Source organism: Collimonas antrihumi, from assembly GCF_018304965.1.
Lineage (GTDB): Bacteria > Pseudomonadota > Gammaproteobacteria > Burkholderiales > Burkholderiaceae_D > Collimonas > Collimonas antrihumi.
In genome coordinates this window covers 171807-285627 of record NZ_JAGQED010000001.1, presented here as the reverse complement: position 1 = coordinate 285627, position 113821 = coordinate 171807, and the positions used below count along the sequence as shown (strand labels likewise).

Here is a 113821-nt window from a genome sequence, read left to right as displayed (position 1 = left end):
GGCACGGTATCATTGCCCTACATTTTTATTCGATGTCCGATTTATTACGCCCTTTACGCCTCATGCTGATCAAACGCAAATCCATAGAAGCCGATGCCAACCGGATGGCCGGCCCCGGCAAACGCTCCGAAGTTGCAAAAAAAGACACGCCAAAACCCGCCCGCAAACCCAAATTCGCCCCGGTCACATTATCCGAACAAAACGGCGTGCGCTTCCTGCACTTCGGCACCGAATGGGTGCAAGGCGCCATGCGGCTGCGCAAGCCTGACTGGCCTGAACTGGAATATGCCCAGCAGATGATGGCCTGGATGCTGTTCAATCCGGAACCGCAACACATCGTGCAACTGGGCCTGGGTACGGCGGCGCTGACCAAGTTCAGTTATCGCCAGTTTCCTGAGGCGCGTGTCACCGCAATCGAACTGAACCCGTCGGTATTGGCGATCTGCTCATCGATGTTCAAACTGCCTGCCGACGACGAACGGCTGTCCGTGCTGGAGATGGACGCCATGGATTACGTGCTCGATCCGCACAACCACGACACCATCGACGCCCTGCAGGTCGACCTGTACGACGCCACCGTGCGCGGCCCGGTACTGGATACGCCTGAGTTCTACAGTGCTTGTGCAGCTTGCCTGAAGGATGGCGGCATCATGACGGTCAACCTGTTTGGCGATCATCCCAGCTATGCCAAAAACCTGAAAGCCATGAAATTCGCCTTCGACGCTGTCTGGTGCCTGCCGGAAGTCCACGAAGGCAATGTCATCGCCATCGCGTTCAAAAAAGCGCCGCCAGTCGATTTCAGCGCCTTGTACGAACGCGCAGCCGAAATTACCGCAGCCACCAAACTGCCGGCCAAATCGTGGGTCAATGGATTGAAGGCATGGCATTCGCCGCAGTAAGAGATAAAAGAGATAAGAGATTAATGTAGTGCTGCTCAATTTAATTGAATTAAAGATGAGCACACCAGATAAACCCGGCTCAACCAACCGACATCCCTATTGCAATGAACACTGCATCGCAAAAAACCCTGGACTTGCAGCAAATCTTCACCTGGTTGCTGAACGATGGCACCGTCGACAAAAACGAAGTCAAACTTTTCTACACCCAGGCGCAAGGAATTTTCCGCAACGCGCCGATTGCGATCCATCCACTCAATGCAGTAGCCCAGTGCAAGCGCCAGTCGGCGTTGCCGCCGCATCGCGCCATCACGCTCGAATGGCTCACCGAGTGGCTGGCGCGCCAGGTGCAAATGCCGTTCTACCGGATCGACCCGCTGAAGATCGATTTCGCCAAGGTCGCCGACGTCATGTCGGCCAGTTACGCCACGCGCTTCAATATCCTGCCGGTTGAACTCAGCCTGACCGAGCTGGTGATTGCCACCGCCGAGCCGTTCCGCACTGAATGGCAGGCGGAAATCGCCAAGATTTCACGCCGCAATATCCGCCTGGTGATTGCCAATCCGCTCGATATCACGCAATACATCACGCAGTTTTTCACGCTGGCGAAATCGATCAAGAGCGCCCACAAAACCGGCGGACAAGATCTGGCGCTGCGCAACAACTTCGAGCAACTGGTTGAACTCGGCAAATCCAACAAGCAAGTCGACGCCAACGACCAGCACATCGTCAATATCGTCGACTGGCTATGGCAATATGCGTTTGAACAACGCGCCTCCGACATCCATATGGAGCCGAAGCGCGATTTCAGCGCCATTCGTTTCCGTATCGACGGCGTCCTGCATCAGGTGTACCAGGTGCCTGCGGTGGTCATGATTGCCATGACCGCGCGGATCAAATTGCTGGGGCGGATGGATGTTATCGAGAAGCGCCGGCCGCAGGATGGCCGTATCAAGACCCGTACCGCCGGCGGCCAGGAAATCGAACTGCGCCTGTCCACCCTGCCGACTGCCTTCGGCGAGAAGCTGGTGATGCGGATTTTCGATCCGGATGTGGTGGTGAAAACCTTGCCGGAACTGGGCTTTCCGACGGACGATGCTTTGCGCTGGGATGCGCTGACCAAGCGGCCGCACGGCATTATCCTGGTGACCGGCCCGACCGGCTCCGGTAAAACCACGACGCTGTACACCACTCTCAAGGCGCTGGCCACGTCCGAAGTCAACGTCTGCTCGGTGGAAGATCCGATTGAAATGGTGGAACCTTCGTTCAACCAGATGCAGGTCAACCACGGTATCGACCTCACCTTCGCCGACGGCGTGCGGGCTTTGATGCGGCAGGATCCGGACATCATCATGGTGGGCGAAATCCGCGATCTGGAAACTGCGGAAATGGCCATCCAGGCGGCCCTTACCGGCCATCTGGTCCTATCGACCCTGCATACCAACGATGCGCCGTCGGCCGTGATGCGCTTGCTGGAACTGGGGGTGCCTTACTATCTGCTGGAAACCACCTTGATCGGCATCATGGCGCAACGCCTGGTGCGCACGCTTTGCACCCACTGCAAAAGCGCCGACGGCCATGTCGCCGATGAAGTCTGGGCCACGCTGGTTGAAAGCTGGAACCTGCCCAAGCCTGCCACCGTCTATCACCCGGTCGGCTGCCCGGAATGCCGCCAGACCGGCTACCGTGGACGCACCGGCCTGTACGAACTGCTGAGCGTGACCCAGCCGTTCTCAAAACTGATCCAGACCGAAACCGATATCCACGCGTTGAAACAGCAAAGCATCGCCGATGGCATGAAACCTTTGCGCCTGGCCGGCGCGTTGAAGGTAATGGAAGGCGTCACCACGGTGGAAGAAGTCTTGAAAGTCACTTCAGCGCTGACCTGAGCCGCAATCGGCCGGTATCCCGGCAGCGACAGCAACCGATAAGGGCTGCCCGTCTTCTTGACCGGTAGCCCTTACGTTATTTCGCCGCCGCAGATTGGCAAACGTTAGACATTAACATTGATGAAATTACAAAAATAACATTTTTATTGTGCAAATACCATTCCTGCATCAACTCTAGAATAGATTTCCAATAGACAAGCATTTAACCTTTGCGTAAGCTAAGGCACGCTATTGCCAACGCCGTTTTCAATGCCCGTTAATCTGCTTGAAAGCGGCGTCAGCATTAGCTCAGGGAGAAATATGGTTTTTGCGGTACAGGGAGTTGTCAGGCGCTGTTAGTTTGCAATAAAAAAAACAGGCGGGAAATCCGCTCCGACCATACGCAGTCAAATCCGGATAAAAATAATGAAATTGATCAATTTTAATTTCGTAACGGTAGCACTTGTCTTCAGCTTTATCAGTTCAGCGTTTGCCCAGGAAGATCCAACCTTGTTCCTGAACCGCGCCAACGCAAAAATCGCCAAGGCGATGGCCTTCAAAACCACCTGGGACGGCCCCACCAGCGGCCCGAAAATCGCAGCACAAAAAAAATCGATTGTGCTGATCGCCTCCAATCTCAAGAACAATGGCGTCATGCGGGTTGCCAACGGCGTCAAGGAAGCGGCGGCGGTAGCCGGCTGGGACGTCTTCGTGATCGATTGCTGGGGTGTCAACAGCAAACACGCGGAAGCCTTCAGCAGAGCGCTGGCCTTGCAGCCGAACGGCATCGTCCTGGCCGGGATCGACGCCAACGAACAACCCAAGGAAATGAACAACGCCAACACCCAGAAGGTGCCGGTGATCGGTTGGCATGCCTCGACCAGGATCGGCCCCAGCGACGGCTTGTTTACCAACGTCACCGCCGACCCTAAAGAAGAGGCATTGATTGCAGCCTTGTTAGGGGTGGTCGATTCAAACGGCAAGGCCGGCGTGGTGATTCTCACCGATCCGAACAGCTTGTATGAGCAGTCGAAATCGAATGTCATCGCCGCGGCAATCAAACAATGCCGGACCTGCAACTTACTCAGCGTAGAAGCATTGCCGGCCACTACCACCGCCGACAAGATGCCGGCCTTGCTCACTTCACTGGCGCAGCGCTTCGGCAAAAAATGGACGCACATCATCGGCGTCAATGACAAGTACCTTGATCTGCTGGCAACGCCGGCCTCGGCGGCGATTATCTCCAGCAACAAGATTGAGGCGCTGTCCGCCGGCGAAGGTTCTGAATCGGCTTATCAACGCATCCGCAGCAAGAATATCCAGGTTGCTACCGTGCCGGAACCGTTCAGCCAGCAAGGCTGGCAAATCGTCGATGAGTTGAATCGCTCGTTTGCCGGCGAAAAAGCCAGCGCCTATACCACTCCCGTGTATCTGGTCACGGAGCAGAACATTGCATTTCACGGCGGCCAGCAGAACACTTTTGAACCGAATAACGGCTACCGCGCGGAATATAAGAAAATCTGGGGGAAATAAGGCCAAATAAGGTCGTTAGCCCGCGCCTGTGCGATGGAGGTAGAATCGGAAAGTGTCAGCTCCGTTCAACGATAGTGATAGTTCAGGGAGAATGCAAATGCAATCCAGAAGAATCCTTATCGCGCAAGGCGGCGGCCCTACCGCCGTGATCAACCAGTCCCTGGTGGGGGTCGTGCTGGCGGCGCGCGGCATATCAGATGTCGGCCTGGTGTATGGGGCGCGCAATGGCGTGCGCGGCATAGTCAACGAAGACTTTCTCGACCTGGGCCAGGAAACCAGCAGCAACCTGGAGCTGGTGGCGAACACGCCATCTTCCGCGTTGGGATCGACGCGCGACAAACCTGACCTTAAGTATTGCCAGGAGATTATCCAGGTGCTGCAAGCGCATCAGATAAATCATTTTTTCTATATCGGCGGCAACGATTCATCCGACACCCTGCGCATTCTCAGCCTGGAGGCGGAAAAGCTAACCTTCCCCTTACGCTGTATCCATATTCCCAAAACCATCGACAACGATCTGGTCAGCAACGATCACACGCCAGGCTTTCCATCGGCGGCACGCTTCGTGGCCCAGGCATTTGCTGGCGCCAACCTCGATAACGCTTCCCTGCCCGGCGTCTACGTCGGCGTGGTGATGGGGCGGCACGCAGGCTTTTTGACGGCCGCATCCGCGCTAGGCAGAAAATTCCCCGATGACGGGCCGCACCTGATTTATCTGCCGGAGCGGGTTTTTGTACTGGAGAAATTCCTGGCCGACGTGAAACAAGCCTACCAACGCTTCGGCCGTTGCGTGATTGCCGTTTCCGAAGGCATACACGATGCATCGGGCACGCCTATCGCCAGCCTGCTGGCGAAGACGGTGGAACGCGATGCCCATGGCAATGTGCAACTATCCGGCAACGGCGCCTTGGCTGATTTGCTGTGTGAAGAGATCAAATCGAAATTGAATATCAAACGCGTCCGCGGCGATACCTTCGGCTATCTGCAGCGCTCGTTTATGGGGTGCGTATCGGACGTGGACCAGCGCGAGGCGCGTGAGGTCGGCGAAAAAGCATTGCAGTTTGCGGTGCACGACAATCGCAACGGCACAGTCGCCATCAAGCGCAGCGGCGCTTATTCGGTCGACTACGAATTGTTGGAGCTGGATGTGGTGGCTGGTAAAACCAGGGTCATGGAAGATGAGCTGATCGCCGCCAGCGGCACCGACGTCACCGATGCTTTCCGGCTCTACCTGCAACCCTTGCTGGGATCGGGCATGCCAGACGGCTTCCGCCTGCGCGCCCACCCAGTCGCCAAGATACGGAACACCTCTGGCTGATCCACATCTGCCCTTATGGAGACGCGCCCTCCATGGCGCTGTCGTACTTGCCGAGACGCGCCAGGCCATTCAACTGGCAACGCCGGAAGAAAGTTTTTTGTGCTTCGGCCACGTTCTGCTCCAGCCCCTTCCAGGCCATCAACACCGGCGCCTGCAGCGCCCGCCCGTAAGAAAAACTCACCGGCCAGGGATGCGCGCCGAGCTGGTTCATGGCATTCAAATGGGCCGTCGCATCTTGTGCGCTTTGGCCACCAGACAAAAAGACAATGCCCGGCACGGCCGCCGGCACATAACGTGCCAGGCAACGCATGGTAGCCTCGGCAACTTGCTGCACATCAGCTTGCTGCGCGCACTTCATGCCAGCGATGACCATGTTCGGCTTGAGCAGCATGCCCTCGAACGCGACGCGCTGCGCATCTAGCTCGGCAAACACAATTTCCAGCACCTGTGATGTCACCGCCTCGCAACGTTCGATGTTATGGGAACCATCCATCAGCACTTCCGGTTCAACGATAGGCACAATGCCGACTTCCTGACACAACGCAGCGTAACGCGCCAGAGCGTGCGCGTTGGCCTGGATGGCAGACGTACTCGGGATGTCGCTTTCATTAATCTCGATCACGCCGCGCCATTTGGCAAACCTGGCGCCCAGCTGTCGATACTCTTGAAGCCGATCGCGCAAGCCGTCCAGTCCTTCGGTGATTTTCTCGCCCGCATGCAATGCCAGCGGCTTGGCGCCGCCATCCACTTTGATGCCCGGGATGATTCCACGGCGCGTCAGCAGTTCGGCAAAAGGTGTGCCCTCCGCACAGCTCTGACGCAACGTTTCATCGTACAGGATGACACCACCGATATAAGGCTCCACACCCTCGGTAGTTAACAGGATTTCGCGATAGCGGCGGCGGCTCTCTTCGGTGCATTCGAGCTTGATTGCGTCGAACCGCTTCTTGATGGTCGGCCCGCTTTCGTCCGCGGCCAGGATACCCTTCTGTTGCGCAACGATGGCGCTGGCCACCGATTTCAGCTCGTCGATATTCATAGCTGGTTACTCCCAGTGATGACTGCAGACTGCGAAAAGTTCTCCAGAACATGCTGCCACGAATGCAGCGGCAAGGCAACCGTCCGCAACAGGCTGACTTGCCGCTGCATTCGCGGCGGCCTGGACTATATCTGGAAGCCCGAATCAAAATGCAGGCTTAGGTGCGCCACCGCACCGACCAACTGCTGCTTTGAGGGTATTTTCAAGGTCAGGGTGTAGGCATTCGCCTATAACTCGATATTGACAAAGAGGTGTTCCATGAAAACGAACCAAAAACTTTCAGTCGGTGCTATGACTCTGCTTGTAGTACTCGGCTTGAGCGCATGTGACGGCATGTCTCGCCGTGGCACGGATACGGCAATCGGCGCCGGCATAGGCGCAGTCGGCGGTGCTGTATTGACCAACGGCAGCGCCCTTGGCACAGTCGGCGGTGCGGCGGTCGGCGGCGTCATCGGTAACCAGGCAGGAAAACGCTGATTGCGCGGCAGGGCCGACACGATTGCTACTGACAAAATTGTCGGCGTCTTGCAATAAAAATAGCAGGCCGCGGCCCGCTTCCATGCGTGTTTCCGCAAGCGCAAACTACAGCAACGCTGCATATGCCTCCCGATCGACCGCATAACAGCCGCATGCAGCAGCTTCCAGTCCCGGTCGGTCAAGCACCTTGAGGTTGCCGCGCCGATACTCTATAAGCCCGTCACGTTGCAAGGCGCTGGCGGCAGCCGTGATACCTTCTCGACGCACGCCAAGCATGGTGGCCAGGAATTCATGGGTAACGTGAAAGTGGTCGGAATGCGCGCGATCCTGGCTCATCAGGAGCCAGCGCGCCAGGCGCGGTCCGATCAAATGGAAACGGAGGCACGCCGCCGAGGTGATCATCTGCGCCATGCGTACATACAGGTAATTGTGCATGCCGCGTTGTAACGCCGGGCTGCACGCGAGTTCGTTACGGAAAGCACTGGCACTTATGCGCCGCACAGTACCAGGGCTTTGCACCACAGCGTGCACCAGCGCCATGGCCACACCCAGCGCCATCTGCCCCCCCAACATGCCTTCCCGTCCCACCATGCCAACCTCAACGCCGGGGCTGCCATCAATCAAAGCCATCAGCGAAATCGATGCATCGATAGGAAAATAGACATGACGGATAAGCTTGCCAGGTTCGCACAATATTTCACTCGGCTCCAGTTCAATCAACTCGCTGACAGCAAGCAGACGCAACCGCTCCTTGCGCGGAAGCAGTTCGATCAAATGGTTCTCGACGGTGCCCAAACCAGTTCTCCGGTATATTGCCGGCCCACCACCTTAATTTGCGGTAGGCCGGAGCGAGATGAAGATCGCGTTATTGGCAAATACAATGTCGGGTAGTAACAGCAGTTTGCAGCAGGCATTCACGCCTGACCGTCTGTTAGCACACATATGGAAAATTTAGTTGGGACACCGGCCATAAAACAGCCGGGCGGGCAGAAACACGGCAGCCATGCCGATGATGAATGACTCCGGCAGACGATTTTGCATCAGATTGCCAATTTATCAGGAAGCAGGCGGTCGCACTCCTTCTTGACGACTGCATAACATTCACATGTGCGCTTCTCCAGTCCCTCTCGGTCTAGCACTGTGATGTGTCCGCGTACATAGCGAATCAATCCAGCCGTCTGCAAACTTCCCGCGGCCTCGGTAACGCCTTCGCGCCGCACGCCGAGCATGTTGGCGATCAGCTCCTGCGTCATCACCAGATCGTTGCCCTGCAGCCGATCCAGGCTTAACAGCAGCCAGCGGCATAGCTGCTGATCCAGCGTATGGTGCCGGTTGCACACCGCCGTCTGCGACATCTGCGTGATCAAAGCCTGGGTATAGCGCAACAGCAGGTGCAGCACTGGCCCGGCGCGGTTGAACTCGTCCTTCATGACCCGCGCGCGCAACCGGAACCCCTGGCCGGCACTTTGCACCACCGCACGGCTGGGGGTGGATTCGCCACCCATGAACAGGGACACGCCGACGATACCCTCGTTGCCCACCACGGCGATCTCGGCCGAGGCGCCGTTTTCCAGCAGATACAACAGCGAAACGATGGAAGTGGTCGGGAAATAGACATAGCTCAGCGTGCTGCCCGATTCGTACAACACCTGGCCGAGCGGCATATCGACGGCTTCCAGTTGCGGTTGCCAACGCTCCCACTCAGCGTCCGGAAGTGCAGCCAGTAAATGGTTTTTCCTGGGATTTGGAGAGTTGTCCATGATGAAACTCCAAGGCTCGTTTAGCTTCTGGAAGTAACGCAGACGCTGCCGCATCCGAGTTTTTGAGTATAAACCCGAAATAAACTTTGATGTCCGGTAGCGCACAGAGCACCGGGCCGCAAAAAAGTTGGCAAAAAAATGGGCACATCGGCGCAGAACGACTACAAACCACAGTGTTTGCCAGCCAAGCCGGATTTTTATGCAAAAAGACAACACTTCATGTTAAATTTCCATCCTGCAACTTGCGACAGCCAAAAATCTTGGGAAAACGGGGAAAACGTATGCATGAAAACAAAGCTATCAAATTCACTCGCGGCTGCAAGCTCACGCTGGCAAGCGCAACCGCGGCATGCGTATTTTTCTCGGGATTGATGATCGCCAACGCCGCTGCCACGCTACCTCCTCCGAATGCCATTACCCCTGACGGCGGTCAATATTATGGCCAGCTTACGGACGGCAAGATGCAAGGCCAGGGAAAAATAGAATGGGCGAACGGCGCCAGCTACGAAGGTGGTTTTGACAAGGGACTGTTTTCGGGAAAGGGGAAATACCGTTCAGATGCAGGCGACCGGTATGACGGCGAATTCAAGCAAGGAATGTACGCCGGCAAAGGTGAAATAAAGTACCGGGACGGGCGCAGATACGCAGGTCAATTCGCTAACGGGCAATATCAAGGCAAAGGGCGACTCGAAGTAAAGGATGAAGAATCCTACGAGGGCGAATTCGACAAAGGAGAGTTCACAGGATACGGCATCTATCATGTACACAAAGGCTCTCGCTATGTTGGCGCTTTCAAGAACTGGCGCCCTCAAGGCGGTGGCCGGCTTACCGATGCAGGCGGCAATATCTATGAAGGTATTTTTGCCGATGGCCGGCTGGTCGGAAAAGCACACTACATCGGCAAGGACGGCAGCAGCTATGTGGGCGAGTTCAAAAACTGGAAATATCACGGACAAGGGATTTACCGGAGTGCCAAGGGCGATCGGTACACCGGAAATTTTGCCTACGGCATGTATGAGGGTGAAGGCGTCCTTATTTACGCTTCGCCACAAAAAGATGGCCGCACCGAGGACAGCGGCACCTGGAGCTACGGCGTCCTGGAAGACAAGAAAGCTGAAACGCAAACCAGGCTGAATATAGAAACCGCCTTATACAATCAACGCACCCTGCTTGACAAGGCTTTGGCGGCAATTGCGCCGCATGAAGCCGGCAAGATCAATCTGTATCTACTGGCTGTCGCCGGCGACGGTTCCCAAGAAGTATTTCACCGCGAGACAGATTTTGTCCGCAACCAGTTTGATCGCGATTTCGGTACCCGGGGACGCTCCATAGTATTGGTCAACAGCCGCAATACGGTAGCCCAGGCGCCGATGGCGACAGTAACCAGCATCCGCGAAAGCCTGAACGCCATCGCCAGCCGGATGGATAAGGAAAACGACATCTTGTTCCTGTACCTGACCAGCCACGGATCGCAGGATCACGAATTGAGCCTGGCCCAGAATGGCATGGAGTTGCGCAATCTTCCAGCACAGGAGCTGGGAAAATTGCTATCCGAGTCAGGCATACGCTGGAAAGTGGTCGTGGTCTCAGCCTGCTACGCGGGTGGTTTCATCAAGCCGTTAAAAGACGAACACACCATGGTGATTGCCGCCGCCCGCCAGGATCGAACCTCCTTCGGATGTGCCGATGACAACGACTTCACTTACTTTGGCAAAGCGTTTTTCCAAAAATCCTTGCCTGGCAGTGCATCCTTTAGCGAAGCTTTCGATAAAGCCAAGGCGTTGGTCACGACCTGGGAAAACGATGACATCAAGGCCGCCGGAAAATCAGGTGAAGTTACCCATTCAGAACCGCAAATACATCACACTGCCCTGATTGACCAGTACTTGAAAAAATGGCGGGCGCAGATAAAAGCTGCGGCAGTCAGTACCGACAAGCAGTGAAACAGCACCCGATAACAACATTATGCTTACGAGACGAGAGACAACCATAAGCGATAAGAAACGCTGGGGTACTGGGATGGCGTCGATGACGATACGCAGGCCTGACCCGCGCCGTAATTGATGAAATCAAGTCAAATCACGATTCATGCGCGTCAGAACACCCGCCGCTCAACTAAACCGGTGAGCGGCGGCTTAACCTTCATTGCTGTTCGTAAGCTTGTTTCAAAAGTTTGATGTCTATCTTGTCCATCTTCATCATTGCCTGCATGACTCTTTGCGATTTTTGCGGATCCTTGTCTTGCAGCAGTTCACCCAAAATGGTCGGAATGATTTGCCAGCAAAGGCCGAATTTGTCTTTGATCCAGCCGCATCTCTGCGACTCCCCGCCTTCGGAAAACCTGCCCCACAGTTCGTCGACTTCTTCCTGCGTCTGGCAATTCACGAAGAATGAAATAGCTGGCGTAAAACTGAATTGCGGCCCGCCGTTCAAGGCGATGAAATCCTGTCCATGCAGCTGGAATGTGGCGGACATCACTGCCCCCTTGGGGCCTGGTCCGGCATCGCCGTATCGCATGATGTTGCCGATTTTCGCGTCCTTGAAAATCGAGGTATAAAAATTCATTGCTTCCTCGGCTTTACCGTCAAACCACAGGAATGGTGTAATTTTTTGCATTTTCTCGCTCCTTGTCTGGTTCCGAACATGCGCTATTCCTGACGAAAGGCGCTGCGGTCAAATCAACTTTAGACAGCTTCTTGAGTCGATACCGTGTTGCTGACATCAAGTTCCCGCACCGGACGCACTTCTATGCTGCCAAACCGCGCAGGCGGGATTTTCGAGGCCAGGTGGATTGCTTCGTTGAGATCCTTGGCTTCAATCATGTAGAACCCTGCAAGTTGTTCTTTGGTTTCGGCGAACGGCCCGTCGGTCAGGGAGAGCTGGCCGTTGCGTACGCGCAAGGTGGTCGCGGTGTCGGTCGATTGCAGCGCCTGTCCCGCGATGTAATGACCGCTGTTGCGGAGTTCCTCCCCATACGCAAAACAGACGCTGTCCGGACAGGCATGCAGCTTGTCCTGCGCAAGATAGACGAGGCACAAATAGTTCATTATTGTCTCCAATAGATAGATGGATGGATATTGGCGGATGACGGCCGGCGGTGCAGCGCGCCGCCGGCGTCGCTTCATAAGCATTTACATTAGATAGTCGAACCACGAACGGCGAAATCGACAACGAATCGGCAACTAATCGACAACTATTTCAATATTTTTATTTTTCAGCCACGAACAAACGCAACCAGAGGTTGCTAATCCGGTAAGCCAGCCAGGCGCCGATGCAGAAATCGGCGTTCCGGCTCTTGCCGGGTCAACGCCAAGGCTCGCCCGTAGGCGGCGCGTGCTTCAGCAACGTGTCCCAGACGCCGGTGCAAATCGGCCTGGGCAGCATGCGCCAGATGATAATTTTGCAACTGGCCACCCGCAATCAGGTTATCCACCAAAACCAGCCCGGCTGCCGGCCCCTGATGCATGGCGATCGCTACCGCGCGATTCAATTCGATCACCGGCGTAGGCTCCAGCCGCAGCAAAGCGTCGTACAGGCCGACGATTTGCTCCCAGTCGGTAGTGTCGGCATGGCGGGCTTCTGCATGGATGGCTGAAATGGCAGCCTGCAACGCATAGGTTCCGAAACGACCCGTTGAAAAGGCGCGTTCCACCAAGGCTGAGCCTTCGGCTATGTGCTCAGCGTTCCACAAACTCCGATCCTGCTCGTCCAGCGGCACCAGGTCGCCGGCAGCAGAACTGCGCGCAGCGCGACGCGATTCGTGCAACAGCATCAAGGCTAGCAAGCTCATCACTTCGGGTTCGGGTAGCAGCTCCAGCAAGAGGCGCGCCAGCCGAATCGCTTCTTGCGATAAATCATGGCGGGTCAGCGTCGCTCCCGATGAGGCGGAGTAGCCTTCGTTAAACACCAGGTAGATGACGCGCAAGACCGTCTCAAGACGCACAGGCAATTCGTCGCGGCCCGGGATCTGGTACGGAATGCGAGCGTCGCGGATCTTGGCTTTGGCGCGGACAATCCGTTGCGCCAGCGTGGTTGCGGGAGTAAGGAAAGCGTGTGCGATCTCTTCGGTTGTCAGGCCGCAGACCTCGCGTAACGTCAATGCAATCTGCGCATCCGGCGCCAGCGAGGGGTGGCAACAGGTAAAAATCAGGCGCAAGCGATCATCTTCGACATGTTCGCGGTCGTCCAGCGCCGGCGTCTCGTCGGCGATCGCCTCGATCGTGTCTGCCACCTCGTCATAGGCAGTAAATCTTGCTCTGCGGCGGATGCCGTCAATCGCCTTGAAGCGCCCTGCCGATACCAGCCACGGCACCGGCTTGTCGGGGATGCCGTCGCGCGGCCACTGCTCGATCGCCGCTTTGAATGCATCTTGCAAGGCCTCTTCGGCCGTGTCGAAGTCGCCCAGCAGACGAATCAAGGTGGCGAATACGCGTCGCGATTCGCTGCGGTAAATACCTTCAATCGTGTCGCTTATTGGCATCGTCTCTGGCGGTTGTCTTTTGCGCGGCGCAGCACATCGGCTTGCGATTGCTGTCTGCCCGGATCGGTTTGCGGGTTCCTGTAACACCGGAATAATACCTCGAATTACTGCCCTTCCGACGCTTCCGATTCATAGGCAAAAGATAATCGAATCATCTTTTCGGCTCTTCTTAAAACAGGGCGGATAACGTCCTATTTTGCTCCTGCCATGCAAGCAGCATCAAACAAACATCTGGTCCGTGGCGACCATCCATGGGTGCGTCGTCGGCTTGGTCATTTTATAGTTGACCCTGATATCCAATATAATAGATAATATTTCCATTATTATGGATATCAGAGAAACGGTCTCTTATGGATATAAACGCCCGCATTGCAGCCCGCGTGAGTTTCTTGCGCCAGGAACGCGGCCTGTCGCTGGATGCGCTGGCGACCAAGTGCAATGTCAGCCGCTCCATGATTTCCTTGATTGAGAGAGGCCAAAGCAACGCCACCGCCGTGGTCCTGGAAAAGCTGGCTACCGGGCTCGGCGTTCTGTTGCCGGCCCTGTTCGAAGATCCGCAGCAGCAACCCACCCCGCTCATCCGCCATGCCGATCAACCGGCGTGGCGCGATCCGCAATCGGGATACCTGCGTCGCAATATCTCGCCGCCTGATCCGCAATCGCCGCTGCGGATAGTGGAAGTGCTGTTTCCCGCGGGCGCCAAAGTAAACTATGAGACTGCGGCACGCGACGCTCTGGTGCATCAGCAGGTATGGGTACTGGAAGGCAAGATGGATGTCATCGTCGGCGCTACGCACTATTCGATCGAACCAGGCGACTGCCTCGCATTCCAGTTAAACAGCCCCACCGCCTTTCACAACCCCCACCGTAAACCTGCGCGTTACGCCGTGATTACCAGCACGGACATCGCGCGCCTATAAGGAATCATCCATGCACGGAAACATACAAATCAATCGGCTGCCATCACTCGACGAACCGGCATCAATTACCGCATTGAGCGAGATCCTGATCGATTGCGTGGACGGCGGCGCCTCGGTTAGTTTCATGCACCCCCTTACACCGTCCCGGGCTGAAGATTTCTGGCGCGGCATTGCTCCCGGCGTAGCTGCCGGCGAACGCATATTGCTGGTCGCGCAAGACCAGGATGCAACAATCTTAGGGACGATACAGGTGGTACTGAGCCAACCGGAGAACCAGCCGCATCGCGCCGATGTAGCAAAACTGCTGGTTCACCGCAAGGCGCGGCAAGCCGGGCTGGGAGCGGCATTAGTAACGGCAGCCGAAAATTTCGCCGCGCTTGCCGGCAAGAGTTTGCTGGTGTTGGACACGGTTACCGGCAGCACGGCGGAACGATTGTACAAACGACTGGGGTGGCAAGTATCCGGAATTATTCCTGACTACGCGTTGTGGCCGACTGGCGGACTGTGTCCAACTACCGTCTTCTATAAAAAAATAGGGAGCGGTGAATTGGCATAGCAAGGGCGGCAAGCGCAATCGACGCTGATGCTCGTCTGTATAAAAAAAGCCCGCCGAAGCGGGCTTTGATAATTACCGATACTTGAGGAGATTCGCGCCATCCAATGCTATCTGCAAAGTGATTGCGCCGCGAATGAATCTACTCAGGTATCTGCCATCAAATATTTTTTAGTTGCGTGTGATGACGCGCATATCAAAACCGAGTATGCCGGACTGTTTGTTTCGACGCAAGTGCTTTTGCTACTTCTTCACTACTTCATTCACTACTTTCTTATCGAAGCGAAATCCATATCTGCCAACCAATGCGATGAGATCAATCCACCACGATTCGACAGCCGGCCGATAGACTTTAATCTCGGCGCTTTTCAGATATCGGATGGCAAAAAATGCACACCCGGTAATCGACCCGCATTTCCGCTTCCAGCAACTGTCTTTCCGACTGGAATAATGACAGGCGCGCATCGCTCAATTCATTCTTCGCCAATTTTTCCGGTGTCACCGCGTACCGTCTGGCCCATCCGCTAATCCATTCGATTCCCATGCTGGATCCTTTTATCAGGGGGACAATTCAATAAAGAATTCTGTGAGCACAATAACAATTGCAATCGATCAGTGCACAAAAAATAGAGCGCCACCAACATCACCATCGGTGCGCCCAAAATCCATCCCAGCACATATTTGTCCATGCTCGTTCGCTCTTTTTAGCATTGAGCGAGTGTGGAATAGCGAATGCAACGAGGAGGGATTCCGCATTACTCGCTCAATGAAAGATCTTATAAAACTTATTTAGCCTCAGCTCCGTTCGCTATCCCACATTGCATCAACTTTCCTTCATGCCGGGAGAATATAGAGCCGAGATGCTTTCAAATGCCCGGCATTGAAAAATCTATTGTTCGCTAGGTGTGCTAGCGAACAGAGATAAATCATGGTGAAGATCAAAGTTCTGTACATCGATTGGAATTCTCTTACTTTGCACTAAAAAAACATGATTACGCTCGCCAACCGTTTTGCATCCCTGGCCACACCGACTATTTTTGCATTGCCGGCAGCTTTATCCGGCTGCAATTTGGCATTGGAGTGAACTTGGCGAGTCACAACAAGGAATACAACAAATGAATACCAAACCAGATACGCAGTCCGATACAGCGCCGCTACATCAGGACAGCGGCGCCGCCGAAGGCAAGGAATGCGATATTGAAAATGCGCTGGATGAAGCGTTGGAAGAAAGCTTTCCTGCCAGCGACCCTGTCGCCATCACTATCGAGAAACCATCATGTCCACCGATCTGATCGAATTCCGGATGGCCTGGTGGTTCAAGCTTTACATGCTGGGCGTTACCACCATGTGCCTGCTAACCGGCTGCGAGCCGCAACAGGAAAAATCATTGTATTGGTGTCAAAAGGCGATCCGAGCCAGTTGTAATGGAAAACGCGTCAAGATCTCCTGATTCCGCTTTTTTAAATCATAGGATCTACATGTCTGCTGTTACATCGAACCTTGTACCTTGCGCCGCTTGCGCCTGCCGAAGCCAAAAATCGCCACGATGACCACGATGATGAACGCCCCCATTCCCACCCTGTCCACCGTTACCAAGTTGGACGAACTGCCGCCGGCGCGTAGTGTCTTCACCTGATCCACGCTCACCGCCGCTGCGGGATTGCCGAAATTCCTGGTCAGATAATTTCCGAGGGTCGCGATCTGCTGATCCGACAGTTCCTTTTTTAAGCCAGGCATCAGCACCTCGTCAGAATCAGTCTTCCGCTGTATGCCATCGAGCATCACCATCACCAGATTGTTCGTGTTGGTTCGACCCAGCGCCGTGTTGTGGAACAGTGGCGGCAGACCGCCATCGAAACTTCCCTGGCCGCGGGCCTGGTGACAAGTTGCGCATTGGGCGTCGTAGAGTTGCGGGTCGGTCATCTGGTTCGGATCCGTGGGCAAGGCCACGCCCCGGATACGGTTCAAGTCGTCGGCCGCCGCACCCCATGCGTATGTCGCCTTGGCGTCAGCTGCATCGTGTTGTGCCGGCACGCTCTTCAGATAAACGGCAATTGCGCGCAAGTCGCCGTCGGTCAGGTGTCGCAGGCTGTTATCGACCGCCTCGGCCATCGGTCCTGCTGCCGGCGCCTTGTTGGCAGCAGGACCTAAGCGCACGTAATCGGCAATTTCCTGTTCGCTCCATCCGCCGACACCACTATTCGCATCCGAGGTAATGTTAGGCGCATGCCAGCTGCCGAGCTCGCGTGACAGGTTTTCCGCCATCAGGATATTCCGTGGCGTGTGGCAAGCGATGCAATCGCCGGCGGTGCCCATGCACCAGGCCGTCACGATTTTTCGTGGCATTGCGGCCAGCGGCGAGTGTTCGTCATCGAGAGCCTTCTGCAATGCGAGAGGGTCGATTTTTCGCTCATTGATCAGTGCCAGCGATGCCCGGGCAGCCGCAGGAAAACCGGAATCATCGGCGGTGAGCGCGTCATACAGGCGCTTTGCCTGCATGGCATCAAGTGCCTGACGGCCGGCGAGTATCGCGGAAACCGCCACAAATGCACCTTGGTCCGCATCGGCCATCGGTTGCGCCAGCGCCCACGGTATCAGTGATGCGCTTTAAGCGGACAGTAAACCGACCAGCAATGTGCGTCGTGCGGGATTGGAGGGAGTAGAAATCTCAGCGACTTTCCCAGGATGATCCATGGTGCGTTCCTATCCCAGAAGAAGGTCAAAAGGAATGGCGCACGCCTGCCATCAGTACGGTCTGATCAAGTGTCGTACGAGTGAGATGCTGAGTTTGCTACCGTTACTGCGGACTACTGTCTACGATCAGTTGCCGGTGCTGCACCGCAGTGTAGGATTAGGGATGTTTGACTGAAAAGGCATCCATCACCCGCGCTGAATACACCATCGCGGCGCCCGCATTGACCGCGATCGCAACACCCAGCGCCTCGGCGATTTCCTCGGCGGTGGCGCCGTGCTTTGCTGCGGCGTCGGTATGCACCGTGATGCAACCGTCGCACTGACGGGTAACCGCGACTGCCAGGGCAATCAGTTCGCGCGTCTTGGCATCAAGCTTTCCTGTCTTCTGGCCGGCATTGGAAAGTGCCTGATATCCGCGCAGGGTATCCGGACTAAGTTTGCCAATCTCGCCGATGCGGGTCATCAACTCTTTCTGGTAGTCATTCCATTCGAGCATCATGTTGATTTTCCTTTCATGGCAATCAAGATGGCAGTGAGCAAACGTCGTCAGAACATCGTGGCGTCGTTAGCCGCCTGCATTGGGATGCGTTGCGGCACTTATCCATGCTCGGCGAGTTTTCCATTTTCGTCAAGGCAAAAAATATTAATGCCGGTTTCGTCGTGGTAACCGGCCAATGCCGATATGAACATCAAACTGAAAGTCGGATAAATCTGTACACAGCAGTCAAATTTCGACATAGGATACGCAGCATCGCATACGTTTTCCCGACACAAAACTATCCACCAATAAGGGTAGAAAACATGCTCGACGACCTGATACTCGCCTGGGTGGCCTGTTGCTATTAGCAGTCACCGGACCGGGGAAATACGCCTTGATGCCGGGGTGAGGCTTGTTGAATCAGAACAGATCAATAAGCCATGAGTATTTTTGCAGAGCAAAATGAAATTTCCAGGGGAGCCATAAAAATGAAATTATTCTCATTCATCACTAGCGTCACAACGCTTTTCCTCACGCTGACGGGCGCTGTACAGGCAAGCGACAATGGCATCCCCGTGGATCACTCCAAATATGCGAACCGCCAAGTACTCAATCTTCAAAGCTTCAGGAGCAATGATAATGAGGTACTTACATTGAGCCGAGCAAGCGTTGCCGATAAACATATGGCGTCTGGCCGCTCCAGCGGCGGAATGCGCGGCTAAACGCGCTCTGCTCGGAATAGCCCAGCAACTGAGCGATTTCCGCCAGCTGCAGGCGCGGATCGGCCAGATAGTCTTCGGCCAGGTGTTGGCGGATACTCTCGCGCAGTTCCCTGAAGTTGATGTCGCTGGCAGCCAGCCGGCGATGCAAGGTGCGCGCCGAAACATGCAGCTCGTTCGCAACCGTATCCAGTTCCGGCTGGCCTTCGCGCACCAGGCGGGCGATGCAGCGCCGCACCGCCTGCTCAAAATCGTCGCTGGGCGGCAATTGCGCCAGCAACGCGTCGGCCTGTCTTTCCAGGACATTCAACAAAACGGTGTCCGGTTGCCGCAACGGCAGTGCCAGCAGCGCTCGCGGGAAGCGGATCGAAGTCACCGCCTGGCCGAACGATACCGGGCAGCCGAACCAATCCCGATAAGGCCGGATGCTGGCGGGCGGCGGATTCACGAAGCGGATTTCTGTCGCCACGATACGGCGGCCGGTAGCGTTGTGCATCAGCTGCACTAGTGCGGCGATGGCGCATTCGTCCACCAGCGGCCCGGGACGGCCTTGGTCGACACCCCATTCGAGCAGCAGATCACTGTCCTCCACGGTAGTACGCATCGGATTAACGTCATACAGCAGGCGCTGGTATTGCAAGGTGCGCGCCAGCGCCGCGCCCAGATTCGGACAAGCCAGCAGCACATATCCCATCACGCCAAAATGGGCCGGCGTAATGGTCTGGCCCAGGTGCAGGCCGAGCAAGGGATCATGCAGATGTTCGGCGGCGCGCTGCAGCAAGGCACCCCAGGCCACCACCGGGTAACGCAACAAGCCGCGGTCGGCCGCTTCCGGCGCGGCGACGCCCAGCAAGGCGGCAGCGGCCACACCCTGCTTCTCAAGATACTCATACAGCAATCGCACGTAGGTGCCGGGAACGACACCCCGCACCGATTGCTCCGTTATGGTTGAGTGCATGGCGAGAATTGTCAAATAATTGTCTGTCGCGGTCAAGCCTTTAAACTTCCCGGGCACTAGAATCCATTGCATCGACAAAGCGCATAGGGTGGTACATCATGATGGATCTGATTGCCTGGATGGAAGCCACTTTCGGTTCCCATATAGAGTGGAAACAGGTGGTGCTGATCGGCATGACGCCATTGTTCCTGGTCGGCTTTGCCATCGAATGGCAGGTCATGCGCAAGCGCGGTGCTCGCCAGCAGTTCTACTGGAAAGACATCCTGACCAATCTCACCCTCGGCAGCAGCTATCAGCTGTTCGAACTGGCGGTGCACGTGGTATTCGTCGGCGCCGCCATTTTCTGGTTCTGGCACCATCGTTTCTTTACGATCCCAATCAACGGCTGGACCCTGTTGCCGATTTTCGTCGGCGTCGAGTTTTGCTACTACTGGTTCCATCGCAGCAGCCATCGCGTGCGCTGGTTCTGGACCGCCCACGTTGTGCACCACAGCGGCGAGCATATGAACATGACGACCGCCATGCGTCAGTCTATGCTCTATCCGATCACCGGCTGGTGGCTGTTTTTCATGCCGCTGGTGCTGCTGGGCGTGCATCCGGCAGTAGTGTTCATCCTGTATGCCTGCGATCTGGTGTACCAGTTCTTCATCCACACCGAAAGCGTCGGCAAGCTGCATCCGGCGCTGGAGTATCTGTTCGACACTCCCAGCAACCACCGCGCGCATCATGGCCGCAACGACTGCTATATCGACAAAAATTATGGTGGCGTGCTGATCATTTTCGACCGCCTGTTCGGGACCTATGTGGAAGAACAAGAAACAGTGGATTACGGCATCAAGCGCCAGGTCTACAGCCACAATCCGCTGACCCTCAACTTTCACGAATTCGTTGCGATGTGGCGCGACGTGGCGCAGCCGGGTAGCTTGAAGCAACGCCTGAAACACCTGTGGGCGCCGCCGGAATATGAGCGTGGTGATGCGCGCCAGCCTTAGGGTAGTGGCCGGCAGTCTTTCATCTGTTGGTGTGATGTGTGCGACTCGAACAAACGACGGCCTTCCCCCAGCCTTTACCTCAATATATTTCCTTTGAATATGGTTTTTTTCGGCCCATCAAACAATAATATTTTCCCATGGGAAAATAAATAAATCTCAAAACAGAACATATATTTGCATAAATTTCGAATATTTGTAACTATATGTTCATGTCAAAGAATTCAAATGCCAAAATCATGCTGCCAGCTGCGGTCGAGCGCAATCTGCGCTCGTTCGGGGAGCATATTCATATCGCGCGCAGACGTCGCAAGGAATCCCTTGCATCGTTTGCCAGCCGGATCCAGGTATCGATTCCGACGCTACGCCGCGTCGAGGCCGGCGACCCTTCCGTATCAATGGGCGCATATGCGACTGCACTGTGGGCGCTCGGCGGCGTCCATTTCCTAGGCGAGCTGGCCAATCCTGAGGCGGATGAAATGGCGCTGTTACAGGAACTGCGAAGCATTAAAAAGGGCAAAAAGGTATCTTCATGAACGACGACATCCTGTACGCGTGGATTTATCCTGAACACAGTCAGAAGCCGGCTCTTTGCGGGAAGCTGGAACTGCTGCGCGGCCGGCGTTGCCTTTTCTCGTATGACGAGGCCTGGCTGCAGCATCCACAGTCCTTCGCGCTGTCCCCAGACATGCCACTGAGATCCGGCGTCATGGAGCCTCCGATGGGCCAAGATATTCACCCTATCTTCGAAGACGCCGGTCCGGATCGCTGGGGACAAGCGGTGATTAACAAGATATTCAATCCTCGCCGGCGCTCACATCTGGAATACCTGGAGTTGGCCGGCGAAGATCGCATCGGCGCGCTAGGCTACTCACGATCGCACGACGACTACCTGGTGGCGGAAGAGCAGGCGTTCCATACCGCTGATTTGCCGGGACTGATACGGGCAGCCAAGGCGCTGGAAAGTCAGATGCCGATCGATGAGGCCATGAGCCGCCTGCTGCGTCCAGGCGCAAGCGCCGGGGGCGCACGCCCGAAAGCCATCATCAAGCACAACAATGAAGATTGGATAGCCAAATTCCCCGCCGAAAGCGATGAAGCCGATGTTTGCGCCCTTGAGCACGCCAGCCTGCAGCCTGGCTGCACGCTGCGGTATTCGCGTTCCCGAATCGTCCCTGGTGCAAATCGGCGGGCGCAACATACTGCTGGTGAAGCGATTCGATCGAGAAGGCGATAGCCGGGTGCATTTTGCCAGCGCCAGGACCATGCTGATAGCCGAAGGCGTGAGCGAAAACGATATGGGATACGCTGACATCGCCGACCTGACACGCCGCTTATCAAAATCGCCGCAAGAAGATTGCCACGAGCTGTTTCGACGCATGGCGCTGAACGTCTGCCTGGAAAATACCGACGATCATGAAAAGAATCATGCGTTCCTGTTCAAGGAAAGGCAGTGGCAGTTAGCACCGGCCTACGATATCCAGCCACAGCTTCAAGGCCTTGGATATCAACAGCTGCGGATCGGCGACGATGGCCATGCGCCCACACTATCCAACGTTCTTTCTGCAAGCAAGAGATTTCTGCTGAAGAAGGAAGCCGCACAGAATATGGTTGCCGAGATACTGGTGCAGGTACGTGATTGGAGGGCATCATTTGCGCAAGACGGCGTATCAGAACACGATATCGAGATGTGCAGCCAGTATGTAATGCGGCCATCGGTCCTCGGTTCCAAGTATGCCGGGAATGACAAAAGTAGTTGAATCGAAAAAAAAGCACCGCGATAAATCGCAAGTGCTTGATTTCCCTACCTGAATACTGTTGGTGGGGCGTGTGTGATTCGAACACACGACCTACGGATTAAGAGTCCGCTGCTCTACCAGCTGAGCTAACGCCCCAACAGGAGGCGAATTATAGCTAGGGTTCAACATTAATGCTAGTTCTTTTCTCTTTTCTGGCTCATGTTCTGCTTCCATTGCTGATGCAAGGATTGCTTCTTCTACGCTGAGGCCTGCTAGTTGTGCGCACTTGGCGGCGTGATAGGCAGATAAATGCTCTCTTTTCTTAGCATTTGCAATTGCTGCTGTCGTGATCCCTAGCATTCTCGCCATATCTGCATCCCTATTACTTCCTCTGGCTGCATAGTAAAAATCAATTGTTTTCATGATGAAAGTCCTTGTAAACGGGCAATTCTTTTGCTAACATGATGATACTAACTTGATGAAAGTAATATCTTGTTAGTCACTTCATGTAAACGATAGCACATTTCCGAAATTTAACCAGTCTAGGGGCTTGGTATGAAAACGAATACTGCACTTCCTGCGATTCCTACCCGTGTTTTTGAAACGCCTGCCGACGTTGCGGCTCGTCATTTGCGTGTTAATGGCTATATGGCTAATGGTCTACATACGATGTTTCAGGAGCGTCGTTCCTGCCGGGAACAGCATATGTTCTACGCCTATATAGGTCTCGGTGAATTGATAGCCTGTCATATCAGTTGTCTCGGTGGCATGGCAGGTGAATGGTGATGGCGGCTGTTTATGAAATCGTCGTGGCCGTCCAGATGGTCAATGGTCATGTTGTTGGCACTCGCGTGATTCCCTCTGTTGGTGATTTGTTGAATGGCGGTGATGTTGGCGCATGGATTTTTCTTGTGCTTGTCGGTTTCGGTCTGTCGCTGCTTCTGCAATCATTTTTGAGGAGTTTGTGGTGATGCGTGATGCCCTTTTCACTACGTGGTTAGGTTTTCGTAATTTGATTACGTTTTTTGCAGTTACGTGGTGTTTGTTTACTCCTGTTTCCATTATTTTTTTGGTGACTGGCTGGGAATCTAATGATGATTTTCATCGGATTATTTTCACAGTCCTGACTTTGCTGGGATTCATTGGGCTTTGCTATTTGATTGGCTCGTTTTTCTGTGTCGACAATTCAGATGTTGGTGGTGTTCGTAAACAACCTTGGGAGGTTTAGTTATGTCGGATGTATTTCGCGCTGATCAAGAATTACCGGCCTTAATAAAGCCTCAGGTTGTATCCGGGATTGTTCCTCAGTTTGAATGGTATGACGTGGATAAGGCTCGATGCATTGGGTATATCGCATATTGCAGTCAGGCTCCAGATATCGAGGGTGTTCCCGGTGCTGCGCAATTTTTTCAAGGTACTGAACCGGATGCGCTTGTTCCTGCCATGGATTATGTGGATGGCATGCGGTTGGTGTATGAGCAGGTGCTGGCGGGTGCGCGGTAATGGCTCGGCTGCGGTTGCAGCAATTTGAAGTACACGTTTTTCGTCCTAATGGATGGCTATTAACAAAATTTATTGAATCCGCGTCGGAATCTTCCGTCGCTGTAGCACGCGCCAAAAAGCGCATTTACAAGCAGGGGCGGCTTGCCCATTTTTATACCTTCGTTTCGAAAACTTTATAACTTGATCTAGGGGTCAATCATGTCTAAAACACTTATTCAAATTCTGTATGTTCAAAAGGTTGCGGGCCGTTCCAAGAAAACTGGCAATGACTATGACATGCGCATGGCGCAATGCATCGTCCATAAAACTGACAAGGATGGTCAAGTGATTCCGCTTGTCGGTGAATTGGTTCTGCCGGAAAAATTTAAGGACATTGCTCCTGGCTCTTATGAGGCTGATTTTGAGGTTGCTATCGATCAGCAAAAACGCGTCGGCTCGGTGGTGTCGGAATTGACGCCGGTTCGTGCTGCTGTTAATCGGGCTGATCAGAAAGTAGCGGCGTAATGTGTGCGGGGTGGTTGATTTCGCCACCCTTTTTAACTGCTATCGGGAGTGTATTTTGGCTGCTTACGTGTTGGTGTGTGATCAGGTTCCTAGTTCGGGCGGTGCGTGTGCAAATGCTCAGTACGTTGACGCTTCGGTCATTCAATCACAAGGGCTATTCCCTCCCCTTTCTCAATCTGATGTGGCTCAGCTTGGCTCTTCTACTACTGTTGTATGGGCTATCGCTTTCGGTTTGCGTTGGATTCGTAACACCATGAATGTTGGGGGCTGATATGCGTTGTACTCCGATGGATTTGTCCGGTTTGTTTTGTTATTTCGCATTGGCCGGTATGTTTTTTGGTGTGGCGCTGTCGGTGTTGGTGCGCTATCCATTTTTCAAGGCAGAAAAGAAATGAGTGTTCAATTATTTCGTTCGACGTTTATGGTTTTTGCGCTGCTGTTTATGTGCATCGCAAATTTATCAATTCGTGTTTCGACTGCTCTCGCTGTTGTATCGGTCGTGCTGATGTGCATTTGCTTGGTCATCTGGTGGTTTCTTTCGCTGATGAATGAGTATGGGGAATTTGACACTGTGGTGGTGTCAGATAAGTGGCAGCTAGTGCTGCATTTTTTTACACGTAAAAGGGGTAAGTAATCATGGGCAATAAGGTTAACGCTGTGAAAGCGCTGCTGGTAGTTGGTTTGATTGGTGTTGCTGGTGCTGCGTCGGCGCAAACGACTTCGTTTGATGTGTCGTCTGCGGTGACGTTGATTAACGGTGATATTCGTGCCGCCATCGTATCGGTTGGCACTGCGGTGATCGGTTTGGCGGCGGTCGCGATGGGTATCAAGTGGGTGAAAGCGACGTTCTTTTAAACAAGGGCGTTGGGTAGTCGGGGCGTGGTTATGTTTTCGGATGTATCCACGCCCTTTTTACGTCTGGGGGATATATGGTTAATGCGGGATATGGGTATGCCTTGTTTGTTTTTATCGTTGCTATCTGGATTTTGTTTAAGCCATGATTTATTTTTTGAAACGGATTCTGGTTTCGGTGTGCATCGCATTGGTACTGATGCTGGTGCATAAGGTGAGTCATGCAGTCGATTATTACTGGGTGCATCCGTCTAACAATTCAGCTGCGCATTTTCCTGATGCTGTGTCTGCTTGCATTGATTATGAGAAGACGAATGAAGCGCAATTCGGTTGGGTCTATGATCATATCGTGATGGATTCGACTACTGCGTATTGTTACGCTCAGCAAGGTGGTCCGGTTGCTTTTCGAACTAGTGTGAGGCGGGTTGGTGCGTCGTGTCCTGTTGGCACTGTATATAATTCTACGACTGGTTCGTGTGACAATGCTTGTCCTGCAGGGAAATCTGTTTCCGTCACTTTGTATGGTGGAAAAAAGGATACTCCAACGTATCCTAAGGTTGCTAATAGCTGCCAGTTTAACGTGACTGAATTGGGTGCTTGTCGTTCGTACTATGTGTCAGGTACTTCCGGTCCTCAGGAGTGGTGGTGTGACTATAAGGGGACGTATAACGGTACGGCGGCTCCCGCTGGTACTGATCCGACTTCTCCAGGTGGATCGCAGATTCCTAATGTTAGTACAAATCCGCCGTATACAGCCTCTTCCCCTTCTGGCGCTGGTGGCTCATGTCCGGCCGGTACTCAAAATGTTGGCACTGATTCGGGTGGTACGCCAATTTGTTCTGGTACGGGTACTGCTCCGCAGACGCCTACTCAAACTACAACTACGAGTCCAACTACAACAACTAATAATGCTGATGGTTCGACTACGACTACTGGTTCTACAACGACCGGCAATAGTGATGGTAGTCAAACGACTATTACTACGACATGCACTACTTCCGCATCTGGCACAAAAACTTGTTCTGCTACTGGCGCCACTACTGCAAATGGTTCTGGTGGTGCTGGAAAAAATGATAGTACTGATGATAAGAAAAATGATTTTTGCGCTCAGCATTCCAATTTAGATATTTGTATAAACAATCAGGTATCAGGCACTTGTCAAAGTATTTCTGTTTCGGGGGATGCAATTTTGGGCGCGCTTTATAAAAAAGAAGCGATGGATGTGTGTGCCGCTCAATCTGATTCCGATGCGCAAGGCATGGCTACTATGCCTGGGCTTCGTGCAACTGATACTGCTGGTGCTGAGGCTGATGCGTTAGCTGCTGATCCCACGCATCGTAGTCGTGATATCGATGTGAATAAGCAGTTTTCTGATGCTCAACAACAGGCTGCGAACGATTTACCGATGATGGGTGGTGGTGCCACGTGCCCCGCTCCGATGTCGATCACTGTTTTTTCTAAGGCTATTTCTATTCCGTTTGATCAGCTTTGCGGTATGGCTCAGGCCATGCGTGTATTTGTCATTCTTGCTGCTGGAATGTTGTCGATGAAAATTATGATGAGAGTGGGGTCTTAACATGCCTTTATATGTCATTGGTGCGGCGATTGGGGCATGGGTTGGTCGTGCTTTATTGTGGGTATTGGCGTCGCGTATGGGCGCTATTTTGCTCGGGTTAGGGCTAGGTGTTACGGCTTTTACTGGCGTGAGTTTTGTTGTTTCAAAAATTGAGGGTGCAATTGCGAGTGCTTATTCTGGATCTGTTGGCGTTACGGTGAATGGTGTTGCGGTTGGGCAGTTGGCGTGGCAGATGTTTAAGTTGGCTGGTGGTGGTGATGCTGTTTTGATGATTGTTGCTGCTTATATTTCTGGTGCGTCGATTGCGGCCGGTCGTGTGTTTTTGTCGAGGTTGGCAAAATGATTTTTCTTTTTACAGGTATGCCCGGGTCTTACAAAACGATGTCTGCTATTCAGTTTGTGACTGAACGTTTTGTGGAAAAAGAAAAACGTGAGGTCTATGCGTATGGCATACGTGACTTAGATGTTCCTCATTGGCATAACGTTGAAACAATGGAGGAAATTCGGGAGTGGTGGAATTTTCCTAAGGGCTCGGTGATTGTTTTTGATGAGGCGCAGGAGTTGATGCCTCAGCGTGGTACTGGTCGTCCGCCTGAGTGGATAGAGCGTTTTGCGTTGCATCGTCATGCTGATCGTTTCGCGCCAAATTCGGGGGCTGTTGACATTGTTCTGATTACGCAAGATGCGATGATGGTGGATGTTTTTGTTCGGCGTTTGGTGAATGAATTTCGTCACAATGTTAGACCGCTTGGTTTGTCTTATGCGAATGTTCAACAGTTTTCGAAAGTTGGTGATCCTGATGATTATCATTTCAAAAAAACGGCTATAAAAAATTATAAGTACAAAGAAAATAAGAAATATTTTGGTGCTTATAAGAGTACGGATGTGCATACGATTAAGCGAAATTGGCCGATTAAGAAATTACTGGTATTGGCTGCGACTGTTGGTCTCGTCGTTGGGCTTGCAATTTTTCTTTGGCATCTTAAAACTAAGTGGGGTGATAAAAATGGACAACCAAACGGACGTGAAAATTCCGTGGTGGCTGTATCTGGTGGGGGTGCTGTCGGTTCTGGGGTGGGTGGTGTTTCTGCCGCTGATCGTTTGGACACGTCTTCTTTGAATTCTTATATTGAGAGAGTGCCGGGAATGACGCATACAGCGCCGCGTTACGATCAGCTCACTAAGCCTACTAAGGTTGCCATGCCGGTTGCATGCGTTGCGTCTAAAGATCGGTGCACATGTTTTTCGCAGCAGGGTACAAAAATGGGTGTGCATCGTGATCAATGTGAATTGATTGTGGCTCAGGGCTATTTTGAGGACTTTGACTATGATCCTGCGAGGTCTGCTGAACGGTCGCAATCTAAGGCTGTTAGTGAGGCTATAGCGCGTGCTAATGCTGATGAGAGGGGCAAGGCATCCTTTGGTGATAACGGTCGCGTTCAGGTGATTGGTGATGAGGATGGTTATGGTGTTCTTGGCAAACGTACTGGTGGTCGTAAATGAGGACGCCCCGATGGCGCCGGGGAGCAAAGCTCCGGCGTGGCGCGCGTAGCGCGCCTAAACTTGTATTAGGGACACTTAAGAACAGGGATGAAAAATAAAGGATTGAAGTAAGGATTTTAGGACGTAAAAAAGCCCACATACATTGCAGTGTAGTGGGCCTGTCAATAACCACTCTGAATGGCTACCGATGAATTCCAATTATACAGATTCCAGTGCAAGTCAAGATGTTTCCGTAGATTCTAATAATGAAGTTTCGTTTGATTTACAACATAAGGCTGATAAGCCTGAATGGTGGTCTGATGATGGTCATGGCTGGCAGGATACATATATCGCTACTAAGCGTGTTTTTCCTGATGGTCAAGTCGAGGTAATGGTACGCAAGGAAAAGTTCTTTGTTGGCGCTGCATTGGTCGCTGTGCCTCGTTCTAAACGTGGTGAGAGTGAGAACCGGTTGGCCAATGATGATGATGCTGGTCGGCGTGCAAAAAAACGTGTCCGTCAATGTTGTAAGGCTTTGGGGGCAGATCGTTTGGTTACTCTTACTTATCGTGAAAATATGGTTGATCGTGAGCGCGCCTTGGCTGATTGGAAGAAATTTACGCGGCGTTTAAATAAGGCTAAAGCCTTTAAATATGTGGCTGTCATTGAAGAGCAAAAGCGCGGGGCTTTACATTTTCATGTCGCTGTAGCTGGTCGTCAAAATTACTATTTGCTTCGCTCGATTTGGCAATCTGTTGTTGGGCTTGGGCAGTATGGTGAACAGATGGGGCAGGTAAACGTTCGTGATCCTCATCGTTTCGGATTTGGTCGTAATGGACTTCATAAACTTGCTTCTTACATTGCGAAATACTGTTCTAAGCAAATGGATTGTCGTGGCTTGAATCAAAAAAGGTATTTGTGTTCTCGGGGTATTGATATACCTGAATCTGATTCGTGGCGTATTGCTTCTACTACTATGTTGGGTGCTGTGCAGACTGCGTTTGCAATTATTGGTGACTATAATTTTGATGGTTTGCAGACTTGGGTTAACAATGGTTTGGGTGTTGTGTGGCTTGCTTCTTGTCCTATTGCTGGTCGCTCTGCTGGCGGTGTCTTTGATGTACCGTTTTAATCGGCTGCGATCGCAACGTTACTTGTAACGATTCAATTTTGGGGGTGTTATGCCTAGGGCTCGAAAATATTCTGATGATGCTGAAAAGCTTCGTGCGTTTCGTGCTCGGCATCAGTTGGTTGCTATCACTGTTGATTTGCCGCGTGATGTTGTTGATGGGCTTGATGAATTTTTGAAGTTTAAAGATATGACCAAAACGCAGGTGTTGACTAAGTTGATTCGTTCTCAGTTGTTACGTAAGCGTTAGTTTTTTATTCTTCGTTTGATGTTCCTGCTGTTGTTGGTTTTATGTATTTATTTGTTTCTGTACTTTCTCTGTATCCAGGTGTTTTTATTGTGTTTTGGTTGTGTTCTCGTGTCTCTGCGATTGCTCTTTGGCTTGGGCTAACGAATCCAGCGCTTGGGTCTTTGATTGTTACGTTTTTTGCGGTTGTGTTTGTGTCGCATAGTTGATCTGTGTAGGTTGTGCTTTTTTTGTTTTCACACTTTTGTATTGCTGTTTTGGTTTCTTCTTTTACTTGTGCTGTTCGTTCTTTGTTTTGTTCTTGTTGTATTTCTTCGTCGTATTTGACGATCTCGATTTCTGTTGGTTTGGTTGTGTTTTTAGGTGTCGATGCTGTCATTAACCAGATGCCTAATCCCACTATTGTTATTGATAGTGTTATTGATATTGCCATTTGAGAAATATTTTTTAACATGATTTGTTTTATCTTGTTGATTTACAATGTTTCTTATTATCTATTTTTTTTGTTTTTGTTGTTTGGTTTTGTCTTTGGTTCTTCGGGTTCTGTTTGTATTTTGGGATTCGGTGCGGGAGTTAGGGTATGGATGGTCGTTTTTTCGGCTTTTTGATTTTTTCTGCCTATGCATTTTGATGTCGTTTGAACGTTCATTCTGTTTTGAGTTTTATTTTTAATTTGCTAGTGAGAATACGCGGGTTGCATGCTGACTACTGCTGTGGGCAAGTGTGGGTAAGCTGTTGAGTGAGCGTGGTCAATTGTCGATCTTGATTTTTGCTAAGGGTTGTAGCGATTTTCGACAATTGTCCATCCTCAATCAATAGTTTATCCACACGGTGTCGCTTGCGACATGTCCATAGCCGGTGTGTAGGGATTTTTAGCTTTTTGGTATCTCACTGAAGACATGATTTATACATGGGATGACGCTACGGCTAGATGGCTTTCTGAGCAATCGCATAAGAGTTCTCTGCACTCTGATCAATCTATTATTCGTTGGCTTAACAAACATCTTTCTGGCATACCGTTGTCTCAGATCGATCGCTCTGTTGTAGCTGCAATTCATCATAAAAAATTGGCTACTGGTGCTGCTAATGCTACGGTGAATCGTACTCTTGCGTTGTTGCGTGCAATACTTAATCGCGCTTTTTCTGATTGGAAGTGGTTGCGTTCGGTGCCTAAGGTTCGCCTCCTTCGTGAGCCATTGCGTAGAGTTCGTTATCTCTCTAGATCCCAGGCTACTCGGTTGCTTCACGAGTTGCCTGAACATTTGTCTGATATGGCTGCTTTTTCTTTGGCTACTGGCCTTAGAAAGTCTAATGTAACTGGGTTGGAATGGTCTCAGGTCGATTTGTCGCGTCGGCTGGCATGGATACATCCTGATCAAGCCAAGATGCGTAAAGCTATCGCTGTGCCGCTTAATGGCGATGCAGTACGTATTATTTCAAAGCAGGTGGGGAAAAATCAGACTTACGTTTTTGCTTATAAGGGAAAGCGGATTGTGCAGACGACTACAGCGGCTTGGTATAAGGCTTTAAAGCGTGCCGGCGTTCATGATTTTAGGTGGCATGATCTTCGGCACACATGGGCTAGTTGGCACGTGCAGAACGGTACGCCTTTGTACGTGCTACAAGAATTAGGCGGTTGGGAGAATGCAGATATGGTTCGACGATACGCGCATTTATCTGCCGGGCACTTGGCAGTTTATGCTGATAACTTGGGGAGTTTGATGATACAGGAGTGTGTTTAAGAGTCCGCTGCTCTACCAGCTGAGCTAACGCCCCAACAGGGGACGAATTATAGCCGCTGTTTATTTTAATTGCTAGTTCTTCGTGGGAATATCTATCAAATTAAATATCGATCGTTGTTTCTGCCCTTCCCCACGCATCAACTGATGCTCACGCCGTGACCAAACCGACCCAATGCAAGGTTGATTCATCCGCTGCAAACTGCGTGCGCTTGGCTGGCTTAACGACCTTGGCTGTTGCGATAGTCGATTTATAGATGGTCTTTTGATTTTTTCTTTGTATCCGTTGCTCGATGCGCCGGGTATACAAATCGCTGTATTCCACAATTCGCTCCAACGTCCGCGCCAGTTCCACATCCTCAAGCCCGCTTTGCGCCAGCTGACGCCAGAAATCGCATTCGGTCCAACGTCGAAAACGCATGTAGGCCGTGCTGGAACTGCCAAACTGCTGTGGCAGATGGCGCCACACGCTTTTATTCACCACTACCCACAATACCGCCTCGATAAACAAGCGATTGTTTTTTGCATTGGCGCCTGGATCGCTTTGCTTGCCCGTCAGGAGCGGTTCCAGCTTTTGCCATTGCTCATCTTGAAGTTTGATTTCTTGCTTCTGCACATGGTCCATCGTGGCGGCCCCTGAAAAAATTCTGTTGCGCGAATCGCCTCTCTTGCGAGGCTCAGGCTTAACATTCTAGCGACGGGGGTCGGCAAGGAATATAGGACTTATCTTAAAATTGAGGGGCAATGTGTTGCCCTATCCAGCCAGTCTCAGAGCGGATCCGGCCAGGCGCGCATCGCTTGCGCGCCTATCGCCAGCAGCTTCTCGCGGCTGGCGTTGTCACGGGCCTGGGTCGACATGCCGTGGATGACAGTGACGAAAAAACTGGCCAGTGCAGCAGTGTCGGTATCGGCCGCCATCTCGCCTTCGGCGACGCCGCGATCCAGCCGCGCTTTGATGCCGGCTTCCATCTGTCCGCGGTAATCCGCCAGTACTTCCTGCACATGCGAGGAGGCAGCGGTGCAATTGGTGGCTGAAGTCACGACCATGCAGCCGGGCGGCTGATTCGGATCGGTTTGTGAAATCGCGATGACCTCGAGATAACTCCTGATGCTTTCTTTTGCAGTCAGCGGCTCGGCTACGATCGATTCAAAAAAACAGGGCTTTTTGGCAAGGTAATATTCCACCGCTTCCAGAAACAGGCGTTCCTTGTCGCCGAATGCCGTGTACAGGCTGGGCGGCGTGATTCCCATGGCGGTAGTCAGGTCATTGAGCGAAGTCGCCTCGTACCCGTAACGCCAGAAAACCATCATCGCGCGCTCCAGCGCGGTTTCCCTATCGAACGATAAAGGACGGCCGGCCTTCTTGCGCGGCTTGTCTTGTGTCATTTCCATAGTGATCGATATTAAACCACTTGACAGCGCAAAACAAGCCCGCTAGAGTCGCATCATAATTCATAGCGATCACTATTAAATAGAAATTCTGAAGTTGCCGGATGTGGCCAAAAAGAAATATTAGTGTCTCACAGAATTAAATTTGATGTTTTCCGGGCGTGATTTTTTGCTTTCGGGCAAGGGGGAAATCGGCACATTTGGAGGATCGGACAAGAAGCGTGCAGTAAGCGGCTATCGGCTGACGGCTTGCCGACCTTATATTGCTAATCATGATTTGAGGCATTCCAAGCCAATCAAGAACGCCAATGCCGGTCGCCCGACCCAGCCTAAACCTTGAAATCTTACCTGTACGGCCTTCCGCTCAAGCGATTGTTTCTAGTTACGCAGTTATCCATTTCCGTTTTCACACCGGTTTTAAACCGTTTTTACACATACCAATCCAGGGGTCTCACATGCAAACTTCGACACCATTATTTTCTCGCAAAGCGATTGCGATTGCGGTCGGCATCCTCATCCTCGCCGCCGCCGGCACCTTCACCCTGACCAGCCGCCAGGCTAAAGCGGTCAGCCCGCCACCTGCCGCGGCATCGGTCTCGGTGGCTGCCGCCCTGGAAAAATCGGTTACTGAATGGGATGATTTTTCAGGACGGGTGGAAGCCATCGAACGGGTTGAAATACGGCCACGCGTATCCGGCACCATCGACGCCGTGCATTTCCAGGAAGGCCAGTTGGTGAAAAAGGGCGATCTGCTGTTCACCATCGATCCCCGCCCCTATCAAGCCGAACTGGCGCGCGCAGTAGCCACCCAGGCTGGCGCCCAAGCCGGATTGGCATTGGCAAAAACCGAACTGGCCCGCACCAGCCGTCTGATCGAGGAACATGCAGTAGCCCAGCGTGAACTGGATCAGCGCAACAATGCTCTGCTGGAAGCAGACGCCAGTCTTAAGGCAGCGGATGCGGCGGTGCAAACCGCGCGCCTGAACCTGCAATACACATCGATTTCAGCGCCGGTCAGCGGCCGTGTCTCACGCGCTGAAATCACGGTCGGCAATCTGGTTGGCGCAGGTGTCGCTTCGCCTGCATTGACTACCGTGGTATCGGTGTCGCCGGTGTATGTCAGCTTCGAGGTGGATGAGCAGACCTACATCCGCTACGCTGCCAACGGCGCGGTCGGCAACTCGGGCGTGAGTCACTTGCCGGTCTCGATCGGTCTGGCCAGCGAAGACGGTTATCCGCATCAAGGCCAGATCAAGGCTTTCGACAACCGGCTTGATACCGCCTCCGGGACCATGCGCGTACGCGCCGTGTTCGACAACCAGAACGGTGCCCTCACCCCTGGCATGTACGCCCGGGTACGCACCGGTGGTTCAGCCGCTGAAACGGCCGTGCTGATCGACGACAAGGCAGTCGGCAACGACCAGGACAAGAAATACGTCATGGTGCTGGGCGCCGACAACAAGGTCACGTATCGCCCGGTCAAGCTCGGCCCGATTGTCGATGGCTTGCGCGTGGTCCGTTCCGGCCTCAAGAAAGATGAGCGGATCGTCGTCAACGGCTTGCAACGGATACGTCCGAATGACCTGGTCACGCCGGTGACTGTCAGCATGGATGGAGAAAACACTTCTCCATCCAAGGCTGCAGTGACGGTGGCTAGCGCTAAATAACAAAGGCAACGACGATCAGCACCATCGCACCATCGCATCGATGCCAAACACTCAGCAGAGCCCAACACCATGAATATTTCAAAATTCTTTATCGACCGTCCGATTTTTGCGGGCGTTCTATCTGCGATCATCTTGATCGGCGGCCTGATTTCCATGCTCAGCCTGCCGATCTCCGAATACCCGGAAGTGATTCCGCCATCGGTGATCGTCAAGGCGCAGTACCCGGGCGCCAATCCGCAGACCATCGCGGAAACCGTGGCGACGCCGATCGAGGAACAAATCAACGGCGTCGAGGGCATGCTGTACATGTCTTCGCAAGCTACTTCGGACGGCTTGATGACATTGACCATCACCTTCAAGCTGGGCACTTCACCGGACCAGGCCCAGCAACTGGTGCAGAACCGCGTCAACCAAGCCTTGCCGAGATTGCCGGATGTGGTCCAGCGACTCGGCGTCACCACGGTCAAGAGCTCACCCAACCTGACCATGGTGGTGCACTTGCTGTCGCCCAACGACCGTTACGACATGGCTTACCTGCGTAACTATGCCGTGCTGAACGTCAAAGACCGGTTGGCGCGCCTGCCCGGGATTGGTTCGGTCCAGCTGTTCGGCTCGGGCGATTACTCGATGCGCATCTGGCTCGATCCGCGCAAGGTGGCGGAACGTGGCCTGGCTGCCACCGACGTCGTCAACGCCATCCGTCAGCAAAACGTCAACGTCGCCGCCGGTGTGATTGGCGCTTCGCCGTCGGTGCCCGGCGTGAATTATCAGATTTCGGTAAATGCCCGCGGCCGCCTCGCCAATGAGGAAGAATTTGGCAACATCGTGATCCGCACTTCTCCGGATGGCGTCGTCACTTATCTGAAAGATGTAGCGCGGATCGAACTCGGCGCCAGCGAATATGCGTTGCGCTCATTGCTCGATAATAAGCAGGCAGTAGCGATTCCTATCTTCCAGGCGCCGGGCTCCAACGCGTTGGAAATCTCCGATAACGTCCGCGCCACCATGGCCGAGCTGAAGAAAGACATGCCGGAAGGCGTCGACTACAAGATCGTGTACGACCCGACCCAGTTCGTCCGCTCATCCATCGAGGCCGTGGTCCATACCTTGCTGGAAGCGATTCTGCTGGTGGTGATCGTGGTGATCATTTTCCTGCAAACATGGCGCGCTTCGATCATCCCGTTGCTGGCAGTGCCGGTATCGGTGATCGGCACCTTTGCGGTAATGATGGGCCTGGGATTTTCGATCAACGCCTTGAGCTTGTTCGGGCTGGTGCTAGCCATCGGGATCGTGGTCGATGACGCCATCGTGGTGGTGGAGAACGTCGAGCGCAATATCGAAAACGGCTTATCCGCCAAGGAAGCCACCTATAAAGCCATGCGCGAAGTCTCCGGGCCTATCGTGGCGATTGCCCTCACCTTGTGCGCCGTGTTTATTCCACTGGCTTTCGTCAGCGGCCTGACCGGCCAGTTCTTCAAGCAGTTCGCCTTGACGATTGCGATTTCGACCGTGATTTCCGCATTCAATTCGCTGACCTTGTCGCCGGCGCTGGCAGCCCTGCTGCTGAAAGGCCACGGTGCCAAGAAGGATGCATTCCAACGCCTGATCGATCGCTTCTTCGGCGGCTTCTTTGCCGTGTTCAACCGGGTCTTTCATCGTGCGTCGGACTCCTACAGCGGTGGCGTGACCGGCATCCTGAAACGAAAATCTGCCGCGCTGGCAGTGTATGCGGTATTGATCGGCGTTACCGTGCTGCTGTTCCATACCGTGCCGAACGGCTTCATCCCGGCCCAGGACAAACAATACCTGGTGGGTTTTGCGCAATTACCTGACGCCGCATCGCTGGACCGTACCGAAGACGTGATGCGCAAGATGTCCGAAATCGCGCTGAAACAACCTGGTGTGGAATCCGCCGTGGCCTTCCCTGGCCTGTCGATCAACGGCTTCGTCAACAGTCCTAACTCCGGCATCGTTTTCACCACACTCAAACCGTTTGACGAGCGCCGTGGCGCCGACCAGAGCGGGATTGCGATTGCACAGCAGCTGAATCAAAAGTTCGCGGCTATCCAAGGTGCGTTCATCGCCGTCTTCCCGCCACCACCGGTGCAGGGATTAGGTACGATCGGCGGCTTCAAGCTGCAGATCGAAGATCGCGCTGCGCTTGGCAACCAGGCGTTGAGTGACGGTTTGCAGGCATTCATGGCGAAAGCGCAAAAAGCGCCGGAGCTGGCTGGCATGTTCTCCAGTTTCCAGATCAACGTGCCGCAGCTGTACGCCGATGTCGACCGGGTTCGCGCCCAGCAGTTGGGGGTATCGATCCCGGCGGTATTCGACACCTTGCAAATCTACCTGGGATCGCTGTACGTGAACGATTTCAACAAGTTCGGCCGCACCTTCCAGGTACGGGTCCAGGCTGATGCGCCGTTCCGTGCCCATGCCGAAGACATCGGCTTGCTGAAAGCGCGCAACGACCGCGGCGAGATGGTGCCGTTGTCGTCCTTGTTGAAAATGACGCAAAGCTACGGCCCCGACCAGGCGATACGCTATAACGCCTTCCCCTCGGCCGATGTCAACGGTGGACCCGCGCCTGGCTACAGCACCGGCCAGGCTCAGGCTGCGGTAGAACGCATCGCCGCCGAGACGCTGCCACGCGGCATCAGCTACGAATGGACCGAAATCACTTACCAGGACAAGATCGCCGGCGATACGCTGTTCATCATCCTGCCGTTGTCGATATTGCTGGTGTTCTTCGTGCTGGCGGCGCAATACGAGAGCCTGACCTTGCCGTTGGCAGTGTTGCTGATCGTACCTATGGGAATCTTGTCTGCAATCTTCGGCGTCTGGCTGACTAGAGGTGACGACAACATCTTCACCCAGATCAGCCTGATCGTACTGGTCGGCCTGGCGTGTAAGAACGCGATCCTGATTGTGGAGTTTGCGCATGAGCTGGAATCGCAAGGGCGTTCCATCTACGCCGCTGCAATCGAAGCTGCTCACTTGCGTTTGCGCCCTATCCTGATGACGTCGATCGCCTTCATCGCCGGCGTCATCCCGCTGATCCTGTCGACCGGCGCCGGCGCTGAAATGCGTCATGCAATGGGAGTTGCGGTGTTCTCCGGCATGATTGGCGTGACCGCTTTCGGGCTGTTCCTGACACCGATCTTTTACGTTTTGCTGCGCACCCTGGCATCGCGCTTTACCGGTTCAAAACCGATAGCCGAACAACATGCAGCCCCGACGCCGACAGCGCATGGCCCGGCAGCGCCAGCCGTTGCAACAGTGGCGCACATCGAAGGAATCTGAATATGAAAACGCTTAGTCTCGACCTTAATCTGAAACTCAGCACGCTCGTTGCCGCACTGGTGCTGGCCGGTTGCTCCACCACCAAACCGCCGGAAAAAATTGCGGTTGATCTGCCGACGCAATATCGGGAAGCCGCCAATCTGGATGGCAGCTGGAAAGTCGCGCAGCCGGCCGATGGCGCCGATCGCGGCGCCTGGTGGACGGTGTTCGGCGATACCGAGCTGAACCGGCTGATCGGTGAAGCCACACAATCCAGCCCGACCCTGGCAATGGCATTGGCGCGCGTCAAGGAAGCGCGCGCCACCGCCGGCCTGGCCGATGCCGACCGCGCGTTCCAGCTGGGCGCCGCCTTCGGCCCGACCCGCCAGGGCACGGCCAGCGCCACGTCCACCCAATGGCAGGCGCAGCTGGGCGCCTCCTATGAGGTCGACCTGTTCGGCCGTCTGTCGGACAGCAGCCGCGCCGCCCGCCTTGATGTTGAAGGACAGGAAGCGGCTTACCGTTCGGTGTTGCTGGCGCTGCAGGCCGATGTCGCCCAGCAGTATTTTGCGATCCGCTCGCTCGATTCGGAACTCGACGTGCTGCAGCAAACCATCAAGCTGCGTCAGGAAAACATGCGACTGGTGCAGCATCGCTATGATGCCGGCGACACCAGCGAGCTGGATGTGGCGCAGGCGCAGACCGAACTGTCGGTGACCCAAGCGGAACAGGAAGGTGTCAGCCGCAGCCGCGCTCAGCGCGATCATGCGCTGGCAATCCTGCTCGGCAAGGCCCCGGCCCAGTTCACGCTGGTCACCGCGCCGCTGCAGCCGGTAACGGTCAGCGTGCCGCCAGGCCTACCCTCCGATCTGCTGGAACGGCGCCCGGACATCGCCCAGGCGCAGCGCCAGCTGGCCGCCGCCAGCGCCCGTATCGGCGTGGCCAAAGCCGGTTTCTTTCCGAGCCTGGTGCTGACGGCTTCCGGCGGCTTCGCGTCGGACGCGCTGCACAACCTGTTCCAGTGGTCCAGCCGCAGCTGGCTGCTGGGACCGGTGGTCGGCTCCGTGCTCAATATGCCCTTGCTGGACGGTGGCCGCAACAAGGCCAACCTGGCAAAGGCAGATGCCAACTATGAATCGGTGGTGGCCAATTACCGGCAGCAGGTGCTGGTCGGCTTCCAGGACGTGGAAGATAACCTGAGCGCCTTGCGCACTCTGGATAATCAGATCCGTTTTCAGGAAGATGCGGTGAAGTCGGCACAACTGGCAGCCCGCCTCGCCGATTCGCGCTATCGGAATGGCTCTACCAGCTATTTTGAGGTGATCGACGCGCAACGCTCAAGTCTTTCCGCGCAACGTGCGAAAAGCCAGACCGTTGGCCAGCGTGCAGTGGCGTCGGTTGGCTTGATTCGTGCGCTGGGTGGCGGCTGGAATGAAGCTGCCGCCAGTAACAGCGCCTTGGCTCTGGCTAAGTAACCAAGCAATTTTAAAAATGGCGGTGTGGCGGTGTGACTGGTGTCGCATCGCCATTTTCGAAGATGCTGCTTACGCAACTTCACAAACCGGTCTCCAGTGCAATCAGCTCTGAAATGGATTGTCGTCGTCGAATGAGGCGATGTGCGTTGTCGTCGATCAGCACTTCGGCCAATAGCGGCCGGCTGTTGTAGTTCGATGACATGGATGCACCGTATGCGCCCGTGTCATGAAACACCAGATAGTCGCCGACTCGAGCTCCAGGCATCATGCGCGGCTCGACAATTCCACCTTCATGCTGAGTGAACACGTCGCCGGATTCACAAAGTGGGCCGGCGACCACCGTAGGGCGTGGCCTTATCGCATCAGACGACGTTTCGCTATTGTGAATCACCGATATGCGATGGTAGCTGCCATACATGGATGGACGCATAAGGTCGTTGAAACCGGCGTCAACCAGCACGAAGTGATTGGCCCCACTGTTCTTTACCGCGCGCACCTCTGACAATAGTATTCCAGCTTCAGCGACCAGAAAACGACCTGGCTCAATCTCGAGTCGAAGCGGATGGCCGAGATATTGCTCCATATCTTTGCGCGCCGCGTCCCATACACCAAAGTAATGATTGGTATCGACAGCCACAGCATTCTCACGATAGGGAATGCAAAGACCGCCGCCGGTTGAAATCGCTTCAATGTCATGGCCGAGCTGTTTCACCAACGCGGTCATTGTGGCGCACACCCTTTCCAAGTGATCGTAATCGACCCCGGAACCGATATGCATATGCAACCCGACCAAGTGCAGGCTGTGCTTCCCGATCACCGCCAGCGCTTGGGGCAGATCAGCGTGCCATATGCCATGCTTGCTGTTTTCTCCGCCGGTATTAGTCTTGTGGCTGTGGCCGTGGCCGAAACCTGGATTGACCCGCAGCCAGACTCGGTGACCCGGTTTAACTGCCCCAAGCTGTTCCAGCATGTCGATCGAGCCGGCATTGACCTCAATATCCAGTTCTGTGACCTTTGCCAGGGTGGGAGCATCTATTACATCTGCGGTAAAAATCAATCCCGCCGGCGTCCCTTGTCGGCTAAACCCCGCGCGTAATGCGCGTTCAATCTCTCCCAGTGAAACCGCATCAACAGTCACCCCCTGTTCACGCAACAATTTTAGTATGTGAGTATTTGAGCAGGCTTTCTGAGCGAAGCGAATCACATCGAAGGCTCGCAGTTTTTTCACTTGGTTCTCGATGGCTTTTGAGTCATAGATCCATAACGGCGTTCCGTAGCTCCGAGCGAGATCGGCCATCATATCCGGGGAAATTGTATTCATACGTAGTGACCAGTTCAAGAAGGAATCGGGAAGGAATCAGGTTTAATGATCTGTTAAAAAATGAATTCAATAAAATATCAATTTTTATGGAGTCCATTCATATATGATATGGATTAACATTTTTCGGATTTGCTAACGATGTCCATTTCACTCAGGCATATTGAGGTGTTCCGAGCTGTAATGACCACCGGCAGTGTGACTGAGGCAGCAGCCTTGCTGCGCACGTCGCAACCGACCGTCAGCAGGGATCTGGCCCGCTTTGAATCACTGGTTCACATGAATTTGTTCGACCGTGTACGCGGTCGGCTAGTGCCGACCGTGCCGGCCATATTGCTTTTTGAGGAAGTGAAACGTTCATACCTGGGCCTGGAACGTGTAGTTACTCTCGCCTCTTCGATAAGGCAGTTCAAACAGGGGCAGCTATCTATTATTTGTCTTCCTACATTTTCACAGACGCTGCTACCCTCGGTGTGCCGTCGTTTTCTGGAACGATTCCCGGCTGTCAGTCTGAGTATCACGCCGCAGGAATCGCCGTTGCTGGAGGAATGGCTGACATCACAGCGTCATGACATTGGCCTTACCGAAACTCCCGTCACGCCGCAAGCCACCCGGCGATCGCTCTTGTTTTCCGAGGATATGGTATGCGTCCTGCCAGACGGACATCCGCTATTGGCCAAGACAACGCTAACACCACAGGACTTTTCGGGAGAGTCGTTCGTCAATTTGTCTGTCTTTGACACTTATCGGCGCCAGCTGGACAACGTCTTCGAGCGTAGCGGTGTAGATCGTCGTATAGCGATTGAAACGGCGAGTGCCGCGTCTGTATGCTCAATGGTCCGGCAAGGTTTAGGGCTGGCTATCGTAAATCCCTTGACAGCGATGGACGAAGCGGGCCGCGGTCTTCAATTACGGCGCTTCTCCGAGTCCATACCGTTTATCGTTAGCCTCATCAGGCCGGATCACCGGCCATCCTCCGCACTTGTCGAGGAATTCGAGGCCCTCTTGCATGACCATGCTTTAACGCTGTCCAAATACTTGAAGAGAGCGCTAAAGCAAAAAATATAAATACGGCAGTACAAAACTAATACACTTAGTCTTCAACATCGCCACCTGGCAATCATATGCGCACACCTACCCATACTGTAAGCACGTCGCCCCTGTCCACCACAGCCGAAGTCGAAATCGACGCGCTGACGCGGGCTTTTTTTTCCGTCTTCACCAACAAGAACGGCATCAAGCCGGATGTCGACGCCATCCATCGCATGTTCATTCCGCAAGGCCTGATCATCAAGTGCAACGGCGCCGACCGCGAAATCTACACGCTGCAGGAATTCATCGAACCGCGCCGGCTACTGCTGAGCGGCGGCCGATTGACCGAGTTCCAGGAACAGGAAGTGTCGGCCCGTACCGATATCTTCGGCGGCATTGCCCAACGTTATTGCATTTACGAAAAATCCGGGATCCTTGACGGCCAGGCATTTCAAGCCCGTGGCGTCAAGACTTTGCAATTGATCCGCATGGACGACGGCTGGAAGCTGGTCTCGCTCGCCTGGGAAGACGAACGGGACGGCCTCGCTGTGCCGGATCGGCTCTGACTTCAATCTAGAATTTCAATCCCGAATATCGCGCAAGGGCGAAGTCTTCAGTAAGCCGAACGTCAGCAAACTGCCGCCCACCGCGATAGCAATCAATCCGCTGCGCACCCCCAGATGTTCGGCAATCCAGCCGGCCGACAAAGCGCCCAACGGCGCCGCCGCCACGGTCATGAAACGCATGGTCGACACCATGCGGCCGTGATAAGCGTCCGGCGTCAGTTTCAGCCGCAGCGCCAGGTAAGGCATGAAATACAGCATGGCGCTGCAATCGAAGATGAACACCACCACGCCGTAAGCCAGTGCGCTCAGCAGCGGCGAGCCAAACAGGTTTGCCGGGATCGTCGCCAGCAACAGCCACGCCGCGCCGGTGCCGCCGAGGCCGATCAGGATCGTGCGGCCGCTGCCGAATCGCCGTGACAAAGGTTTGAGCAATATAGAGCTGACCAGCACTCCCAGGCCGCCCAGCGTTTGCGCTGCACCCAGCACCCCTGGCGACATGCCTAGCTGGTGAGTGGCGAACAGGATCTGCAAGGCCAGGTAACCATTGAACAGCACCTGCCACAAGGCGGTCCCCCAAGCCAGCGCCCATAGCACTTCATGGTTCCACACCATCTTGATGCCATCCACCATTTCGCGGAAAGGATGGCGATCGGACGGCGCGGGATAGGTGTCACGCTTGCGCAGATACCGCAAATTCCACCAAGACCCGATGAACCCGAGCGCATCGACCAGCACCGCTACCGGCGCCGTCAGCAATTGCACCAGCATGCCGGCGATGCCCGGCCCGACCAGGCGCGCCATCGAATCGGTAGCGGCAAACTTGCCCTGCGCATCCAGCAAATGCTCACGCCCTACCAACTGCGCCAAAAATACCTGGGAAGCGCTGCCGCCTATGACAAAGCCGATCCCCATCAGGAAGCCGACCGCGTACAGCACATGCATGTTCAACAAACCCAGCCAGTAGCTTATCGGGATCACCGCCAGCACGACGCCAAACAGGAATTCCGACCATAGCAACACCGGATACTTGCTGCGCCGGTCCAGCCAGACGCCGACCGGCAGCGAGAACAAGGCGAACGGCAAGGTCTGCAATGCAATCAGCATGCCCATCTGGGCCGGAGTGGCTTGCAGCAGCAGTACTGCGGTGAGCGGAATCGCCAGGCTGCTGATCTGTTCACCGAAGCTGGCGATGACGGTGGTCAGCCAGAAGCGGCGGAAATCGCGGTGGCGCAGCATCGGATCAGCCGACAGCTTGCGCATGAAAAATTGACGGAATGCGTTAAAAATAATGCAACTCTCTGAAAGCGGCAACACTGGGTAAGTAAGCGCGGCACGGATAGTTCCTGATGGGAACATTAACCAAATGATAGCAGTAATGCAGCCGACATTTACCTGCCGCCGCAAATTAAATATGCTGGATGTTCATAGGTGAAATGAACGGTCGCGAAGATGCATTCCGCAGCTTTTCGAGATAATTTCGAAGCACGGAAAAGATATCAATAAATTATTATTATTCAACGTCAAGCAATTTGAGACGACTGGTCATATAATAGCGGAATGAATAAAGCCCTCACCCCCAACGATACCCGCGCAACCTTGCTCGAAACCGGCCTCAGGCTGTTCGCGGAGCAAGGCTACAACGGCACCGGCATCAAGGAAATCGTCGATGCCGCCGGCGTGCCCAAGGGTTCGTTTTACAACTACTTCAAGAGCAAGGAAGACTTCGGCGCCGAGGTCATCTCGTTCTACGCTACCGGCTTCGCGGACAAGTGGTCGGCCTATTTTGCCGAGGCTCCGGAACAACCGCTGGCGGCGCTGCGCTATACCTACGAACGCATCATCAGTTACCACGAGCAGTGTGAGGTGAAGGCCGGCTGCCTGCTGGGCAATTTTGCTGCCGAAATGTCGGAATCCAGTGAGCTCTGCCGCCTTACCCTGCAGGAAGTAGTCGGCGGTTGGCGCAAACGCTTCGCCAGCTATCTGCGCAAAGCCCAGGCCGATGGCTCGGTGCGTACCGATCTGAGCGCAGAGCAGCTAACCGATTTTTTCTGGAATGCTTGGGAAGGCGCCCTGCTACGCATGAAAATCGAGCGCTCGACGGTGCCGGTGCGCGCTTGCGTCAATCTGATGTTCGATCATTTTTTCCTGCCGTAGCGTTACAGAAGCAACAGGAGGAATTGAATTCTTTTTTTAAAATAAACTCGAGACGACCGGTCATTTATTGATCCGCATTATCAATGTAATATCAATATTATCAATCTGTATTCCAGTTTGTTTTTTTCAGCAGCAAGTCAAACCACCAATCGCCTGACAGCGATTTATTCACGAAGGAATGTACATGAGCCGCACACCTGAAACCCGTACCGAAGACAGCCTGTTCCAACCCGCCCGTATCGGCGACATCGAAGTATCCAACCGGATTGTGATGGCGCCGCTGACCCGCAACCGCGCTGGCGAAGGCAATGTGCCGAATGAATTGAACCTGAAATATTACGCCCAGCGCGCATCGGCCGGCCTGATCGTTACCGAAGCGACCCAGGTATCAGCCCAGGCCCAGGGTTACGCCAACACGCCAGGCCTGCATACGCCGGAACAAGTCGCCGCCTGGAAAAAAATCACCGACGCCGTGCATGAAAAAGGCGGCCGCATCGTAGTGCAAATCTGGCATACCGGCCGCATGTCGCACGTCTCGTTCCAGCCGGACGGCAAGGCGCCGGTAGCGCCGTCTGCAATCCGCGCCGATGCCAAGACTTTTGTTCCCGGCGAAGGTTATGTCGACACCTCGGTGCCGCGTGAACTGGCGCTGGAAGACATTCCTGGCGTAGTGGATGATTTCCGCCAAACGGCGCGACGCGCCATGGAAGCCGGCTTCGACGGTATAGAAATCCACGGCGCGCACGGCTATCTGCTCGACAGCTTCCTGCGTGACGGCTCGAACCACCGTACCGACATTTACGGCGGCAGCATTGAAAATCGCAGCCGCCTGTTGCTGGAAGTGGTGGCCGCAACCAGCGCCGAAATCGGCGGCGGCCGGGTCGGCGTACGCCTCTCACCGGTATCGCCGGTCAACGATTCCAGCGAAAGCCAGCCGCAGCTGTTGTTCAACTATCTGGTGGAACAGCTCAACCAGTTTGGCCTGGCCTATTTGCACGTGGTCGAAGGCCACACCGGCGGCCCGCGCGATAACGCACCGTTTGACTATGAAGCACTGCATCAGCGCTTTGACGGCGCTTGGCTGGTGAATAACGGCTACGATCGCATGATGGCACGCGAAGCCATCGCCAGCGGTCACGGCGACCTGGTCGCTTTCGGCCGCGCCTTCATTACCAATCCGGACTTGGTATATCGCTTGCAGCACAACCTGCCGTTGAACGTGCCGTTTGCCGATGCGCCGCTGTATGGCGGCGTGGGTGAACACGGGTATACCGATTACCCGGCGTTGACGGAAGCGTAACCAGCAATCGAAGCGATCCGCTTGCGCACCTCATCCGAATTGCACAAGCGATCGAGACTCATAGCCGGCGCAGCTATGGTGCTGCTGCCGGCTTCTCACTGCCATAGGTGATCGCCAGATACTCTCCAATCTGCTTAACCTGGTCATCGCTCAAAGGCGCGCCATATGCGTGCTGCATTTTCGCCACTTCCGCAGTCCATTGCGTCAGACTCATCTTGCCGGGCTGCTGGTTGATGTAGTCGGCAGAATGGCAAATCGCGCACATTTGCGTAGCAACCACATAACCCGGATGCGTGGAAGGCTTGAGCTGGGCCGTTTCCTGCGGCAGCGTAATGCTCAAGGGGGCTGCCGATACAATCGCAGCAACGCTGAATAGTACGCCGGCAACCATCGTTTTTACGTAGTTCATGGCGATCTCCTAAGCAACGCTTATTTTGGTGGTTTCGATCACGTTGCGCGCGTAACCTGCAGGATTCCAGGTGGCTTCAAGCGGCTGGATTTCACCGCTCTGCGCGGTCGCCCTTACCATCAGCAGCAATTCCCCTTTGTGCGACGGCGTAATGCCGAAGCGCCATTCGCGGAAAGAGTATTTCCCAAGATCTTTGCCCAGCACCGCACTCTTCCATGTCTGACCGCCATCGGCCGAAATATCGACGGCCTTGATGCCACTGCCGCCATCGAAAGCAATTCCTTTCAGTTCAGTTCGGCGTCCGGCATGGATCACCGAGCCGTCATGCAGGCTGGTGATGAAGGAACGTGTCTTCAGACGCGAAATCGGCCGTGTTTTTCCTGGCGCGGTTCCGGGCGTCACGCACATGCAATCATTGTCGGGCACCCGGTACGCCGTCGCCATGAAGAAGCCGTCATAGACGTGATCCAGCACCTCGATTTCATTCAGATGCTTGACCCAATATGTGCCGAAATATCCAGGTACGATCAATTTGATCGGATAGCCGTTCAAAAAAGGAATATCGGCGCCGTTCATGGACCACGCGATGATCGGCTCGCCGCTGAGGGCGTGATCGATATCAAGCGCCTTGATAAAGTCTGGCGTGGTCGGCAGCACTGGTTGATCGAGTCCGTTGAAACTCACTTGCTTGGCGTCAGCCAGCACGCCGGCATGTTCCAGCACCGCCTTCAACGGCACGCCGACCCAACGCGCATTCCCCATGGAGCCGTTGCCGAGCTGGGCGCCGAATACGCGCGGCGTTGAAAAGGCGCGGCTGTTGCCGGAACACTGGTTGACCGCCACCACTTCTACTGCCGGCGCAATCGCCTTCAGCTCGGCCAGCGACAGCGACAGTTCACGCGTGACCCGGCCGCTGATCTTCAAGCGATAGGTGCCGGCATCAATCGAGGTCGGAATGTTGGCCAGGTGGTAGCGCACGAAAAATGCATCGTTCGCAGTAAGCGGCCCTTCGTTGAACACACTGAACGGCGTTTCAAGATGCGGCGGGCGCGTCGTAATCCGCATCAAGGGGCGTTTTTGCGGATAGGCGACCAGGTCTCGCTCACCGTTATCCACCGGTATGCTGGTGGTGGCCGCAAAACCGTGCAGCGGCGCCAGCGCCAGCGAACTTGCAGCAAGCCCCGCATGCTGCAAAAATTTACGACGGCTGGATGTGGCATCGCCTTCATCGAATTTCATGGCTGTCTCCTGCGATATCAATATTGTTGTAGTTATGCAAGCTGACCCGCCATCAAAAATTGCTGCGGTGCGGCCAGCTCAGCGCATTTTTCATCGAGTAATATGACAAGAACTTTAGTACGATAGCAGCAAACCGTAAAGCAAATTGCAAAGCTGATATCTACCTATGCAATAGGTAGGTAGGTGGGTAAGCAGATAGTCAAATCGCATCAAAAATAAATTTGGAGAAAAAATGTCCTCATCAAACACCAGCTTCCAGTGGGACGATCCGCTCTTGGTGGAGCAGCAACTCAGTGGCGATGAGCGCATGGTGCGCGACAGCGCGGCTGCCTACGCCAGCAACGTACTGGCGCCACGGGTGCTGATGGCGTTCCGCCAGGAGCAAACCGATACCGGAATTTTCCGGGAAATGGGTGCGCTCGGCATGCTCGGCGCGACGATTCCGGAAGAATACGGCGGCGCCGGCCTGAATTACGTCAGCTATGGCTTGATTGCCCGCGAAATAGAACGCGTCGATTCCGGCTACCGCTCCATGATGAGTGTGCAAAGCTCGCTGGTGATGCTGCCGATTTTTGAATTCGGCAGCGAGGTCACCAGGCAAAAGTACCTGCCCCGACTGGCTAGCGGCGAGCTGATCGGTTGCTTCGGCCTGACCGAACCGGATCATGGCTCCGATCCCGGCAGCATGGTTACGCGCGCACGCAAGGTCGACGGCGGCTACCAGATCTCCGGCAGCAAGATGTGGATCACCAACAGTCCGATCGCCGACGTATTTGTGGTCTGGGCCAAGGATGATGAGGGCGCTATCCGCGGCTTCGTTCTTGAAAAAGGCTGGAAAGGCCTGACGACGCCGGTCATCCATGGCAAGGTCGGCCTGCGCACTTCAATCACCGGTGAAATCGTGATGGATCAGGTGTTCTGCCCTGAAGAAAACGCCTTTCCGGATGTGCGCGGCTTGAAAGGCCCGTTCACCTGTCTCAACTCGGCCCGCTATGGCATTGCCTGGGGTGCGCTGGGCGCGGCGGAATTCTGCTGGCATGCGGCGCGCCAGTACACCATGGATCGCAAGCAGTTCGGCCGGCCGCTGGCCGCCAATCAGCTGGTGCAAGTCAAGCTGGTCGACATGCAAACGGATATCACGATGGCGCTGCAAGGCTGTCTGCGACTTGGTCGCATGAAGGATGAAGGCAGTGCATCGGTCGAAATCACTTCCATCATGAAACGTAACTCCTGCGGCAAGGCGCTGGCGATTGCACGGGTTGCGCGCGACATGTTGGGCGGTAACGGCATTTCCGACGAATACGGCGTGATTCGTCATCTGGTCAATCTGGAAGTGGTGAATACCTACGAAGGAACGCACGATGTGCATGCGCTGATTCTAGGGCGGGCGCAAACCGGGATAGCGGCGTTTGCCAACTAAGTCCCCGTAGGGTGGGCATGCGTGCCCACCCTACTATCTTTCTGTATATCAGAAGACGATGCGTCCTTGCATGTATACCATGCGTGGCGCGCCAACCAGCTTGCCGATGTTCGAATCGGTGGTGCGGGTGAAATAACGCTTGTCGGTCAGGTTATTGACGCCAGCCAGCAGCTCCGCCCCCTTCAAACCCGGCACTTTCCAGTTGACTTGCGCATTCCAGGTGCGGAAGCCGGGAATCTCGCCGTTGCCGCCATTCGCGCTTTCGGCGATGGTATTGGCGTTATCCGAAAACTGCCGGCTTTGATGCGTGGTCGACAGATCGAAGCCCCAGGCGCCGATCGCATAACGAGCGCCGATGGTGTCTGTATTGCGCGAGTAGAAAGGCACGTCGAGACCGGCGGTCGGGCCGGATTTCTGCAGCGCGCGGGTGTAGGTATAGTTGGCGTAGAGATTCAGGCCGGCCAGCACGCCTGCCTTGTCAAAAGCATAGTCGATGGCCGTCTCGACGCCATCGTGACGGGTGGCGCCGATATTCTGGAACACTGCCGGCGAGCTGCCTGCCACTTGCTGGATCTGGTTGTCGAAACGGATGTCGAAAGCGGTGATCTCGGCCGACAGCTGGCGGCTCTTCCAGCGCGCGCCGATTTCGGCGGTCTTCGCTACTTCCGGCACCAGCGGATTGCCGACGATCGCGGCATTCAGCTGGGTATTCTGGACCGGGCCGAACGCAGTGCTGTAATTGCTGAACAGCGTCAGGTTCTGACTCAGCAGATAAGCCAAGCTGAGTGATGGCAGCGCCTTGTTGTTATCGATCGGGAATACCGGGCCGTTGAGGACATCGGTACGGGTCGATCGGATATGCTCGTAGCGGATGCCGGGTGTAATACGCCAGTCGCCGAGCGAAATCTTGTCGTCGATGTAGACCGAGTGGGCGCCGGTGAAATTATCGAATGAGCTAGACGGCGGCGTTGCGATTCCGGTTGCTACCGATGTGTTGTACACCAGGTCATTGCCGGTTTCGCGGATATAGCGATAGCCGACCGTCACATCGTTGGTGCTACCGCCGAGGTTGAAGCGTTGCGTGTAGCGCGGCTCGATTCCCAGCGTCTGGTAAGTGCGTGGCTGATGGCCGAGGACTTTCCCGTTGATCAGCGTACTTTGACGGAAACTCTCGTTGTAATAGGTGCGGACCTCGAATTCCTGGGTGTCGGAAATCGTGTTCAGGTAGCCGATATCGGCGCCTTTGCGGGTACCGCTCCAGAAGTCGGTGGGCCGGGTGTTCTGGAAAGGATTGGCGGCGTATTGCGCCGCAGTCAGGCCGCCCGGCGTCTGCGAGCGCACATCGTAGTACGACAGCTTGCCGTAGATCTCGGAACCCGGGGTTAGCTGGTAGCGGTATTTCAAGGCGAAATCGTTGACCGTTTCGCCGCTGTTGGCGCGCCAGCCGGAGCCATCGACGCCGGAATACAGCACCGCCAGGCCGAGACCGTTATCGAGCTGGCTGCCGACGAAGGCACTGTATTGGCGGTTGGCGCCGCCGGCCTCGGTGTAATTGTTGGTGCGCACGGTAGCGTCGCCATTGAAACCTGGCTCGGCAGGAATCGCGCGGGTCTTGAAATTGATGATGCCGCCGACGTTCTGCGGACCGAAGCGGACCGAGCCGGCGCCGCGCACGACGTCGATCGATTCGATATTGTTCAGGCTGACCGGCGCAAACGACAACTGCGGCTGGCCATAGGGCGCGACTGCCAGCGGAATGCCGTCGAGCAGTACCGTGGAGCGTGGCGAAAAGCGCCCTGCCAAGCCGCGCACGCCGATATTCAGCGAAACTGAACTGCCGGCGGAACTGGAATTGTCGCTCACCTGTACGCCGGGAATACGGCGCATCACGTCGCCGATGCTGGCCGCGCCGGAATCCTCGATATCTTCTTTCTTGACCACCGTGCGCGCGCCGGGATAGCGCTTGACGCTGTTTTGCAAGCCGGTGCCGAGCCAGTCGCCGCTGACCTGGATCGATTCCAGCGTATGTTCTTCAGCTGTAGCGGCGGAAGCATCAGCCTGTTGCGCGTGCAGCGTCGCCGGCGACGCCAGTACTGCCAGCGCCAAGGTGACGGCAGCAGAGCATTTCAAGCGCGGGGTGGTCAGAGTCTGGGGAAATTCAAAGGCTGCCATGCGGTTTATTCTCCTGATACGCAATTCATGTTCGCACTGGCTGTTCTATTGCTACGCGACATGGTCGGGAACGGGAGATACTGGCTGGCGGTGGGTGGGTGGGTTGGTGAGTTACGGAAAGTTACAAACAATAATGATTCTCATTATATATGTCAATGTAAAGTCCCGAAAATGTTGTTTTTTTGGTTTCTCTGCCGCAGCTCGCTACCGGGCAGCATGAGCAATACGGCTGCATTGCAAATAGCTGCGGCAACCCCTATGATCTGATCGTATCGGCAAGACATATGCCCATCTGCGCGACCTACTGAAATTTAATCCAGGGGGAAACGGAAAATGAAAACCATACTGACACTAGTCGCCGCCGTGCTGCTGACATCCGCCACGCCCTCCTTCGCTGCGGACCAGCAAACCGAACTCATCAAGCAAGCCGAGGCAGCGGCCACTGCGTGGCTGACACTAACCGATGCCGGCAAATACGGCGAAAGCTGGGAGCGTGCCGGTACATTCTTTAAGACCGGCATCGCAAAAAACACGTGGGAAACCAACATCCGCTCGTTAAGAGCACCGCTTGGCACGGTCAAGGCACGTGAGCTCAAAAGCACGGAATATGCGACCACCTTACCCGGTGCGCCCGATGGCGAATATGTGCTGATCCAGTACGAAACACAGTTCGAAAACAAAAAGTCCGCACTCGAGGCCGTCACACCTATGCGTGAAAAAGACGGCAGCTGGAAAGTTTCGGGCTATTTCATTCGCTAACGGAAATAGCAGGGATAGCAGGGATAGCAGTGAATGGCAAAGGCGAACTATGGGAGCAGTGAAAGATTGCGGACGGGGCAAACCAGAAGGAACGGTGATTGAAAGCGTGACGGCCTTGGCGGCTTAGCTCAACCCCAGGATCCGAAAGCCACCTCGTGAGGGCCTCGAAATCTCTTAATACAGGGCGCCTTGTGGGCAAATCTGGACATAACCAGAATTCTTTCGCGCAGATGACAGCATGGATCTGTCCGTGCGCTTACTGAATATCATCGAATATCATTGAATGTTATTCAGCGTAATTCTTCGCGAGACGGGTAATATTGGCAGCGCCAATTACCACATCTCCAATGCACACAGTGTTACAAGAATGGAATATCATGTCCACTCACAAATTCGTATGCACCATATCAGTTTGTTATATGGCGTAAGGTGCGCACGAGACAGCACTCAGCATTGATACAAGACCATGATCCGTTTCAGACAAATCGAAGCCTTCCGTTCCCTGATGATTTCCGGCACCAGCGTGTCTGCCGCCCGCCGCCTGCATGTGACCCAACCGGCAATCAGCCGGCTGATCGCAGATTTAGAGGCTGACCTCGGTTTCCGTTTGTTCAACCGCGCCAAAGGCCGTTTGGAGCCGACCAACGCCGGTGTGCGCTTTTATAAGGCGGTTGAAGAAAATTTCCTGGGGCTGGAGCGGCTGATGCAAGTGGCCGGCACCATTCGCCATGAAGCGCCGGAAGGCCTCACGATTGCCTGCCTGCCGGTGTTATCCACCACCTTGCTGCCCGAGATATTGCAGCGTTTCTTTAAACAGCATCCGGATGTCTCGGTCAAGATCGATAGCTGCACCGTGCCCGAGATCCTGGTCAGCCTGCAAGACCTCAAGGTCGACATGGCGTTGAGCCTGGCGTTTCCGCCATTTGCCGGTATCGAGGTCGAACCGATCATGGAAGCGACCGTACTGTGCGCGATGCTGGCGACCCATCCCCTGGCGCAGAAAGAAATCATCGTACCCGAAGATCTTGACGGCGAAAACGTGATCGGCTGGATGCCCAACAGCGCGCAGTCCTATGACCGCGAATTATCGACGTTGAAATCGTCCGAGATCCGTCCCAATTACACGATTCAGACGCATACTTCGCACACCCGCTACGCCATGGTTGCGAATGGTTTCGGGGTGGCTATCGTGGAACCGTTTGCAGCCAAGATCTGGCGCCCTCACGGCGTCATCACGCGCCCGTTCAAGGCCGATATCACCTACAAATACATACTCGCCTATCCAAGCGGCGGCATCCGCTCGGAACTGGCGCATGACCTGCGCGAGGCGGCCTTGCACGTTGCGAAGAACTATAATTTCGGTTTGTAGTACAAGCCGAATCGACGACGTAGTGATCAGAGGTCTGTTCGGGTTGCTTGTCGCATTTGCGGTAAAAACGAATAGCTTCTACGGCCGGCTGAGCTAACTCGCAGGCAAGACGATGGTTGCCACCAGGCCGCCATCGATGTGGTTGTGCAACTGCAGCTCACCGCCATGCGCTTGCACGATATTGCGTGCGATACCCAAGCCTAGCCCCATGCCGCCGGCGTTCTGGTCGCGGCCATGCTCCAGCCGGGTGTATGGATCAAACAAACTATGCAAGGCTTCTTCGGGCACGCCCGGGCCGTGATCGCGAATCTCGATCTGGATTTCGTTGCCTGACTCGTCGGTAACGGCAGTCACCGCGATTTCGACTTTTTCACCGTAGTGCAAGGCGTTGTCGAACAAGTTGCCGATAGCGCGCTTGAGCGCCAGCGGCTTTGCCATCACCGTCAATCCCGATTCATTGAACGCCACTTCATGCCCCGCCATGCGGGCGTCGCGGATCATGCGCAAGATCAGCGCGTCAAGCTTTACCTCTGTGCGGTTTTCATGGATATCGCTGTCCTTGACCGATTGCAAAGCGCCTTTCACCATCATGTCGAGCTCATCCAGGTCTTCATGGAATTCGCTGCGCAGCTCCTCGTCGTCGAGCAATTCGGTACGCAACTTCAGGCGCGTAATCGGCGTCCGCAAATCATGCGAGATAGAGACAAACAAACGCTCGCGATCATCCAGATAACGCTTGATGCGCTCGCGCATGGCGCGGAAAGCGCGCGCGGTCTTGATAAATTCGCGGCTGCCGGTTTCCGGCAGTTCCGGCGCAATCTCGCCTTTGCCGAACGCTTCGGCGGCATCCGATAGCGCCGCCAGCGGGCGCGTGGTCCAGCGCACTACCAGGATCGACAGCAACAGCACGGTGGCCAACGACACGCCTTGCAACAACAGCCGTTCCGGCGACAAGGGATTATCGCTATCGAGGAAATAAGGATTAGGCATCAGTGCCGCCAGATATAGCCAGTTGCCTGGCTCAAGCTCGGTCTGGATTACCAGCACCGGCGCCGGGTTGGGCTTGATCAACAGCGTGTGCTGAACCCAGCTGTCCGGCAGATCCGCAACCTGCAAACCTTCCGGCGACACCATCAGATCGTCGGGCCAGGCAAACGCCAGGCGGAATCCGGGCAGGAAAGGCAGATCGGTTTTCAGTGTCGCGCCGATATCGGCCAGCGCCATGTTGGCCAGGGGGTTGTCTGCAATCTTGTGGATGGTGACGGGGCCGTCGTTGGTATTTACAAAAAATCGGGTGCCGCCCATTTCACGCAACTGCTGGATCAGGATCGGCCGATAATTTGCCGGCAAGCTCATGAAAAAACGGATCGCGCTGGCCGCGGTGTGCGCCAGATGCTGGGCCGCAGTCTTGGTTTCGACTTCCGCCTTGCTGCGTAACTGCGCAGACCAGATCAAGCCGCCTGCCAATTGCGTCACCAGCACGCCGAACACCATGACTACCGACAGCCGCCCCAGCAACGTATGCGGCAACAGCCAGGACAGCAACTGGCTATACCAGGCTGACCAGCTACGCTTGGGTACCGCTTCAGATTTGCGCAGCGGCCACATCGGCAGAGAATACATAGCCGGCGCCACGCACCGTCTTGATCAAATGCGGATCTTTGCCGCCATCGTTCAGGCGCAAGCGCAATTTGCTGATCTGCACATCCAGCGAACGGTCCAACGGTCCGACATCGCGGCCGCGGGTTTCTTCGCATAGCACGCCGCGATCGAGCACATCGCCCGGGTGCTCGACAAAATATTTCAGCAGTTGATAATCGAGGCCGGTAAGCGCCACCAGCTGGCCGTCCGGGTCGCTCAGGGTGCGCTCCACCGTATCCAGCGTAAAACCGACGAAGCGGTAATAGCGCGGCGCGACGGCGCTGTCTATGCCGCTGCGGCGATGGATGGCTTTGATCCGCGCCAGCAGTTCCCGCGGGCTGTAGGGTTTAGCGATATAGTCGTCGGCGCCAAGCTCCAGGCCGACCACCCTGTCAGTCTCGTCGGAACTGGCTGTGAGCATGATGATCGGCACGTTGGAACGGCGCCTGACGGTTTTGCACAGGGCGAAACCATCCGTATCCGGCAGCATCACATCCAGGATCACCAGCGACAACTCGTCCGCGTAGCGCTGAAACTCTGCCAGGAATGCTTCGCCATTGTGCGCCAGGCGCACTTCATACTGATTTTTCTCCAGATAGGCTTTTAACAGCGTCCGGGTTTTCTGGTCGTCGTCGACGATCAATATCTTGCGCATTATTCCTGCTTTCCTGTTTTCGACAATGACCGGGCAATGCTCGCCAGCTTACGCTGGATATCGCTCTCGGCCATCTTGTCGTCCATGAAATAACGATGCACCTCAGCCACGATGGCGTCTTTCGCGGTTTCGTCGGCGGCCATGCGATGCACCAGGCTAGGCGCCTGGAATGCACTTCCCTTGCTGAACGCGCTCCATGAAGCGCGCGAGCAGCTATCCATTTTCGACAAATCCGGGGAGCGCCACACCGGAATCGCACCCTTGGCTTGATTGTAAGCGGTTTGCACCGGCTGCGACATGATCAGCTGGGCCAGCTTTTCCTGCACCGGCTGATGCGAATAGTCGCCGGCAAACATGGCCAGGGTGTCGACGCTATACAAATGATAGTCTGCAGTGCCTGGCACCGCTACGCAAGAAAAATCCTGGTCAGTGGTCAAGCCCCAGGCCAGCAACTCGCCCTTGGCCCAATCGCCCATGACAAACATGGCGGCCTCGCCGTTGGCCAGTTGCCGTGTCATGTCCGGCCACGGGCGCTCCTTGAGCGGTGCCGGCATCCATTCCTTGAGCGCCCGCAGACGCTTCAGCGCGTGGGTCATGCGGACGTCGCCGAATGCGCCTGGATTCAAATCGACAAACAAAGAGCGGTAATAGGCGGGGCCGCTTTCGGCCAGCACCAGTGCTTCAAACAAGGTAGCGACCTGCCAGGCTTCGCTGCTTTGCGCCAGCGGAGTAATACCGGCCTGTTTGAGTTTTTCTGCCACCCGGTCGAGTTCAGCCCAGGTTTTTGGCGCTACCAAACCGAGCCGCTCAAAAATCTTCTTGTTATAGAACAGGTTATTGATGCGGTGTATGCCCAGCGGCACCGCCACCACGTGGCCGCGATTATGCACCAGCGACCACACTGTGGGAAACAACAGTTTTTGCCAGCCGCCCGGCGTAGCGACGTCGTCCAGTTCCAGCAGCAAGCCGAGATCGGCCCACTCGCCAAACACAATCCCGTTGAGCTGGGTGGCTTCAGGCGCTTTGCCTGCCAGCACCATGCTCTTGAGCACCTTGCTGGCGCCAAGGCCGGCGCCGCCAGGAATTGCCAGGTCGCGCCATTGAATATTTTCTTCGGCAAGTTTGCTGGTCAGCACGTCAACCGCCTTGCGCTCGCCGGCGGAGGTCCACCAGTGCACCACCTGCAGAGCAGCGGCAGGTTGATTCGCGACGGCGACCGGCGCCATGGTGGCGGCGTCGGCCATACTGATCGTATATTTGAATAGGTAAAATAGTGCCAGGAGTACTGTCAGAAGTACGATCGAGCTACAAGATCTTGAAGCCCGGGTTTTCGCCTCCCCCCTGTCATTCGCGTGTCGCTTATCAATCATCTAGCGCCTTGTTGATATTCTTATAAATGCTTGTTCCGTCTCCCACATCGCGTGTGACTATAGCGCAAGTCCGGTACACAACGTTAATGCTCTTCTCGTTTTGTAAAGAAACGTAAGTTTTCGTAATTTTATCTATAGTGTCGGAAGGACCGTATCGCTGCCGATCGATCCTGCGGCCGGATGAGGGAACAATAATTGGCTGGTTGCTCTGTAAAGATATGTAATCGTAAAAAATCACAGAATTTAACTTTCCCCAATAAAATCAATCACTTAAACAAAGTATCAAGATAAATTACAACTAAGATGGCAGCACATTTTTTATGGTGCTAATGTCTGTTCGCGGCACTTTTAATTGGCTTCGAGCTCTAGAAAGAGCCGCATTACAGATGCAGTAAAGAAGCAGCTGAAGAAACAGTTAAAACCCCAAGCGATAAAAGCCAAGCCATAAAAATCCAAGAGGAGACATTGATGCAAACCATCAACCGAATTCGCACTATCCGCAATGCCGTACTGATCGCCCTGGCTACCGTTGGCACGGCACAAGCCGGCACGTTGACGATTGAGAGCTGGCGCGTCGATGACAAGACCTTGTGGGAAACCGTGCTGATCCCGGCTTTCCAGAAAAAAAATCCCGGGATTGAAGTCAAATTTGCGCCTACCGCTCCTACCGAATACGACTCCAGCCTGACCGCGCGCCTGGCTGGCGGCACCGCTGGCGATTTGATCGCTTGCCGTCCTTTCGATGTCTCCCTATCGCTATACAAGAAGGGCAACCTGGAAAAACTGGATGGCAAACCAGGCATGGAGCACTTCCCTGCTTCGGCCAAGACGGCTTGGCAAAGCGATGATGGCAAAGACACGTTCTGTATGCCAATCGCCTCGGTGATCCACGGCTTCCTGTACAACCAGAAGATTTTCAAAGACCTGAACCTGCAACCGCCGAAGACTGAAGCCGAATTCTTCAAGGTGCTCGACACCATCAAGAGCAATGGCAAATACGCACCGCTGGCGCTGGGCACCAATGACCAGTGGGAATCCAGCCAGATCGTCTTCACCGGTATCGGTCCTAACTACTGGAAAGGCGAAGAAGGCCGTAAGGCGCTGATCGCGGGCAAGGAAAAGTTCACCGACCCTAACTTCGTCAACGCCTTTGAATACGAAGCCAAACTGGGCAAATACCTGTCCAAGGGCGCCAGCTCGCAAACTTATGGCGACAGCCAGAATCAGTTTGCACTGGGCAAGGCAGCGATCTATCCAGCTGGTTCCTGGGATATCGCCTACTTCAACGACAATTCAAAAATCTCGATGGGTGCGTTCCCGCCGCCAGTGCCTAAAGCCGGCGACAAATGCTATATCTCCGATCACAACGATATCGGCATGGGCGTCAACAAGAAATCCAAGAACAAGGAAGATGCCTACAAATTCCTGGCCTGGCTTGGTTCGCAAGAATTTGCTGACATCTACACCAACAAAGTCACTGGATTTTTCTCATTGTCGGATCACCTGATCTCGGTCAAGGACCCGGTTGCCAAGCAGATGATCGACTGGCGTAAATCGTGCTCGTCGACCATCCGCCTCAACGCGCAAATCCTCAACCGCGGTGAACCAAGCATGGAAAACCAGCTGTGGAACGTGAATGCCCAAGTTCTCAACGGCAAACTGGCGCCTAAGGAAGCTGCTGCACAAATCCAGGCTGGTTTCGCCAAGTGGTATAAGCCGCAACAGTAAGCGCTTATTGCAGGCCTATTGCAGCCTATTGCCGCCTGTTGCAACAGTGCTATCGGTTGGCGAAGGAAGGGTTTAAGATCGACCTTGCCCTTTGCCGACCAGGTAGCAGGTGTAGTTTCTCCGAAGTAGTACTACACTTGCATCCAAGGCTTGCCGTTAAGGTAAGCCCGTGAAGAACGGCACTGACACAAAAAATAAGCCGTCATCACGCCCATGGTCCGCTCAGCGGGGCCGTAGCGATTTTCACGATCTTCCCCGTGACGGTCGTTGCGCCCCGGGCGAACTGCATTTCTTGCACTCAAAGAAAACCGGTATGAATCTTCAAAAAAAGACATTCCCCTGGCACATCGTGATATTCCTGGCGCCAGCAGTCATCATCTATTCCATGTTCAGCGCGCTGCCTTTGTTGGATACGCTGCGTCTGGGCTTTTATACCAGCAACGATGCCGGCGTCCACAGTTTCGTCGGCCTCGCCAATTACCACACCATCCTGTTCGATTCGGACTGGTCCAAGGCGTTCTGGAACGCCATGCTGAATAACCTGAAATTTTTCGGGATTCACATGCTGCTGCAAAATCCGATCGGCCTGCTGCTTGCCACCCTGTTCAGCCTCAAGGGCCTGCGTGGCGCCCGCACCTACCGCACGCTGATTTTCCTGCCGACCCTGCTGTCGGTGGTGATCATCGGCTTCATCTGGCAACTGATCCTGTCACCGCTGTGGGGCGTCGGTGAAGGTTTGATGACGCATGTCGGCCTGGGTGATTATTTCGCGCCATGGCTGGGACAAGAAACCACCGCGCTGCTGACGCTGGGTCTGGTCTCGGTCTGGCAATACGTCGGCATCCCGATGATGCTGATCTATGCCGCCCTGCTCGCGGTGCCGGAAGAAGTACTGGAAGCGGCGTATGCCGAAGGCGCCAGTTCGTTCCGTATTTTCTGGCAAATCAAGCTGCCGCTGATTCTGCCGACGCTGGGATTGGTGACGATCCTGACTTTTGTCGCCAACTTCAATGCCTTCGACTTGATCTATTCGGTCAAGGGTGCGCTGGCCGGGCCTAACTACTCCACAGACATCCTGGGCACCTTCTTCTACCGCACCTTCTTCGGTTACCAGGCGCAGATCGGCAGCCCGACCATGGGGGCCGCGGTGGCAACCCTGATGTTCCTGGTCATCCTGCTTGGCGTCGCCAGCTATTTTTATTTCGTGCAGCGCAAGCTGACACGCTACGAACTGTAACGAGGACCGCTCATGACATCCATTTCCTCGCTCTCTCCAGTCGCAGCTGCGCCGATTGTCCGCCCTAGCCGGCTTGCCAACCTGGGACGCATCTGGGTCCATGTGGTGCTGTGCGCCTATGCAGTGATCGCGCTGTTTCCGATCGCCCTGATCCTGATCAATTCGATCAAGTCGCGCGACGCCATCTTCGATAACCCGCTGGCGTTCCCTACGCCGGAGTCGTTTTCGCTGATCGGCTTTGAAAAGGTATTGCATAACACTAATTTCATGCTGTACTTCGGCAACAGCCTGGTGGTCACCTTGGGTTCGCTGGTGCTGATCGTGCTGTTCGGCGCGATGGCCGGCTGGGCCTTGTCGGAATACAAATTCCGCGGCAACCGCCTGATGGCGCTGTATCTGGCGCTGGGTATCATGATCCCGATCCGGCTCGGCACCGTCTCCATCTTGCAACTGGTGGTCAGCCTCAACCTGATCAACACCCGCAGCGCACTGATCCTGGTGTACACCGCGCAAGGCTTGCCGCTGGCGGTGATGATCCTGTCTGAATTCATCCGGCAGATTCCCAAGGAGTTGAAGGATGCTGCACGCTGCGACGGCGTCGGCGAGTTCAAGATCTTCTTCCAGATCATCCTGCCGCTGATCCGCCCGGCGATCGCCACGGTGGCCGTATTCACCATGATCCCGGCCTGGAACGACTTGTGGTTCCCGTTGATCCTGGCGCCTTCGGATGAAACCAAAACCGTCACCCTCGGCGTGCAGCAATTCATCGGCCAATATGTGACCGACTGGAATTCGGTCTTGGCCTCACTGTCGCTGGCCGTGATTCCGATCCTGATCATGTACGTAATATTCTCCCGGCAATTGATTCGTGGCCTGACTTCGGGCGCAGTGAAGTAAAAATCAAGTAAAAGATTAAATCAGTAGTGTCCCAACGTTCGTCATAGGAAAGTGAGCTGGATTTGCTCACTTTCCGCATCAGATTTTTCGGTAGGCGGTGCAAGTAGTTGATTTATTGGTGTTGTTTCAAACATGGTTAGGCTCAAGATTTGTAAAATTTCGTAGAGGCTGTGAGGCAAATGCAAACGTTTTTTGACGATAGCGATGAGGACGTAGGTAGAGACCGCGATCCATATTTGCGTCTTGACGGCATTCTCGCTGGTCCCCAAAAAGGCTTTGATACGCAAATGTTGCTTGATCCATTTGAAGAACAATTCGACTTGCCAGCGTTGCTTGTAAAGTGCCGCAATCATCTCTGGCTTGAGGGCAGAATTGTTGGTCAAGAAGGTGATGCGTTTTCCGGCCTCGTCCTTGACTACGACGCGCCGCAGTGCCGCGGGATAGTCCTTGCTCGAATAGAAAACCGTCAGTACACCCGTTTGGTCGCACACGATGTTGCTCGTGGTTCGGTCGACCGGATGCGAATATCGTCGTTTGAACTTCGTATTGCTTTTGGCTCGTGTCACAAAGAAGGCGTTCATCGCATGCAGCTTGTACAGTCGTCCGAAATCCAGATAGCCGCGATCCATCAGGTAATACGCGCCAGGCTCGATCACCAAGTCGTCGAGGATGTTGACTTCGTGGGTCTTGCCGTCGGTGATGTGAATGAAGCTGGGGATAGAGCCACGCAGATCGAGCAGCGTGTGCAATTTGATTGCAGCTTTGGCGGATCGAAACGGCGCCCACGGATACACCGACAAACACAAATCGATCGTTGTGGCGTCGAACGCGTATACCGTCGCGTCCAAGTCCACCCCAAACGGTTCGTTGGCATACAGAGGGCGTGCCATCGCAATCAGATGCTGCGCAAGATCGGCGTAGATTTGCCAGGGACGCGTAGCATTCGCGTTGGCCAATGTATTGCGAGAAATTGTCGAACATCGAAAGCCCATGTGATACAGCCGATGGGCTTGTGCTCGCAAATTGACTTCGATGTCGCGCAGCGATTCCCGATAAGTCAGTTGCGCGAACGCCATGGCAAAGAACTGATCCAGACAGGAAAAATCTTTGACCTTGTGTTCGCCACGATGAGCGGCCACGCAACGCCGAAAGGTTGTCAACGGCAGATAGGTCATGAGCTGCGAGAAAACGAGCTTGCCTTGATGCATAGGAGCCTTCGGCGGAAATCCGCAAAAAGCACCAATTTTGCGCCTCGACGTTCAAATCGAGACCAAACAAAAACATCAATTTATACAAGCAAATCATTAACTTACGAACTCCTGACGTGAAAACGTTGGGACACTACTGAGATTAAATAACGATTAAGTAACGATCAAGTAAAACACAGCAGAAGACGAGACATTCCATGGCAAACGTAAGCGTTAAGCAACTCACCAAATCGTATGACGGCAAGCAGAACGTGCTGGCCGACCTCAACCTGGAAATCAAGAATGGCGAATTCGTCGTGCTGGTGGGACCTTCCGGCTGCGGTAAATCAACCCTGCTGCGCATGTTGTGCGGGCTGGAAAGCATCACTAGCGGCGAGCTGTCGATCGGCGACCGGGTAGTCAATCATTTACCGCCGGCCGAGCGCGGTATTGCGATGGTGTTCCAGAGCTACGCCTTATACCCGCACATGACCGTGTACAAGAACATGGCCTTCGGCCTGAAGATCGCCGGCGCCGACAAAGCTGCCATCGACCAGCGTATCCGCCATGCTGCAGGCATCCTGAAAATCGATCATCTGCTGGATCGCTTGCCGCGCGAACTGTCGGGCGGCCAGCGCCAGCGCGTCGCCATCGGCCGCGCGATTGTGCGCAAGCCGAAACTGTTCCTGTTTGACGAACCGCTGTCCAACCTGGATGCCGCATTGCGGGTCCAGACCCGGCTCGAAATCGCCAAGCTGCATAAACAACTGGAGGCCACCATCGTCTACGTTACCCACGACCAGGTCGAGGCCATGACATTGGGCGACAAGATCGTGGTGATGAACGACGGCTATATCCAGCAAGCCGGTTCGCCGCTGGAGCTGTACCAGCGCCCGCAAAACCTGTTCGTCGCGACCTTTATCGGTTCGCCGAAAATGAATCTGTTCAACGGCATGGTGGCGGCAGTCGAGGCCGATCACCTGCGAGTCAAACTCAGCAGCGGCCAGGAAATCCGTGCCGACGTAAGCGCCGGAAGCACCAAGGCCGGCGATGCCGTCACGATTGGACTGCGGCCTGAACATATTCTGGAAAACGCGCATAGTGGTGAAGTGTTCAGCGGCAAAGTCAGCATCGTCGAGCATCTGGGCGAAGCCAACTTTATCTACGTCACGCTGCAGGACGGCCAGGATCTGCTGGTGCGCGGCGACGGCAACAACCCGGTGCATATCGGCGACAGCGTTACCTTGTCAGCGCCAAGCAACGCTTTCCACGTATTCGACGCCAAAGGCCTGGCGTTGGCACGGCTGAAGCCAGGCAATATGATTTCATCTAAACAATAACAATGCAGTCACAGACATTAGATACACTATGCGCCTCGAAAAAGGCGTGGGAGTTGAATTGAAAACAGCGTACGAATATCTGATCGGCGTCGACGGCGGCGGCACTAAAACCCACATCCGCGTGGAACGCCCGGATGGCAGCCATGTCACCGACGGCAGCAGCGGACCATCCGCGCTGATGCATGGCACCGGCAACGCCTGGGACGCCATCGTCACGGCGCTGGATAGTGCATTTCAGAGTGCAGGCATCAACCGCCCGCCGCTTCAGGCGATCGCAGCAGGTTGCGGCTTGTCGGGTGTTAACAACCCGCTGTGGGCTGCACAATTTACTGAGCAGAACCCCGGTTTCGGCGCGCTGGCAATTGGCACCGATGCCTTCACCACGTTGCTGGGCGCGCATTTGGGCCAGGCCGGCGCGATAGTAGCGATTGGCACCGGCAGCGTCGGCGAAGTCTTGCGGGCGGACGGCAGCCGCAACGAGGTCGGCGGCTGGGGTTTCATCACCGGTGACGAAGCCAGCGGCGGCTGGATCGGCCTGCGCGCCGCCAATCATGTGGAACGCGTTCTGGATGGCCGTGCCACAGGAGGGACGCTGGCCAGCGCCATCGTCCGTTTCTGCGGCGGCGGTGAAACATGCAGCGCCAGCGAAAACCGGGAGCGGGTGCTGGCCTGGGCCAACAGCGCCAATCAAAGCCTCTTTGCGCAACTGGCGCCGCTGGTAGTAGCCCACGCCGGACAGGATGAAGCCGCGCTGACCATCTTGCGCAAAGCAGGTCATGAAATCGCCCAGATCGCCCACGCGCTCGACCCTTCGCAGCAATTGCCGATCGCCCTGTGCGGCGGCCTCGCCGGCCCGTTGCAAGCCTATCTGCCGGAACCGTTAAAATCCCGCGCGATCAGGCCGCGCGCCAACGCCGCAACCGGCGCATTGCTGCTGCTGCGTCAGCAACTCGAAACAGAGTCCGTAGGAGAAACGATATGAGTAGCAGCATGGATAACAACACAACGCAACTGCATGGCAATGTCTTGACTACCGACGGCTGGGTTGCCGGCAGCATCGGCTTCAGCGACATGGTCACCGAAATCCGCGGCGAAGCGCTGGACCATGCGCCGGCCGATGGCGATTATATTTTGCCCGGCTTTATCGATTTGCACGTCCACGGCGGCGGCGGCAAGGACATCATGGAAGCCGGCGACGCAGTGCATGTGGTCTCGCGCCTGCATGCACAACATGGCACCACCAGCATGCTGGCCACCACCATGACCGCGCCGGCGGAGGAACTGGAAGCCGCTCTGGGCGCAATCGGCCGCGCTTGCCGTGGCCGCCGCGCAGGTGGCGCACGGGTGCTTGGCGCGCATCTGGAAGGCCCTTATATCAATCCCGGCAAGCTCGGTGCGCAACCCGATTTTGCGATTGCCGCGACATTGGAACAGGTAGATTGGCTACGCAGTTTTGCGCCGTTGAAACTGATCACCATCGCGCCGGAAATCAATGACCACATGGCCTTGGTGAAAACCCTGTCCAATCTCGGCATGCGGGTACAGATCGGCCATACCCTGGGCACTTATGAAGATGGCGTGGCTGCCCTGAAAAATGGTGCCGCCGGCTTTACCCACCTGTTCAACGCCATGAGTTCATTTCATCATCGGCAACCCGGCATGGCTGGCGCCGCCCTGGCCCATGCCGAATATGCCGAACTGATTCCGGATCTGCTGCATGTTCATCCGGGCGCTATCAAGACTGCGCTGCGGGCTATCCCGCGCCTGTATTGCGTCACCGATTCCACTGCTGCCTCCGGCATGCCGGACGGCGAGTATATGCTGGGACGCCAGGTAGTCCATAAATGCCTGGGCGGCGTCCGCCTTGCCGATGGCACGCTGGCAGGCAGTACCCTGACCATGGATCAAGCCTTGCGCAACCTGGTTTCGCTCGGATTGGAAATAGCCGAGGCTTCGCTGCGCGTCTCCACCTATCCGGCCGACTATCTCGGCATGCAGGAACGCGGCCGCCTCAAAGAAGGCTGCTTCGCCGACATCCTGGTGCTGGATCGCCAGCTCAAACTCAAAGCCGTATATGTAGAAGGAGAAAAAATTGACCTCGTTGATGCTTAAAGAAGCCCGCTCGGCGGCAGAATATGTCGCCTTGCAGCTCAGCCAGGATCGAGACCGCTACGCAGAACTGGGGCAACGTCTCAGGGCCACGCCGCCATCGACCATCCTGACGGTGGCGCGTGGCAGTTCCGACCATGCCGCCAATTATTGCGCGTATCTGATCATGGCGCGCCTGGGCCGGATTGTCGCCTCGCTGCCGCTATCGCTGGTGACCCTGAACAAAGCGCCGTTGATCGCCCGCGACGCACTCGCCATCGCTATTTCACAGTCGGGCCAAAGCCCTGACGTGATCGAACCTATCCGTTATTTCCGTGATAGCGGCGCCACTACTGTGGCACTGGTGAACGACGCTGCATCGCCACTGGCCGCTGCCGCCGAATGGACCCTGCCCTTGCATGCCGGCGCCGAGCTGAGCGTGGCCGCCACCAAGAGCTTTATCGCCAGCCTGGTTGCTGCCGCCAGACTCGCTGCACACTGGCAAGACGACACCGCATTCCTGGCCGCCATCGACGCCCTGCCGCAAGCGTTGACCGCCGCTACCCAGCTTGACTGGGCTCCCGCCATCGAAGTGCTGGCCCCCTCCTCGCGCATCATGGTGGTTGGCCGCGGCATCAGCTTGCCGCTGGCTTTGGAATCTGCATTGAAGTTCAAGGAAACCTCGGCCATCCAGGCTGAAGCCTTCAGCGGCGCCGAAATCAAGCATGGCCCTATGGCTTTGATCGACGAAGGTTATCCGCTGCTGATCTTCGCTACGCGCGGACCGACCCAGGCCGGTTTGCTCAAATTGGCGGAAGAAATGCGCGGGCGCGGCGCCAAGGTGTTGCTGGCAGCGCCGGACGATGTTGCGGCACGCGACCTGACGCTGCCGGTCGCCGCCGCTCCGGATCTCGATCCGATCGTCGCAATCCAGGCCTTCTACGTGATGGCGGCACAGTTGGCAGTGGCGCGTGGCATGGATCCTGACCAGCCGCGGCATTTGAGTAAGGTCACCAAGACCGAATAAGATCGTAAAAAAGTCATTCCGACACGTGTCGGAATGACATGACAAGCACTATTCGAACATGCGTTAAAACATATGGCGCATTCCAACCCGTAGCAACGCCTGCGCATTATTGCTTGACGGTTCGAACGAATCGCCGATGACAGCAGCCACGCCATCCGACACCCTGCGATAGTCCGCTGACACGTAAATATCACTACGTTTGGACAGATGGTAATTCAGCCCCAGCGACACCTGATTTGCTTTTGTGCCGGCAACTTTCATATGTTGATAACCCAGCGTGCCATCAAGCGTGGCACTGATATGATAATGACCGCCGACTTCCATCAACCGCAGATTTTCTGTATTGCCGTAACCTTTGAATTTGATGTCTGCAAAATTGATCATCGCAGTAAAGTCGCCAATCTCATAGGCACTCCCGATTGCAAAAATCTTCTGGTTATCAATCGCCATATCCTCCATCGGTGCTCGTTCGCCGGTTTCAGGATCAATTTCGAACGTAGGTTGCCTCAGAAAAGTTGACAGACCCAGGCTTTGATAAGGGCCGATAGCCTCCGTGCCGCGCGGCTTGTTGAGCTGCATATAGGAAGCGCCGATGGCAAATGAACCGTTGGCGTAGTGCGCCCCTATATTCCATGCGCTACCGCTGCCACCGCCGGCAGTTTCCTGGTCGGGCTGAGCGCTTTTGTCCGCAAATGAATACAGTGCGCCGAAAGTCAGTCCATCGAAATCGGCACTGGAAAATTTGATTGAGCGTTGTACCGCATTGCCTGCGATGCGGTCGAAATTTCCTTGATGCGCGGCGTAACCGCTGGCGCCGGCACTGATGTTGAACGGCGTGACATAGTCATTGATCAAATCGAGTTGGGTGCCGAGAGTCACCTGGCCATAGCGGTTTCCCAAGCCAACCATGGCAATCCGGTCAAACAAGGTACCCTCCGAGGACAAGGAGCCATCGTCCAGACTGAAGCTGTTTTCCAGTTGGAACACAGCATGCAGCCCGCCCCCCAGGGCTTCCACGCCTTTCATGCCCCAATGATTGGGATCCATCACTCCGGTATCCAATTTTCTATTACTTTGACCGGCTTCATTGCTGACGAAGGTCACGCCTGCATCCAACACACCATAAAATACAACACTGGTTTTTGGCACATTTTTCTTATCGTCCTCCGGCATGGCGGTTTGCGCCAGGACAGTCGGTGAGAATGCGAACGCGCAGCTGCTGCCAATAATACTTAATAAGTTTTTCATACTTGTATTCCTAATATTCCCACGATTTGAATGCGCGATGCACAAGCAGGCAGATGAACCTCACCCGACTGCTTGTGACAAGTTAATGAGCGGTCAGAACCACTGGCCGTAACGACGGATATAGATCGTCTTCACTATCTGAGTCAGCACCATGTAACCAACCATGGTGGCGATCAGCCAGAGGAAATACGATTTATCGAGAGGAATGAATCCGATAGACGCAGCCAGCGGCGAGAACGGCAGGTAGCAACCGATCGCGATGGCAATCGAAGTCGACAGCAGCACCGGCAATGTCGCTGTACTTTGAATGAAAGGAATCTTGCGAGTACGTAGCATATGCACGACCAGCGTCTGTGAGACCAGGCCTTCAATAAACCAGCCGGAATGCATGATGCTTTGCCCACCATCTCCGGTGCCCGCGTAGTAAGCGGCGCCAGCGCCAAACACTGTCCACATCAAGATATAGGTAGTCATATCGAATACCGATGAGGTCGGGCCGAGCCAGAGCATGAATCGGCGGATATTATTAGCCTCCCATTTGCGCGGCTTCTTGAGGAAGTCTTCATCCATCTTGTCCCACGGCAGCATCATTTGCGAAATGTCGTAGATCAGGTTTTGAATCAGCAAATGCACCGCCAGCATTGGTTCCCACGGCAGCCAGGCAGACGCGACCAGCACCGAAAACACGTTGCCGAAATTGGAGCTGGCAGTCATGTTCAGATATTTGAGAATATTGCCGAATGTTTCACGTCCCTTGACGACACCTTCTTCCAGCACCATCAAGCTCTTTTCAAGCAAGATGATATCGGCGGTTTCTTTCGCAATATCAGCGCCGCTATCGACAGAGATACCAACGTCGGCATCGCGCAATGCAGGCGCATCGTTAATACCGTCGCCAAGGAAGCCGACGGTATGGCCATTCGCTTGCAGCGCTTTGACTACGCGTGATTTTTGCAGGGGAGTAAGTTTGGCAAAGACTGTGGTGTATTTAACCGCGTCATTCAAGCGTTCATCGTCCATCGCCTCAATTTCCGGGCCGACCAGAGGTACACCCGGATCAAGGCCGACATCGCGACAGACTTTGAGCGTCACAATGGCGTTATCGCCAGTCAATACCTTGACTGCAACACCGTAATCCTGCAGCGCGCGAATTGCCGGTGCGGCAGAGTCCTTTGGCGGATCAAAAAAGGTGAGGAAACCACGCACTACCAGTTTCTCTTCGTCAGAGGTCTTGTACTGCGCCTTGGCATCTGCAGCATCGATCTGGCGAGTCGCGACAACCAGGACGCGATAGCCTTCTTCGTTGTATTCTCGCGATTTTTCCAGCAACTCGGTACGCGCACTTTCATCCAGCACCTGAATGACATTACCTTCTTGCGTATGCGTGCATACGGCCAGCATTTCTTCGACGGCGCCTTTGGACACCATCAACTGCGCACCGTTTTGGTCTTCCACTATTACTGACAGACGGCGACGAATGAAATCAAAGGGCATTTCATCGATTTTGCTGTACTGCAGGAGTTTCGCAGCCGGGCCACGTTCATCAGCATGGCTGACGACCGCGATATCCATCAAATTCTTTTGCCCGCTTTGGTGAAAGCTGTTCAACCAGGCGAGTTGCAATATATTCTTATCTTCTTTGCCGCTGATATCCAAGTGGCGCTCCAGGATGATCTTGTCTTGCGTCAGCGTGCCAGTCTTATCGGTGCACAATACATCCATTGCGCCAAAATTCTGTACCGAGTTCAAGCGCTTGACCACCACTTTGCGGCGCGCCATAGCCATGGCGCCTTTAGCCAGGTTGGCTGAGACGATCATCGGCAACATTTCCGGCGTCAGGCCAACCGCCACCGCCAGCGCAAATGTCAGCGCCGACATCCAGTCGCCCTTGGTCAGGCCGTTAATCATGAAAACGACGGGCACCATGACCAGCATGAAGCGAATCAACAACCAGGAAACACTGCTTACGCCACGATCGAAACTGGTTTCAACACGCTTGTGACTCACCACATTTTTTGCCAGCGAACCGAAATAGGTATTGGCGCCGGTGGCTACCACCACGGCAGTTGCGGTGCCGCTGACGACGTTAGTTCCCATGAAACAGATATCGGAAAGTTCAAGTAAGTCAGCTTTGCTATCAGGATCAGCGTTGGCATTTGGATCGGCATTGGCGGATTTCTGCGATACAGCGCCAAGCGTATCGTATTTTTCGACTGGCAGCGCTTCACCGGTCAGGATTGCCTGGCTGATGAAAAGATCGCGCGATGCAAACAGCCGGATATCTGCCGGAATCATGTCGCCAGCCTGCAAACTGACCACATCGCCGACTACCAGTTCTTGCATTGGAACTTCCCGGCGCTCGGGCTTGGCGGCATCATTCGTCCGGCGCAGGACCGTTGCAGTGTTGCGCACCATGGATTTCAACCGTTCCGCCGCTTGATTCGAGCGATATTCCTGATAGAAACGGAGGAAACTACTAAGTAGCACCATCGTTACCAGGATAATGATGCCGGTGTAACTACGATCGTCAGGCTCTTCCAGATAAACATCCGTCACAAAGCTGACGCATGCCAGTACCAGCAGCACAATCACGAAAGGGTTTTTGAAGGCGAGGAATAGCTGCACCAGCACGTGTGGCGCCTTGTCGTGCGCGACTTCGTTTGGACCGGAGCGCCGCAGACGCTCCGCAGCCTCATGTGCAAACAGGCCAAGTGGCGAGCTTTTGGTGCTATTAAAGGTGGATTGAAAAGGTTTGCCGGATTCTTCGGCTACGCGCATCGAAAGTTCTTCTTCCGGTGCCGGGGATGTCGATACGAATCCTTTCTGCTTCTGCTTGGGCTTACCTGTTTTATGTGGTGGTATCTGAGTCATTTGATTCTCCTGCGCCGCGTGGCCGGCGCGAGAAAATCCTGTCTTTATTCAGACAATACCATCCCCCGCCGCGCCACGACCAAGCGTGTTCGGTTGATAAAAATAATTGGACGAAGGCCGCCCGCTGTGGTTATCGTGATGACTATCCAAGCGGGCGTCCTATCGCTGCCTTCGCTGTCGCCTTCCATGAAATCCTTTAGTTACACTTGTTGAAAATAATTTTTCCGTGCGCTTTTGTGCGCAGTGTTGTGTACGTTTACAAGTCCACGACCTTGATGAAATCCGTCCTTTTCACGCCAATCAATGATTCATAAAGATGGGGGCGGTGTACACCTGCTTTGCGCTATCCGTCTCCAATGGAGACAATATATTCAATAGGATAAACAGCCAGGCTATGGCTACAGCGAGGGCTAGCAATACTGCGTTTCTTGCGCTTAAAAATTGATGATGCATGCCGACCTCCGTACGCGATTCATTTGACCATCAGTGGCCGTTGTTACGTGTCAAAGCCCCATATATGCCGTAATTCGGCGCATGTTGGCTGGGGTCGTGAGAACGTATCTCGCGTGTATTTGTAGTGGCCTGGCGGGCAGTCCAGCCAAAAATCCAGCCTTTGGATTTGTTTGCGGCGCGAGAATGTTGATTGTTGGTTGCGAATAATTTGATTGTCATGATTTGCCTCAAATGGTCGTGATTGAATAGCGGCTCTTCGGATGGAGAGTCGATATCAGAGGCAAGCAAGGGCCGCGCATGGAGTGCATGCGCAATGACAAGGCGCCTGGCAGTTTTTTAGTCAGCCTGGCAGCGGTGTGAGAGCAAACGATATGTGATCGTTATGCCAGCGGATCGCTAGTTCATCAACAGCTAGCTTATCGACGCAGGAAAAGAATGACGATAGGCTAAAGCGATATCAGAAGAAAAAACGGCAACACTGCACGGCCCTTGCTTGCGTATTAGAGATGCCTTACAACAGGGACAACTGGGAGGACAGTCCAAGTCAACATTCCTTTATAAACGCGCCGGAACGGCAACCAGTTCATGGTTGCCAACAGCTGGTGAGAGGGCTGAAGAATCCGGGCGACGCCGATCCTCCAGTGCGTTGCCTGGCGATGCCAGTAGTGATTTTTCCGTGATGCTTTCCCAATGGACGTTGCGTACGCCTTTTTCCAAGCCAAGGCGATTCACCAGTCGCACCAAAGCTGCACGCTCACTGACCGAGCACAGTAATTCAATAGTGATGCGGCTCAAAAAGCGCGAAACAGAACGCTGATAGCAATCATATTGCGCCAGGCCATCTTGCAGGCATACCCGCAACAAGTCTTTGATGGCAGCACTGTCTGCACTACGAACAAGCGTAACGATGCGGTAAGGAAACCGCGTGTTGGATGCTTGTTGCAAGCTTGCGCTATACGCCGCACATGCTCGGGGCGCATTTATTTGTCTGGAAAGATGGGGCACACCAATCTCCTTTAACCAATACTTCCGCAATGGCAATGACGTAATCAGCCGGAACGCGCGCAACCGGAGGTCAGGCTAGACACGAAAAATTCGTTATAGCAATGCGGAAAACGGTTAATACCCGGATTGAATAATTGGATGGGGATTTAAAGTGCGGTCTTGCTGGTCGCATCTACAACTCGGCTTGCGCAAAGCTGTAGCGGAGGGAGGTCTGCTAAAACTATGCGTATTGTGCCGGGCTGATCACCCATCCACTTCTACTATTAGAACTACAGTCCACAGTGGGCCTCCATATAATGCAATGCCCGAAGTGTATAGATTTAATAACAAGTATGTCAAGAACAAACCCGGTCTTATTTTGTAAGGAATTTCTGAAAATTCGAACACGGATAATGAAGCCGTAACGAGAATTCAATTTCCCGCAGACAAGGAATCAGCCACGATCAACGCGGATTCCAACATCGCTCAGATCTTTGTAATGCCTGATTGATATTTGCTTAATCTGACCTAGCATTCAGTTTGGCGTGCGCGTTCGCACGCTATAACGCGCTGCACAAACGATGGTACAAGAGGAGGAGTCAAGACGAAATCGCTGGCAAGGCAGCGCTTCACAGATGGCGAAGGAGGAATCCCATGAAATTCATAACGACGTTCTCTTGGAAACCTGATCCGAAAACCCGCGAGGAAGGTATTGCCCGGTTCAAAAAGACTGGCGGGCTCCCACCAAAAGGGGTCACGTTGCTGGGACGCTGGACACGCGTCGATTTAGACGGTGGCTTTGATCTGATTGAAAGTGACGATCCAAAGGCCATCGCGGAGTTTGCATTGATGTGGAGCGACCTGATGGAATTATCGACGGTCCCAATTCTTGACGATGAAGCGTTGGCTGCGGTATTGCAGCGCATCGGCAACTAAAAGGCGGCATTCAAATTGGCGCAAACGCCCGTCAGCGGGACGCATTGATAAAACCTTGAAGCATGCATCCCGATCACGGGCGCGCCCTGCCACCGCGAGGCATTTAACGCCGAGCCGGAAGCGAAGCGAGGATTCAGTTCGATGCCGGCTCGGCATCAGCCGCGCCCGATAAACGGCATATTGGTCGCCATCACCGTCATGAACTGAACGTTCGCATCCAGCGGCAAACTGGCCATGTACAGCACCGCATTGGCAACATTTTCAACTGACATCGTCGGCTCCACCGCAATCTGGCCGTTGGCCTGCAAGATACCCTGCTCCATCCGTTCAGTCATGTCGGTGGCAGCATTGCCGATATCAATCTGGCCGCAGGCTATATTGTATTTACGGCCGTCCAGCGAGGTCGACTTGGTAAGGCCCGTAATGGCGTGCTTGGTCGCGGTATAAGCCACCGAATTCGGTCTCGGCACATGGGCCGCAATCGAACCATTATTGATGATGCGGCCACCGCCCGGCGTTTGCGCCTTCATGATGCGGAACGCTTCCTGCGTGCACAGGAAAGCACCGCTCAGGTTGACATCGACGGACGCCTTCCATTGCGCAAATTCGACATCTTCCAGCGATGCCGACTTGGTAAAGATGCCGGCATTATTAAACAGCAGATCAAGCCGGCCGAACCGTTCCCGGATTTTTTCAAATAGCGCCTTGACCGATGCCGGATCGCTGACATCTGCAAGCACCGGCAACGCATGTGCGCCCAGCACTCCTGCTGCGGCAATCGTTTCCTCCAGCGCGGCGATGCGCCGGCCCGCCAGCACCACGCTGTAATCGTTGCGCAGCAAGGCCAAAGCGATGTGCTTGCCGATACCGGAACCTGCGCCTGTGACCAGCGCGACTTTTTTCGTTGTTGCCATATCTGTGTACTCCTTGACCTGTTTTTTTACACTAATTTTCTACACGCATTCCCTCCATTTTAACGGTGTTTCTGTACCAAGCCGATATCGCCCGAACAGGGCATGCAAACTTGTAATATTCAAATGCGACTTTGATCGTTCACACCAATATGTTGTTTTGTTAATCTGCCCTGCATGGCGATCGCTTTTCACGCACCGCCAAACAAATCGAAACACCAACCAGGGACCACCACAACAATGAAATCATATGCCATCTTATTTGCCGGCCTGACACTGCTGTCAGGACTGGCCCATGCAGACAAACTCGACGACATCAAGAAGGCCGGCGTATTGCGGGTCGCCACTTTCGACGGTAATCCGCCGTTTGGCTTTGTCGATCAGAAAACCAACAAAATCATCGGCCTGGATGTCGATTACGCCAACGAAGTCGCCAAAAAACTCGGCGTCAAAGTGGAACTGGTGCCGACCAACCCTGCCAACCGGATTCCCTTGCTGACATCCGGCAAGGTCGACGTGGTGTTTGCCAATTTCACCATCAACGCGGAGCGCGCCCAGGTGATCGATTTCAGCATCCCCTATTTCGCTTCCGGCCAGCAGTTCCTGGCGAAGAAAGGCGTCTTGAAAAATGCCGCGCAAATTCCTGATCTGCGCATAGGTACCGATAAAGGCACCACCATGGAAACCACCTTGCGCGAGAAATACACGGCAGCCAAGGTTGTTCTATACGATGACACCCCGTTCGCCCTGGCCGCCCTGCGCAACGGCAACGTCCAGGCAATCACTCAGGACGGCTCCAAGCTGATCGCGCTGCTGGCGAATATCCCGGATAAGGAAAAATATGAAATCCCGGCATTTGCCATTTCCGAAGAGTACGAAGGCATCGGCGTGCCCAAGGGTGAAACCCGTCTGGTCAATGTACTGAACAACACCCTCCACGAATTTGAAAAGAATGGCACCGCGCTCAAGATCTACGACAAGTGGTTCGGCCCCAACAGCAAATCGCCGCTGCCGCGCCTGTTCAAGATTGGCGATACCAAGCTGAGCCAAAACTAGTCCCCACTTGTCACCTACCGTGTATCTGTCTTGCACCGGCAAGTCTTCGGACTTGCCGGTGGTTTTTTGTTTAGCCGCAGCAAAGTAGAAAATATGACTGAGTTTCAATCTATCCTGGGGCAAATGCTGGCCCCCAAATACCTGGGCTGGCTGGTCGACGGCCTGTGGTTGACATTACTGCTGTCCGCCATTGTCAGCGTGCTTTCCACCTTACTGGGCATAGCCATTGCAGCCGCACGCTCCAGCCAGCGGCGCTTCCTGTCGCTACCGGCCCGCAGTTTCCTCTCCATCTTTCGCAATACTCCGCTGCTGGTGCAACTGTTTTTCTGGTATTTCGGTGTCTCCGGCCTGTTGCCGGAATCTTCAATGGAATGGCTGAATACAGTGCATAGCCTGACGCTGGGATCTTATCTGAAATTGACATGGCCATCGTTCGAGCTGCTGTGCGCGATCTTCGGCCTGAGCCTGTATTCCGCAGCCTACGTCAGCGAAGAAATCCGCGCCGGCATGCGTGGCGTTGCAGACGCGCAGAGACTGGCAGCTGCCGCGCTAGGCTTGAATCGCTGGCAGGGATTGCGTTACGTGATCCTGCCGCAAGCGATACGCATCGCGCTGCCGCCATTGCTTGGCCAGACCATGAATATCGTCAAGAACACTTCATTAACCATGGCCATCGGCCTGGCTGAACTGTCTTACACCTCGCGCCAGGTGGAAGCGCAAACCTTCAAGACATTTCAGGCGTTCGGCGTGGCGACCTTGTTTTACATCGCCGCCATCGCGTTGATTGAAATCATGGGGCAATTGATCCGGCGCAGACAGAAACTTGCCGGTGTTGCACAACGATGAGCATGCAATTCAGTGTATTGACGGACAACCTGCCATATCTGCTATGGGGTGCCTATCCCGATGGCCCGCTGGGCGGAGCCGCACTGACCGTATTGCTCAGCATCGGCTCGGCGCTGGCTTCGGCCTTGCTGGGACTGGTGCTGGGCATCGCCCTGTCGCTGGCGCGCGGCTGGCCGCATCTGCTGCTGACTATGGTGCTCGGCTTCTTCCGGGCGATTCCGGTGCTGATGCTGATTTTCTGGACCTACTTCCTGCTGCCGATTGTTTTCCATATCAATGTGCCCGGCGTACTCTCCGTGATGTGCGCCCTGGCGCTGATCGGCGGCGCCTATCTGGCGCACTCGGTCCACGCCGGCATCAGCGGCATCAAGGCCGGCCAATGGGATGCCGGCCTGTCGCTAGGCATGACGCGCACGGCAGTGCTGCGTCATATCGTGCTGCCGCAAGCGCTGCAAATGATGCTGCCCTCGTTCGTCAATCAATGGGTAACCCTGATCAAGGACAGTTCATTGGCCTACATCGTCGGCGTTGGCGAACTGTCGTTCGTGGCGGCGCAGGTGAATAGCCGGGTGATGATTTATCCGGCAGAGATATTCATGTTCATCGGCTTGATTTATTTTGTGCTGTGCGCGGGACTGGGCTGGTTTGCGGATCGGGCTGCGGCGTATTTTCAGACCACTACCACCTGAGTGTGTCCCAAGGTGGCACTACGGGATTTTTTCACCACGATCTCTACATCCCGCCCCAGTCGATTCAAGCACTCGATCATCTTTGCCTGGCTGATGCCCCTGAATTTCCCGCGCAACATTTCTGAGAATTTAGGCTGCGGCATGCCCAGCAAGTCGGCCGCACGCTGCTGAGTCAAATGCCGGCTCTTGATGATCTGTGCAATCTGGTGCGCCAGCTTGGCCTTGACTAACATTTCATCGGCATCGGGGAAGCCGAGATCGGCATAGGGATTGTCGCTACCCATTTCTATATCGATGCCGTTAATAGTGACTTTCTGATTCACTCTCCACTCCTTTGCATTGCGATTACAGTTTTCAATCGGGCTCGAATCAAATCCATATCTGGCCTGGGTGTGGCGCTACCGCTAACGGATTTTTTCTGAAAGCAATGCAACACGTAAAGCGCCTCGGCATAGCGCACCGTGTATATGGCTCGATACGTATCTCCCTGGCAGTCTTCCACTATTTCCAATACGCCAGCGCCGCCAAAACCTCTCAGCGGCTTAGCCTGATCATGCTTGCCTCCTGCTTGGGCCAAATACAGCGCATAACCGAAAGCGGCCTGCACTTCTATTGGCATCCCCGTCAGGTCTTTTTTCGCCGAGCCCACCCATCGTAAAGGCCTCGCAAAAGCAGATATCATAAATTATACCCAAATATAGATAAACATGCTGGGGTGATCCCCATCACGGCGTAGATAGATGAATGGATTGACTAAATTCAAATCGAATTTATACTGTATATATGTACAGTATAATGTTTCTTCGCTTATGCCTTTACCTAATATCATTTCGTCATGCCCATGTCCGCCAGCGCCCCATCCAGCATTTCCGCCGCCGCCCAATCGGTCGTTGCGACTTTGCCGCATGCCTTGTGGCGTGCAGACCAGATGGGGTCTTACCAGGGCGTGGTCACCGCTTCCGGCTATCCATCCCTGGACCGCGAGTTGCCGAATGGCGGCTGGCCGCATTCGGCATTGATAGAGCTGTTGCTGCAACAAGCCGGCAGCGGTGAAATACGCTTGTTGCAGCCGGCGCTGGCGCGCATTGCCCGGCAGCGCCGGATCGTCTTGCTGCAACCGCCGCATTTGCCGCAGATCGGCGCCTGGAACGCCTCCGGCCTGGCCAGTGAGCAACTGCTATGGATCAAGGCAGTACGCAGCGCCGATGCATTGTGGTCGGCGGAACAGGTGTTGCGTAACGGCAGCTGCGGCGCGTTGCTGTTGTGGCAGTCGCACATCCGGGGCGAGGCTTTGCGCCGCTTGCATCTGGCAGCCCAGGCCAGCGACACCATGTTGTGGGTGTTGCGTCCGCTCAGCGCCGCCCACGAATCGTCGCCCTCACCTTTACGCCTGACCTTGCGGCCGGCGCGCGGCGGTGTCGAAATCCAGTTGCTCAAACGCAAAGGACCGCAGCACGAACACGCGTTTTACCTGCCCTTGTCGGCAGTCGTTCCCGAGATTGATCCGGCCGCCGCTGTTCCGCCCACTCCGCTAAACCCTTCTACCGCACGCAATCATGGCTCTTTGGATAGGCATACACCTGCCGCTGCTGGCGCTGGAAACATTGCGCCCGCGCTGGTCTGAGCCCTGCATGCTCGCGATTCTGGAGCGTGATCAGGTGCTGACCATGACCGCCAGCGCGGCTGCCAGCGGCATCCGGCCGGGCATGCGCCGCGGCGGCGTGCTGGCGCTGGCGCCGCAGGCGTTGCTGTGCGAGCGTGACCCGGCGCGCGAACAAGGCGCGCGCGACGATATCGCGCTGACCCTGCTGCAATACACGCCGGAAGTGGCGCATGCCGAAGAAGATTCGCTGCTGCTCGATGTCAGCGCCAGCCTGAGTGCTTTCGGCGGCCGGCTGGCGCTATGCCGCCGTATCCGCGAGAGTATCCAGGCACTTGGATTCACGCCGCATGTCAGTATGGCGCCGACGGCACAAGGGGCATGGTTGCTGGCTCGCTATCGCCGCCATGCGCCGGGCCTAGCCCGACAACGCCGCAGCTTGCGTTTAGCTAGCATGCAACGTCACCTGGACCGCTTGCCATTCATGATCTTGCCGGCGGCACGTCCTTACCAGGAATGGCTGGCGGGTATCGGTTGCCAGACCCTGGCCGACTTGCGCAGATTGCCGCGCGCAGGTTTACAGCGGCGCAGCGACAAACATGTCCTGGAAACCCTGGATCGCGCCTACGGCACAGCACCGGAAATGTTTGAATGGGTGCAGGCGCCGCACACATTCTGCGCCTGGCTGGAACTGCCGGACCGCATCGAGCATGCCGAAGCAGTGCTGTTTTCTGCACGCCGCCTGATCCTGCAAATGATCGGCTGGCTGGTGGCGCAGCAACTGGCGGTATCACGTTTTTTACTGTCGCTGGAACACGAGCGCGGGCGTCAGGCAATCGCTCCCACGTCATTGGAAATCTCACTGGCCGAACCGGCCTGGCATGAAGAACATCTGTTGCGCTTGTTAAAGGAACGGCTGGGCCGGCTGCAACTCGATGCCCCCGTGATTGCCTTGCGCTTGCAGGCATCGCAGGTGGCAGCGATGTTGCCGCCGACGGCTTCGCTATTTCCCGAACCGGGCGGCGCACCCGGCGCTTATGCACGCCTGCTGGAACTGTTAAGCGCACGGCTCGGCAGCGAGAATGTGTTGAAGCCAGCCGCGCTAGCCGATCACCGGCCGGAAATCGCTAACGCCTGGCAAGCTGCGGCTGACAGCGACCGCCGGCAGCCGCCGGAGGAAACGTTGCGGCGGATCCAGCCGCAGCGGCCATTCTGGCTCTTGCAACAACCGCTAGCCTTGACGTGGCGTCAAAACCGGCCGTTTTATGGCTCGCCCCTGCGCCTGCTGTCAGGGCCGGAACGTATCGAATGCGCCTGGTGGGATGGCGCGGCAGCCGTGCGCGATTACTTCGTTGCGGAAGGTGAAGACGCCGCTTGTTATTGGATCTACCGCGAGCGCGACGACGATGACGTCCGCTGGTTCCTGCATGGCTTGTTTGCCTGAGCTTATTTGCTTGATTCAGGGGTATTACCTATGGACGAAAATTCCTCCTTTGCACCACCGCCCATGTTGCCAGAATATGCAGAGCTGCAATGCGTCTCGAATTTCAGTTTCCTGCGCGGCGCCTCGCATCCGGAAGAACTGGTAGAGCGTGCCGCCCAGCTCGGTTACAAGGCGCTGGCGATTACCGATGAATGCTCGCTGGCCGGAGTAGTTCGAGCACATATGGAAGCCAAGAAACACAAAATTTCGCTGCTGATCGGCAGCCAGTTCCAGCTGCATGAAGCCGATGGCAGCCCTGCCTTTTCCCTCATCGCACTGGCGCAAAATCGTGAAGGCTACGGCAATCTGTCGGAACTCATCACACTGGCGCGCAGCCGCGCCGACAAAGGTCATTACCTGCTCACGCCGCAAGACCTGGAGATGCCAGACAGCGCCAACGCCCATCTGCGCCAGTTGCCCGATTGCCTGCTGATTCTGTTACCCGCGCATGGCATTGATAACGCAACCCTGACACGCCAGGCGACATGGCTAGGCAGCACATTTCCCGGCCGCAGCTGGATCGGCCTGACCATGCTGCATCAGGTCGGCGATGAACGGCAGCGTGCCGTAGTTGAACAAGTCGCGCAGCAACTCAGCTTGCCGGTCGTTGCCACCGGCGACGTTTGCATGCATCGCCGCTCGCGCAAACCGCTGCAAGATACGCTCACTGCGATCCGGCTCGGCAAGCCTGTCGCCGCATGCGGTTATGCACTGGCGCCGAATGCCGAACAGCATCTGCGCGCCAGGGTGCGGCTGGCCAACTTATATCCGGCCGCCGCCTTGGCCGAAACCATAGAGATAGCCGGCTCCTGCACATTCTCGCTGGATGAGCTGAGGTATGAATATCCGGATGAGATTGTGCCGCCGGGATATACTCCGGCCAGCTATCTGCGCCAGCAAACCTATATCGGCGCACGTGGCCGTTTCACCGATGAAATTCCGGCGGCAGTGCAGAAACAGCTGGAAGACGAGCTGGATCTGATTCATGAACTCGAATACGAAGCTTATTTCCTGACGGTCTACGACATTGTCCAGTTTGCCCGCCAGCAAGGCATCTTATGCCAGGGCCGTGGCTCGGCGGCCAATTCGGCAGTGTGTTACTGCCTCGGCATTACCGAGGTCGATCCGGCGCAAAGCACCTTGCTGTTCGGCCGCTTCATCAGCCGGGAGCGCAATGAACCGCCTGACATCGATGTCGATTTCGAACATCAGCGGCGCGAAGAAGTAATCCAGTATATCTACAACAAATACGGCCGGCGGCGTGCCGCCCTCACCGCGGTGGTGATCAGTTATCGGCCGCGTAGCGTGTTACGCGATGTCGGCAAAGCGTTAGGCGTCGATCCGGGCCTGGTCGACCAGGTCGCCAAATCGCAACGCTGGTGGGATGACAAGCGGCAGCTGCAACAAAATTTCAGCGAGCTTGGCATGGCGGCAAACACGCCGATTGCAGAACAATGGGCCGATCTGTCGCATACGCTATTGGGGTTTCCGCGTCATTTGTCACAGCATCCGGGCGGCTTTGTGATTGCGCGCGGCAAACTGTCGCGGCTGGTGCCTATTGAAAACGCCGCCATGAAAGATCGCAGCGTGGTGCAATGGGATAAGGACGACCTGGATTCGCTGCGCATACTCAAGGTCGATGTGCTGGCGCTGGGCATGCTGTCGATGCTGCAGCGGGCGCTGGCGATGGTGGCATTGCAACGCGGTGAACCGTTCGAAATGAGAGATATCCCGCGCGAAGATCCGGCGACGTACGACATGATTTGCCAGGCCGACACTATAGGCGTGTTCCAGATTGAAAGCCGGGCTCAGATGAGCATGCTGCCGCGCCTGCTGCCGCGTAAATTCTATGATCTGGTGATCCAGGTCGCGATCGTCCGGCCGGGGCCGATTCAAGGCGGCATGGTTCATCCTTTTCTGCAAAACAGGAAAAAAAAGGAAGAAGACATCATTTACCCAAAGCCCGAATTAAAGGGAGCATTGGGTAGAACCCGAGGTGTGCCAATTTTTCAGGAACAAGTAATGCAAATCGCCGTGATCGCGGCTGGCTTTACTGAAGGCGAAGCCGACAGCCTGCGACGTTCGATGGCGGCATGGAAGCGCAAAGGCGGCCTCGACAAATTCGAACGCAAGCTGATCGATGGCATGGTCAACAAAGGTTATGAAGAAGATTTCGCCAAAGCCATCTACAGCCAGATTCAGGGCTTCGGCGAATACGGCTTCCCCGAAAGCCACGCGGCCAGTTTCGCTTTGCTGGCCTACGCCAGCTCCTGGCTCAAATGCCACGAGCCCGAAGCTTTCCTGGCGGCGCTGCTGAACAGCCAGCCGATGGGATTTTATTCGCCGTCGCAACTGGTGCAAGACGCGCGCCGGCATGGCGTCGAAGTGCTGCCGGTCGACATCAACCTGAGCAATTGGGAGGCTACGCTGGAGCCGACATCAGCCCCACGCCCGGCAGTGCGGCTGGGACTCAACCTGGTACGTGGCCTGAACTTCGATAATGCGCAAGAAATTGAAGCGGCACGCGCAGTGCGTGCGTTCACCGGTCTCAACGACATGGCCTTGCGCAGCGGCTTGAAGCGCGATCAATTGCAAGCGCTGGCGGCCGCCAATTCCCTCGCCCCGCTGGTCGGCAACCGGCGCCAGGCGCTGTGGCAGGCGCTGGTCAGCACCCCGGAAAAAGGCTTGCTCAAGCAGACCCGGGTGGCAGAAGAAGAACTGCTGCTGGCCGCACCCTCGGAAGGAGAAAACCTGCTGAACGACTATAGTTCACTAGGCTTGACCCTGGGCCGTCATCCGCTGGCGCTGCTGCGCCCGCGATTAAACGCCCAGCGCTTCATGGCGGCTGAGGTGCTGAACACATACAGCAACGGCCGGCTGGCCAGGGCTTGCGGCATCGTCACGGTGCGCCAGCGTCCCGGCACCGCCAAAGGCGTCGTGTTTGTCACCCTGGAAGATGAAACCGGCACCGTCAATGTCATCGTCTGGCCGGACCTGGCAGACCGCCAGCGCAAGGAACTGCGCGGCGCAAGGCTGATGGGCGTGAACGGCATCTGGCAAACCCAGGATGGCGTCAGGCATCTGGTCGCCAAACTGTTAATCGATATGTCGCCCATGCTGGGCAAGCTAGGAACCAGCAGCCGCGATTTTCACTGATAACGCCGAAGTTAATGTTCTGGCGGCTTTTCGTGGGGCATTGCGTGAGGCTTTTCGTGAGGCATTTCCAGATGATCAGGATGCAGATCGAGCATCTGATCGATACCGGCGCCAGGATCTTCGCTGCCATCGTCCTGAAACTCTACCAAACGCTGCCGCGCGCTATCATCCTCATCCGCCAGATAGCGCTTGCGCTGCCAGCGCATCGCCATCAGAGCGCCCGCGCCGAACATTGCCAGGCAAACCGCCAGAATCGGCAATGGCGCCCGGCACCATGCCGCCTTCTTCGTCAACTGATCTTCAGACAACTCGGTTTGCAATTGCATGATGGGCCTCCGCATTTTTATTTAGCGTAAATCGGTGGTCTCTGCCGGCAGATAAAGGCACTGCAAAAGTAAATTCTAACAGGGAGTGGCGCCATGCAGTAGAACGTCTTCAGGCAGTGTCCGTCAAGCCCATGGCGTGCCGCACGCGCTCGCACAACTCCTCGGGCGAACGGGAAATGATCTCTTCCGGCACCATGAATTTCTTGATGAGCCGCTTGTAACTCTCGAATCCGTAGGAAACCATGAAAGGATGCATGCCGGAGCCGATGGCCGCCAGGTAATCCTTGTGCTCATCGCCGCAGATGTAGGCGCGCGCCGGGTTGATGTCCATCTGCTCGCGAATAGCCCGGAATTGCTGCATTTTTTCCAGGTGCAGCGGAATGTGAGCGAAAAAATCGAAGGCATCCAGATCGATATCGTGACGGCGGAACAACAACCTCAATGTTTGTTCAGGCTCATTGGTCATGTTCCGTGTCACCAGGCCGACTGCAATGTCCGGCGCGGCCATCAGGCTCTGCACCAGCCCGGCAATACCCGGATACAGCTTTGCTTCTTCCCGGTACACCTCGGTCAGGGTGGCGATCAATTGCTTGCGGCTCTGCTTGCCGATCTGCCTCTTCAAATTGGACGGAAACTCTTTCAAGCCACCCAGGTATTTGAACAGACGGCGCCGTTTCTGGAACCGCTCTTCATCGCCGATCACCATGCCATGCCTGGAAAACGTCTTGTCGATGGCGCTATAGGCATCGATAGTCGTGCCGTCTGCATCAAGGATAATTAATCGTTTGCTATTGTTGTACATGATTTATCTGGCCACGGGACACAGAGCCTCAACTTATAGCAGTCTTGTGACAGCACGATGACTTTGACGGAGCGTCAAATTTCCGGCGCACCTGATCAGCTTGCCTGTCGCCCGTCCTTCGCCCTCCCTCACCCGGCGCTACTTGCGCAACAGGCGCACGCTGTGCACCGCCGTCAACGCCACCGCGCACCAGATGGGAATATAAGTCGCCAGCTGTCCCGGCGCCATGGATTCGCCGAGGAAAAGGATAGCGACCCCGACCAGCAACACCGGCTCGACGTAGCCGAGGATACCGAACAGGGCCATCGGTAACAGCCGGCTGGCGCCAAGGTAAGCGCCCAGCGCCACGGTGCTCAACAAACCCAGCCCTGGCAGCAGGTATAGCCACATATCCGGCCTGTGGGCAATCACCGGCAAGGAATCACGCAAATACAGCATGATGACGACCACCGGCAACAGCAAAGTCATCTCGAAAGCAAACGACACCACCGGATCGGCATTGATCTTGCGGCGCAGGATAAAGTATGGTGGATAGCCAAGCGCCACCACCAGGGTCGGCCACGCAAAACTGCGCGTCAGCCACAGCTCGTGCAGCACACCGGCCACCGCGCAAGCGACCGCCAGCCATTGGAGGAGATCCAGCCGTTCGCGATAATAGAAGCGGCCGACCAGCACCATCGTCAACGGCAGCAGGAAATAGCCGAGCGAGACCTCAAGCGCGCGGCCATGCAAAGGCGCCCACATGAAAATCCAGGCCTGCAGCCCGAGCAACGCCGCCGCCACCGCCAAGGCAACGCAAGTCAAGGGCTCGCGAGCGAGACGGCGCAACAAGGCGCCCGCCTGCGGCAAACGCTGACGCAGGACCAGCAAGGCCAGTGCGCCGGGCACCGTCCACACTACACGCCACGCAAATATATCGAGGCCGTCGAGCGGCGCCAGCAATCTGGTATAGCCGGACATCAGGGCGAACAGCATCGAGGCACCAACCGACAAGCCGATGCCGCGCCCTATTTCATGTTGATTCATTGTGTCAAACGCGCCTCGGCAGACATCTTTAATCGCTCAATAATCATTTAGTGCCCATTTAGTGCCCATTTAGTGCCGCTTTGCCCGCCTGCTCCGGGGTCAGGCCATCATAAAACTGGTCGGTGAACCATTCCACCTGCTCTTCGATATGTTCTTGCGCCTGCTCCAGAGTGGCGCCGCCGGCTACCAGGAAGCCTTCGACTTCAATACACCAATTGATCAAAGCCAGCGTTTCCGGATCCAGCTCTTCATTCTTCTTTGCCATCATTTTTCCTGTTTAAACGTCTTGTAGTGGCAGTTTGCCAACACCCACGGCGGCAAACCTGCATCACAGGTATTGCACCGGCGGTATTTTACCCGCCTCTGCGTTGCTCAAGATAAAGATGGCCAGATGACGTTCATAACGCGGCATGGCTCCACGTGCCGGCGATCCGGATTTCGCTTTTCACCGAGCGCGCCAGAAAACACTCTTCATGCGCCTTGTGGTGCAGTTGCTGGAGCGCTGCATCATCCGGAATTTTGGCGCCGGAGAAAGCCACCGCCGGCATCAATTCAACCAATGCTATCCAGCTTTTGCCATCCGCTCCGCGCTGCATATGCCCCGTGGCGTGATCGACATACCGGTCGACCAGGTAACCCGCGCTACGCGCAATGTCGAGGAACCACAGCATGTGGCAACTCGACAAAGAGGCGACAAAAGCCTCTTCCGGATCGACATTGGCCGGATCCGACAAAGGCACCCTGACCACGTGCGGCGAACTCGATGCCGGCACTACCGCGCCGCCGTCGAATTGCCATTGGTGAGCGCGGCTATACCGGTTATCGACAAATGCCGCATCCGCTCGTTGCCACTCGATAGTAGCGACATGACTGGACATGAGATTTCCTTTCAGACTGTAATGCCGTTAAGTTAAGGTTACCGGTTATAGCGCTTGGCACGTCATTCCCGCGAACGCGGGAATCCATTTTAACCACCATACTGTGCAACATGGATCCCCGCATTCGCTGGGATGACGGAGTGACCGCATTGGTCCATCTAAAGAATACCGTTCGGGGCTTAACTTAACGGCATTAGGGCCAAGCTCCACTTTAATCCCGGCGACATCCACTACACCGACCGCTTGTTGTTTGCCTGACGAGCGCAGCCCCTGCTGCCGGAAAAAACATTGTTTTCATCTGAAAATGTACTATGTTGGCTACTTGGGAGAGTGGGATGCGCGCCGGATAATTCTCTTGCAACCCAATCAAGAAAAGCCTCCGGTGCAGTGTTCCGTCGAGCTATAAAAGGAGAATTCTATGAAAGAATTCCGTCAGCAACTGCGAAAACACTTCCTGTATGACGAGGTTGGAAGAGCGAAAAAAATACTGATATTAGTAGCGATCGTTTGGTCATTTACCTTGCTGGCAAGCTTGGCCGCCGGAGTGGAGCTTTGGCTTTATGACGGACGGACTTCTGCAAAATTCCAATTTTTTCTTCTCGGCGCAATCGTCTGCATTGCCGTTTACTGGCTGTGTTTTGCGAAAGACGGGCTGGTGCTGGCGGGTGACATAAAGCTGGTTGTGAACATCAGTGAAAGACATCACAAGAAACTAAGGCGGCTGGCAAATCAGCAGAATACGACCATCGGCGACATTATGGAGCAGCTGATGGATATCATTACGAACGCCAGATTGAACGAGCTGAAATCGTCAAGTGATGCCGCTATCATTTCCAGCTATAGCGCAGACCTAACCAGATTCCGCGCGGTGCGCCATAGCCGCGAAACTGCTCGACAACAGGGTTGGCCGCGTCATATGACTGATTAGGCCCGTTGAAATAGTTCTGACCAAGAATACCGAAATTTGCATAGCGCTTGTCCAGCAGGTTATTGACGCGTGCGAAAAATTCCAGGTCACGGCTGATTTTGTAACGGGTATCGAGATTGACCACGCCATAGCCAGGTACTTTGCCTTGCCTGTCGCTATTATTTTCATCGCCACGCGCAAAGATGGCGCTATTAAGAGTGCCGCTGGCGCCGACCGACCATTTTTCGTTAATGTCGTAGTCGAGCCTTAACTTGAAAGAGTGGCGTGGAATGCCCGGAATCTGGTTGCCGGACTTGACCTGAATGACACCGTTGGCGTCCGCGGCAGAATTATTCGGACTGCTTTCCGCGAACGGCGACTGGAAAGTCGCATCGATAAAACTGTAGTGGGCAGACACACCCAAAGCGCCAAACCTGGTGCTTGCGGACAGTTCGAGTCCCTGCCGGCGCGTCTTGCCGACATTCTGGAAATAACCTGCATTCGTGGCGACGCCATTGCTGCTGATGAACTGGATATCATCGTCCAGATCGGTGCGATAAAGCGCCACACTCCATTGGGACTCCTCACCGAATTTGCCACGAGTTCCGAACTCTAGCGTGCGAGAAACCACTTTTTTCAACGCCGGATCCGCAATAAAATTATTGGGCAACTGGCACGGTGCGTCAGGATCGGCGCAAGTCAGTTCCACCGGTGTAGGCGTACGCATTCCTTCGCTGTAGGAACCATAGAGGGTCAGCTTCGGCGTCGGGTTGTAGTTGACACCGATGGCCGGATTGAAACGGGAAAACTGGTGATCGCCATTGAGCTTCGGCGAGTCGCCGGTCTGGTCGGCAATACTGATGCGCGCCAGGTTGTAGCGTCCGGACAATGTCAGCGTCCAGCGGTCAGTCATCGATAGTGCATCCGAGAAGAAAATCCCGTAATAACTGTTGCGGGTTTTGGCATCCGTAGCCTGTTGAAAATCGCCGATGGCGACCGTGCCGCGAGCCGGCGTGAATTCCGCATCCTGGTTTGCCTGGGTAAAGCGGGCATGGCCGAAATCGCCGCTGGCGCCCATTACAAACTGGTTCTTCTTTCCGGCCAGCTCACCCAGCAAGGTCATTTGCAGGCCGAGGCCGTATCCGGTCTGATCGATCTCCGAGCGATTATTCGTTGCCTGCGCCCTATCGATCGGACCTGCGGCAGCATCTGCCTGATCGCCACCACCGTTGACATTGCTGCTGAACCCGCTGTTCTTGTAGTGGCGGTAATACAGATTACCGCTGACAAGCGCCTTGTCGTTTATGAAATGACTACCCTTCACCGTCAAAAAACCAAGCTGGTTCTGGTTGCTATCGGGATAGGTATAAGCCTGGCGGATATTATTGGAAAACGATATCGGCAATGTCTGCGCGCCTTGCAGCGAATTGTCGGCCGCACTCAGGCTGATATCCAGATCGGTGGTGCTGGTCTGGTAGCCCACTTTACCGAAGAACTGCTGCACCTTGCTCGGGTTGTGGTCGGCCCAACCATTATCCTTGGAATAATTACCGGTAAAAAAATAATCCAGATTGCCGGCCGCGCCAATCTTCCCGCCCTGTTCGAATTCGACCGTCTTGCGTCCGAAGGAACCGGTCGATACTTCCACCGCCCCACCTGGATTTTGCGCTCCGCTTTTAGTGTAGATCGCCAACGCTCCGCCGAGTGTATTGAGACCGAAAATCGGATTCGATCCGGGAATCAACTGGATGCTGGAAATCGCCGATTGCGGAAGCAGATCCCAGTTCACTACGTCACCGAACGCTTCATTGATCCGCACGCCGTCCTGAAATACCGACAAGCCCTGCGGCAGGCCGAGCAGCGGCGATGCGGTAAATCCACGGAAACTGATGTCCGGTTGAAACGGATTACCCTGCGACGAATTGATGGTGACGCTGGTTGGATTCTGCTCCAGAAATTCAGCGAGATTACCTTGTCGCTGAGCGGCGAGATCCTTACGTGTAAAGACCTGCACATTGCCGGCAACATCACGGATCGGCGTGCCAAGCCCTGGCAGCGGCGTAGTACCAATCACTTCAATTGTCGGCAACTCCATAGCTTCGGCTGGATTGTCGGCGCGTGCGTGAGCGGACCAGCAACCAGCGAATGCAGTAGCAATAACGACAACAATTTTGCGTCTGACGAGGAACCCCGACGGCAATGCAGCAAGAGCGTGTCTCATTATTTGAATTTTTATGTTTGTGTTATCAGGACAGCGGGAACCTCAGGGCGTAAGCACTTTCACGCCATGTTTGGCAAAGATTGCCGCCATCTCCCCGGATGTCACCAGCGCATTGGTTGCGTCTTGCAATAATTTGACAAGCTCCGGGTCACTCTTCTTGACCGCCATGCCCACCACCCAGCCTTTTGGCGGCAAGCGCTGGAACGTGACTTCACTGATGCGATAATTCGGATCGTCTCTCAACACCGATTCGATTTCCGACAGGCTCGCAACAACGCCATCCAGCTCGCCCACTTTCAGCTGTTCCAATGCCGCCGTTGCCGTCGGATAGATTTTTACGTCATCCCGGAATTTCCCATCTTCCGCACCCAGGAGCACGACCGCACTTATCGACACTTTTTCCACGCCTATTTTTTTCCCGGCGATCGAATCCAGCTTCTCGAATCGCGGCACCTTGCGCACGTCCGTAACCAGGCGTACCACCTCGCGATGATATGGCGCGAAAATTTCGACCTTGTCATTCTGTTTCATCAGGCGTGGATCGACCGGCACGTGCAGCATCACGTCGGCCGGACCGTAGCCGAGATAGTGGCCTTTCCACACCATATTGCGCAAATCTTCGTCGAGATCGTCACCGGCCGGAAATGGCAGCAGACTCAGCTTCAATCCCGTTTTTTTCGCCAGCGCTTCGGCCAGATCGATATCGATGCCGCCGTCACTCGCCGAAAACGGCGCGAACTCGTTGTACACAGCCACCTTCAAAATACCCGACTGCTTTATTTTTGAAAAATCCTCCCCGGCTCTTACCGGTGGACTAATACCCAGGAACAGGCAAACCAGCGCTAGTATCGCAATACAGGCTCGGTAAGAAATCTTTGTCATGGTGCGGCGCTCCGGTGTTTGGTATCGGCATTCATCTGCCAGATGATCGCGCCAGCCGGATTTCAACCGGCGGCGCGGCCACTCGATTATTTAATCGCGCGCACAGTCTCAAGGTAAGCCTTGATAGACCACATCGCTTCCTGGTTCAGGATACCTTCGAACGGCGGCATGTAAACCGCGCCGTTGCGCACCTTCCCGTGACGGATGGATGTCAGGAAATATTTATCGGTTTCCTTATAGCAAGCTTGCTTTTTAGCATCCCCTTTCAGGTCGACGCAATCGCGATCCAGCAAACGCAGATCGGGAGCGATGCCACCGGATTGCGCCTGCAATCCATGGCAGCGCGCGCAATTTTCCGCGTAGCCCGAGGTGCCGATCTTTATCGCCTCTTTCTGCCCCCGATAAGGATTCTCGTCTCGCCACTCCTTGCCGAGCGCCGGCAAGGTCTTGGTGTCGATAGCTTGCGGGGTGACATCGCCATGCGCTGACGCCGTCAGGGGCATGGATGCAGCGGCCAGCAAAGCACACGCTGAAATGATGGTTCGGATGGTTTTCATACAGTCTCCTCAACAGTTTTTTAAAAGAATGAGGAGGGTTCAGCAATTGCCGTGCCAGCGGGATTTCCGCATACAACACGATTTTTCTGTCACATAACTGAACAGGTGCTACATTAATCAACAATACAAAATATAAAAATGAACACCAGCAGAGTCAGCCGGAGTTCAGCAGCAGAGTCAGCCGGAGTTCAGCAGCAGATTCAGCAGGAGACAAGTCATGTCACGATTGACAATTAAAGAAACGAATAAAAGTTCGTCCAAGGGAGGATCTACGGCTGTCGCAAACAGTGGCACGTTTTCTGCATGCGATGCGCATATGATGATAGAAGAATCCCGTCAACGTTCGATCGCCTACGGTTTGTCCGAAACGGAAAAGCCGGATTTCAGTCCCATCGCGCGGACCGACTTTTCTCTATTGCTGGAACAGAACCGCATCCTGCACGCACATGCGCTGCCGGTAATGGAAACGCTGTACGAACAAATCATCAATACGCACAACATGGTCATACTGACCGATGTCAACGGCTTGATCGTGCATACCTTGGGCGATGACGACTTCCTGGAAAAAGCCAACCGGGTTGCGTTGAAACCCGGTGTCATCTGGTCTGAAGCGAGCAAGGGAACCAATGCGATCGGCACTGCGATCGTCGAAAACCAACCGGTGCAAATCCACGCGAATGAACATTACCTGCAAGCCAATCACTTCCTGACCTGTTCCGCAGCGCCAATTTCCGATCATCAGGGCAATGTGATCGGCGTACTGGATGTAACCGGTGATCAATCCAGCTTTCACAAGCACACGATGGCGCTGGTGCGCATGTCTGCACAAATGATAGAAAATCATCTGTTTTCGACCGCATTCCAGCATTCGATCACCCTGCACTTCAACACCAGGCCGGAATTCATCGGCACACTGATGGAAGGCATCGCTTCGTTCTCGCCCAGCGGCAGTTTTCTTTCCGCAAACAAGACCGGCTTGTTCCAGCTTGGCCTGTCGCTTTCGGCACTGCAATCGCACACTTTCAGCTCCCTGTTCGGTCTGCCCATCTCGGCCTTGTTCGACCACTACCGTACGGCGATGCCGGGCCTGCTCAATCTTTGCATGCCCAGCGGCGTTCGCGTATACGGACGCGCTGAATTGAATAGCGCCAATAGCCTGTTCCAGCACTCGGCCGAGCTGGTCCGCAGCAACGACGATGACGCCAGAGACAGTGCCAGAAGCGGCAACCTTGGTTCTCCCTCCGCCCATGCCACGAACCAGAACGCCAGGCGCCTGTCCGGCCTGCGCTATCTGAACACCGGAGATCCGCAGGTCGCGGCGCTGATCGACAAGGTCAACAAGGTGTTGGGACGCGATATCCCGATTCTGGTCATGGGCGAAACAGGGACTGGCAAGGAATTGCTGGCGCAAGCGATACACAATGATTCGCCGCGTGCCAACGGCCCTTTCGTGGCCGTCAATTGCGCCTCGATTCCGGAAACGCTGATCGAGTCGGAATTGTTCGGCTACGAGGACGGCGCCTTTACCGGCGCCCGCAAAAAAGGCGCCGTCGGCAAGATTTTGCAGGGTAACGGCGGTACCCTTTTCCTGGACGAAATCGGCGATATGCCATTCAGCCTGCAAGCCCGCTTGCTGCGCGTGCTACAGGAGCGCATGGTCACGCCATTGGGCAGCACCAAGTCGATTCCTGTGAATATCGAACTGATTTGCGCGACCAATCGCAATCTGCGCGACATGATCGCCAAGGGTGAATTTCGCGAAGACCTCTACTACCGGCTCAATGGCCTGGTGGTAAGGTTGCCGCCGCTACGCGAGCGCACCGACATCGAAACGGTTGTAGAAAAAATATTGCTGGCGGAATCGGCGGGGAAAACCTATACGGTCTCGCCAGAAATCATGCAGCTGTTCAAGCAACACAACTGGCCGGGTAATTTCCGCCAGTTGACGAACCTGCTGCGCACCGCGATCGTCATGGCGGACCGCGAAAACATCATCCAGCGCCAGCACCTGCCGGACGATTTTCTTGAAGACATCGACCTGTGCCGCACCCGGAAACCTGAAGAAAGCGCGAACTGGAGGGTGTCCAACGGCGCCAATCTTGAAGAGATGGAAATCTCGGTCATCCAGCAAGCGCTTGAGTCCAATGGCGGCAATGTCTCGGCCACGGCCAAGGCGTTGGGCGTATCCCGCAACACCATTTACCGGAAACTCCCTCCCCAGAAGTAAGCTCCGAGCGTAGATTATCGACCCGGAATTACCATTCTGGCTATTCATCCCAGATCGCGGATAGCCTGCGTCAACGCTGCCTTTATCGCGGTATCTGCCGGCGTATGCGTTCCGCCATCGATCCATCGCAGCTCTGCCTGCGGCATGAACCGCCGCAAGCGCCACGCATTCTCCGGCGGGCAAATCCAGTCACCCGTGCCATGGATCAGGATAGCCGGCACCGTCGCCGCATTGCGCGCGGCACGGAACAACTCCCGTTCGCTGGTAAAACAACCCTGAGACAGGTAATGCGACTGCACCATGTATTTCGCTACAGCCGCCGGGTCGGCCTCAACTGAACCGGGTGAGGCCGGCGCTCCGGTCATCGCCTGCATCACCGCATTCTCATATCGCCGCCACTGCGTCGCGGCATCGCGTTGTTGCTCCACTGTTCCATTCTGCAACAGCGCTGTCAGGAATTGGAGCACATTGTCCTTTTGCGCTCGTCTCCATCCACTTGTCAGTTCCGCCCATGCCTCCGGCGCCAACGCCTGCAGCGACTGGAAAAACCAGGTCATTTCCCGTGGACTGGTTAGAAACACCCCACGCAACAGCAAGGCGCTCAATCGTGCCGGATGGCGCCCGGCATACAAGACTCCCAGCGCAGCGCCCCACGAGCCGCCCACGACCATCCACCGTGTAATCTGCAAGTGTTCGCGCAAGCGTTCTATATCCCCGATCAGGTCGGAGGTCCGGTTATGCGTCAGCAAAGCAGCAGGCAGGCTCCGTCCGGCTCCGCGCTGATCGAAGAGCACCACGCGCTGACGCGACAAATCGAACCAGTCCAGCATGCCCGCGTGGCAACTGCTGCCCGGGCCGCCATGTAAAACCACGGCGGCCGGCCCGTCGCCGCAACCATATTCGGCGAAATACAAGCGATGGCCATCACCCACGGACAGATATCCGTCACTCAAAGGTTCAGGAAAAGATGCAGGAGAAGATGCAGGAAAAGATGAAGGACAAGGCACAGGAAAAGCCTTCGGCATGGAACTTGCGTTTATCGACATGATTGCATCAGTTATCAAGAAGCACGATCGGCAATGCTGACATGCAATCACAAATCGTACCCGGTATTTTTCTAATTGAATGGAGACAATCATGACCTGGAGCAAACCTGAATTTTCCGACCTGCGTTTTGGCTTTGAAATCACGATGTATATCGCCAATCGTTGATCTTTAGTTGTTAAGCACCTCTGATTCAAGAGGATTGCGCGGCGACCGCGAAACGGTCACCGCGCTTCATTCCAGGCTTAATCGAAAACACAATGAAAATCATCGTATTAGGCTCTGCAGCCGGTGGCGGTTTCCCGCAGTGGAATTGCAACTGCCGTAACTGCAACGGTGTACGCAACGGCAGCATCAACGCCAGGGCGCGTACGCAATCGTCGATTGCTGTCTCATCCAACGACAGCGATTGGGTTTTGATCAACGCATCTCCAGACATCTTGACGCAAATCCGCGCCAATCCGGCTTTGCAGCCGGCACGCGGCAAACGCGATACCGGCATCGCTGCCGTGATGCTGATGGACGCGCAGATTGACCATGTCACCGGATTATTAATGCTGCGGGAAGGAAAACCGCTTCCGCTCTATTGCACCAGCGCAGTGTGGGACGACCTGACCGGTGGTTTGCCGCTGGTCCACGTGCTGTCGCACTATTGCGGCGTCCAATGGCATATGCTCGCCGTCAACCACACCGCCGCGCCGGTGGAGTTGCCGCAGATAGCAGATATCAGCTTCACGCCGCTGAGCCTTTCAAGCAAGGCGCCTCCTTACTCCCCTCATCGGGAAATGCCACAGCCTGGCGACAACCTGGGCCTGGTCATTGAGGACAGGAAGACCGGGAAAAAAGTGTTTTACGCGCCCGGTCTCGGCGAAATCGAGCCCCACGTCCTCAAGGCGATGCATGCCGCCGATTGCATTCTGGTGGACGGTACCTTCTGGACCGCCGATGAAATGATACAGCTGGGATTTTCAAAAAAAATGGCCGCCGACATGGGGCATCTTCCGCAATCCGGCAAAGGCGGAATGATAGAAGTGCTGGACGCGATTCCCGCTAAGCGCAAGGTGCTGATTCATATCAACAACACCAACCCTATCCTTGATGAAAATTCCGCTGAGCGCGAGACACTTGCGCAACATGGGATTGAGGTCGCATTTGACGGAATGGAAATCACGTTATGAGAGACGCACTGGAAAATATCATTCTGCCAGCCTGGAATCGCACCGAATTCGAAGCGCAACTGCGCGCCAAAGGAGCGGGCTATCACATCAATCACCCGTTCAACGTAAAGATGAACGAAGGCTTGCTCAGCCGCGCACAAGTATGCGGATGGATCGCCAACCGCTTCTACTATCAAATCAAGATTCCACAAAAAGATGCTGCCATCATAGCCAATTGCCCTGACCGCGAAACCCGTCGCAAATGGGTGCAACGCATACTCGATCACGACGGCTGGGATGGCAATGCCGGCGGCATCGAAGCCTGGGCGCGGCTCGGCATGGCAGCCGGCATTCCCGGCGATGAACTGTGGTCATTGCAGCATGTCGCTCCCGGTGTGCGCTTTGCGGTCGACGCCTATGTCAATTTCGCCCGCAACGCACCGTGGCAAGAAGCGGTCTGTTCGTCGCTGACTGAAATGTTCGCTCCCAAAATCCACAAGGATCGATTAGCCAACTGGCCCCAGCACTATGCATGGATCGAAGCCGACGGCTTGCAATATTTCCGCAGCCGCATCTCGCTGGCCGAGCGTGACGTCGAGCACGGCTTGCAGGTAACGCTGGAGCATTTCGTCACGCGTGCGCTGCAGGAACGTGCGCTGGAGATACTTCAATTCAAACTCGACGTGTTGTGGAGCATGCTGGACGCAATCGAAAAGGCTTATCCATAACGCATTTCCACTTCGTATTTCCTCTTTTTTTTCCATATTGGAACCAACATGAATACCCCGCCAGAAAAACCAAAATTATCCAGACTGTTTCGGCTGCAGTGGGAAGAGGCGCAAAGCGACTACGTGCTGCTCTACCCCGAAGGCATGGTGAAACTGAATCGCAGCGCTGCCGAGATCCTCAAACTCTGCAATGGCGAACGCGACATCCGCACGATCACGCACGACCTGGAACGTGCGTTCTCAGTCGCCGGATTAAAAGAAGATGTAATCGATTTCCTACGGACTGCCAATGAACGCAACTGGATTTCCTGAAAATAGCGGTCAGGCTGCCCCGCCGCCACTTTGGCTGTTAGCTGAACTGACGTATCGTTGCCCGTTGCATTGTGTGTTTTGCTACAACCCGCTCAATTACGCAGAAAACAAGAAGGAATTGAGTACCGCACAATGGATCGACGTGATGCGCCAGGCCCGCAAACTGGGTGCGGCCCAACTCGGATTTTCCGGCGGCGAGCCTTTGCTGCGTGACGATCTCGAAGACTTGATAGAGGAAGGCCGCAAGCTCGGCTACTACACCAACCTGATCACATCCGGTATCGGCCTGACGGAAACCCGGATCGCCCGGATGAGGCAACTGGGGCTTGACCACATCCAGCTGTCATTCCAGGATTCAACCAGGGAGATGAATGATTTCCTGTCCAGCACCAAGACCTTCGACCTGAAGTCGCGCGTCGCCAAACTGATCAAGGCATACGACTATCCCATGGTGCTCAATGTCGTGCTGCATCGCTACAATCTCGATCATGTCGCGCGCATTATCGATATGGCGCTCGAGATGGGAGTCGAATACCTGGAACTGGCGAATACACAATACTATGGCTGGGGCCTGGTCAATCGAGCGCATCTCCTGCCGACCCGCGAGCAAGTCGAAAAGGCGGAAGCCATCGTCAACGACTATCGCGCCCGGATCGGCAACCGGGTCAAGATCCTGTTTGTCGTTCCTGATTACTTCGAGGAACGGCCAAAAGCCTGCATGAACGGCTGGGGTTCGGTTTTTCTAGCGGTTGGCGCCGACGGCACCGCCCTGCCTTGCCATGCGGCCAGATCATTACCCGGCATGGATTTCCCGAATGTTACGCAGTACAGCCTGAACGACATCTGGCAGCATAGCGACGCCTTCAATCGTTATCGCGGCGACGACTGGATGCAGGAGCCGTGCCGTAGCTGCGACGAAAGGAAAAAGGATTTCGGCGGCTGCCGTTGCCAGGCATACGCACTCACCGGCGATGCGGCCGGCGCGGACCCGGTGTGCAGCAAGTCGCCGCATCACGACGAAGTAAAGAAGATCGTCTTGCATGCCAGGTCGCGGGATGATGCGGCGTCAACGGAAGAACCGGTCCTGTTCCGGACCGACGCCAATTCGCGCCTTTTCTTTGAGAACAAGAGCTGACGCCGGCACCGCCGGCGTCCTCCTCAGGTCACCTCTTTCAATTGCCCCAGAATAGCCGGATTCTCCAATGTCGAGATATCCTGCGTGACTTCTTCTCCCTTGGCGAGCAAACGCAACAGGCGGCGCATGATTTTGCCGGAGCGGGTTTTCGGCAGATTATCCCCGAAACGCAATTCTTTCGGCTTCGCGATCGGACCGATTTCCTTCGCCACCCAGTTACGCAGCTCGGCCGCAATCAGCTTCGCCTCGTCACCCGCAGGCCGCGATCGCTTGAGAACCACGAAGGCGCAAATCGATTCGCCCGTCGTCGCATCCGGCTTGCCGACTACCGCTGCTTCCGCCACCAACGGATGAGCGACCAGCGCCGATTCGATCTCCATCGTCCCCATCCGGTGGCCGGATACATTGAGCACATCGTCGATGCGTCCGGTAATCGTAAAGTAGCCGGTATCGACGTCGCGGATAGCGCCGTCGCCGGCCAGATACAGCTGGCCACCCAACTCTTCCGGAAAGTAACTCTTGATGAAGCGCTGCGGATCACCCCAGATATTGCGGATCATCGACGGCCACGGGCGCTTGACGACCAGGATGCCGCCTTGCCCGTCAGGGAGATCTTTGCCGGCTTCATCGACTACGCCGATCATGATGCCCGGCAGCGGCAAAGTGCACGAACCGGGCACCATGACAGTCGCACCAGGCAACGGGCTAATCATATGGCCCCCGGTTTCGGTCTGCCAAAACGTATCGACGATCGGGCATTGCTCGCGCCCGATATGCTTGTAATACCAAAGCCAGGCATCCGGATTGATCGGCTCGCCGACCGAGCCCAACAGTCGCAAGCTCGCCAAATCGTATTGTTGCGGATGCACATCCGGATTTGTGTCGGCGGCTTTAATCAGGGAGCGGATTGCCGTTGGCGCGGTATAAAATATCGTCACCTTATGTTTTTGTATCATCTGCCAGAAACGTCCTGCATCGGGATAAGTCGGCACCCCTTCAAACACGATTTCAGTCGCACCGGCAGCCAGCGGCCCGTATGCAATATAGCTATGGCCGGTCACCCATCCGATGTCGGCGGTGCACCAGAAGACGTCGGACGGCTTGAGGTCGAATGTCCACTTCATCGTCAGCGTCGCCCATAACAAAAAGCCGCCGCTTGAATGTTGCACACCCTTTGGCGTGCCTGTCGAACCTGATGTATAGAGGATGAAGAGCGGGTGTTCGGCGCTGACCCACTCCGGCTCGCACACGTCGGACTGATCTGCCATCAAATCGGCAAGCCACAGATCCCGTCCTGCGACTTGCCCTGTCATGTTTCCCGTACGGCGATGGACAATGACATTTCTGACGTCATCGCAGCCGCCCATCTCAAGCGCCTGGTCGACAATCGATTTCAGCGGCAACGATTTGCCGCCGCGTACCTGTTCATCCGACGTAATGACGGCAACCGCGCCGGCGTCTATGATGCGCTCTTGCAGCGATTTGGCCGAAAATCCCCCGAATACCACCGAATGGATGGCGCCTATGCGGGCACAGGCTTGCATCGCGGCGATGCCTTCGATCGACATTGGCATATAGATGACAACCCGGTCGCCTTTCTTGACGCCCAGCGCTTTCAGGCCATTGGCAAATTTGCAGACCTTCTGATGCAATTCCCGATAAGTGACCCCGGTCGCCTCGCCGCCATCCGCTTCGAAAATGATCGCCGTTTTATCGGCATTGCCATTGACAAGATGCCGGTCCAGGCAATTGTAGGAAACGTTCAGATGACCGTCTTCAAACCATCTGTAAAACGGCGCATCGGTTTCATCCAGTGCCTTGGTAAACGGCTTTTGCCAGATCAGGTTTTCACGCGCCAGCCGCGCCCAGAAGCCTTGATAGTCGCGCTCAGCTTCTGCGCATAGGGCGCGATACGCATCCATGCCAGAGATCGTGGCGCTTTTTACAAAATCCGCTGATGGGTGAAATTGCCTCGACGCTTGCTTTGACAGTGTAATATCGTCCATATCTATCTATATCCCGCACGTAAAAAAAAAGCTGACGACCGCAGTCGTCAGCCAAAACTGCCCAGGGAGGAGCGGAGGAGCCGACGCTATACCGCAACAGTCTGAAGGGCAGCCGTCATTACTTTGAAGACAACTTGAATACCCATACCGAGCCGCCCTGTTCCAGGAAGTTGACCTTTTTCGCCACTTCGCCACCCCACAACGGCACCGCACCACCCCATCCGGACGTCACCGCGACATACTGGGTGTCGCCATCCTTCCAGGTTACCGGCGGCGCGACAACGCCCGAACCGGTCTGGAATTTCCAGAGTTCCTTGCCGGTCTTGGCGTCGACCGCCTTCAGGAATCCTTCAGGCGTCCCGTAAAACACCAGGCCGCCCGCAGTCGTCATGACTCCACCCCATAACGGCGCGCCATTTTTGACTTCCCAGACGATCTTCCCGGTCTTGGGATCGATAGCACGCATGGCGCCGATATAGTCTTCGTTAAGCGGATGAATCGTGAAGCCGGCGCCTAGAAACGCTCCACCTTTCTTGTAGCTGACCGGCTCGTTCCAGATATCCATCCCCCACTCATTGGCCGGCACATAGAACAGCTTGGTTTGCGGGCTGTAAGCCATCGGCATTTGATTCTTGGCGCCGAGGAAAGCAGGTGCGGCAAACACGGTCGCGCCCTTCTTGCCTTCTTCACCCTTGGTAGGGTCGCCAGGACGGCCGCTTTCAATATAGTTCGGACGACCTGTTTTCAAATCGATGCCGGATGCCCAGGTAATTTTCTTGACGAACGGGAAGGCGTTTTCCAACTTGCCGTCTTTGGCGTCGATCACATAGAAAAAGCCATTGCGATCGGCTTTCCCGCCCATCCGCTTGCCATCCATGTCGAAGGTAACGAACTCATTGACGCCGTCGTAATCCCAGCCATCGTGCGGTGTAGTCTGGTAACTCCATTTGATTTTTCCAGTGTCGACATCCAGGGCCACTGTCGATGCAGAATACAGATTGTCGCCAGGACGCAGATGGCTGTTCCATGGTGCAGGATTGCCGGTGCCGAAATAAGCCAGCTTGGTAGTGGGATCATAGGTTCCACCCAGCCATGTCGCGCCGCCGCCGGTTTTCCACAAATCGCCGGGCCACGACTTGTTGACCGTGCCGGTAACGCCGTTTTCCGTGGCCTTGCCGTCCTTGTCGTACTTGTAACCCATGTGACCTTCGATCATCGGGCGGCTCCATACCAGCTGGCCGGTCCTGGGATTGCGCGCCTCGACGCGGCCTACCACGCCGAACTCACCGCCGGAGACGCCCGTCAGCAACAGTCCGTTGGCGATAAGCGGTGCTGCAGACATCGAATATCCGGCAGCATAGTCATCCACTTTTTCTTTCCAGACGATCTTGCCGGTATCCTGGTCGAGTGCAATCAGTTGCGCGTCCAGCGTCCCGAAAATGACCAGATTGTCGTATAGCGCCGCACCGCGGTTGACCACATCGCAACAAGGCATGATGCCGTCCGGCAGCCGGTGTTCGTATTTCCACAGTTTGGTTCCGGTCTTCATGTCAACCGCGTAGATGCGGGAGTACGAACCGGTGACGAACATCTTGCCGTTATAGATCAGCGGTTGCGATTCCTGCCCGCGCTGCTTCTCCCCTCCGAATGAAAAAGACCAGGCTGGAACCAGCTTGCCCACGGTCTGCGTATTAATTTGCGTCAATGGCGAAAAGCGCTGTCCTTGGGTACCCATGCCCCAGGACAAAACGTTGTTCGGCGCCTTGGCGTCGTTGGCAATCATTGCATCGGTAACACCTGCCGCGTGGGCCGAAAACGCACCGCACACCATCATCCCAACCAATGTCGCTATCAGATTTCTCTTCATGTCATCCTCCTGTTTTTTTAAAAACACTAGTTCACTGCTAATTGATGGCATCCACTCCGAAAGGTGCGGCGCCCTATACGAGTTGCATGTATTCTTCATCGGAAAATAATCTCGAACGTGTCAGGAATCGTTTCCCCGATCCGTTATCCAGCGAAAACATTCCGCCCATTCCGGCCACGACATCGATGATGAGCTGCGTGTGCTTCCAATAGCCGAACTGCTCTGCTCCCATGTAGAAGGGTTGGCCGCACAGTGTTCCGAGCAGCACATCGGTGTCGCTGATACTGAATTCGCCCAGCACGTAGCACATGGGTGAACTGCCGTCGCAACATCCTCCTGACTGGAAGAACATCAATGGTCCGTGTTGCTCGCTCAGCAACCTGATGAATTCTTCGGCAGCAGCGGTCGCAACCACACGATGAACGGTTGGCTGTGTCATATTTTCCTCACTGGACTCACTGAGATCTGCGACGCGCCCCCCGCCTGGAAGACGCGTCGACGCCAACGCAATACGCCCTTAAAAGAAACCCATCGCGTTGGGGTTATAGCTGACCAGAAGATTTTTGGTTTGCTGGTAGTGATCAAGCATCATCTTGTGGTTTTCGCGTCCAATGCCGGATTGCTTGTAGCCGCCGAATGCCGCATGCGCCGGATACAGGTGATAGCAATTGGTCCATACCCGGCCGGCTTGAATCCCGCGGCCCATGCGGAATGCGCGAGAACCGTCACGCGTCCACAACCCGGCGCCCAGGCCGTACAAGGTATCGTTGGCAATTTCCAGCGCGTCGTCTTCATCCTTGAAGGTTGTCACAGACACTACCGGGCCGAAAATCTCTTCCTGGAAGATGCGCATCTTGTTGTGGCCCTTGAAGATCGTAGGCTGCACATAGTAACCACCGCCAAAATCGCCAGTCAGATGGTTACGTTCACCGCCGATCAGGACTTGCGCGCCTTCTTGCTTGCCTATATCCATATACGACAGGATTTTTTCCAGCTGCTCTTGCGATGCCTGCGCACCGATCATCGTCGAACTGTCGAGCGGGTTGCCCTGCTTGATCGCGGCGACACGCTTGATTGCGCGTTCGATGAAACGGTCGTAGATCGATTCCTGGATCAGGACGCGCGACGGGCAAGTGCACACTTCCCCTTGGTTCAGCGCGAACATGGCAAAGCCTTCAAGACACTTGTCGAAGAATGCATCGTCCTGGTCCATCACATCGGCAAAGAAAATGTTTGGTGATTTTCCGCCCAGTTCCAGTGTCACCGGAATGATGTTTTGCGACGCGTACTGCATGATCAGGCGGCCAGTGCCGGTTTCCCCGGTGAAGGCAATCTTGGCTATACGCTTGCTGGAAGCGAGTGGCTTGCCTGCCTCCAGACCGAAACCGTTGACGATATTCAGCACGCCTGGCGGTAACAGATCTGCGATAAGTTCCACCAGGACAAGAATCGACGCCGGAGTTTGCTCGGCCGGTTTCAGTACCACGCAGTTACCTGCGGCCAGTGCCGGGGCCAGTTTCCATACCGCCATCAGGATCGGGAAATTCCACGGAATAATCTGCCCCACCACGCCCAGAGGTTCATGGAAATGGTAAGCGTAGGTCTGGTCGTCAATCGTGGCTACCGAGCCTTCCTGGGCTCGGATGCAGCCGGCAAAGTAACGGAAATGATCGATCGCCAGCGGGATATCCGCTGCCATCGTTTCACGGATTGGCTTGCCATTGTCGATCGTCTCGGCGATTGCCAGGGTTTCCAGATTGGCTTCCATGCGGTCGGCAATCTTGTTTAGGATATTCGCGCGCTCGGCAGGCGAAGTCTTGCCCCAGGCGGTCTTGGCGGCATGCGCTGCATCAAGCGCGTACTCGACATCTTCTGCAGAGGAACGGGCGATTTCGCAAAATACCTCACCCGTCACCGGTGTTACGTTTTCGAAATAAGCGCCGTTGATCGGAGGCACGAACTGACCGCCGATGAAATTATCGTAACGCTTCTTGAATGGGTTCTTGACACCGAGTTTACTAATGTCTGCGAGATTCATGTCATCCTCCGGTTAATGTGTTGTTGAATCGTGTGTTGTTGAATCAAAATTTTCGGATTGTGCATCTCCGATGCAAGAACTACTCAGCAATCGCCATGCCAGCCGCCAAAATCGCAATGCCGCAGAGGAAAAACGCCAGTTAGCGGATAAGAAGCCGACAACTGCAGAACGAACACTCCGACGGACCAGGTTGAAACTGTCATATTTTTGAACACTCGCTGAATCGACTGTTCCAAATTGTTGAAACGTATTGCTCCGGAAGCCGTCACAAGAGCGCCCGGAACATAGTGTTTTCCGGCCGCTCCCGTGGCTATCAAGATCGGCAAACCTCAAATCGAGATAGCGCCGGCATGGGCGTCAAAAGGAATGTTTGATGCCCAGTTGTACTGCTGTTGTCGTCTTTCCGGCAGTGGCGAGAAAGGCGTTGTCGTTGGCAACACCGAAGGCCGCACCGGAGGTATAGCCGCTCCCTGCATTGACGCCGGAGACCAGCGCGTAAAGGGTGGTACGCTTGGACAATGCATAGTCGTCGCTGAGTATCCATGTCCTGGAAGTATCGCTGACACCGCTCTTGTTGCTGGAGTAGTAATAAGCCAGCGTCGCGGTATTGCTTGGCGATGTCCGATAATTCAGACCCGCGCCATAAACATGGTATTGCGCCAGGCTGGCCCCTGACGCAGGGTCGCTGTTCCTGTTGTTCAGGTAGTTGGCCGTCAACGTTGCATCGCCTATCGAGTACGCGGCGCCGACGCTGTATTTCCTGGTTTGCACGCCGCTGCCGCCGAGCATGCCGGCCGGTTGCCCGCGGTCGGATTGATAGGCGGCTGACAAGGTGATCGGGCCGGTATAGGTTGCACCCAGCGAAATGACGCTGTTCGCGGAGTTATTGCCGGCAACTTCGCCCAGGCTGTATGAACCACTCAAATTGACATCGGCAATTTTTGTGCTCAGGCTGATCGCATTCGCAACAAAAACATCAATCACGGCATTCGAATTGGCGGGTGCTTTTGCGGTACCGGCATTCAAGGGATTCTGCGTCAACGCCCATGAAATCAAACCGGAAAAAGTCTCCTTCAAGCCGCGCGGATCGGTGGCGGCAAATGCCAGCACCGCAGGCGAATATTGTTTACCCAGCGTCACCGTACCGAAGCTGCTGGAAAGGCCGACATTGGCCTGGCGGCCGAACAAGCCTCCCCATTGATTGCCCGCACCGGAATTCGAAAAGAAATGACCTTCAAGATCGAAATTGGCTTTCAATCCGCCGCCCAGGTCTTCGGAACCCTTGAACCCGAAGATGCTTGGACTGACACCACCTGAGCTGAGTGCGAAAACGCTGCCGGTACCGCCAGACGGCGTTTTCTGCTTGTTGACCGCCACAATTCCCGCATCGACGACACCGTAGATAGTCACCGACGATTGTGCATGCGCTGCATCGGCTGCGGCTGCGGCGCCGAAGGCCATGAACGTCCATAGCGATTTATTCAGTATTTTTCCCACCGAGATCTCCTTTGTATATTTGATTTTTTCTACGCATCAACATGTGGATGCAACAGCCAATGGGCAAAATGCATGCCAGTGGAGTTCTCGCATTGCCATGTGAAATTTTTCGGGCCGCAACAGCGCTCGCCGCTGCCATAGGAAAGACGTCGGGTTCAGGAATGAAATACCGCGTTTTCTGAAACTGTATTTCACCCGACTGAGGGCGTCGGATTCAATCAGCAAACATCTCAAACGGCGCCGATCCGGGGCAATCGCATAGGACATGACCTGTGTAAATTAGGATCAACGGTGCAACAACCTGTTCAAATTTTGATCGCTCGAATGATCCTCCGAGCAAAGCACCGCCTGGCAAACAAGGTAACAAGATGGCACGTTAGTTGCTCGCATTGAGCACCTATACCCAATCTATCAAGGCCATGCATGCGTCACTGGATACCCGGGATCTTGATGTTTATCGCATCCTGTTGGCTGTCAGCCAGTCAGGCGGGTGTCATGACGCACGACGAACTGGCCAGGCGCTTTCCGCCGCCAATGATCGTCGGTGAAAAGGATGCCGGCATACAGATTTGGCCCATCTTCAAACAAAATGCCACCGCCAACGAACTGGTCGGCTATGTATTTGAATCCATCGACCTGGCCCCCATCCCCGGTTTCTCAGGGATACCGATCAATTTGCTGATCGCGCTCGATCCCAAGGGTAATTTTCTGGAAGTCAAAGTCATCTCCCATCACGAGCCGGTGTTCCTCGACGGACTGGGCGAAACCCCGATGTTTCAGTTTGTGGGTCAATACAAGGGATTGTCGTTGAACCAAAACATCAAGATAGGAGCGCATGGCAGCAAGGCCACTGCTGCAAATGCCTATCTGGATGGCGTCACCAAGGCCACGGCGTCGGTACGCATCATCAATCAGAGCGTACTCAGTTCAGCCTTGAAGGTGGCGCGCAAGAAGCTCGGTTTTGCCGAGGGCCGGGATCCGGATTTGATTGCCAGAATCAAAACGGCCTTGTTCGAGGCTAACAGTGTGAAAGACTTGATCGACCAGGGATTGATCAAGCACGTGATACTGCGCAACAAAGACATCGAGAAACAATTTTCAGGCACGCCTGGAGCAGAACTTGACCCCGAAGCACTGCAACAACCGGATGCACCCTTCGTCGATCTGTACATGGCCTATGTTTCCATTCCAAGCATAGGCCGCAATCTTCTGAGTCCGGCAAGCTGGCAAAAACTGGAAAACCGCCTGGAACCGGGTGACCACGCAATTCTGGTCCTGTCCCAGGGACGCTACGACATCGTCGGCGAAGACTTCATCCCTGGCTCGATCCCAGACCGCCTGGTATTAAAGCAAGACAGATTGCCGATTGAAATGCGCGATTTGAATCTTGATATGTCACTGAAAAATAGTGACGCGCTGCCGCATCCACAGTCGATGAAAGTGTTCCGTATCATGAGCCAGTCCGGATTGGATCCATCCCGGCCTTTCGATTTTTCGCTGCCGGTTACCCGCAGCAAGGGCATCATCTATCCTGAGCGAATCACAAAGGATTTCTCGTTCAACACCCAATTGCCATCCCGTTTTTATACCGCCGCAGAAAGCGACAACAAGTCCTGGGTTGGCATCTGGAAAAGCCGATGGTATGAACTTGCGGCGTTGATCATTGGCCTCGCTGTGCTGGCTATCGCCTTGAGCAGGCAAAAATCCCTGACCGAAAACGACAAGCGCTTCATCTGGTTCAGACGTGGTTTTTTGTTGTTTACACTATTTTTCATCGGCTGGTACTCGCAGGGGCAATTGTCGATCGTTAATATCACCGGCTTGATTCAAGCGTCGCTCGCCGGACGTAGTCTCAATTTTTTCCTGTACGACCCGATGACAGTCCTGCTCTGGGGATTCGTCGCAGTTTCACTAGTGGTATGGGGGCGCGGCACATTTTGCGGCTGGCTGTGTCCATTCGGCGCACTGCAAGAATTTACCGGCAAGTTGGGGCGCGCCCTGAAGATCCCGCAATTGAAAATCAAGGCGAAAACCGATGCACGGCTGAAACGCGTCAAATATGCTCTGCTTGCCGGCATAGTGGCCAGCAGTTTCTTTTCAAGCAATATCACCGACGCATTGGTTGAAATCGAACCGTTCAAGACCGCGATCACCCTCAATTTCATGCGTTCGTGGCCCTACGTCGCCTATGCCGTCGGTTTACTGCTTGCCAGCACCTTCATCTACAAATTCTTTTGTCGATATCTCTGCCCTTTCGGCGCCGGCCTCGCCGTGCTCGGGCGTTTCAGGGTGCTCGACTGGATACCGCGGCGCAAGGATTGCGGCAAACCCTGCCAGACCTGTCGTCACAGGTGCGATTACCAGGCAATTGAAGCTAGCGGAAAAATCGACTACCAGGAATGTTTTCAGTGCATGGATTGCGTCGTCATTTATGCCAGCGATGAAAAATGCGCACCGCTCATCCTGGAAAAGAAAAGGGCTAAATTTATTCCAGTGACAGCGTTGCCGGTCATCGACTAAAGGATTAAGGACTTATCATGCAACGACGTACCTTGATTTCAGCTGTCTTAGGTGGTGCCTTGACCGGCGCCGCAGGTTGGGGTCTTCTCCAACCTCGCCCGCAGGCAGGCACGATTGTGCGGGGCTGGGAAGCGCAGCCGGGAATGCGCCTCTATACCGGCGCCGATCTGGCATTCGGCACGACCATCGCCATACAGGTTTTGCACGACAATCAACGGCAGGCAGAGCTGGCGATCCAGGATGGATTTCACGAAGCAAAAAAAATAGATGCGTTGATGAGCATCTATAGTGAATCCAGCCAGGTGTTCCAGTTAAATCGAGATGGCAGGCTACGCCGGCCCGATCCGCACCTATTGCGCGTACTGCAAGAAACCATGCGCCTTTCGACGCTGAGCGACGGTGCTTTCGACATCACAGTGCAACCGCTCTGGCTGCAATTCACCAAGGCGGCTGCAATGAATACCTTACCGTCGCCTGCAGAAATAAGAAGCGCCAAGGCACTCGTCAATTGGCGGAATCTATCGATCGGCCAGCACGAAGCGCGCTTGCACAAGCCGGGAATGTCCATTACCTTGAATGGCGTGGCGCAAGGCTATGCTGTCGATCTTGCGCTCGCGGCAGTGCGGCAGCGAGGAATCAGGCATGCGCTGCTGGATACCGGCGAATTCATCTCTTCAGGAAACAAAGCGCCTTCACACGCCTGGATGGTCGGTGTGCAGGATCCCAGGCACGACGATGTGTTAACCGCGGTACTGCAGATGGATGGCCGCAGCGTCGCGACTTCCGGCGATTACGAAACGATATTTACTCCGGACTTCGTCCACAACCACATCTTCGATCCGGCCACCGGCGATTCCCCGTTGGAACTGGCAAGCGTCACTGTCGCCGCTCCGACAGGATTGCAGGCAGATGGATTATCGACGGCTCTGTTTGTCATGGGCTCAGCCAAGGCAATGTCCATCGCCGCACAGCTAGACAATGTCGATGTCTTGCTGGTCGATAAACGAGGGAAAACCTGGATTACGCCAGGCTTACGTGCTTCACGGGCTTAGACGCCGCGCAGATAACAGATCAGGGAAGCATGCGCCCGAACATCCGGTCACGGTCGATCAGCAAATGCTTGCATGCGGCCAGTACATGAATCACGATCAGTACGATAAATGCGATAGCGATCAGCCGATGATATGTCATGAACAACTCACGCAGGTGTTTGTCTTCCCAAGCCCAGTTCGGCAACGCCACGCCGAAAAACTTGATCCCATATTTATTGAAAGAAGACGACAGATAGCCGGTCGCCGGTTGCAACGCCATACAAAGATAGAGCAGGCCATGACTCCATTGCGCTGCCCTTGCCATCGGGCGCGAAGTACCTCTCGGCAACGGCGGTGGCGGATGTGCCAGGCGCCATCCCAGCCGCAGCAGAATCAATGCGCCGGCCAGAACACCCAGGGATTTGTGCACATTGAAATACACTGCCCTGCCAGGAATGCCCTTTGGAATATCCACCATGTAATAGCCCAGGCACAGCATGCCGATGATCAGCAAGGCAATCACCCAATGCAAAGCGATCGCCGGCAACGTATAACGGACTTTATCAGCGGTGAAAGGCAGCGCGCTCATCTGATCGCCACGCCCCAAGGCAACTCTCCGACCGATATTTCCTTGCTGACGCTGTTGCTTGCAGTATCGATGACGGACACCGAATTGGAACGGCCATTAGCTACATACAGTTTCTTGCCGTCAGGCGTGATTGCCATGTTCCATGGACGCTTCCCGACCGCAATCGTCGCAATCACCGTGTTGCTACTAGCGTCAATCACCGACACCGTGCCATCCTTCCCGTTAGAGATATAGACGCGGCTACCGTCAGGCGACATCGTGACGCCGTTCGAAAAATTGCCGGGCTTGATTTCCGCTACGACTTTTTGCGTAGCCACATCTACCGCATACACCATGCTAGCCATTTCCGCCGCGATGTAGGCCTGGCTGCCGTCCGGGCTGAAGGCTACGCCACGAGGGCGCAGGCCCAGCTTGACCGATGCGACTTGCCGGCGTTTCGCCACATCGACGATATCCACTGAATCTGCTTCTTCGGCGCTGACATATAGCCATTTTCCGTCCGGACTAAAGGTAGCGTGCTCAGGATTCTTGCCTTCGGTCTTGACGCTGAACACTTTCTTGTTTGTCGCGGTGGAAATGAAGCTGACCGTGTTCGTGATTTCGCTGACGGCGGCAACCCAATCCCCTGCACGCGAAATATCGACGCCCTCGGGCGACTCTCCCAAAGGAATCGTGCCGGTCTGCTCTCTTTTTTTCAGATCGATAACCAGCAGGGCGTTGGCCGGCTGGTCGCTGACATACAAGGTATTGCCATCGCGGCTGACCGCCACGCCGCGAGGCCTGGTGCCGGCCTTGATTTGTCCCACTACGCTATCGCTGGCGCAATCAATGATCGAAATCGTGCCCGATTTTTCATTCGGAACATAGGCAAACGGCAGCGCGCTCGACGTACAGGGCGTCAATAACGCAGACAATGCCCCGGCCATGGCCATTCGTTTAGCAAGGCCGGTAAATGACGACGTCACGAAAATATGTAGAAAGTAATTATTCTTCATAATGCAGGTACCTATCGGAGATGGTCGAACGTAATGCGATGGTGTACATGAGTGCCACGATTCATATAACGCAATATGCATGCCCGACATGCCGGCACAGGAGCCAGGCACTGATTAGTTAATTGGGGCTTCAGTTATAACTGAGGTGAGATATCGAAGTGTTCGAAGTGTTTCAATTTCAAACAGCGGATTGATGCAATTTGGAACAGTTGTCCATATGGCGCCAATATCGGCGCAATACAACGCTCTGTGTATGCCGAGGACGGCAACCGCAAAACCTTTATCTCCGGTTACTCCAACATCCATTTACCGAATATATGGGACCGCTCCATGGAATTGAAAACGCCATGACCATCAACACTATCAATATCGCCGAAGCCGACTTTGCCACTCTCACGTTCCAACAGGTTCATGCCGCCCTGCTGGAACGTAGGGAACTGGCTTTGCTGGACGTGCGCGAAGAAGCGCCGTTCGGTTGTCCAGATTGCCATCGGCGCCCTGCATCTGTTGCGCACCAAGCCGGCGATGCTGGGACACTTGAAGGAGGCTCGCGTCTTTCTCGAAACCAGCACGGCCCGCATGGCCGCCGAACGCGCTACGGAGGCGCAGATTGCAAGCCTGTACCTGAGCATAGCCGAGCATCGGGCTTCCATGGTCAACCCGGAAGAATTCATCGAGCGCGACATGGCGTTCCACCGCGAAATCGCCGACATCAACGGCAACTCGATTTTCCCGTCTATCGTCGAATCGATGTTCCGCTGGGCCAGCGAGTTCTACTACACCCTGGTGCGCGCGCCAGGCGCCGAGGAACTTACGCTCACAGAGCACCAGCGTAGTGTCGATGCGATCGCCTCGTAAGACCATGGTGCCGTGGCGCCAATTTTTTCATTCCTGCAACTATGCTTGGCCTAAGTATTTTGGCTCATAGTCGGCCTTGTCATAACTCTTGGAGCGTGCCATGAATAAATTGCCAAATCAAATGTCATCTGGCTGGTTAAACAAAGTTCCTGAAGTCACGCTAGGTTTTTGGATCATCAAGATCATGTCGACCACAGTCGGCGAAACCGGCGCGGACTATCTTGCGGTTAACGCAGGTTTCGGCCAGACAATTACCGGCAGCGTGATGGCAGCGCTATTGGCGATTGCACTTTTCGTGCAGCTCCGCGCACGGCGCTACGTCCCGTGGATGTACTGGTTGACCGTGGTGCTGGTCAGCGTGGTGGGCACTCAAATCACCGATGCGTTAACCGATGGCCTAGGCGTAAGTCTCTATCTCAGTACGACTGCTTTTGCCGCCGCTCTTGCCGGGATATTTGCATTGTGGCACCGAAGCGAGGGGACGCTTTCAATCCAGGCGATTTTCACGCGGCGTCGAGAGATCTTCTACTGGGCTGCCATCTTGTGCACTTTTGCGCTAGGCACCGCAGCAGGCGACTTGGCCACCGAGGCCTTGGGACTGGGATTCCAATGGGGAGTGGTTGTCTTTGGCGGACTGATTGCCATCGCAATGGCGGCATTCTATCTGGGCGCGAATAAGGTGCTGACCTTTTGGGTTGCATACATCCTGACGAGACCGTTAGGTGCCGCGCTTGGTGACTTGCTGTCGCAGTCCGAGAAGTACGGAGGTCTCGGTTTCGGTGCGAGGTTGACGAGTGCAATGTTCTTCGTGGTCATCATCGGACTGGTTGTCGCGGCACAGCGCAATGCAGTCCTCAAAGCGGAAGCTGCCCAATAACCGGGCAACAAGTTAGCCAGCCTGATGCAGCAGTCAATTTATTTTTTAAGGAAAACGTCATGAATTCAATCGCCATTAATTCAAGTTCTATTTCAAGCGCCATTACCCGCCCGCTCTCTGCAGCAATGTTTGCCTTCGTCGTGCTGGCCACAGGGTATGTCGCACCGTCATCCGTTGGCATGATCAATTCAGTCGAAGCAGCAACGCCATCGAAGCTTGGGGATTTGACCTCTTTCCGTGCCATCGCTGTTGACGTCGCCTCTATCGTGGACAAAGGTGATTTACCAGGCGCGAAGAAGCGCATCAAAGACTTGGAGTTATCCTGGGATTCGGCCGAAGCCGGGCTGAAACCGCGTGCCGCAGCCGATTGGCACCTCCTCGACAAAGCCATCGACCATGCTTTGGAGGCGCTGCGAGCAAGCACGCCGAATGCAGCAGCTTGCAAGCAGTCGCTGGCCGATTTGATAAAGACCTTTGACCAGGTCAGCGGCAAAAGCTGAAAGTTTGCAGGTCGAGGCGCTGATAGTCGGTGCGAAGCCACCCAGGGCAAAACCAATCTGGGTACCGATGGCCATGCCGGACAGGCGTACCCGGGTATCGAACATTTCGCCATACAGGGATGGCCAGACACCGTTTGCCGCGCTATACACAACCCCGGACAAAAGCAGGCCGAAAACAAAGATGAGCGGGATATTGGCCTGGCTGATACTCCACAGATAAGGCCAGATCAGACAGGCACAAGCCAGCCCGCCAAAGATGAACACGGGCTTGCGGCCAATGCGGTCCGACAATGCAGCGAAGGCCGGAATCGCCGCTTGCGCCACCACATTTGCCAGTACCAGCACGGTCAGCATGGTGGCGCGTGGAATATGGATGGTGTTGACGGCGTATGACAACGTAAACACACTGAAAATCGTGCTCACTACCGAGATCTGGGCAGCAAAGATGACACGCGCCAGGCTCTTCTTATGTTCGCGCAGCAGCACCATGACCGGCAGTTTGGCTTCCTTCTCTCCCTGTGCTTGCGACTTTTCCTGTTCGAAGGCAGGTGTCTCGGGCAAGGCGCGGCGCACCCAGATGCCAACCCACACCACAATCGCGCTCAGGAAAAATGGAATGCGCCAGCCCCAGGACATTAACTGGTCTTCAGGCAACGCCGAAATCGGCAGGAAAACCAGGGTTGCGAGAATCAGGCCGGCCTGGGTTCCGCTCAGGGTGAAACTGGTAAAAAAGGCGCGCCGATGCGACGGTGCATGCTCAAGCGCCATCGAATTGGCGCCAGCCTGCTCCCCTGCCGCCGACACGCCTTGCAGCATGCGCAGTATCACCAGCATGATTGGCGCAGCGATGCCGACCTGGCCGTAAGTGGGCAACAAACCGACCGTAAAGGTGGATATCTGGACCGGATCGACCTGATCGCCTACACCCACCTGACCGTGACGGACAAGGAACAGTTGTTCCGGGAGCTGATCACCATCCGCGAGGATGGCTTTGGCGTGACCGAAAACCAGTATGAAATCGGGCTACGTGGCATCTCCGTGCCGATCAAGAGCCGTCGCGGCGCCCTGATCGGCGCGTTAAGCGTCTCGATGATGATCTCCAGCTGCTCAAAAGCCGAGGCGACGGCGCGCTGTTTGCCGGTGCTGCAGGCTACTGCTAATACCTTGATGATGTGGGTTTGAATCGGTGAACGCTGAATCTGGGTCATTATGCAAAAATCAGCAAAATGCCACATCCGCACACAATAAGCCCTTCCGGCATCTGTATTAGCCAGTCTGTTTCTTTCGCCTGCAGTAACCCATTTCAATCTCCCTTGCGTTGACGATATAGCAAAGTATTGCGTGTATCCTGCAACGCTATCAACAAGCATTGCGACTATCGCTGCTAGCTAATCTGAACGGCAAGCAGACATTGCTGTCCAAACAAATGTCACCATTTGCCACGGAGTTCGTCATGAAACGTCTCACTATCTTGCTTGCGCTGACAACCCTGTTCCTCGCCGGGTGTGTAGCGGGGCCGTACGCTCCAGGCGACGGGGGCTATGGCTACTATGGCGGCGGGAACGGATTTGGACAGCGCGACCACTACAGGGGCGGAGAAGGTCGCGAAGGCCGAGGCGACGGACGCGGTGGCTACAACCAAAACGGAGGGGGCTGGAATGTTAGTAACCCTGGCGGCTCCGACCACTAGATTACCGTCGTAGCGGTCAGGAGTTTGGGGCCTTTGGTTAAGCAAAAGTCTTCCAGAAGATGCAGAGATCGACAATGCATGCACTGAAACTTGACGGCTATTGCTGGACATACCGCTGGAAAGGCATCGACGGATGATCCACATGGCATTCTGTCCAACTGAACTATGTCTGGACGGATATCCCTCCCCCCTGCGCTCAAGCCAACACATACCGCTGCAATAGCAACATCTTGTCGATCACTGTCGTCGTATCGTGAATTTTTATCTGTAAATCTCCCAAGGGAACCTCGACGTCATTTGCCACAAAAGAACGCATGGAACCTATAGATTTGCCAGCCAGAAATGTTATGTCAATCCCGCCTTGCGTGGCTACGATCGAAGCAGCCGGGATCGCTCCCGAGACAAATAGATAAATGTTTTTCGCCAAGATCCTCTCAGGCGGTCGCCCTTTGGTAAAAATCGGCAATTTCTCGTTAAGTTTTTTGATCGTCAATACCCGTTCGGTCGCCCCCGCGGATAGATTGCCGGCGCTGTACCATTCGTTTGGAAAATCGTTTTTCAAATCGAAGATGGCAAACAGCCCTTCCTCGCGACTAAGGTTTTCTACGCTCGCGATGTAATCCTGCACCGAACCAGCCGCCGCTGCCTTGAGTTTGTCATCACCTACCGATGTATAGCGCAGACGCATGAAAACATCCGTGACCGTGTCGTAATCGAACTGCCGAAATTTCTCCGGCAACTCAA

General features: G+C 55.1%; 108 protein-coding genes, 1 tRNA gene and 3 pseudogenes (1 of these 112 running past the window's edge). 64 read left to right on the top strand and 48 right to left on the bottom strand.

Translation table 11 applies throughout. The features are described from left to right. The first annotated feature begins 62 nt into the window (after positions 1-62). The 4 genes from KHU29_RS01265 to KHU29_RS01250 all read left to right on the top strand — a co-directional run bounded on the left by KHU29_RS01265 (position 63) and on the right by KHU29_RS01250 (position 5615). Entirely contained in the window at positions 63-899 is an 837-nt protein-coding gene (locus KHU29_RS01265) for a spermine/spermidine synthase domain-containing protein (protein WP_211450883.1), read from the top strand. 104 nt (positions 900-1003) lie between these two features. Beyond that, the gene (gene tfpB / locus KHU29_RS01260; RefSeq protein ID WP_211450882.1) at positions 1004-2785 is read left to right on the top strand and encodes a type IV pilus assembly ATPase TfpB; all 1782 of its coding nucleotides are present in this window, start codon (positions 1004-1006) and stop codon (positions 2783-2785) included. Between the two features lie 405 nt (positions 2786-3190). Beyond that, the gene (locus KHU29_RS01255; RefSeq protein WP_211450881.1) at positions 3191-4297 is read left to right on the top strand and encodes a substrate-binding domain-containing protein; all 1107 of its coding nucleotides are present in this window, start codon (positions 3191-3193) and stop codon (positions 4295-4297) included. A 97-nt stretch (positions 4298-4394) separates the two neighbouring features. After that, a complete protein-coding gene (locus tag KHU29_RS01250; RefSeq protein WP_211450880.1) occupies positions 4395-5615 on the top strand; it encodes a 6-phosphofructokinase in 1221 nt (406 codons plus the stop codon). Between the two features lie 13 nt (positions 5616-5628). On the opposite strand, the gene KHU29_RS01245 is transcribed toward KHU29_RS01250, so the two are convergent. Continuing rightward, positions 5629-6654 carry a class I fructose-bisphosphate aldolase gene (locus KHU29_RS01245; RefSeq protein WP_211450879.1) on the bottom strand — a complete coding sequence of 342 codons (1026 nt, stop codon included), beginning with the start codon at positions 6652-6654 and terminating at the stop codon, positions 5629-5631. A gap of 291 nt (positions 6655-6945) precedes the next feature. Between KHU29_RS01245 and KHU29_RS01240 the strand changes: the two genes are divergently transcribed. Beyond that, complete coding sequence (locus tag KHU29_RS01240) at positions 6946-7131, top strand: glycine zipper 2TM domain-containing protein (RefSeq protein WP_425514433.1); 186 nt, start codon at positions 6946-6948, stop codon at positions 7129-7131. A 105-nt stretch (positions 7132-7236) separates the two neighbouring features. Here the strand turns inward: KHU29_RS01240 and KHU29_RS01235 are convergent, their stop codons facing one another. Together KHU29_RS01235 and KHU29_RS01230 are read right to left on the bottom strand one after the other, a co-directional pair. Continuing rightward, the gene (locus KHU29_RS01235) at positions 7237-7905 is read right to left on the bottom strand and encodes a Crp/Fnr family transcriptional regulator (RefSeq protein WP_246541326.1); all 669 of its coding nucleotides are present in this window, start codon (positions 7903-7905) and stop codon (positions 7237-7239) included. Between the two features lie 266 nt (positions 7906-8171). After that, positions 8172-8891 (bottom strand): Crp/Fnr family transcriptional regulator, encoded by a 720-nt coding sequence (locus KHU29_RS01230; protein ID WP_211450876.1) that lies wholly within the window; start codon positions 8889-8891, stop codon positions 8172-8174. Positions 8892-9172: 281 nt separating this feature from the next. Here KHU29_RS01230 and KHU29_RS01225 point away from each other — a divergent pair, with 281 nt between their 5' ends. Next, complete coding sequence (locus KHU29_RS01225) at positions 9173-10834, top strand: C13 family peptidase (RefSeq protein WP_211450875.1); 1662 nt, start codon at positions 9173-9175, stop codon at positions 10832-10834. A 199-nt stretch (positions 10835-11033) separates the two neighbouring features. Here KHU29_RS01225 and KHU29_RS01220 read toward each other — a convergent pair whose 3' ends face one another. The 3 genes from KHU29_RS01220 to KHU29_RS01210 all read right to left on the bottom strand — a co-directional run bounded on the left by KHU29_RS01220 (position 11034) and on the right by KHU29_RS01210 (position 13371). Continuing rightward, positions 11034-11507 (bottom strand): VOC family protein, encoded by a 474-nt coding sequence (locus KHU29_RS01220; RefSeq protein ID WP_211450874.1) that lies wholly within the window; start codon positions 11505-11507, stop codon positions 11034-11036. A gap of 68 nt (positions 11508-11575) precedes the next feature. After that, positions 11576-11938, bottom strand: coding sequence for a YciI family protein (locus KHU29_RS01215; RefSeq protein WP_211450873.1), 363 nt, complete (start codon positions 11936-11938; stop codon positions 11576-11578). A 197-nt stretch (positions 11939-12135) separates the two neighbouring features. Beyond that, positions 12136-13371: an RNA polymerase sigma factor gene (locus KHU29_RS01210; RefSeq protein ID WP_211450872.1), complete on the bottom strand. Its 1236-nt coding sequence runs from the start codon at positions 13369-13371 to the stop codon at positions 12136-12138. Positions 13372-13721: 350 nt separating this feature from the next. Between KHU29_RS01210 and KHU29_RS01205 the strand changes: the two genes are divergently transcribed. Both KHU29_RS01205 and KHU29_RS01200 read left to right on the top strand, forming a co-directional pair. Continuing rightward, a complete protein-coding gene (locus tag KHU29_RS01205) occupies positions 13722-14291 on the top strand; it encodes a helix-turn-helix domain-containing protein (RefSeq protein WP_211450871.1) in 570 nt (189 codons plus the stop codon). Positions 14292-14301: 10 nt separating this feature from the next. Continuing rightward, positions 14302-14847 carry a GNAT family N-acetyltransferase gene (locus KHU29_RS01200; RefSeq protein WP_211450870.1) on the top strand — a complete coding sequence of 182 codons (546 nt, stop codon included), beginning with the start codon at positions 14302-14304 and terminating at the stop codon, positions 14845-14847. 349 nt (positions 14848-15196) lie between these two features. Here KHU29_RS01200 and KHU29_RS01195 read toward each other — a convergent pair whose 3' ends face one another. Continuing rightward, a complete protein-coding gene (locus KHU29_RS01195) occupies positions 15197-15388 on the bottom strand; it encodes a hypothetical protein (RefSeq protein ID WP_211450869.1) in 192 nt (63 codons plus the stop codon). A gap of 571 nt (positions 15389-15959) precedes the next feature. Between KHU29_RS01195 and KHU29_RS01190 the strand changes: the two genes are divergently transcribed. Continuing rightward, complete coding sequence (locus tag KHU29_RS01190; protein ID WP_211450868.1) at positions 15960-16136, top strand: hypothetical protein; 177 nt, start codon at positions 15960-15962, stop codon at positions 16134-16136. Continuing rightward, complete coding sequence (locus tag KHU29_RS01185; RefSeq protein ID WP_211450867.1) at positions 16121-16294, top strand: hypothetical protein; 174 nt, start codon at positions 16121-16123, stop codon at positions 16292-16294. The genes KHU29_RS01190 and KHU29_RS01185 overlap by 16 nt, the downstream gene beginning before the upstream one ends. A gap of 38 nt (positions 16295-16332) precedes the next feature. Here KHU29_RS01185 and KHU29_RS01180 read toward each other — a convergent pair whose 3' ends face one another. From KHU29_RS01180 to KHU29_RS01170, 3 genes are all read right to left on the bottom strand, one after another. Next, a complete protein-coding gene (locus KHU29_RS01180) occupies positions 16333-17415 on the bottom strand; it encodes a sugar dehydrogenase complex small subunit (RefSeq protein WP_211450866.1) in 1083 nt (360 codons plus the stop codon). A 280-nt stretch (positions 17416-17695) separates the two neighbouring features. Next, the gene (locus KHU29_RS01175) at positions 17696-18034 is read right to left on the bottom strand and encodes a carboxymuconolactone decarboxylase family protein (RefSeq protein ID WP_211451125.1); all 339 of its coding nucleotides are present in this window, start codon (positions 18032-18034) and stop codon (positions 17696-17698) included. A gap of 630 nt (positions 18035-18664) precedes the next feature. Next, on the bottom strand, positions 18665-19693 hold the full coding sequence (locus KHU29_RS01170; protein ID WP_211450865.1) for an AraC family transcriptional regulator: 1029 nt from the start codon (positions 19691-19693) through the stop codon (positions 18665-18667). Positions 19694-19791: 98 nt separating this feature from the next. On the opposite strand from KHU29_RS01170, the gene KHU29_RS01165 reads away from it, so the two are divergent. The 4 genes from KHU29_RS01165 (at position 19792) to KHU29_RS01150 (ending at position 22442) form a co-directional block, all read left to right on the top strand. Further along, positions 19792-20685, top strand: coding sequence for a sterol desaturase family protein (locus tag KHU29_RS01165; RefSeq protein ID WP_211450864.1), 894 nt, complete (start codon positions 19792-19794; stop codon positions 20683-20685). 209 nt (positions 20686-20894) lie between these two features. Further along, positions 20895-21218 carry a helix-turn-helix domain-containing protein gene (locus tag KHU29_RS01160; RefSeq protein ID WP_246541325.1) on the top strand — a complete coding sequence of 108 codons (324 nt, stop codon included), beginning with the start codon at positions 20895-20897 and terminating at the stop codon, positions 21216-21218. Then, positions 21215-21919, top strand: coding sequence for a type II toxin-antitoxin system HipA family toxin (locus tag KHU29_RS01155; RefSeq protein ID WP_211450863.1), 705 nt, complete (start codon positions 21215-21217; stop codon positions 21917-21919). The genes KHU29_RS01160 and KHU29_RS01155 overlap by 4 nt, the downstream gene beginning before the upstream one ends. Then, positions 21861-22442, top strand: a complete 582-nt coding sequence (locus KHU29_RS01150) for a type II toxin-antitoxin system HipA family toxin (RefSeq protein ID WP_343216014.1) — start codon at positions 21861-21863, stop codon at positions 22440-22442. Before KHU29_RS01155 ends, KHU29_RS01150 begins: the two co-directional genes overlap by 59 nt. Before the next feature lie 59 nt (positions 22443-22501). Here the strand turns inward: KHU29_RS01150 and KHU29_RS01145 are convergent. Continuing rightward, positions 22502-22577, bottom strand: a tRNA-Lys gene (locus KHU29_RS01145). Positions 22578-22976: 399 nt separating this feature from the next. Between KHU29_RS01145 and KHU29_RS01140 the strand changes: the two genes are divergently transcribed. From KHU29_RS01140 to KHU29_RS01090, 11 genes are all read left to right on the top strand, one after another. Beyond that, on the top strand, positions 22977-23207 hold the full coding sequence (locus KHU29_RS01140; protein ID WP_211450862.1) for a hypothetical protein: 231 nt from the start codon (positions 22977-22979) through the stop codon (positions 23205-23207). Next, the gene (locus KHU29_RS01135; protein WP_211450861.1) at positions 23207-23392 is read left to right on the top strand and encodes a hypothetical protein; all 186 of its coding nucleotides are present in this window, start codon (positions 23207-23209) and stop codon (positions 23390-23392) included. Before KHU29_RS01140 ends, KHU29_RS01135 begins: the two co-directional genes overlap by 1 nt. Further along, entirely contained in the window at positions 23392-23649 is a 258-nt protein-coding gene (locus KHU29_RS01130) for a hypothetical protein (RefSeq protein WP_211450860.1), read from the top strand. The genes KHU29_RS01135 and KHU29_RS01130 overlap by 1 nt, the downstream gene beginning before the upstream one ends. Positions 23650-23651: 2 nt before the next feature. Next, the gene (locus KHU29_RS01125) at positions 23652-23924 is read left to right on the top strand and encodes a hypothetical protein (protein ID WP_211450859.1); all 273 of its coding nucleotides are present in this window, start codon (positions 23652-23654) and stop codon (positions 23922-23924) included. Positions 23925-24122: 198 nt separating this feature from the next. Further along, positions 24123-24428, top strand: a complete 306-nt coding sequence (locus KHU29_RS01120) for a hypothetical protein (protein WP_211450858.1) — start codon at positions 24123-24125, stop codon at positions 24426-24428. A 636-nt stretch (positions 24429-25064) separates the two neighbouring features. Next, on the top strand, positions 25065-25283 hold the full coding sequence (locus tag KHU29_RS01115) for a major capsid protein (RefSeq protein WP_211450857.1): 219 nt from the start codon (positions 25065-25067) through the stop codon (positions 25281-25283). A gap of 142 nt (positions 25284-25425) precedes the next feature. Next, positions 25426-26856, top strand: a complete 1431-nt coding sequence (locus KHU29_RS01110; protein WP_211450856.1) for a virulence factor TspB C-terminal domain-related protein — start codon at positions 25426-25428, stop codon at positions 26854-26856. A 1-nt stretch (position 26857) separates the two neighbouring features. Continuing rightward, positions 26858-27199: a DUF2523 family protein gene (locus KHU29_RS01105; RefSeq protein ID WP_211450855.1), complete on the top strand. Its 342-nt coding sequence runs from the start codon at positions 26858-26860 to the stop codon at positions 27197-27199. Further along, entirely contained in the window at positions 27196-28359 is a 1164-nt protein-coding gene (locus tag KHU29_RS01100; RefSeq protein ID WP_211450854.1) for a zonular occludens toxin domain-containing protein, read from the top strand. Before KHU29_RS01105 ends, KHU29_RS01100 begins: the two co-directional genes overlap by 4 nt. 187 nt (positions 28360-28546) lie before the next feature. Continuing rightward, positions 28547-29470 carry a rolling circle replication-associated protein gene (locus KHU29_RS01095; protein ID WP_246541323.1) on the top strand — a complete coding sequence of 308 codons (924 nt, stop codon included), beginning with the start codon at positions 28547-28549 and terminating at the stop codon, positions 29468-29470. 49 nt (positions 29471-29519) lie between these two features. Next, complete coding sequence (locus KHU29_RS01090; protein WP_211450853.1) at positions 29520-29717, top strand: hypothetical protein; 198 nt, start codon at positions 29520-29522, stop codon at positions 29715-29717. Positions 29718-29721: 4 nt separating this feature from the next. On the opposite strand, the gene KHU29_RS01085 is transcribed toward KHU29_RS01090, so the two are convergent. Further along, on the bottom strand, positions 29722-30168 hold the full coding sequence (locus KHU29_RS01085) for a hypothetical protein (RefSeq protein WP_211450852.1): 447 nt from the start codon (positions 30166-30168) through the stop codon (positions 29722-29724). 565 nt (positions 30169-30733) lie between these two features. Between KHU29_RS01085 and KHU29_RS01080 the strand changes: the two genes are divergently transcribed. Beyond that, on the top strand, positions 30734-31456 hold the full coding sequence (locus KHU29_RS01080) for a tyrosine-type recombinase/integrase (RefSeq protein ID WP_246541321.1): 723 nt from the start codon (positions 30734-30736) through the stop codon (positions 31454-31456). Positions 31457-31604: 148 nt separating this feature from the next. Here KHU29_RS01080 and KHU29_RS01075 read toward each other — a convergent pair whose 3' ends face one another. Together KHU29_RS01075 and KHU29_RS01070 are read right to left on the bottom strand one after the other, a co-directional pair. Continuing rightward, positions 31605-32078 carry a transposase gene (locus KHU29_RS01075; protein WP_211450850.1) on the bottom strand — a complete coding sequence of 158 codons (474 nt, stop codon included), beginning with the start codon at positions 32076-32078 and terminating at the stop codon, positions 31605-31607. A gap of 143 nt (positions 32079-32221) precedes the next feature. Continuing rightward, positions 32222-32845 carry a TetR/AcrR family transcriptional regulator gene (locus KHU29_RS01070; RefSeq protein ID WP_211450849.1) on the bottom strand — a complete coding sequence of 208 codons (624 nt, stop codon included), beginning with the start codon at positions 32843-32845 and terminating at the stop codon, positions 32222-32224. A gap of 452 nt (positions 32846-33297) precedes the next feature. Between KHU29_RS01070 and KHU29_RS01065 the strand changes: the two genes are divergently transcribed. The 3 genes from KHU29_RS01065 (at position 33298) to KHU29_RS01055 (ending at position 39266) form a co-directional block, all read left to right on the top strand. After that, positions 33298-34509, top strand: coding sequence for an efflux RND transporter periplasmic adaptor subunit (locus KHU29_RS01065; protein ID WP_211450848.1), 1212 nt, complete (start codon positions 33298-33300; stop codon positions 34507-34509). Positions 34510-34578: 69 nt separating this feature from the next. Next, positions 34579-37812, top strand: a complete 3234-nt coding sequence (locus KHU29_RS01060; RefSeq protein ID WP_211450847.1) for an efflux RND transporter permease subunit — start codon at positions 34579-34581, stop codon at positions 37810-37812. A 2-nt stretch (positions 37813-37814) separates the two neighbouring features. Continuing rightward, positions 37815-39266: an efflux transporter outer membrane subunit gene (locus tag KHU29_RS01055; RefSeq protein ID WP_211450846.1), complete on the top strand. Its 1452-nt coding sequence runs from the start codon at positions 37815-37817 to the stop codon at positions 39264-39266. A 79-nt stretch (positions 39267-39345) separates the two neighbouring features. Here KHU29_RS01055 and lysA read toward each other — a convergent pair whose 3' ends face one another. After that, positions 39346-40587, bottom strand: a complete 1242-nt coding sequence (lysA, locus tag KHU29_RS01050) for a diaminopimelate decarboxylase (protein ID WP_211450845.1) — start codon at positions 40585-40587, stop codon at positions 39346-39348. A 138-nt stretch (positions 40588-40725) separates the two neighbouring features. Between lysA and KHU29_RS01045 the strand changes: the two genes are divergently transcribed. Both KHU29_RS01045 and KHU29_RS01040 read left to right on the top strand, forming a co-directional pair. Next, positions 40726-41652 carry a LysR family transcriptional regulator gene (locus KHU29_RS01045; RefSeq protein ID WP_211450844.1) on the top strand — a complete coding sequence of 309 codons (927 nt, stop codon included), beginning with the start codon at positions 40726-40728 and terminating at the stop codon, positions 41650-41652. Between the two features lie 56 nt (positions 41653-41708). Continuing rightward, positions 41709-42182 carry a nuclear transport factor 2 family protein gene (locus KHU29_RS01040; protein ID WP_211450843.1) on the top strand — a complete coding sequence of 158 codons (474 nt, stop codon included), beginning with the start codon at positions 41709-41711 and terminating at the stop codon, positions 42180-42182. Between the two features lie 15 nt (positions 42183-42197). Here the strand turns inward: KHU29_RS01040 and KHU29_RS01035 are convergent, their stop codons facing one another. Then, positions 42198-43442: an MFS transporter gene (locus KHU29_RS01035; RefSeq protein ID WP_246541320.1), complete on the bottom strand. Its 1245-nt coding sequence runs from the start codon at positions 43440-43442 to the stop codon at positions 42198-42200. Between the two features lie 297 nt (positions 43443-43739). On the opposite strand from KHU29_RS01035, the gene KHU29_RS01030 reads away from it, so the two are divergent. Together KHU29_RS01030 and KHU29_RS01025 are read left to right on the top strand one after the other, a co-directional pair. Further along, a complete protein-coding gene (locus tag KHU29_RS01030) occupies positions 43740-44336 on the top strand; it encodes a TetR/AcrR family transcriptional regulator (protein WP_211450841.1) in 597 nt (198 codons plus the stop codon). Between the two features lie 184 nt (positions 44337-44520). Further along, positions 44521-45636, top strand: a complete 1116-nt coding sequence (locus tag KHU29_RS01025; RefSeq protein ID WP_425514432.1) for an alkene reductase — start codon at positions 44521-44523, stop codon at positions 45634-45636. Positions 45637-45709: 73 nt separating this feature from the next. Here the strand turns inward: KHU29_RS01025 and sorB are convergent, their stop codons facing one another. Continuing rightward, positions 45710-46045, bottom strand: a complete 336-nt coding sequence (gene sorB, locus KHU29_RS01020; protein WP_211450839.1) for a SorB family sulfite dehydrogenase c-type cytochrome subunit — start codon at positions 46043-46045, stop codon at positions 45710-45712. Between the two features lie 9 nt (positions 46046-46054). Continuing rightward, the gene (gene sorA, locus KHU29_RS01015; protein WP_211450838.1) at positions 46055-47284 is read right to left on the bottom strand and encodes a SorA family sulfite dehydrogenase catalytic subunit; all 1230 of its coding nucleotides are present in this window, start codon (positions 47282-47284) and stop codon (positions 46055-46057) included. Positions 47285-47516: 232 nt separating this feature from the next. Here sorA and KHU29_RS01010 point away from each other — a divergent pair, with 232 nt between their 5' ends. Next, entirely contained in the window at positions 47517-48704 is a 1188-nt protein-coding gene (locus KHU29_RS01010) for an acyl-CoA dehydrogenase (protein ID WP_211450837.1), read from the top strand. 48 nt (positions 48705-48752) lie between these two features. Here KHU29_RS01010 and KHU29_RS01005 read toward each other — a convergent pair whose 3' ends face one another. Beyond that, positions 48753-50876 carry a TonB-dependent receptor family protein gene (locus KHU29_RS01005; protein WP_211450836.1) on the bottom strand — a complete coding sequence of 708 codons (2124 nt, stop codon included), beginning with the start codon at positions 50874-50876 and terminating at the stop codon, positions 48753-48755. 333 nt (positions 50877-51209) lie between these two features. Here KHU29_RS01005 and KHU29_RS01000 point away from each other — a divergent pair, with 333 nt between their 5' ends. Together KHU29_RS01000 and KHU29_RS00995 are read left to right on the top strand one after the other, a co-directional pair. Further along, a complete protein-coding gene (locus KHU29_RS01000; protein WP_211450835.1) occupies positions 51210-51635 on the top strand; it encodes a DUF4019 domain-containing protein in 426 nt (141 codons plus the stop codon). A gap of 466 nt (positions 51636-52101) precedes the next feature. Beyond that, the gene (locus tag KHU29_RS00995) at positions 52102-53004 is read left to right on the top strand and encodes a LysR substrate-binding domain-containing protein (protein ID WP_211450834.1); all 903 of its coding nucleotides are present in this window, start codon (positions 52102-52104) and stop codon (positions 53002-53004) included. A gap of 93 nt (positions 53005-53097) precedes the next feature. On the opposite strand, the gene KHU29_RS00990 is transcribed toward KHU29_RS00995, so the two are convergent. The 3 genes from KHU29_RS00990 to KHU29_RS00980 form a co-directional block, all read right to left on the bottom strand. Beyond that, positions 53098-54498: an ATP-binding protein gene (locus KHU29_RS00990; protein ID WP_425514439.1), complete on the bottom strand. Its 1401-nt coding sequence runs from the start codon at positions 54496-54498 to the stop codon at positions 53098-53100. A 91-nt stretch (positions 54499-54589) separates the two neighbouring features. Continuing rightward, positions 54590-55303: a response regulator gene (locus KHU29_RS00985; protein WP_343216017.1), complete on the bottom strand. Its 714-nt coding sequence runs from the start codon at positions 55301-55303 to the stop codon at positions 54590-54592. Beyond that, positions 55300-56544, bottom strand: coding sequence for an ABC transporter substrate-binding protein (locus tag KHU29_RS00980; protein ID WP_246541319.1), 1245 nt, complete (start codon positions 56542-56544; stop codon positions 55300-55302). The genes KHU29_RS00985 and KHU29_RS00980 overlap by 4 nt, the downstream gene beginning before the upstream one ends. A gap of 594 nt (positions 56545-57138) precedes the next feature. Between KHU29_RS00980 and KHU29_RS00975 the strand changes: the two genes are divergently transcribed. The 3 genes from KHU29_RS00975 to KHU29_RS00965 all read left to right on the top strand — a co-directional run bounded on the left by KHU29_RS00975 (position 57139) and on the right by KHU29_RS00965 (position 60532). After that, positions 57139-58398 carry an ABC transporter substrate-binding protein gene (locus KHU29_RS00975; protein ID WP_211450831.1) on the top strand — a complete coding sequence of 420 codons (1260 nt, stop codon included), beginning with the start codon at positions 57139-57141 and terminating at the stop codon, positions 58396-58398. A gap of 313 nt (positions 58399-58711) precedes the next feature. After that, on the top strand, positions 58712-59635 hold the full coding sequence (locus KHU29_RS00970; RefSeq protein WP_211450830.1) for a carbohydrate ABC transporter permease: 924 nt from the start codon (positions 58712-58714) through the stop codon (positions 59633-59635). 12 nt (positions 59636-59647) lie between these two features. After that, on the top strand, positions 59648-60532 hold the full coding sequence (locus tag KHU29_RS00965; protein WP_211450829.1) for a carbohydrate ABC transporter permease: 885 nt from the start codon (positions 59648-59650) through the stop codon (positions 60530-60532). A gap of 41 nt (positions 60533-60573) precedes the next feature. Here the strand turns inward: KHU29_RS00965 and KHU29_RS00960 are convergent, their stop codons facing one another. Then, positions 60574-61740, bottom strand: a complete 1167-nt coding sequence (locus tag KHU29_RS00960; RefSeq protein ID WP_211450828.1) for an IS4 family transposase — start codon at positions 61738-61740, stop codon at positions 60574-60576. Positions 61741-61937: 197 nt separating this feature from the next. Here KHU29_RS00960 and KHU29_RS00955 point away from each other — a divergent pair, with 197 nt between their 5' ends. The 4 genes from KHU29_RS00955 to KHU29_RS00940 are packed head-to-tail and all read left to right on the top strand — an operon-like array spanning position 61938 to position 66174. Next, positions 61938-63059, top strand: a complete 1122-nt coding sequence (locus KHU29_RS00955) for an ABC transporter ATP-binding protein (RefSeq protein WP_211450827.1) — start codon at positions 61938-61940, stop codon at positions 63057-63059. A gap of 28 nt (positions 63060-63087) precedes the next feature. After that, positions 63088-64041: a glucosamine kinase nucleotide-binding domain-containing protein gene (locus KHU29_RS00950; RefSeq protein ID WP_211450826.1), complete on the top strand. Its 954-nt coding sequence runs from the start codon at positions 63088-63090 to the stop codon at positions 64039-64041. An 8-nt stretch (positions 64042-64049) separates the two neighbouring features. Then, positions 64050-65171 carry an N-acetylglucosamine-6-phosphate deacetylase gene (gene nagA / locus KHU29_RS00945; protein WP_211450825.1) on the top strand — a complete coding sequence of 374 codons (1122 nt, stop codon included), beginning with the start codon at positions 64050-64052 and terminating at the stop codon, positions 65169-65171. Further along, positions 65152-66174, top strand: coding sequence for an SIS domain-containing protein (locus KHU29_RS00940; RefSeq protein ID WP_246541318.1), 1023 nt, complete (start codon positions 65152-65154; stop codon positions 66172-66174). The genes nagA and KHU29_RS00940 overlap by 20 nt, the downstream gene beginning before the upstream one ends. Positions 66175-66237: 63 nt before the next feature. Here the strand turns inward: KHU29_RS00940 and KHU29_RS00935 are convergent, their stop codons facing one another. From KHU29_RS00935 to KHU29_RS00925, 3 genes are all read right to left on the bottom strand, one after another. Then, a complete protein-coding gene (locus KHU29_RS00935) occupies positions 66238-67467 on the bottom strand; it encodes a porin (RefSeq protein WP_211450824.1) in 1230 nt (409 codons plus the stop codon). Positions 67468-67515: 48 nt separating this feature from the next. Further along, positions 67516-70293 carry a magnesium-translocating P-type ATPase gene (mgtA, locus tag KHU29_RS00930; RefSeq protein ID WP_211450823.1) on the bottom strand — a complete coding sequence of 926 codons (2778 nt, stop codon included), beginning with the start codon at positions 70291-70293 and terminating at the stop codon, positions 67516-67518. A 1008-nt stretch (positions 70294-71301) separates the two neighbouring features. Beyond that, positions 71302-71691, bottom strand: a complete 390-nt coding sequence (locus KHU29_RS00925) for a hypothetical protein (RefSeq protein ID WP_211450822.1) — start codon at positions 71689-71691, stop codon at positions 71302-71304. A 693-nt stretch (positions 71692-72384) separates the two neighbouring features. On the opposite strand from KHU29_RS00925, the gene KHU29_RS00920 reads away from it, so the two are divergent. Beyond that, positions 72385-72666 carry a DUF3303 domain-containing protein gene (locus tag KHU29_RS00920; RefSeq protein ID WP_211450821.1) on the top strand — a complete coding sequence of 94 codons (282 nt, stop codon included), beginning with the start codon at positions 72385-72387 and terminating at the stop codon, positions 72664-72666. A gap of 155 nt (positions 72667-72821) precedes the next feature. Here the strand turns inward: KHU29_RS00920 and KHU29_RS00915 are convergent, their stop codons facing one another. After that, complete coding sequence (locus tag KHU29_RS00915) at positions 72822-73580, bottom strand: SDR family oxidoreductase (RefSeq protein WP_211450820.1); 759 nt, start codon at positions 73578-73580, stop codon at positions 72822-72824. Between the two features lie 237 nt (positions 73581-73817). Here KHU29_RS00915 and KHU29_RS00910 point away from each other — a divergent pair, with 237 nt between their 5' ends. From KHU29_RS00910 to KHU29_RS00900, 3 genes are all read left to right on the top strand, one after another. Next, positions 73818-74633 (top strand): ABC transporter substrate-binding protein, encoded by an 816-nt coding sequence (locus tag KHU29_RS00910; protein ID WP_211450819.1) that lies wholly within the window; start codon positions 73818-73820, stop codon positions 74631-74633. Positions 74634-74726: 93 nt separating this feature from the next. Beyond that, on the top strand, positions 74727-75479 hold the full coding sequence (locus tag KHU29_RS00905; RefSeq protein WP_211450818.1) for an amino acid ABC transporter permease: 753 nt from the start codon (positions 74727-74729) through the stop codon (positions 75477-75479). Between the two features lie 2 nt (positions 75480-75481). Beyond that, complete coding sequence (locus tag KHU29_RS00900; protein WP_246541317.1) at positions 75482-76168, top strand: amino acid ABC transporter permease; 687 nt, start codon at positions 75482-75484, stop codon at positions 76166-76168. On the opposite strand, the gene KHU29_RS00895 is transcribed toward KHU29_RS00900, so the two are convergent. Together KHU29_RS00895 and KHU29_RS00890 are read right to left on the bottom strand one after the other, a co-directional pair. Next, entirely contained in the window at positions 76150-76452 is a 303-nt protein-coding gene (locus tag KHU29_RS00895) for a helix-turn-helix domain-containing protein (RefSeq protein WP_211451120.1), read from the bottom strand. The two genes, KHU29_RS00900 and KHU29_RS00895, sit on opposite strands and share 19 nt — an antisense overlap. A gap of 35 nt (positions 76453-76487) precedes the next feature. Continuing rightward, entirely contained in the window at positions 76488-76850 is a 363-nt protein-coding gene (locus KHU29_RS00890; RefSeq protein WP_211450816.1) for a type II toxin-antitoxin system RelE/ParE family toxin, read from the bottom strand. Between the two features lie 159 nt (positions 76851-77009). On the opposite strand from KHU29_RS00890, the gene imuA reads away from it, so the two are divergent. From imuA to KHU29_RS00875, 3 genes are read left to right on the top strand one after another with little or no spacing between them, the layout of a single operon-like run. Continuing rightward, positions 77010-77792 carry a translesion DNA synthesis-associated protein ImuA gene (gene imuA, locus KHU29_RS00885; RefSeq protein ID WP_343216013.1) on the top strand — a complete coding sequence of 261 codons (783 nt, stop codon included), beginning with the start codon at positions 77010-77012 and terminating at the stop codon, positions 77790-77792. Continuing rightward, positions 77725-79212, top strand: a complete 1488-nt coding sequence (locus tag KHU29_RS00880; protein WP_211450814.1) for a Y-family DNA polymerase — start codon at positions 77725-77727, stop codon at positions 79210-79212. Before imuA ends, KHU29_RS00880 begins: the two co-directional genes overlap by 68 nt. Before the next feature lie 30 nt (positions 79213-79242). Next, positions 79243-82407: an error-prone DNA polymerase gene (locus KHU29_RS00875; protein WP_246541316.1), complete on the top strand. Its 3165-nt coding sequence runs from the start codon at positions 79243-79245 to the stop codon at positions 82405-82407. Between the two features lie 11 nt (positions 82408-82418). On the opposite strand, the gene KHU29_RS00870 is transcribed toward KHU29_RS00875, so the two are convergent. The 5 genes from KHU29_RS00870 to KHU29_RS00850 form a co-directional block, all read right to left on the bottom strand. After that, a complete protein-coding gene (locus tag KHU29_RS00870; RefSeq protein ID WP_211450813.1) occupies positions 82419-82733 on the bottom strand; it encodes a hypothetical protein in 315 nt (104 codons plus the stop codon). A gap of 109 nt (positions 82734-82842) precedes the next feature. Continuing rightward, positions 82843-83535 carry an HAD family hydrolase gene (locus KHU29_RS00865; protein WP_211450812.1) on the bottom strand — a complete coding sequence of 231 codons (693 nt, stop codon included), beginning with the start codon at positions 83533-83535 and terminating at the stop codon, positions 82843-82845. Between the two features lie 138 nt (positions 83536-83673). Next, a complete protein-coding gene (gene rarD, locus KHU29_RS00860) occupies positions 83674-84561 on the bottom strand; it encodes an EamA family transporter RarD (RefSeq protein WP_211450811.1) in 888 nt (295 codons plus the stop codon). Positions 84562-84619: 58 nt separating this feature from the next. Further along, entirely contained in the window at positions 84620-84826 is a 207-nt protein-coding gene (locus KHU29_RS00855; protein WP_211450810.1) for a hypothetical protein, read from the bottom strand. 133 nt (positions 84827-84959) lie between these two features. Next, positions 84960-85439, bottom strand: coding sequence for an OsmC family protein (locus KHU29_RS00850; RefSeq protein WP_211450809.1), 480 nt, complete (start codon positions 85437-85439; stop codon positions 84960-84962). A 418-nt stretch (positions 85440-85857) separates the two neighbouring features. Between KHU29_RS00850 and KHU29_RS00845 the strand changes: the two genes are divergently transcribed. Then, entirely contained in the window at positions 85858-86367 is a 510-nt protein-coding gene (locus tag KHU29_RS00845) for a hypothetical protein (protein ID WP_211450808.1), read from the top strand. Here the strand turns inward: KHU29_RS00845 and KHU29_RS00840 are convergent. The 3 genes from KHU29_RS00840 to pedF all read right to left on the bottom strand — a co-directional run bounded on the left by KHU29_RS00840 (position 86267) and on the right by pedF (position 90006). Beyond that, positions 86267-88441, bottom strand: coding sequence for a TonB-dependent receptor (locus KHU29_RS00840; RefSeq protein ID WP_211450807.1), 2175 nt, complete (start codon positions 88439-88441; stop codon positions 86267-86269). The two genes, KHU29_RS00845 and KHU29_RS00840, sit on opposite strands and share 101 nt — an antisense overlap. A 168-nt stretch (positions 88442-88609) precedes the next feature. Then, on the bottom strand, positions 88610-89449 hold the full coding sequence (locus KHU29_RS00835; RefSeq protein WP_211450806.1) for a substrate-binding periplasmic protein: 840 nt from the start codon (positions 89447-89449) through the stop codon (positions 88610-88612). Positions 89450-89535: 86 nt separating this feature from the next. After that, on the bottom strand, positions 89536-90006 hold the full coding sequence (gene pedF, locus KHU29_RS00830; RefSeq protein WP_211450805.1) for a cytochrome c-550 PedF: 471 nt from the start codon (positions 90004-90006) through the stop codon (positions 89536-89538). Positions 90007-90325: 319 nt separating this feature from the next. On the opposite strand from pedF, the gene KHU29_RS00825 reads away from it, so the two are divergent. Continuing rightward, positions 90326-92233, top strand: coding sequence for a sigma-54-dependent Fis family transcriptional regulator (locus KHU29_RS00825; protein WP_211451118.1), 1908 nt, complete (start codon positions 90326-90328; stop codon positions 92231-92233). 44 nt (positions 92234-92277) lie between these two features. On the opposite strand, the gene KHU29_RS00820 is transcribed toward KHU29_RS00825, so the two are convergent. Beyond that, entirely contained in the window at positions 92278-93165 is an 888-nt protein-coding gene (locus tag KHU29_RS00820) for an alpha/beta fold hydrolase (protein WP_211450804.1), read from the bottom strand. 205 nt (positions 93166-93370) lie between these two features. Here KHU29_RS00820 and pqqA point away from each other — a divergent pair, with 205 nt between their 5' ends. From pqqA to pqqE, 5 genes are all read left to right on the top strand, one after another. Beyond that, the gene (pqqA, locus tag KHU29_RS00815) at positions 93371-93445 is read left to right on the top strand and encodes a pyrroloquinoline quinone precursor peptide PqqA (RefSeq protein ID WP_139217194.1); all 75 of its coding nucleotides are present in this window, start codon (positions 93371-93373) and stop codon (positions 93443-93445) included. 92 nt (positions 93446-93537) lie between these two features. Continuing rightward, positions 93538-94455, top strand: coding sequence for a pyrroloquinoline quinone biosynthesis protein PqqB (gene pqqB, locus KHU29_RS00810; protein ID WP_211450803.1), 918 nt, complete (start codon positions 93538-93540; stop codon positions 94453-94455). After that, positions 94452-95162 (top strand): pyrroloquinoline-quinone synthase PqqC, encoded by a 711-nt coding sequence (gene pqqC, locus KHU29_RS00805; protein ID WP_211450802.1) that lies wholly within the window; start codon positions 94452-94454, stop codon positions 95160-95162. Before pqqB ends, pqqC begins: the two co-directional genes overlap by 4 nt. Before the next feature lie 48 nt (positions 95163-95210). Beyond that, positions 95211-95474 carry a pyrroloquinoline quinone biosynthesis peptide chaperone PqqD gene (gene pqqD, locus KHU29_RS00800; protein WP_211450801.1) on the top strand — a complete coding sequence of 88 codons (264 nt, stop codon included), beginning with the start codon at positions 95211-95213 and terminating at the stop codon, positions 95472-95474. Beyond that, complete coding sequence (gene pqqE / locus KHU29_RS00795) at positions 95452-96609, top strand: pyrroloquinoline quinone biosynthesis protein PqqE (protein WP_211450800.1); 1158 nt, start codon at positions 95452-95454, stop codon at positions 96607-96609. Before pqqD ends, pqqE begins: the two co-directional genes overlap by 23 nt. Positions 96610-96632: 23 nt before the next feature. On the opposite strand, the gene acs is transcribed toward pqqE, so the two are convergent. From acs to KHU29_RS00770, 5 genes are all read right to left on the bottom strand, one after another. Then, positions 96633-98615, bottom strand: a complete 1983-nt coding sequence (gene acs / locus KHU29_RS00790) for an acetate--CoA ligase (protein ID WP_211450799.1) — start codon at positions 98613-98615, stop codon at positions 96633-96635. A gap of 118 nt (positions 98616-98733) precedes the next feature. Next, entirely contained in the window at positions 98734-100449 is a 1716-nt protein-coding gene (locus tag KHU29_RS00785) for a PQQ-dependent methanol/ethanol family dehydrogenase (RefSeq protein WP_281416053.1), read from the bottom strand. A 106-nt stretch (positions 100450-100555) separates the two neighbouring features. Then, positions 100556-100921: a DUF779 domain-containing protein gene (locus tag KHU29_RS00780; RefSeq protein ID WP_211450797.1), complete on the bottom strand. Its 366-nt coding sequence runs from the start codon at positions 100919-100921 to the stop codon at positions 100556-100558. A gap of 78 nt (positions 100922-100999) precedes the next feature. Beyond that, positions 101000-102520, bottom strand: coding sequence for an aldehyde dehydrogenase (adh, locus tag KHU29_RS00775; protein ID WP_211450796.1), 1521 nt, complete (start codon positions 102518-102520; stop codon positions 101000-101002). Between the two features lie 357 nt (positions 102521-102877). Continuing rightward, the gene (locus KHU29_RS00770) at positions 102878-104017 is read right to left on the bottom strand and encodes a porin (RefSeq protein WP_211450795.1); all 1140 of its coding nucleotides are present in this window, start codon (positions 104015-104017) and stop codon (positions 102878-102880) included. 495 nt (positions 104018-104512) lie between these two features. Between KHU29_RS00770 and KHU29_RS00765 the strand changes: the two genes are divergently transcribed. Both KHU29_RS00765 and KHU29_RS00760 read left to right on the top strand, forming a co-directional pair. Continuing rightward, on the top strand, positions 104513-106537 hold the full coding sequence (locus tag KHU29_RS00765; RefSeq protein ID WP_246541315.1) for a 4Fe-4S binding protein: 2025 nt from the start codon (positions 104513-104515) through the stop codon (positions 106535-106537). A gap of 17 nt (positions 106538-106554) precedes the next feature. Then, positions 106555-107589 (top strand): FAD:protein FMN transferase, encoded by a 1035-nt coding sequence (locus KHU29_RS00760; RefSeq protein WP_211450793.1) that lies wholly within the window; start codon positions 106555-106557, stop codon positions 107587-107589. Between the two features lie 19 nt (positions 107590-107608). Here KHU29_RS00760 and KHU29_RS00755 read toward each other — a convergent pair whose 3' ends face one another. Both KHU29_RS00755 and KHU29_RS00750 read right to left on the bottom strand, forming a co-directional pair. Then, positions 107609-108157, bottom strand: a complete 549-nt coding sequence (locus KHU29_RS00755) for a cytochrome b (protein ID WP_211450792.1) — start codon at positions 108155-108157, stop codon at positions 107609-107611. Then, complete coding sequence (locus KHU29_RS00750; RefSeq protein ID WP_211450791.1) at positions 108154-109083, bottom strand: beta-propeller fold lactonase family protein; 930 nt, start codon at positions 109081-109083, stop codon at positions 108154-108156. Before KHU29_RS00750 ends, KHU29_RS00755 begins: the two co-directional genes overlap by 4 nt. Positions 109084-109368: 285 nt before the next feature. Here KHU29_RS00750 and KHU29_RS22105 point away from each other — a divergent pair. Beyond that, a pseudogene (locus tag KHU29_RS22105) lies at positions 109369-109503 on the top strand (cysteine dioxygenase); the annotation flags it as partial. Here KHU29_RS22105 and KHU29_RS00745 read toward each other — a convergent pair. Then, positions 109443-109643: a hypothetical protein gene (locus tag KHU29_RS00745; RefSeq protein ID WP_211451150.1), complete on the bottom strand. Its 201-nt coding sequence runs from the start codon at positions 109641-109643 to the stop codon at positions 109443-109445. The pseudogene KHU29_RS22105 and the gene KHU29_RS00745 overlap by 61 nt on opposite strands. Here KHU29_RS00745 and KHU29_RS00740 point away from each other — a divergent pair. The 3 genes and pseudogenes from KHU29_RS00740 to KHU29_RS22100 all read left to right on the top strand — a co-directional run. Continuing rightward, a pseudogene (locus KHU29_RS00740) lies at positions 109621-110007 on the top strand (FCD domain-containing protein); the annotation flags it as partial. The gene KHU29_RS00745 and the pseudogene KHU29_RS00740 sit on opposite strands and share 23 nt — an antisense overlap. A 103-nt stretch (positions 110008-110110) precedes the next feature. Further along, positions 110111-110887 carry a COG4705 family protein gene (locus KHU29_RS00735; protein WP_211450790.1) on the top strand — a complete coding sequence of 259 codons (777 nt, stop codon included), beginning with the start codon at positions 110111-110113 and terminating at the stop codon, positions 110885-110887. 59 nt (positions 110888-110946) lie between these two features. Beyond that, the gene (locus KHU29_RS22100; protein ID WP_425514431.1) at positions 110947-111387 is read left to right on the top strand and encodes a hypothetical protein; all 441 of its coding nucleotides are present in this window, start codon (positions 110947-110949) and stop codon (positions 111385-111387) included. 87 nt (positions 111388-111474) lie between these two features. Here the strand turns inward: KHU29_RS22100 and KHU29_RS00725 are convergent. Beyond that, positions 111475-112221, bottom strand: a pseudogene (locus KHU29_RS00725) (MFS transporter); the annotation flags it as partial. Between KHU29_RS00725 and KHU29_RS00720 the strand changes: the two are divergent. Next, complete coding sequence (locus KHU29_RS00720) at positions 112195-112569, top strand: IclR family transcriptional regulator domain-containing protein (protein ID WP_246541314.1); 375 nt, start codon at positions 112195-112197, stop codon at positions 112567-112569. The pseudogene KHU29_RS00725 and the gene KHU29_RS00720 sit on opposite strands and share 27 nt — an antisense overlap. 704 nt (positions 112570-113273) lie before the next feature. Here KHU29_RS00720 and KHU29_RS00715 read toward each other — a convergent pair. Continuing rightward, positions 113274-113821, bottom strand: partial view of a Tc toxin subunit A-related protein gene (locus tag KHU29_RS00715; RefSeq protein ID WP_211450788.1) — the end only. The gene runs 8671 nt beyond the window's last position; the window shows 548 of its 9219 coding nt (coding positions 8672-9219); its start codon lies beyond the right edge, outside the window — the gene reads right to left on this strand; the stop codon is at positions 113274-113276.

Bases quoted from the DNA above. Each gene is read 5' to 3' on its own strand.
- KHU29_RS01265 (WP_211450883.1), top strand. From the start codon at position 63: ATGCTGATCAAACGCAAATCCATAGAAGCCGATGCCAACCGGATGGCC.
- tfpB (WP_211450882.1), top strand. From the start codon at position 1,004: ATGAACACTGCATCGCAAAAAACCCTGGACTTGCAGCAAATCTTCACC.
- KHU29_RS01255 (WP_211450881.1), top strand. From the start codon at position 3,191: ATGAAATTGATCAATTTTAATTTCGTAACGGTAGCACTTGTCTTCAGC.
- KHU29_RS01250 (WP_211450880.1), top strand. From the start codon at position 4,395: ATGCAATCCAGAAGAATCCTTATCGCGCAAGGCGGCGGCCCTACCGCC.
- KHU29_RS01245 (WP_211450879.1), bottom strand. From the start codon at position 6,654: ATGAATATCGACGAGCTGAAATCGGTGGCCAGCGCCATCGTTGCGCAA.
- KHU29_RS01240 (WP_425514433.1), top strand. From the start codon at position 6,946: ATGACTCTGCTTGTAGTACTCGGCTTGAGCGCATGTGACGGCATGTCT.
- KHU29_RS01230 (WP_211450876.1), bottom strand. From the start codon at position 8,891: ATGGACAACTCTCCAAATCCCAGGAAAAACCATTTACTGGCTGCACTT.
- KHU29_RS01225 (WP_211450875.1), top strand. From the start codon at position 9,173: ATGCATGAAAACAAAGCTATCAAATTCACTCGCGGCTGCAAGCTCACG.
- KHU29_RS01220 (WP_211450874.1), bottom strand. From the start codon at position 11,507: ATGCAAAAAATTACACCATTCCTGTGGTTTGACGGTAAAGCCGAGGAA.
- KHU29_RS01215 (WP_211450873.1), bottom strand. From the start codon at position 11,938: ATGAACTATTTGTGCCTCGTCTATCTTGCGCAGGACAAGCTGCATGCC.
- KHU29_RS01210 (WP_211450872.1), bottom strand. From the start codon at position 13,371: ATGCCAATAAGCGACACGATTGAAGGTATTTACCGCAGCGAATCGCGA.
- KHU29_RS01205 (WP_211450871.1), top strand. From the start codon at position 13,722: ATGGATATAAACGCCCGCATTGCAGCCCGCGTGAGTTTCTTGCGCCAG.
- KHU29_RS01200 (WP_211450870.1), top strand. From the start codon at position 14,302: ATGCACGGAAACATACAAATCAATCGGCTGCCATCACTCGACGAACCG.
- KHU29_RS01195 (WP_211450869.1), bottom strand. From the start codon at position 15,388: ATGGGAATCGAATGGATTAGCGGATGGGCCAGACGGTACGCGGTGACA.
- KHU29_RS01190 (WP_211450868.1), top strand. From the start codon at position 15,960: ATGAATACCAAACCAGATACGCAGTCCGATACAGCGCCGCTACATCAG.
- KHU29_RS01185 (WP_211450867.1), top strand. From the start codon at position 16,121: ATGTCCACCGATCTGATCGAATTCCGGATGGCCTGGTGGTTCAAGCTT.
- KHU29_RS01180 (WP_211450866.1), bottom strand. From the start codon at position 17,415: ATGGCCGATGCGGACCAAGGTGCATTTGTGGCGGTTTCCGCGATACTC.
- KHU29_RS01175 (WP_211451125.1), bottom strand. From the start codon at position 18,034: ATGCTCGAATGGAATGACTACCAGAAAGAGTTGATGACCCGCATCGGC.
- KHU29_RS01170 (WP_211450865.1), bottom strand. From the start codon at position 19,693: ATGCACTCAACCATAACGGAGCAATCGGTGCGGGGTGTCGTTCCCGGC.
- KHU29_RS01165 (WP_211450864.1), top strand. From the start codon at position 19,792: ATGATGGATCTGATTGCCTGGATGGAAGCCACTTTCGGTTCCCATATA.
- KHU29_RS01160 (WP_246541325.1), top strand. From the start codon at position 20,895: ATGTCAAAGAATTCAAATGCCAAAATCATGCTGCCAGCTGCGGTCGAG.
- KHU29_RS01155 (WP_211450863.1), top strand. From the start codon at position 21,215: ATGAACGACGACATCCTGTACGCGTGGATTTATCCTGAACACAGTCAG.
- KHU29_RS01140 (WP_211450862.1), top strand. From the start codon at position 22,977: ATGAAAACGAATACTGCACTTCCTGCGATTCCTACCCGTGTTTTTGAA.
- KHU29_RS01135 (WP_211450861.1), top strand. From the start codon at position 23,207: ATGGCGGCTGTTTATGAAATCGTCGTGGCCGTCCAGATGGTCAATGGT.
- KHU29_RS01130 (WP_211450860.1), top strand. From the start codon at position 23,392: ATGCGTGATGCCCTTTTCACTACGTGGTTAGGTTTTCGTAATTTGATT.
- KHU29_RS01125 (WP_211450859.1), top strand. From the start codon at position 23,652: ATGTCGGATGTATTTCGCGCTGATCAAGAATTACCGGCCTTAATAAAG.
- KHU29_RS01120 (WP_211450858.1), top strand. From the start codon at position 24,123: ATGTCTAAAACACTTATTCAAATTCTGTATGTTCAAAAGGTTGCGGGC.
- KHU29_RS01115 (WP_211450857.1), top strand. From the start codon at position 25,065: ATGGGCAATAAGGTTAACGCTGTGAAAGCGCTGCTGGTAGTTGGTTTG.
- KHU29_RS01110 (WP_211450856.1), top strand. From the start codon at position 25,426: ATGATTTATTTTTTGAAACGGATTCTGGTTTCGGTGTGCATCGCATTG.
- KHU29_RS01105 (WP_211450855.1), top strand. From the start codon at position 26,858: ATGCCTTTATATGTCATTGGTGCGGCGATTGGGGCATGGGTTGGTCGT.
- KHU29_RS01100 (WP_211450854.1), top strand. From the start codon at position 27,196: ATGATTTTTCTTTTTACAGGTATGCCCGGGTCTTACAAAACGATGTCT.
- KHU29_RS01095 (WP_246541323.1), top strand. From the start codon at position 28,547: ATGAATTCCAATTATACAGATTCCAGTGCAAGTCAAGATGTTTCCGTA.
- KHU29_RS01090 (WP_211450853.1), top strand. From the start codon at position 29,520: ATGCCTAGGGCTCGAAAATATTCTGATGATGCTGAAAAGCTTCGTGCG.
- KHU29_RS01085 (WP_211450852.1), bottom strand. From the start codon at position 30,168: ATGTTAAAAAATATTTCTCAAATGGCAATATCAATAACACTATCAATA.
- KHU29_RS01075 (WP_211450850.1), bottom strand. From the start codon at position 32,078: ATGGACCATGTGCAGAAGCAAGAAATCAAACTTCAAGATGAGCAATGG.
- KHU29_RS01070 (WP_211450849.1), bottom strand. From the start codon at position 32,845: ATGGAAATGACACAAGACAAGCCGCGCAAGAAGGCCGGCCGTCCTTTA.
- KHU29_RS01065 (WP_211450848.1), top strand. From the start codon at position 33,298: ATGCAAACTTCGACACCATTATTTTCTCGCAAAGCGATTGCGATTGCG.
- KHU29_RS01060 (WP_211450847.1), top strand. From the start codon at position 34,579: ATGAATATTTCAAAATTCTTTATCGACCGTCCGATTTTTGCGGGCGTT.
- KHU29_RS01055 (WP_211450846.1), top strand. From the start codon at position 37,815: ATGAAAACGCTTAGTCTCGACCTTAATCTGAAACTCAGCACGCTCGTT.
- lysA (WP_211450845.1), bottom strand. From the start codon at position 40,587: ATGAATACAATTTCCCCGGATATGATGGCCGATCTCGCTCGGAGCTAC.
- KHU29_RS01045 (WP_211450844.1), top strand. From the start codon at position 40,726: ATGTCCATTTCACTCAGGCATATTGAGGTGTTCCGAGCTGTAATGACC.
- KHU29_RS01040 (WP_211450843.1), top strand. From the start codon at position 41,709: ATGCGCACACCTACCCATACTGTAAGCACGTCGCCCCTGTCCACCACA.
- KHU29_RS01035 (WP_246541320.1), bottom strand. From the start codon at position 43,442: ATGCGCAAGCTGTCGGCTGATCCGATGCTGCGCCACCGCGATTTCCGC.
- KHU29_RS01030 (WP_211450841.1), top strand. From the start codon at position 43,740: ATGAATAAAGCCCTCACCCCCAACGATACCCGCGCAACCTTGCTCGAA.
- KHU29_RS01025 (WP_425514432.1), top strand. From the start codon at position 44,521: ATGAGCCGCACACCTGAAACCCGTACCGAAGACAGCCTGTTCCAACCC.
- sorB (WP_211450839.1), bottom strand. From the start codon at position 46,045: ATGAACTACGTAAAAACGATGGTTGCCGGCGTACTATTCAGCGTTGCT.
- sorA (WP_211450838.1), bottom strand. From the start codon at position 47,284: ATGAAATTCGATGAAGGCGATGCCACATCCAGCCGTCGTAAATTTTTG.
- KHU29_RS01010 (WP_211450837.1), top strand. From the start codon at position 47,517: ATGTCCTCATCAAACACCAGCTTCCAGTGGGACGATCCGCTCTTGGTG.
- KHU29_RS01005 (WP_211450836.1), bottom strand. From the start codon at position 50,876: ATGGCAGCCTTTGAATTTCCCCAGACTCTGACCACCCCGCGCTTGAAA.
- KHU29_RS01000 (WP_211450835.1), top strand. From the start codon at position 51,210: ATGAAAACCATACTGACACTAGTCGCCGCCGTGCTGCTGACATCCGCC.
- KHU29_RS00995 (WP_211450834.1), top strand. From the start codon at position 52,102: ATGATCCGTTTCAGACAAATCGAAGCCTTCCGTTCCCTGATGATTTCC.
- KHU29_RS00990 (WP_425514439.1), bottom strand. From the start codon at position 54,498: ATGGTGTTCGGCGTGCTGGTGACGCAATTGGCAGGCGGCTTGATCTGG.
- KHU29_RS00980 (WP_246541319.1), bottom strand. From the start codon at position 56,544: ATGGCCGACGCCGCCACCATGGCGCCGGTCGCCGTCGCGAATCAACCT.
- KHU29_RS00975 (WP_211450831.1), top strand. From the start codon at position 57,139: ATGCAAACCATCAACCGAATTCGCACTATCCGCAATGCCGTACTGATC.
- KHU29_RS00970 (WP_211450830.1), top strand. From the start codon at position 58,712: ATGAATCTTCAAAAAAAGACATTCCCCTGGCACATCGTGATATTCCTG.
- KHU29_RS00965 (WP_211450829.1), top strand. From the start codon at position 59,648: ATGACATCCATTTCCTCGCTCTCTCCAGTCGCAGCTGCGCCGATTGTC.
- KHU29_RS00960 (WP_211450828.1), bottom strand. From the start codon at position 61,740: ATGCATCAAGGCAAGCTCGTTTTCTCGCAGCTCATGACCTATCTGCCG.
- KHU29_RS00955 (WP_211450827.1), top strand. From the start codon at position 61,938: ATGGCAAACGTAAGCGTTAAGCAACTCACCAAATCGTATGACGGCAAG.
- KHU29_RS00950 (WP_211450826.1), top strand. From the start codon at position 63,088: ATGCGCCTCGAAAAAGGCGTGGGAGTTGAATTGAAAACAGCGTACGAA.
- nagA (WP_211450825.1), top strand. From the start codon at position 64,050: ATGGATAACAACACAACGCAACTGCATGGCAATGTCTTGACTACCGAC.
- mgtA (WP_211450823.1), bottom strand. From the start codon at position 70,293: ATGACTCAGATACCACCACATAAAACAGGTAAGCCCAAGCAGAAGCAG.
- KHU29_RS00920 (WP_211450821.1), top strand. From the start codon at position 72,385: ATGAAATTCATAACGACGTTCTCTTGGAAACCTGATCCGAAAACCCGC.
- KHU29_RS00915 (WP_211450820.1), bottom strand. From the start codon at position 73,580: ATGGCAACAACGAAAAAAGTCGCGCTGGTCACAGGCGCAGGTTCCGGT.
- KHU29_RS00910 (WP_211450819.1), top strand. From the start codon at position 73,818: ATGAAATCATATGCCATCTTATTTGCCGGCCTGACACTGCTGTCAGGA.
- KHU29_RS00905 (WP_211450818.1), top strand. From the start codon at position 74,727: ATGACTGAGTTTCAATCTATCCTGGGGCAAATGCTGGCCCCCAAATAC.
- KHU29_RS00900 (WP_246541317.1), top strand. From the start codon at position 75,482: ATGCAATTCAGTGTATTGACGGACAACCTGCCATATCTGCTATGGGGT.
- KHU29_RS00895 (WP_211451120.1), bottom strand. From the start codon at position 76,452: ATGGGTAGCGACAATCCCTATGCCGATCTCGGCTTCCCCGATGCCGAT.
- KHU29_RS00890 (WP_211450816.1), bottom strand. From the start codon at position 76,850: ATGATATCTGCTTTTGCGAGGCCTTTACGATGGGTGGGCTCGGCGAAA.
- imuA (WP_343216013.1), top strand. From the start codon at position 77,010: ATGTCCGCCAGCGCCCCATCCAGCATTTCCGCCGCCGCCCAATCGGTC.
- KHU29_RS00880 (WP_211450814.1), top strand. From the start codon at position 77,725: ATGGCTCTTTGGATAGGCATACACCTGCCGCTGCTGGCGCTGGAAACA.
- KHU29_RS00875 (WP_246541316.1), top strand. From the start codon at position 79,243: ATGGACGAAAATTCCTCCTTTGCACCACCGCCCATGTTGCCAGAATAT.
- KHU29_RS00870 (WP_211450813.1), bottom strand. From the start codon at position 82,733: ATGCAATTGCAAACCGAGTTGTCTGAAGATCAGTTGACGAAGAAGGCG.
- KHU29_RS00865 (WP_211450812.1), bottom strand. From the start codon at position 83,535: ATGTACAACAATAGCAAACGATTAATTATCCTTGATGCAGACGGCACG.
- rarD (WP_211450811.1), bottom strand. From the start codon at position 84,561: ATGAATCAACATGAAATAGGGCGCGGCATCGGCTTGTCGGTTGGTGCC.
- KHU29_RS00855 (WP_211450810.1), bottom strand. From the start codon at position 84,826: ATGGCAAAGAAGAATGAAGAGCTGGATCCGGAAACGCTGGCTTTGATC.
- KHU29_RS00850 (WP_211450809.1), bottom strand. From the start codon at position 85,439: ATGTCCAGTCATGTCGCTACTATCGAGTGGCAACGAGCGGATGCGGCA.
- KHU29_RS00845 (WP_211450808.1), top strand. From the start codon at position 85,858: ATGAAAGAATTCCGTCAGCAACTGCGAAAACACTTCCTGTATGACGAG.
- KHU29_RS00840 (WP_211450807.1), bottom strand. From the start codon at position 88,441: ATGGAGTTGCCGACAATTGAAGTGATTGGTACTACGCCGCTGCCAGGG.
- KHU29_RS00835 (WP_211450806.1), bottom strand. From the start codon at position 89,449: ATGACAAAGATTTCTTACCGAGCCTGTATTGCGATACTAGCGCTGGTT.
- pedF (WP_211450805.1), bottom strand. From the start codon at position 90,006: ATGAAAACCATCCGAACCATCATTTCAGCGTGTGCTTTGCTGGCCGCT.
- KHU29_RS00825 (WP_211451118.1), top strand. From the start codon at position 90,326: ATGATAGAAGAATCCCGTCAACGTTCGATCGCCTACGGTTTGTCCGAA.
- pqqB (WP_211450803.1), top strand. From the start codon at position 93,538: ATGAAAATCATCGTATTAGGCTCTGCAGCCGGTGGCGGTTTCCCGCAG.
- pqqC (WP_211450802.1), top strand. From the start codon at position 94,452: ATGAGAGACGCACTGGAAAATATCATTCTGCCAGCCTGGAATCGCACC.
- pqqD (WP_211450801.1), top strand. From the start codon at position 95,211: ATGAATACCCCGCCAGAAAAACCAAAATTATCCAGACTGTTTCGGCTG.
- pqqE (WP_211450800.1), top strand. From the start codon at position 95,452: ATGAACGCAACTGGATTTCCTGAAAATAGCGGTCAGGCTGCCCCGCCG.
- acs (WP_211450799.1), bottom strand. From the start codon at position 98,615: ATGGACGATATTACACTGTCAAAGCAAGCGTCGAGGCAATTTCACCCA.
- KHU29_RS00785 (WP_281416053.1), bottom strand. From the start codon at position 100,449: ATGATGGTGTGCGGTGCGTTTTCGGCCCACGCGGCAGGTGTTACCGAT.
- KHU29_RS00780 (WP_211450797.1), bottom strand. From the start codon at position 100,921: ATGACACAGCCAACCGTTCATCGTGTGGTTGCGACCGCTGCTGCCGAA.
- adh (WP_211450796.1), bottom strand. From the start codon at position 102,520: ATGAATCTCGCAGACATTAGTAAACTCGGTGTCAAGAACCCATTCAAG.
- KHU29_RS00765 (WP_246541315.1), top strand. From the start codon at position 104,513: ATGACGCACGACGAACTGGCCAGGCGCTTTCCGCCGCCAATGATCGTC.
- KHU29_RS00760 (WP_211450793.1), top strand. From the start codon at position 106,555: ATGCAACGACGTACCTTGATTTCAGCTGTCTTAGGTGGTGCCTTGACC.
- KHU29_RS00755 (WP_211450792.1), bottom strand. From the start codon at position 108,157: ATGAGCGCGCTGCCTTTCACCGCTGATAAAGTCCGTTATACGTTGCCG.
- KHU29_RS00750 (WP_211450791.1), bottom strand. From the start codon at position 109,083: ATGGCCGGGGCATTGTCTGCGTTATTGACGCCCTGTACGTCGAGCGCG.
- KHU29_RS00745 (WP_211451150.1), bottom strand. From the start codon at position 109,643: ATGGCAATCTGGACAACCGAACGGCGCTTCTTCGCGCACGTCCAGCAA.
- KHU29_RS00735 (WP_211450790.1), top strand. From the start codon at position 110,111: ATGAATAAATTGCCAAATCAAATGTCATCTGGCTGGTTAAACAAAGTT.
- KHU29_RS22100 (WP_425514431.1), top strand. From the start codon at position 110,947: ATGAATTCAATCGCCATTAATTCAAGTTCTATTTCAAGCGCCATTACC.